Raw genomic sequence first — 85,604 nt, 5'->3', positions numbered from 1 at the left:
CGGTAGTTCAGTTGGTTAGAATACCTGCCTGTCACGCAGGGGGTCGCGGGTTCGAGTCCCGTCCGTTCCGCCACTTATTAGAAAATTAAGCCTGCTACTAAGCAGGCTTAATGATAAAAAAATTTAGGGGCGTAGCTCAGTTGGTAGAGCACCGGTCTCCAAAACCGGGTGTCGCGAGTTCGAGTCTCTCCGCCCCTGCCAGAAACAATCCTTAGCATTCTTGCTAAGGATTTTTTTTATCTGCAATTTGCGCTGTGCCTTCCAATTGTTTTATTCCCGGCATCCTTGCCCGTATTTTCTTTAATCTTCCAGAATATTCGTTCTCAGCAAGTCGCAAATCAGCGCATGTTTATCGCTGTTTTGCAGCCAAACTGCATATAACGGGCGCGAAAGGGTTGTACTGTCAGTAACCGTATGGAGATCGCTTTTACCTTTAGCCCAACTGACCGGAAGCCAGCTAAAGCCTCTAAGGACTGAAAGTTGCTGCCTGGCCAATTCTGCCGAACTGGTGGTGAGTACCGGCACTTCATCTCCCGCAATCAATCCCGCTTCGTGTTGCTGAAAGTCAGGTCCCCATTCCAGACGCAGATAATTCAGTTCATCCTTGGTTTGCGAAGGAGAACTGCAATAGAGCGCCAGCGTGAAATATCCCAACAGTTGGCTGCTAAATTCGTCCATTTTGGGCGTTTCGGTAGTAATCAGTAGATCAAGCTGTCGTTCATGGAGCTGTTTTACTAACGACTGTCGCTGAGCGATCCTCGCTTCAAACTGCAGGCTGGATTGCGGCTCCTGGGATTGGTACAAACGCCCCAGCCAGCCATTAAGCATGCATTCCCAGAGGGATGCGCTGGCACCAATAGAAAACTCGTTATGCCGCGAGGTATTCGCAACCTCCTTACGTGCGGCTTGCCACGTATTCATCAGCGTTTCAGCGTAAGGCAGTAATTTTTCACCTGCAGCGGTTAAACGGATATTGTTTCTGTGTCGGGTGAACAGGTTTACACCCAATTGATTTTCCAGTTGTCTGATCCGGAAACTAACCGCTGATTGGGTCAGATAGAGCGCTTCAGCAGCCCTGCCAAAGTGGCGTGTCCGGCTAACTTCCAGGAAAGTTTTTAACAATTCCGTATCCACAACTCGCTCCATAAAATTATTTGTCGTTATGATTTAAATCTTTTGTTTGACGCTCTGTCAAGCGTAACTAATACTCCGCGCCATAAATAGCTCGGCCAAAGAATTAGGAGCGTGCAGGATGGCGGAAAGCTTTACGACGACTAATCGATATTTCGATAATAAATATTATCCCCGCGGATTCTCCCGTCATGGTGATTTCACCATTAAAGAAGCACAACTGCTTGAGCGTCACGGTTATGCTTTCAACGAGCTGGATCTGGGCAAGCGTGAGCCGGTAACGGAAGAAGAAAAACTGTTTGTTGCGGTATGCCGTGGTGAGCGCGAACCGGTTACCGAAGCTGAACGTGTGTGGTCCAAATACATGACGCGCATTAAGCGTCCAAAACGCTTCCACACGCTGTCTGGCGGGAAACCTCAGGTGGAAGGTGCGGAAGACTACACCGAATCTGATGATTAATAAAAAAGGGCGAAAGCCCTTTTTTTATGCCAGTAGTTTTTGCAAATGAATGAGTAATCTGTCTATCGCCCGATACCCAACAGCCTCCTGTAAGTGCTGGCGAGAGATATGGTCAGATTGTTCTATATCCGCGATCGTTCGAGCAACCTTTATCAGGCGTAACCAGGCGCGGATGGATAATCCGAGATGCGCGAGCGTTTCTTCAAGCCACTGTGCATCGTCACTGCGCAGTGGACAGTATTTATGGATATCCTGACTGTCCAGATGCGCGTTTAACTTATTTTGTCGTCGATACTGACGATCTCGCGCTGCCATAACACGTTGCTTCACCGTTGCGCTATCTTCCCCTTTTACCTGGTTCTGGCTGAGTATCCCGGGCGGTGGCAAAGGGATTTCGAGAGAGAGATCGAAGCGGTCAAGAAATGGACCTGATAATCGATTGAGGTAGCGTAGCGTCTGCTCTGGGGTACAGCGGTTATGGTTCCCCTGATAATGGCCTGTTGGGCTGGGATTCATAGCGGCTATGAGTTGAAAGCGAGCGGGATAGGTGATTTTTGCTCTGGTGCGGGATAGATGTATCTGTCCGGACTCAATGGGTTCGCGCAGTGCATCCAGCGTGCGCCGCTCAAACTCGGGTAGTTCATCCAGAAATAGTATGCCGTTATGCGCCAGAGAGATCTCGCCTGGCGCAGGAATAGAGCCTCCACCGACCATGGCGGTTAATGAAGCACTGTGATGCGGAGAGCGAAAAGGGCGTTGTTTCCACTGTTTCTGTAGCGTGTCGGAATTGACCAGACTAAGAATCGCGGCGCTTTCCAGTGCCTCATCGTTACTCAGTGGCGGAAGCAATCCTCTCAGGCGACTGGCCAGCATAGTCTTACCCGTACCCGGAGGGCCGATGAGTATGAGGTTATGACCGCCAGCTGCGGTAAGCTCCAGCCCGCGTTTACCCTGTTCCTGGCCGATAACATCGCTCAGATCATCTGCTAATGCGCAGGGGATAAAATCTGCTGATGATGGTCTGTCTAAATCATGCTTACCTTCGAGGAATGCGCATACTGCCTGTAGATGATCGGCTATGAGGCACCCTTCACCCTGTATTAGTCCAACTTCAGCTGCATTCTCTTTTGCGACAATAATTCTCCTGCCTGCGCGAATGGCTTCGGTTGCACTTGATATCGCACCGGGAACGCCGCGTAACGCACCTGTAAGCGCTAATTCGCCTACCAGCTCATATGTATCGAGATTATGGGTAGTAAGCTGCTCAGAAGCGGCCAGAAGCGCAACTGCGATAGGTAAATCATATCGTCCCCCTTCTTTTGGGAGATCGGCCGGAGCGAGGTTTATGGTTATCTTCTTTGCCGGGAATTCATAACCGCTATTAATTACCGCACTGCGAACCCGATCGCGGGCCTCTTTTACCGTTGTTTCGGGTAATCCCACCATGGTTAAACCAGGCAAACCATTGCTGATATGTACCTCGATGGTAATGGCTGGCGCATTCACGCCCAGCGCAGCGCGTGTGTGAACAATCGATAGTGACATAAGCCCTCCTGATGAAAGCATTATGTCGCAATACATCGCTGCAAGATTTCACATAATTACGGTTTTTAGAGGCTTATTCCCGTGTTTTTATGTAGCTCAACACTGATTACATTAAGTCTGGAATAGCGCTCGCAAACGCTTTTGCATGGCATTTTTAGTAGGGAATGGGTAGCCGAGAATCACCTGAAACGTGAAATATTTTCACCTTTGATTTTTTGTTTAAAAAACAACGATATTTATCTAAACCGTTAACGTCGTCAGAAAAACGAATAAAAAAATATCTTGTGTCATTTGCAAATTCTATGGTAACTCTTTAGGTATTCCTTCGAACAAGATGCAAGAAAATACAAAAATGACAGCCCTTCTACGAGTGATTAGCCTGGTCGTGATTAGCGTGGTGGTGATTATTATCCCACCGTGCGGGGCTGCACTTGGACGAGGAAAGGCTTAGAAAACAAGCCTTAACGAACTAAGACCCCCGCACCGAAAGGTCCGGGGGTTTTTTTTGACCTTAAAAACATACACGAGGAGCAGAAAGTGAACGGTAGCATAAAATTCTGTTTCTCAAGATTTACGGCGGGGATGTAACTATGAATGGGGCACAGTGGGTGGTACATGCGTTGCGTGCACAAGGGGTTCAAACCGTCTTTGGTTATCCTGGTGGCGCAATTATGCCTGTTTACGATGCGTTATATGACGGCGGCGTAGAACACCTGTTGTGCCGACACGAGCAGGGCGCGGCAATGGCAGCAATTGGCTATGCCCGTGCGACCGGTAAAACCGGCGTGTGTATCGCCACTTCCGGGCCTGGTGCTACCAACCTGATCACGGGCCTTGCCGATGCGCTGTTAGATTCAGTTCCTGTGGTGGCGATCACCGGCCAGGTGGCATCATCTTTCATCGGAACGGATGCGTTCCAGGAAGTGGACGTTCTGGGTATGTCTCTGTCCTGCACCAAACACAGTTTCCTGGTGCAGTCACTGGAAGAGCTGCCGCGCATCATGGCTGAAGCTTTTGCTGTGGCGAATTCCGGTCGTCCGGGGCCGGTTCTGGTTGATATCCCGAAAGACATCCAATTGGCCAGCGGTACGCTGGAGCCGTATTTTACGACAGTCAAAAACGTAGAGGTTTTCCCGCACGCTGACGTTGAGCAGGCGCGTAAAATGCTGGCACAAGCGCAGAAACCTATCCTGTACGTAGGTGGCGGCGTTGGTATGGCGCAGGCGGTCCCGGCCCTGCGTGAATTTATCGCGGTAACCCAAATGCCGGTCGCCTGCACGTTGAAGGGGCTGGGCGCAGTAGAGGCTGACTACCCATACTATTTGGGTATGTTGGGAATGCACGGCACTAAAGCGGCAAATTTCGCGGTGCAAGAATGTGATTTACTGATTGCAGTGGGCGCGCGTTTTGATGACCGGGTAACCGGCAAGCTGAATACCTTCGCACCAAACGCCAGCGTGATCCACATGGATATCGACCCTGCGGAAATGAACAAGCTGCGCCAGGCGCACGTAGCATTGCAGGGTGATTTAAATTCTCTGCTGCCGGCATTGCAGCAATCGCTGAAGATTGACGCATGGCGTCAGCATAGTGCTGAACTGCGCACAGAGCATACCTGGCGCTATGATCATCCCGGTGAGGCTATCTACGCGCCACTGTTGTTGAAGCAGTTGTCCGATCGCAAACCCGCGGACAGCGTAGTGACAACGGATGTTGGCCAGCATCAGATGTGGTCGGCGCAGCATATGACCTACACCCGCCCGGAAAATTTTATCACCTCGAGCGGCCTGGGCACGATGGGCTTTGGCTTGCCAGCAGCGGTTGGAGCGCAGGTTGCTCGCCCGAACGATACGGTAATCTGTATCTCCGGTGACGGTTCCTTCATGATGAATGTACAGGAGCTCGGCACCGTAAAACGCAAGCAGTTGCCGCTGAAGATAGTTTTACTCGACAACCAGCGGTTAGGCATGGTGCGACAATGGCAGCAGCTGTTTTTCCAGGAACGTTATAGCGAAACCACCCTTACCGATAACCCCGATTTCCTCATGTTGGCCAGTGCCTTCGGCATCCCAGGTCAACACATCACCCGTAAAGACCAGGTTGAAGCGGCACTCGACACCATGCTGAACAGCGAGGGGCCATACCTGCTTCATGTCTCAATCGACGAACTTGAGAATGTCTGGCCTCTGGTACCGCCAGGTGCCAGTAACTCAGAAATGCTGGAGAAATTATCATGATGCAACATCAGGTCGCCGTTGAGGCTCGGTTCAATCCGGAAACGTTAGAACGTGTTTTACGCGTGGTACGCCATCGCGGTTTTCAGGTGTGCTCCATGAATATGGAAGCAGCCAGCGATGCGCAGAATATAAATATCGAATTGACCGTTGCCAGCCCCCGGTCGGTCGACTTACTGTTTAGTCAGTTAAGTAAACTGGTAGACGTTGCACATGTTGCTATCTGCCAGAGCACAACCACATCACAACAAATCCGCGCCTGAGCGCAAAAGGAAGAAAAATGACGACGAAAAAAGCTGATTACATTTGGTCTAATGGCGAGATGATTCGTTGGGAAGACGCTAAGGTTCACGTGATGTCCCACGCGCTGCACTACGGTACTTCTGTATTTGAAGGCATCCGTTGCTACGATTCTCACAAAGGGCCGGTGGTGTTCCGTCATCGCGAACATATGCAGCGTCTGCGTGATTCAGCCAAGATCTATCGTTTTCCGGTTTCTCAGAGCGTTGATGAGCTGATGGAAGCTTGCCGTGAGGTGATTCGTAAAAACAATCTGACCAGCGCCTATATCCGTCCGCTGGTGTTTGTTGGCGACGTGGGGATGGGCGTTAACCCGCCAGCGGGATACACCACTGACGTGATCATCGCTGCGTTCCCGTGGGGCGCTTACCTTGGTGCTGAAGCGCTGGAACAGGGGATCGACGCGATGGTTTCTTCCTGGAACCGCGTTGCGCCGAACACCATCCCTACAGCGGCTAAAGCGGGCGGTAACTATCTGTCTTCGCTGCTGGTGGGTAGTGAAGCGCGTCGTCATGGCTATCAGGAAGGCATTGCCCTGGATGTGAATGGTTACATCTCTGAAGGCGCGGGTGAAAACCTGTTTGAAGTAAAAGACGGCATTCTGTTTACCCCGCCGTTTACCTCTTCTGCACTGCCGGGTATCACCCGTGACGCGATCATTAAGCTGGCGAAAGATCTCGATATCGAAGTGCGTGAGCAGGTGCTGTCCCGTGAGTCGCTGTACCTGGCCGACGAAGTGTTCATGTCCGGTACCGCGGCCGAAATCACCCCAGTACGCAGCGTCGATGGTATCCAGGTGGGCGAAGGCCGCTGCGGTCCGGTCACCAAACGCATCCAGCAGGCCTTCTTTGGCCTCTTCACTGGTGAAACGGAAGATAAATACGGCTGGTTGGATCAGGTTAATCAATAAACATAAATTTGGGACGGCACGCACCGTCCCAATTATTAGACAGACGGGAGTTAATCAAGCATGCCTAAGTATCGTTCTGCTACCACCACCCACGGCCGCAATATGGCGGGTGCTCGCGCACTGTGGCGCGCCACCGGGATGACCGATGATGATTTCGGTAAACCGATTATCGCTGTGGTGAACTCTTTTACCCAGTTTGTGCCGGGTCACGTCCACCTGCGCGATCTCGGTAAACTGGTTGCCGAACAAATCGAAGCCTCAGGCGGCGTGGCGAAAGAGTTCAACACCATTGCTGTGGATGATGGTATCGCCATGGGGCACGGTGGCATGCTGTATTCACTGCCGTCGCGCGAGCTGATCGCCGATTCAGTGGAGTACATGGTTAACGCCCACTGCGCCGATGCGATGGTCTGTATCTCTAACTGCGACAAAATCACCCCTGGGATGTTAATGGCCTCTTTGCGCCTGAATATTCCGGTGATCTTTGTTTCCGGCGGTCCGATGGAAGCCGGGAAAACCAAGCTCTCTGACCAAATCATCAAGCTCGACCTGGTTGATGCGATGATTCAGGGCGCTGACCCGAAAGTCTCCGACTCACAAAGCGAGCAGGTTGAACGTTCCGCCTGTCCAACCTGCGGCTCCTGCTCCGGAATGTTCACCGCCAACTCGATGAACTGCCTGACCGAAGCGCTGGGCCTGTCGCAGCCGGGTAACGGTTCGCTGTTGGCGACTCACGCCGACCGTAAAACGCTGTTCCTTAACGCGGGTAAACACATCGTCGAGCTGACCAAACGCTATTACGAGCAGGATGATGCCTCCGCCCTGCCGCGCAACATTGCCAGTAAAGCGGCGTTTGAGAACGCCATGACGCTGGATATCGCCATGGGCGGCTCCACCAACACCGTTCTGCACCTGCTGGCGGCCGCACAGGAAGCGGAAATCGACTTCACCATGAGTGATATCGACAAGCTGTCCCGCAAAGTCCCACAGCTGTGTAAAGTGGCGCCGAGCACGCAGAAATACCATATGGAAGACGTGCACCGCGCAGGCGGCGTACTGGGTATTTTAGGCGAACTGGATCGTGCCGGACTGCTGAACCGCGACGTGAAAAACGTGCTGGGTCTGACTCTGCCGCAAACGCTTGATCGGTATGACGTGATGTTGACCAAAGACGACGCGGTGAAAAAAATGTTCCGCGCCGGACCGGCGGGCATCCGTACCACCCAGGCGTTCTCGCAGGACTGCCGTTGGGATACGCTGGATGACGACCGCGCTGAAGGCTGCATCCGCTCGCTGGAACATGCTTACAGCAAAGACGGCGGTCTGGCAGTCCTGTACGGTAACTTTGCGGAAAACGGCTGTATCGTAAAAACTGCAGGCGTGGATGACAGTATCCTGAAATTCACCGGCCCGGCAAAAGTGTATGAAAGCCAGGACGATGCGGTTGAAGCAATCCTCGGCGGTAAAGTGGTGGCTGGCGACGTGGTTGTCATTCGCTACGAAGGGCCGAAAGGCGGGCCAGGCATGCAGGAAATGCTCTACCCAACCACCTTCCTGAAATCGATGGGCCTCGGCAAGGCTTGTGCGCTGATTACCGATGGTCGTTTCTCCGGCGGTACTTCGGGGCTTTCAATCGGTCACGTTTCTCCGGAAGCGGCCAGCGGCGGTAATATCGCGATTATCGAAGATGGTGACATGATTGCCATCGATATCCCGAATCGTGGCATTCAACTGCAACTGAGTGATGCGGAAATCGCTGCGCGCCGTGAAGCGCAGGAAGCTCGCGGTGACAAAGCCTGGACGCCAAAAGATCGTCAACGTCAGGTCTCCTTTGCACTGCGCGCCTACGCCAGCCTGGCAACCAGTGCCGACAAAGGTGCGGTGCGCGATAAGTCGAAGCTCGGGGGATAATGACCATGGCGGATTCACAACCTCTATCCGGTGCTCCTGAAGGCGCTGAGTATCTCAGAGCGGTACTGCGTGCGCCGGTATACGAAGCGGCACAGGTAACGCCGCTACAGAAAATGGAAAAGCTCTCTTCGCGCCTCGATAACGTCATTCTGGTGAAGCGCGAAGACCGTCAACCCGTTCACAGTTTCAAGCTACGCGGTGCCTATGCCATGATGGCGGGCTTGACCGAAGAGCAAAAAGCGCATGGGGTCATCACCGCATCGGCGGGTAATCATGCTCAGGGTGTCGCGTTCTCTTCTGCGCGATTAGGCGTGAAGGCGCTGATTGTCATGCCAACGGCTACCGCCGATATCAAAGTCGATGCCGTTCGCGGCTTCGGCGGAGAAGTGCTGCTGCACGGCGCGAATTTTGATGAAGCCAAAGCCAAAGCGATTGAGCTGTCGCAGCAGCAGGGTTTTACCTGGGTTCCACCGTTTGATCATCCGATGGTGATTGCCGGGCAGGGCACGCTGGCGCTGGAGCTGCTCCAGCAGGACGCTCATCTCGATCGCGTATTCGTGCCTGTTGGTGGTGGCGGATTAGCGGCAGGCGTGGCGGTGCTGATTAAACAACTGATGCCGCAAATCAAAGTAATTGCCGTGGAAGCGGAAGATTCGGCCTGCCTGAAGGCAGCGCTGGATGCCGGTCATCCGGTGGATCTGCCGCGTGTGGGTCTCTTTGCCGAAGGCGTGGCGGTGAAACGTATTGGCGATGAAACCTTCCGTCTGTGCCAGGAATATCTCGACGATATTATCACTGTCGATAGCGATGCTATTTGTGCGGCAATGAAAGACCTGTTCGAGGATGTACGTGCGGTGGCTGAGCCTTCCGGGGCGCTGGCGCTGGCGGGGATGAAAAAATACATCGCCCAGCACAATATTCGCGGTGAACGTCTGGCGCATGTTCTTTCCGGCGCTAACGTTAACTTCCACGGCCTGCGCTACGTTTCCGAACGTTGCGAGCTGGGGGAACAACGTGAAGCCCTGCTGGCGGTGACCATCCCGGAAGAGAAGGGAAGTTTCCTGAAGTTCTGCCAGCTGTTGGGTGGCCGTTCGGTAACGGAGTTTAACTACCGCTTTGCCGATGCGAAAGACGCCTGCATTTTTGTCGGTGTACGCCTGAGCCGTGGGCTGGAAGAGCGTAAGGAAATCCTGCAACTGCTCAACGAGGGCGGCTACAGCGTGGTGGATCTGTCTGATGACGAGATGGCGAAGCTACACGTGCGCTATATGGTCGGTGGACGTCCGTCGAAACCCTTACAGGAACGTCTCTACAGCTTCGAATTTCCTGAATCGCCGGGGGCGTTGCTCAAATTTCTGCATACCCTGGGGACGCACTGGAATATTTCATTGTTCCACTATCGCAGTCACGGTACCGACTATGGTCGCGTACTGGCGGCGTTTGAGTTGGGTGAACACGAGCCTGATTTCGAAACGCGGCTAAATGAACTGGGTTATGACTGTCACGATGAAACACATAACCCGGCGTTCAGGTTCTTCCTGGCGGGTTAACAACAGCCATTAAAAAAGGGTTCATGTAAAAACATGAACCCTTTTTGCTACTGTATCAGCAGATTACAGCGTGATAACGTCGAATTCGACTTCGGTGTTCACGTCAGCGTCGTAGTCCACGCCGTCGAGACCAAAACCGAACAGGTTCAGGAATTCCTGCTTGTAGCCTGCATAATCGGTTTCTTGCGCCAGGTTTTCGGTGGTGATCAGCGGCCACAGGTCGCGACATGCCTGCTGAATGTCATCACGCAGTTCCCAGTCATCCATACGGATACGCTGGTTGTCATCAAGCGCCACTTTGTCACCGTACAGGCTGGTGGTCATCAGACGGTTGATTTGCTCGATACAACCTTCATGAATCCCCTGTGCTTTCATCAGCTTGAAGACCATGGAGATGTACAACGGCATCACTGGAATGGCGGAAGACGCTTGGGTGATTACGGATTTCAGTACGGCAACGTTCGCGGAACCGTTCAGCGGAGCCAGCTGGTTACGCAGTTCGCCCGCGGCGCGATCGAGATCTTCTTTCGCTTTGCCCAGCGCGCCGTGCCAGTAGATTGGCCAGGTCAGGTCGGTACCGATGTAGGAGTAGGCTACGGTTTTCACGCCGTCAGCCAGCACGCCCGCTTCGCTCAGCGCGCCCATCCACAGTTCCCAGTCTTCGCCGCCCATGACGGTGACGGTGTTCTGAACTTCTTCTTCGGTTGCCGGCTCAATGCTGGCGGTGATGATCTGATCTTTGTTGGTATCGATCGCTTTAGAGGTGTAAACCTCACCGATTGGCTTCAGCGCAGAACGGACGATTTCACCGGTTTTCGGCATTTTACGCACTGGGGAAGCCAGTGAGTAAACCACCAGGTCAATCTGACCCAGGTCTTCTTTTATCAGTTTGATCACTTCATCACGGCATTCGTCAGAGAACGCATCGCCGTTGATGCTTTTGGAGTACAGACCTTCACGCTTAGCGGCTTCATCGAAGGCGGCAGAGTTATACCAGCCTGCGGAACCCGGTTTGGTATCCGTGCCCGGTTTTTCGAAAAATACGCCGATAGTGGCGGCTCCGCTGCCAAAGGCGGCAGAAATTCTGGAAGCCAGACCGTAACCGGTGGAAGCACCGATCACCAGCACGCGGGACGGGCCGTTCTCGATTTTCCCGTTCTGCTTAACATACTCGATCTGCTTTTCCACGTTGACTTTGCAGCCAGTCGGATGGGTCGTTGTACAGATGAATCCACGAATTTTTGGTTTGATTATCATAATGATGGCTAATTAAGTTTGTATTTTCGCTGTCAAGTGCGCAATGACACCGTCTGTTCTGGCCTGCTTAACGCGATGGTTAACAAGCCCCCCACTACAATGGATCACGACATTATACAGAAAAGGAGCGCCAATACTGAATCTACCACTGATTTTAGGCCTGACGCTGGCGCTAGTCGGCAGATTTACGTTCCAGAACAATCTTCCAGAACGCGTCGATCAGCGGTTCATGCAGCCGCTTTTTCGGAGCGCAGACGCCGAGTTCGAACGGCGTTTTCTCGTCGCTGCGTTCTAAAATCATCACGCGGTTACGTACCGGCTCCGGGCTGTTTTCCAGCACCACTTCCGGCAGCAGCGCCACGCCGCAGCCCAGCGCCACCATTGAGACCATCGCTTCATGACCGCCTACCGTAGCGTAAATCGATGGGTTGCTGATTTTGTGACGGCGGAACCACAGCTCAATGCGGCGGCGGACCGGCCCCTGGTCGGCCATGATAAACGGCACCGTCGACCAGTCGGGTTTCTCGACGGAAACCTGATTACGCACCGGGCAGGGCAGCGCCGGGGCGATCAGCACCACCGTCAGATTCTCCAGCATCGAGAAAGCTACCGCGCCGGGTAGTGTCTCGGGCTTACCGGCAATCGCCAGATCGGCTTCACCAGTGACCACTTTGTCCATCGCATCGGCGGCGTCGCCGGTGGTGAGCTTAATTTCCACCGATGGATGCTCGGCGCGGAAACGATCGAGAATGGGTGGCAGATGGCTGTATGCCGCAGTTACCGAACAGAAAATATGCAGTTCGCCTGACAGCGACGGCCCTTGTTGATCGAGGGTGTGGCGCAGTTGCTGGTATTGCAGCAGCGTCTGTTGGGCGAATACGCGCAGCTCTTCGCCCGCTTCGGTCAGCGTGACCGTGCGGTTATCGCGCACAAACAGCGGCTGGCCGAGATCTTCTTCCAGGCGCTGAATCTGGCGCGAAAGCGTGGAGGGGCTGACGTGCATTGCCCGTGCGCTGCGGCCAAAGTGGCGACTTTCAGCCAAATGCAGGAACATTTTCAGATCGCGTAAATCCACAGACGAGCCTCCGATTTTCTACGTTGCATAAATTGCAATGTGATGTTGTGAATATATCAATTTCCGCAATAAATTTCCTGTTGTAATGTGGATTCAATCTCGCAAATACAAATCTGCGAACCGAATAATAAGCACCACAACACAACATCACGGAGTACACCATCATGGCTAACTACTTTAATACACTGAACCTGCGCCAGCAGCTGGCACAGCTGGGTAAATGTCGCTTTATGGGCCGCGACGAATTCGCCGATGGTGCGAGCTACCTTCAGGGTAAAAAAGTGGTCATCGTCGGCTGTGGCGCTCAGGGTCTGAACCAGGGTCTGAACATGCGTGACTCCGGTCTGGATATCTCCTACGCACTGCGTAAAGAAGCCATTGCTGAGAAGCGTGCTTCCTGGCGTAAAGCGACCGAAAACGGCTTCAAAGTGGGTACCTACGAAGAGCTGATCCCGCAGGCTGACCTGGTGGTTAACCTGACGCCAGACAAGCAGCACTCCGACGTTGTACGTTCGGTACAACCGCTGATGAAAGATGGCGCGGCGCTGGGCTATTCACACGGCTTCAACATCGTCGAAGTGGGCGAGCAGATCCGTAAAGACATCACCGTTGTGATGGTGGCACCGAAGTGCCCGGGTACTGAAGTTCGTGAAGAGTACAAACGTGGCTTCGGTGTACCGACCCTGATCGCCGTTCACCCGGAAAACGATCCGAAAGGAGAAGGCATGGCGATTGCTAAAGCCTGGGCTGCGGCCACCGGTGGTCACCGTGCGGGCGTGCTGGAGTCCTCCTTCGTTGCGGAAGTGAAATCTGATCTGATGGGTGAGCAGACTATCCTGTGCGGTATGCTGCAGGCAGGTTCTCTGCTGTGCTTCGATAAGCTGGTGGAAGAAGGTACTGACCCGGCATATGCTGAAAAACTGATTCAGTTCGGCTGGGAAACCATCACCGAAGCGCTGAAGCAGGGCGGCATCACCCTGATGATGGACCGTCTGTCTAACCCGGCGAAACTGCGTGCTTACGCGCTGTCCGAACAGCTGAAAGAGATTATGGCGCCGCTGTTCCAGAAACACATGGACGACATCATTTCCGGCGAATTCTCTTCCGGCATGATGGCTGACTGGGCTAACGACGATCAGAAACTGCTGACCTGGCGTGAAGAGACCGGTAAAACCGCGTTCGAAACCGCCCCGCAGTTTGAAGGTAAAATCGGTGAGCAGGAGTACTTCGATAAAGGCGTTCTGATGATTGCGATGGTGAAAGCGGGCGTTGAGCTTGCGTTCGAAACCATGGTGGATTCCGGCATCATCGAAGAATCTGCTTACTACGAATCACTGCATGAATTGCCGCTGATCGCGAATACCATCGCCCGTAAACGTCTGTACGAAATGAACGTGGTTATCTCCGATACCGCAGAATACGGCAACTACCTGTTCTCTTACGCTTGCGTACCGCTGCTGAAAGAGTTCATGACCACCCTGCAGACCGGCGACCTGGGCAAAGCGATTGCCGAAGGTGCGGTAGACAACGCGCAGCTGCGCGACGTGAACGATGCGATTCGCAGCCACGCTATCGAGAAAGTGGGCCAGAAACTGCGTGGCTATATGACCGATATGAAACGCATTGCCGTTGCTGGCTAAATAGGATGTCGGGTGGCGCTTGCGCTTACCCGACCTACGCACAGCAGATGTAGGCCGGATAAGGCGTAGCCGCCATCCGGCAAAAAAAGCCCGGTGTTTAACACCGGGCTTTCTATTAGTTACGGTACAGCACTTTAATGATGTGGTAACCAAACTGAGTGTGCAGCGGGCCGGTTGGCTCCAGCACAGGGCAGGAAAAGACCACTTTGTCGAACGCCGGAACCATCTGGCCCTGACGGAATTCACCTAAATCACCGCCGCGTTTGCCTGATGGACAGATAGAGTGTTTCTTCGCCAATTTGCCGAAGTCGGCGCCGTTTTTAATCTGTTCCAGAAGATCCAGTGCCAGTTTCTCTTCTTTAACAAGGATATGCACTGCTGCTGCTGTTTTTGCCATGATCGTGCCTTGAGTGGGGTGGTTAAGGCTGGCTATACTACCACGCTGTTATTCTCCCCTCCCGACTTTCATGAGTGACCCTTTATGCGTTTGAACCCCGGACAACAACAAGCCGTCGAATTCGTCACCGGACCTTGCCTGGTGCTGGCGGGAGCGGGTTCCGGCAAGACGCGTGTTATCACCAATAAAATCGCCCATCTGATCCGTGAATGTGGTTATCAGGCACGCCATATTGCGGCCGTGACCTTTACCAATAAGGCTGCGCGCGAGATGAAAGAGCGCGTGGCGCAAACGCTGGGTCGTAAAGAGGCGCGTGGGTTGATGATCTCCACCTTCCACACCCTGGGACTGGATATCATTAAGCGTGAATATGCGGCGCTGGGGATGAAGTCGAACTTCTCGTTGTTTGACGATACTGACCAGGTGGCATTGCTCAAGGAACTGACCGAAGGGCTAATCGAAGACGATAAGCTTATCCTCCAGCAGTTGATCTCGACGATCTCCAACTGGAAAAACGATCTGATGACTCCGGCACAGGCGGCAGCCAGCGCCAAGGGCGAGCGCGATCGTATTTTTGCCCACTGCTATGGTCTGTATGACGCGCATATGAAGGCGTGTAACGTCCTCGATTTTGACGATCTGATCCTGCTTCCCACGCTGCTGCTACAGCGCAATGAAGAAGTGCGTGAGCGCTGGCAAAACAGAATCCGCTACCTGCTGGTGGATGAATATCAGGATACCAACACCAGCCAGTACGAGCTGGTGAAGTTGCTGGTAGGTAAACGCGCGCGCTTTACCGTCGTGGGCGATGACGATCAGTCGATCTACTCCTGGCGCGGCGCCCGTCCACAGAACCTGGTACTGTTAAGCAAAGATTTTCCGGCTTTGCAGGTGGTGAAGCTGGAGCAAAACTACCGTTCATCAGGTCGCATCCTGAAGGCGGCGAACATCCTTATTGCGAACAATCCACACGTCTTTGAAAAGCGACTCTTTTCCGAGTTGGGTTACGGTGCTGAACTGAAGGTGATGAGTGCCAATAATGAAGAGCACGAAGCGGAACGCGTGACCGGGGAATTAATAGCCCATCATTTTGTGAACAAGACGCAATATAAAGACTACGCCATCCTGTATCGCGGTAATCATCAGTCGCGCGTGTTCGAAAAGTTTCTAATGCAGAACCGTATCCCGTACAAAATTTCCGGCGGAACGTCGTTTTTCTCGCGTCCGGAGATTAAAGATCTGCTGGCCTACCTGCGCGTGCTGAGCAACCCGGATGACGATAGCGCATTTTTGCGTATCGTAAATACGCCAAAACGTGAAATCGGCCCGGCCACGCTGCAAAAGTTGGGGGAATGGGCGATGACACGTAATAAAAGCCTGTTTACCGCCAGCTTTGATATGGGGCTTAGCCAGACACTGACCGGGCGCGGGTATGATTCTCTGACTCGCTTTACGCACTGGCTGGGGGAAATTCAGCGTCTGGCGGAGCGTGAGCCGGTTGCCGCTGTGCGCGATCTTATCCACGGTATTGATTACGAATCCTGGCTGTATGAAACCTCGCCGAGCCCGAAAGCGGCTGAAATGCGTATGAAAAACGTCAATACGCTGTTCAGTTGGATGACGGAGATGCTGGAAGGCAGTGAGCTGGAAGAGCCAATGACCCTGACCCAGGTTGTTACCCGCTTTACCCTACGCGACATGATGGAACGTGGAGAGAGTGAAGAAGAGCTGGATCAGGTGCAATTGATGACACTGCATGCCTCAAAAGGGCTGGAGTTCCCATACGTGTTTATGGTGGGAATGGAAGAAGGATTTTTGCCGCACCAGAGCAGTATCGATGAAGACAATATCGACGAAGAACGTCGTCTGGCTTATGTAGGGATTACGCGTGCACAAAAAGAGCTCATCTTCACGCTATGTAAAGAGCGTCGTCAGTACGGTGAGCTGGTGCGTCCGGAACCGAGTCGTTTCCTTCTGGAGCTGCCACAGGATGACGTTATCTGGGAGCAAGAGCGAAAAGTGGTGAGCGCAGAGGAGCGGATGCAAAAAGGGCAGGCCAGCATCGCTAATATTCGGGCAATGATGGCGAAAGCTAAAGCGAAGTAGGTATTTTATGGGCCGGATATGTGTAAGCACTATCCGGCAACCAACATCTAACGCACTTCCAGCGGCCAGTGGACATAGCTTTGCCACTGGCTTTCCTGATCGATTAACTCTTTACCCAGCGGATGATGTTCCAGCCAGCCTTCTGGTAGAGTGACCGTCAGGTGCTCGTTTCTTGCATCCAGTTGAATTTCCGGCACAAGATCGTCACGGCGACGACTGGCGAAAATGATCGCCAGGCGTAGCAAACGACAAAGATGCTCCGCGATGCGCGGTGGCACTGCGTTTTGCTGGTGGAGCGAAGAGAGATCGACGGGATTGGTCTGGTTGAGTAACAGCGTCGCTAGCAGTTTCTTTTGCGCAGGTGTAAAACCCGGAAGATCGAGATTGCGCACCAGATAAGCGGCATGCTGTGGTGCCTGTTTAAAATCAACGCTTAGGCCAATTTCATGCAGCTGACAGGCACTAATCAGTAGTTCGCGGCTAATCGGTTCAAGATGCCACTTTTTTTCAACCTGATCGAGAAATTTAGTCGCTAAATTGGCAACACGATGTGCTTGCTCTGTATCGACCATAAAGCGGCGCTGGATATTGCGTAATGTGCGGCTACGAATATCCTGATCCACCGCCAGATGCAGCATACCGTAGACCAGACCTTCACGTAATGCGCCGCCGGCCAGGGTCATGCATTGAATGTTCAGTTCGGTGAAAATAGCAATCAGAATGGCCAGCCCGCTGGGGAAAACCAGCGCACGTTCCAGCGTTAACCCTTCGATTTCCAGCTCTTCCAGACGACCGCAGTGAATGGCACGCTGCTTAAGCTGCTGAAGTTTGGCCAGCGTAATGCGCTCATCCATGCCCTGCGCCATCATGATTTCCTGCAACGCCTGGACGGTGCCAGAGGCACCAACGCAAACTTTCCAGCCATGAAAACGCAGTTTGTCGGCGACCGGGCGCAGAACTTCGCGAGCGGCTTTCTCGGCCTCGTCAAAGTTTTCCTGTGCCAGATTACGATCGGTAAAATAGCGTTCGAGCCAGGTGACGCAGCCCATTGACAGGCTGAACAGGGAAGTGGTTTGCGCGCCAGAACCGGTAACCAACTCTGTGCTGGCCCCGCCAATGTCGACGACCAGACGCTGATCTGCGCCGCCGGTAGTGTGGGCCACACCTTGATAAATCAGGCGCGCTTCTTCTTCACCGCTAATCACCTGGACAGGGCAGCCGAGGATCTCTTGCGCTTTAGCAATAAACACATCGGCATTTACGGCGATGCGTAATGTTGCCGTGGCGACCACGCGGATTTGTGGATGCGGAATATCCTGCAGACGTTCTGCAAACAGGCGCAAACATTGCCAGCCGCGCTCCATCGCTTCAACAGAGAGCTCGTTGTCACCGTTGAGTCCAGCAGCCAGACGCACTTTGCGTTTGATACGAGTGAGCGTCTGGATGCTTCCTGCCACCTCGCGTACAACCAGCATATGAAAACTATTTGAGCCGAGATCGATTGCCGCATACAGCGAAGTAGAATTCATACACTTCATCCTCCAACCTGTATCTGTATTGGCTGCGTTCTCTCACCCGAATCACTTACTAAAGTAGGTTCATCGGGATTCGTTTTCTTGCCGCCTTGATACAGGCTGAATGATTTTGTGTATGGCATAACGTTTCTTAACCTGAACGACGACGATTACGCGGAGCACCACCGGTACGGCGTGGGCCATTGCCTGTGCGCGGACGCGTTAAGCGCAACGGCTTCGGCAGATCGGTCATCAGGGCATCCGGGTTATATTTGCTGACCGGAATCGAGTGGCCGATATAGGTCTCGATTGCGGGTAAATTCAGCGCGTACTCTTCACAAGCCAGGCTGATAGAGTGACCGCTTGCACCAGCACGACCGGTACGACCGATACGGTGAACGTAATCTTCACAGTCATCCGGCAGGTCATAATTAAATACGTGCGTTACGGCTGGGATATGCAGACCACGTGCAGCAACATCCGTCGCAACGAGAATGTCGATATCGCCACGGGTGAATTCATCAAGGATTCGCAGACGTTTTTTCTGCGCCACGTCACCGGTCAGCAGACCGACACGATGACCGTCTGCAGCAAGGCTGCCCCAGATATCTTCACAACGATGCTTGGTGTTAGCAAAAACAATGGCGCGATCTGGCCACTCTTCTTCAATCAGCGTTTGCAGCAAACGCATTTTCTCTTCGTTGGAGGGGTAGAAGAGCTCTTCTTTAATGCGATGGCCAGTTTTCTGTTCCGGTTCGACTTCAACGTACTCAGCGTTATTCATTTGTTCGAACGCCAGTTCGCGAACGCGGTAAGAGAGGGTTGCAGAAAACAGCATATTCAGACGTTGGGTGGTTGGCGGCATACGACGGAATAGCCAACGGATATCTTTAATAAAGCCCAGATCGTACATACGATCGGCTTCATCCAGCACCACGACCTGAATCGCGCCCAGATTAATGTGGTTCTGTTTTGCATAGTCGATGAGACGACCGGTCGTGCCGATAAGAATATCGACGCCGCTTTCCAGCACTTTCAGCTGTTTATCGTAACCGTCGCCGCCATACGCCAGGCCTAATTTCAGACCAGTGGTCTGTGCCAGCGGCTCGGCATCGGCGTGGATCTGCACGGCTAACTCACGCGTTGGCGCCATAATTAACGCACGCGGTTGGTTCACCTTGCGATCGGCAATCGCGGGATGAGAGAGAAGATAATGAAACGTTGACGTCAGGAACGCCATCGTTTTTCCGGTACCGGTTTGCGCCTGCCCGGCAACATCACGACCAGCCAGCGTTAGCGGCAGCGCGAGGGCCTGAATGGGCGTACAGTTATGAAAGCCTTTTTTTTCAAGGGCTTCTATCACCTTTGGGTGCAGGGCGAAGTCGGAAAACTTCTGTTCTGTTAAATGTGTTTTGCTCATAGTGTGGTAGAATATCAGCTTACTATTGCTTTACGAAAGCGTATCCGGTGAAATAAAGTCAACCTTTAGTTGGTTAATGCTACATCAACACGTCGTTGATTAATGCTACACCAATGCACCAGGCTTATTCCTGTGGAGTTATTATGAGCGATAAAATTATTCACCTGACTGACGACAGTTTTGACACGGATGTACTCAAAGCGGACGGAGCAATCCTCGTTGATTTCTGGGCAGAGTGGTGCGGTCCGTGCAAAATGATCGCTCCGATTCTGGATGAAATCGCTGACGAATATCAGGGCAAACTGACGGTTGCTAAATTGAACATTGACCAAAACCCAGGCACCGCGCCGAAGTATGGTATCCGTGGCATCCCGACCCTGTTGCTGTTTAAAAACGGCGAAGTTGCGGCGACAAAAGTCGGCGCGCTGTCCAAAGGTCAGTTGAAAGAATTCCTCGACGCTAATTTAGCGTAAGGAAGTCTCATGATCGGGCGACCATACTTCGAAATGATTCGGATGACTGGACGCCCGACTTGAGTCGTGCTAAGTTAGTGTTGACTTCGTATTAAACATACCTTATTAAGTTTGAATCTAGTTATATCCAATACTTCCCGTTGTTTCTCGCGCGAGAAGTGGACAGATTCCTGGCTTGTCACTCAATCCGTCTTGTCGTTTCAGTTCTGCGTACTTTCCTGTGACCAGACAGCGAACAGACATGAGTCGATGGCCGTAAACAGGCATGGATGACCCTGCCATACCATTCACAACATTAAGTTCGAGATTTACCCCAAGTTTAAGAACTCACACCATTATGAATCTTACCGAATTAAAGAATACGCCGGTTTCTGAGCTGATCACTCTCGGCGAAAATATGGGCCTTGAAAACCTGGCTCGTATGCGCAAGCAGGACATTATTTTTGCCATCCTGAAGCAGCACGCAAAGAGTGGCGAAGATATCTTTGGTGACGGTGTGCTGGAGATATTGCAGGATGGATTTGGTTTCCTCCGCTCTGCAGACAGCTCCTACCTCGCCGGTCCTGATGACATCTACGTTTCTCCCAGCCAAATCCGCCGTTTCAACCTCCGCACTGGTGATACCATTTCTGGTAAGATTCGCCCGCCGAAAGAAGGTGAACGCTACTTTGCGCTGTTGAAAGTTAACGAAGTTAACTACGACAAACCAGAAAACGCCCGTAACAAAATCCTCTTTGAGAACTTAACGCCGCTGCACGCAAACTCTCGTCTGCGTATGGAGCGTGGTAACGGTTCCACTGAAGATTTAACGGCGCGTGTACTGGATTTGGCATCGCCGATCGGTCGTGGCCAACGTGGTCTGATTGTTGCTCCGCCGAAAGCGGGTAAAACCATGCTGCTGCAGAACATCGCGCAGAGCATTGCATACAATCATCCTGACTGCGTGTTGATGGTGCTGCTGATTGACGAACGTCCGGAAGAAGTTACCGAGATGCAGCGTCTGGTGAAAGGTGAAGTGGTTGCGTCTACCTTTGACGAACCTGCCTCCCGCCACGTTCAGGTTGCGGAAATGGTTATCGAGAAGGCGAAACGTCTGGTTGAACACAAGAAAGACGTTATCATTCTGCTTGACTCCATCACTCGTCTGGCACGTGCATATAACACCGTGGTTCCTGCTTCCGGAAAAGTACTGACCGGTGGTGTGGACGCCAACGCCCTGCATCGTCCGAAGCGTTTCTTTGGTGCTGCACGTAACGTGGAAGAGGGCGGTAGCCTGACCATCATCGCGACTGCGCTGATTGATACCGGCTCTAAAATGGATGAAGTTATCTACGAAGAGTTTAAAGGTACCGGCAACATGGAACTGCATCTCTCCCGTAAGATTGCTGAAAAACGCGTCTTCCCGGCTATCGACTACAACCGTTCCGGTACCCGTAAAGAAGAGCTGCTCACTACCCAGGAAGAGCTGCAGAAAATGTGGATCCTGCGCAAAATCATCCATCCTATGGGTGAAATCGACGCAATGGAGTTCCTCATTAACAAGCTGGCGATGACCAAGACCAATGACGACTTCTTCGATATGATGAAGCGTTCCTGATTCGGGCATCATCTGAAAACGCCACGTTTTTACGTGGCGTTTTGCTTTTGTGGATGTAATCTTAACGACACAATAATAATAATCCGGTATGACATACCGCCTGGTGACGAAGGGTTGTAATTCGTATTTTGTGGTTAATAATCATACAGAACCACCTGATATGGAGTCGGGTTTCTCTTCTGAATAATCGCCCGGATGGTTATACTTCATATATTGATATTCTCTGAGAGCATGTATAGTGAATTTACTGACAGCAAGTACTGATCTCATCAGTATTTTTTTATTCACAACGCTGTTTCTTTTCTTTGCCCGCAAGGTTGCGAAAAAGATTGGATTGGTGGATAAACCCAACTTCCGTAAACGTCATCAGGGACTGATTCCGCTGGTTGGGGGGATTTCGGTTTACGCAGGCATTTGCTTTACCTTCCTCATCGCCGATTATTATATCCCGCATGCGACTCTCTACCTGGCTTGTGCCGGTGTACTGGTGTTTATCGGTGCGCTGGACGACCGCTTTGATATCAGTGTAAAAATCCGCGCGACCATCCAGGCCCTTATTGGCATCATTATGATGTCAGTGGGCAAACTCTATCTGCTAAGCCTTGGCTATATTTTCGGCCCCTGGGAGATGGTGCTCGGTCCTTTTGGTTATTTCCTGACCCTGTTTGCCGTTTGGGCGGCGATTAACGCCTTCAATATGGTCGATGGGATCGATGGTCTGCTCGGTGGGCTATCCAGTGTCTCATTCGCCGCGATGGGGCTTATTCTGTGGTTCGATGGCCAGACAAGCCTGGCAATCTGGTGTTTTGCCATGATCGCCGCCATTCTGCCTTACATCCTACTGAACCTGGGGATTCTCGGACGCCGCTATAAAGTCTTTATGGGGGATGCAGGAAGTACGTTGATTGGCTTCACGGTGATTTGGATTCTGCTGGAGACTACCCAGGGGCCAACGCATCCTATTAGCCCGGTCACGGCTCTGTGGATTATTGCCATTCCGTTAATGGATATGGTGGCAATTATGTATCGCCGTTTACGTAAAGGCATGAGCCCTTTCTCCCCGGATCGCCAACATATTCACCATTTAATCATGCGCGCCGGGTTTACTTCCCGACAGGCTTTTGTCCTGATTACGCTGGCTGCTGCGATCCTGGCTTCTATCGGCGTGTTGGCTGAATATTCTCGTATTGTCCCGGAATGGGTGATGTTGGTGCTCTTTTTACTGGCGTTTGTCCTGTACGACATCTGTATAAAACGCGCCTGGAAGGTGGCGAGATTTATCAAACGCTGGAAGCGCAAGTTGCGTAGAAACCGTGACAGTAAACCAAACTTAACCAAATAAATTGAGGGTACGATGACACAACCATTACCGGGGGAACATGCCATGAGCGCTGAAAATGAACTGGACATCCGTGGGTTGTTTCGTACTTTGTGGACAGGGAAGGTGTGGATCGTCGGTATGGCTCTCGCCTTCGCGTTAGTCGCTCTCGCCTATACGTTTTTTGCTCGTCAGGAGTGGAGCGCAACGGCGATTTCAGACAGGCCAACGGTTAATATGTTGGGCGGCTATTACTCTCAGCAGCAGTTCTTACGTAACCTGGACATCAAGGCCAGTCTTGCATCAGCGGATCAGCCGTCAGTGATGGATGAAGCCTATAAAGAATTCATCATGCAACTTGCTTCCTGGGATACGCGTCGTGAATTCTGGCAGCAGACTGATTATTACAAGCAACGTATGGTGGGTAACAGCAAAGCCGATGCGGCGATGCTGGATGAACTGATCAATAACATTCAGTTTATGCCTGGCGATGCGGTTCGTAATACCAATGACAGCGTGAAGTTGATTGCCGAGACGGCACCTGATGCCAACAATCTATTGCGTCAGTACGTGGCGTTTGCCAGTCAGCGTGCTGCGCGTCATCTGAATGATGAGCTGAAGGGCGCCTGGGCTGCACGCACTGTGCAGATGAAGGCGCAGGTTAAACGCCAGGAAGAAGTGGCGAAATCGATCTTCTCCCGCCGTGTTCACAACATTGAGCAGGCACTCAAAATTGCTGAACAGCATAATATTTCGCGTACTTCTACGGATGTTCCTGCTGAAGAATTGCCGGATTCTGAACTGTTTTTGCTTGGACGTCCTATGCTGCAGGCGCGCCTCGAAAACCTGCAATCTGTTGGTCCCGATTTCGATCTGGACTACTTCCAAAACCGAGCCATGCTTAACACACTGAACGTTGGGCCAACTCTGGATCCGCGTTTTCAGACCTATCGTTATTTGCGTACGCCGGAAGAACCGGTAAAACGTGACAGCCCTCGTCGTGCTTTCCTGATGATTATGTGGGGCATCGTTGGGGCTCTGATCGGTGCTGGTGTCGCGTTAACCCGCCGCCGCACGATTTAGCAATATCGTTGCATTGAGGGGCTGGGCCCTCACTGCCAATCCGAAGAGAATCGATGTGAAAGTACTGACTGTATTTGGCACGCGACCAGAGGCCATAAAAATGGCACCTCTGGTTCATGCGTTGGCAAAAGATCCTGATTTTGAGGCAAAAGTTTGCGTCACGGCGCAGCATCGCGAGATGCTCGATCAGGTGTTGAACCTCTTTTCCATTGTACCTGACTACGATCTCAACATTATGCAGCCAGGTCAGGGACTAACAGAAATTACCTGCCGAATACTGGAAGGATTAAAGCCAATTCTGGCTGATTTTAAACCTGATGTGGTGTTGGTTCATGGTGATACCACAACGACCATTGCCACGAGTCTGGCTGCGTTCTATCAGCGCATCCCGGTGGGGCATGTAGAGGCTGGTTTACGTACTGGTGATCTCTATTCTCCCTGGCCGGAAGAGGCGAACCGTACGCTGACCGGGCGTCTGGCTATGTATCATTTTGCGCCAACAGAAAACTCGCGCCAAAATTTGTTACGGGAAGCTATTCCCGAAAATCGTATTTTCGTCACAGGCAATACGGTGATTGATGCGTTGATCTGGGTTCGCGACCGCGTACTGGCGAACGATAAATTGCGTGCTGAATTAGCAGAGCATTATCCTTTCCTGAGCTCTGATAAAAAAATGATACTGGTGACCGGTCATCGTCGGGAAAGCTTCGGTCGCGGTTTTGAACGCATTTGCCATGCGCTGGCGGAAATTGCTGCGGCCAATCAGAACGTGCAGATTGTTTATCCGGTTCACCTGAATCCTAACGTCAGCGAACCGGTGAATCGCATTCTGGGTCACGTTGAAAACGTCATCCTGATTGAACCGCAGGATTACATGCCGTTTGTCTGGCTGATGAATCATGCCTGGCTGATCCTGACCGACTCCGGTGGGATTCAGGAAGAAGCCCCATCTTTGGGGAAACCGGTACTGGTGATGCGCGAAACGACGGAACGTCCGGAAGCGATTACTGCAGGTACAGTACGTCTGGTAGGGACAGACCCGCAGCGTATTGTCGAAGAAGTCACGCGTTTGCTGCATGACGATAATGAATATCAGACCATGAGCCGCGCCCATAATCCGTATGGTGACGGGCAGGCATGTGGCCGCATTTTACACGCGTTAAAAAATAATCGGATATCGCTATGAGTTTTACGACCATTTCTGTCATTGGGCTGGGTTATATCGGACTGCCGACGGCGGCTGCCTTTGCTTCCCGTCAAAAGCATGTGATTGGCGTAGATGTAAATCAACACGCGGTGGATACCATTAATCGCGGTGAAATTCATATCGTTGAGCCAGATTTGGGCGCCGTGGTGAAAACGGCGGTCGAAAATGGATTTCTGCGTGCGACCACAACCCCTGTAGATGCGGATGCCTTTCTGATTGCTGTGCCTACTCCGTTTAAGGGGGAGCACGAACCCGATATGGTCTACGTTGAAGCCGCAGCCAAGTCTCTTGCACCGGTGTTGAAAAAAGGCGCGTTGGTGATCCTTGAATCGACGTCGCCTGTCGGGGCTACCGAACAGATGGCCACATGGCTGGCTGAAATGCGTCCTGATTTGACTTTCCCGCAGCAGGTCGGTGAACAGGCTGACGTCAATATTGCCTATTGCCCTGAACGCGTGCTGCCAGGTCAGGTGATGGTTGAGCTGATTAAAAACGACCGCGTGATTGGGGGCATGACCCCAGTCTGTTCCGCACGCGCCAGTGAGCTGTACAACATCTTCCTTGAAGGGGAATGTGTCGTGACCAACGCCCGCACTGCGGAAATGTGCAAGCTGACTGAAAATAGCTTCCGCGACGTCAATATCGCCTTCGCTAATGAGTTGTCGCTGATTTGCGCCGATCAGGGGATCAACGTCTGGGAGCTGATTCGCCTGGCAAATCGCCATCCGCGCGTGAATATTTTGCAGCCGGGTCCGGGTGTTGGCGGGCACTGTATCGCGGTTGATCCGTGGTTTATCGTGGCGCAGAACCCGCAGCAGGCGAAATTGATTCGCACCGCGCGTGAGGTAAACGACGGTAAGCCTCATTGGGTGGTCGATCGGGTAAAAGCTGCCGTGGCCGACTGTCTGGCGGATACCAATAAACGGGCCAGCGAAGTGAAAATTGCCTGTTTTGGTCTGGCATTTAAACCGAATATTGATGATTTACGTGAAAGCCCGGCGATGGGAATTGCGCAAAGTATCGCGCATTGGCACAAAGGCGAAACATTGGTGGTGGAACCGAATATCCATCAACTGCCGAAAAAACTGGACGGTCTGTGCCAACTGGCAACGCTGGACGATGCCCTGGAAAGCGCCGATGTGCTGGTCTTGCTGGTCGACCACAATGAATTTAAAGCCATTAAAGGCGATGCGGTTCACCAGCAATATGTCGTTGATACCAAAGGGGTCTGGCGGTGAAAATCCGCGCCAGTATTGAGCCGCTTAGCTGGGAAAATACGTTCTTTGGCGTGCATAGCGCCATTGTGCGTTTTGACCAACATGCGTCGGTTCTGACTGCGGATGCGTTGCAGCCCTGGTCGCGGGTACAGGCAAAAATACCTGCCGCCAATACCCAAGCATTAGATGCCCTGCAACAGCTGGGCTTCTCACTGGTTGAAGGTGAAGTGGATTTTGTGCTGCCAGTGACGTGTGCGCATGGTGACCCCGGTGCGCAGGTCGCACAAACTACGGATATCCCTGCATTACGCCATCTGGCAGGACAGGCGTTCGCGCAAAGTCGTTTTCGCGCCCCGTGGTATGCCGTAGATGCCAGCGCGCGTTTTTATGCGCAGTGGATTGAAAACGCGGTGCTGGGGACGTTCGATCATCAATGCCTCGTTTTTCGTACACCAACAGGTGAGATTCGTGGCTATGTCTCGCTGCGTGAACTGAATGCGACCGAGGCGCGAATTGGCCTGCTAGCCGGGCGTGGGGCGGGAGCAGAACTGATGCAGGCCGCGCTTTGCTGGGCGCAGGCTCACGGTAAAACAGCACTGCGTGTGGCGACCCAAATGGGCAATACAGCCGCGCTTAAACGTTATATACACAGTGGTGCGAATGTGGAAAGCACCGCGTATTGGTTATACAGGTGACACGATGATTCCATTTAACGCACCGCCGGTGGTGGGCACTGAACTCGATTACATGCAGGCTGCGATGAACAGCGGCAAACTGTGTGGCGACGGCGGTTTTACCCGTCGCTGCCAGCAGTGGCTGGAACAGCATTTTGGCAGCGAGAAAGTATTGCTGACGCCTTCCTGCACCGCATCGCTTGAGATGGCGGCATTGCTGCTGGATATCCAGCCTGGCGACGAAGTCATTATGCCAAGCTATACGTTTGTCTCCACGGCCAATGCTTTCGTGCTGCGAGGCGCGAAAATTGTCTTTGTTGATATCCGCCCGGATACCATGAACATTGACGAAACGCTGATTGAAGCGGCGATCACCGACAAAACCCGCGCTATTGTGCCGGTGCATTACGCGGGTGTGGCCTGCGAAATGGATACTATTATGGCGCTGGCGACCAAACATAACCTGTTTGTGGTGGAAGATGCGGCCCAGGGCGTTATGTCGACTTACAAAGGTCGGGCGCTGGGGACGATTGGTCACATCGGTTGCTTTAGCTTTCATGAGACCAAAAACTATACCGCAGGTGGTGAAGGCGGTGCGACGCTGATTAATGATAAAAAATTAGTCGAACGTGCAGAGATCATCCGTGAAAAAGGGACAAACCGCAGCCAGTTTTTCCGTGGCCAGGTAGATAAATATACCTGGCGTGATATCGGCTCCAGCTATTTGATGTCCGATCTACAGGCCGCCTATCTGTGGGCGCAACTGGAAGCGGCGGACCGCATTAACCAGCAGCGTCTGGCGCTGTGGCAGAACTACTATGATGCTCTTGAACCGCTGGCGCGTGCCGGACGTATCGAGCTGCCTTCTGTACCGGAAGACTGCGTGCAAAACGCCCATATGTTTTACATCAAGCTGCGCGATATCGACGATCGCACGGCGTTGATTAACTTCCTGAAAGAAGCTGAAATTATGGCGGTGTTCCACTACATCCCGCTGCATGATTGCCCGGCTGGCGACAAATTCGGCGTATTTGCCGGTGTTGATCGTTACACCACCAAAGAGAGCGAGCGTTTGCTGCGTTTACCGCTGTTCTACAACCTGTCGCCGGTCAACCAGCGAACGGTAATTTCGACCTTACTCAACTACTTCGCCTGAAATGTCGCTTGCTAAAGCGTCCTTATGGACGGCAGCCAGTACGCTGGTAAAAATTGGTGCGGGTTTGCTGGTCGTGAAGCTGCTGGCGGTGTCGTTTGGCCCGGCAGGCGTGGGGCAGGCGGGTAACTTCCGCCAGATGGTCACCGTGCTTGGTGTCCTGGCGGGGGCCGGCATTTTCAACGGCGTCACGAAATATGTTGCGCAGCACCATGACGATCCGACCCGGCTCCGCAAGGTCGTCGGTACATCTTCCGCGATGGTGCTGGGATTCTCTACGCTGATGGCGGTGATTTTTCTGCTGGCGGCCGCACCAATCAGTCAGGGATTGTTTGGTCATACTCATTATCAGGGGCTGGTAAGACTGGTTGCGCTGGTGCAGATGGGCATTGCCTGGGCGAATCTGCTGTTGGCGTTGATGAAGGGTTTTCGCGATGCGGCGGGTAACGCGCTGTCGCTGATTGTGGGTAGTCTGGTGGGCGTAGTGGCTTATTATGGCTGTTATCGCCTGGGAGGGTATGAAGGCGCTTTGCTGGGTCTGGCGTTAGTGCCCGCGTTGGTCGTTATCCCCGCCGCTATTATGCTGATTAAGCGTGGGGCGATTCCGCTGCATTACCTGAAACCCTCGTGGGATAACGGTCTGGCTGGACAGCTAAGCAAGTTTACGCTGATGGCGCTGATTACCTCCGTAACGTTGCCTGTGGCATACGTAATGATGCGAAACCTGTTGGCGGCGCAGTACAGTTGGGATGATGTGGGGATTTGGCAGGGGGTAAGCAGTATCTCTGATGCTTATCTGCAATTCATTACCGCTTCATTCAGCGTTTACTTGCTGCCGACGTTGTCGCGACTCACTGAAAAGCGCGACATTACGCGCGAGGTGGTTAAGTCGCTGAAGTTCGTGCTACCAGCAGTTGCCGCCGCGAGCTTTACCGTTTGGCTATTGCGTGACTTTGCAATCTGGCTGCTTTTCTCCGCAAAATTCACCGCCATGCGCGACCTGTTTGCCTGGCAACTGGTCGGCGATGTGCTGAAAGTGGGGGCGTATGTCTTTGGGTATCTGGTGATCGCGAAAGCGTCGCTGCGGTTTTATATTTTGGCTGAAATTAGCCAGTTCATGTTATTGACGATGTTTGCTCACTGGCTGATCCCTGCACATGGTGCGCTGGGAGCGGCACAGGCTTATATGGCAACGTACATCGTCTATTTTTCACTTTGTTGTGGCGTGTTTTTACTCTGGCGTAGGCGGGCATGACTGTACTGATTCACGTTCTGGGATCGGATATCCCTCACCATAACCAAACCGTGTTGCGGTTTTTCAACGACTCGCTTGCCGCGACGAGCGAGCACGCGCGCACGTTTATGGTTGCCGGTCAGGATGCGGGATTCAGTGAGAGCTGCCCGGCGTTATCGCTGAGTTTTTACAGCGGGAAAAAAGCGTTAGCCGAAGCAGTTATCGCGAAAGCAAAAGCGAATCGCCAACAGCGATTCTTCTTCCACGGTCAGTTCAACACCAGCCTGTGGTTGGCGCTGCTGGGCGGGGGAATTAAACCGACGCAGTTTTACTGGCATATCTGGGGTGCTGATTTATACGAAGTCTCCAGTGGGCTGAAATTCCGCCTGTTTTACCCGATTCGCCGCATGGCGCAGAATCGCGTGGGCTGCGTGTTTGCCACACGGGGCGATTTACGTTATTTCGCCGAGCAACATCCGCATGTACGGGGTGAGTTGCTCTATTTCCCAACGCGAATGGATCTTTCACTCAATAACATGAGCAATGATTGTCAGCGCAGCGGCAAGATGACGGTGCTGGTTGGCAACTCTGGCGATCGCAGCAATGAGCATGTTGCCGCGCTGCGTGCTGTCCATCAGCAGTTCGGCGACACGGTGAACGTGATTGTGCCGATGGGTTATCCCGCCAATAATGAGGCCTATATCGACGAGGTTCGCCAGGCCGGTATGGCATTATTTAGCGCTGATAATCTGCAAATTTTAAGTGAAAAGCTGGAATTTGATGCCTATCTAACATTATTGCGGCAATGCGATTTGGGTTACTTTATTTTTGCCCGACAGCAGGGGATCGGTACCCTGTGTTTGCTGATCCAGGCGGGTATCCCGTGCGTGCTCAACCGTGAAAATCCCTTCTGGCAGGATATGGTGGAACAGAATCTTCCGGTGTTATTTACCACGGATGATCTCAATGAAGGCGTCGTACGTGAAGCGCAGCGCCAGTTGGCATCGGTAGATAAAAACACGATTACCTTCTTTAGCCCGAATTATCTGCAGCCGTGGTATAACGCGCTGCGCATTGCTTCAGGAGAAACCGTATGAGCCTGATGCAATTCAGCGGTCTGCTGGTAGTCTGGCTGCTCTCCACCTTGTTTATCGCCACGCTGACCTGGTTTGAGTTCCGCCGCGTACGTTTTAACTTCAATGTTTTCTTCTCATTGTTGTTCTTGCTGACGTTCTTCTTCGGATTCCCGTTAACCAGCATCCTGGTGTTCCGCTTTGATGTGGCAGTGGCTCCGCCGGAGATCCTGCTGCAGGCCTTGCTGTCAGCAGCCTGTTTCTATGCCGTCTACTACGTGACGTATAAAACGCGATTGCGTAAGCGAGTAGAGGGTAAGCCGCGCAGGCCGCTGTTTACTATCAATCGCGTTGAAGCCCATTTGACCTGGGTTATCCTGATGGCGATTGCGCTGGTGAGCGTGGGCGTCTTCTTTATGCACAACGGATTCCTGCTGTTCAGACTGCAATCCTATAGCCAGATTTTTTCCAGCGAAGTCTCTGGGGTCGCTCTGAAGCGTTTCTTCTACTTCTTCATTCCGGCCATGCTGGTGGTTTATTTCCTGCGTCAGGACAGCAAAGCGTGGTTGTTCTTCCTGGTGAGCACCGTCGCGTTTGGTTTGCTGACCTATATGATTGTGGGCGGGACGCGCGCCAATATCATCATTGCGTTTGCCATCTTCTTGTTTATCGGCATTATTCGCGGCTGGATTTCGCTGTGGATGTTGGTCGCCGCAGGCGTGCTGGGTATTGTCGGGATGTTCTGGCTGGCCTTGAAGCGCTACGGAATGAGCGTTAGCGGCGATGAGGCGTTCTATACGTTCCTGTACCTTACGCGCGACACCTTCTCGCCGTGGGAGAACCTGGCGCTGTTGCTGCAGAATTACCACAATATTGAGTTCCAGGGGCTGGCGCCGATCGTCCGTGACTTCTATGTCTTTATCCCTTCCTGGCTGTGGCCTGGGCGGCCGAGTATTGTACTCAACTCAGCGAACTACTTTACCTGGGAAGTGTTGAACAACCACTCAGGGCTGGCGATTTCGCCGACGTTAATTGGTTCACTGGTGGTGATGGGCGGGGCGCTTTTTATACCATTAGGCGCGATTGTCGTTGGACTCATTATCAAGTGGTTCGACTGGCTGTATGAGCTAGGTAACCAAGAAACCAATCGCTATAAGGCGGCGATTTTGCACAGTTTCTGTTTTGGCGCCATTTTCAATATGATCGTGTTGGCACGTGAAGGGCTGGATTCGTTTGTCTCGCGAGTGGTCTTTTTCCTCGTGATTTTTGGCGTTTGCCTACTGATGGCAAAACTGCTGTTTTGGCTATTCGATAGCGCAGGACTCATCCATAAACGAATCAAGTCGCTGCCCCGGACACAAATTGAAGGATCGTAATGACAGATAACATAACTGCGCCGCTGTATTCGCTGCGCGGATTACAACTGATTGGCTGGCGCGATATGCAACATGCGCTGAATTACCTGTTTGCCGAAGGACACCTCAGGTCAGGAACGCTGGTGGCTATCAACGCTGAGAAAATGCTGACAGCAGAAGATAATCCTGAAGTGAGGGAGCTGATCAACGCCGCGGAGTTCAAATATGCGGATGGGATTAGCGTGGTGCGTTCGGTGCGCAAAAAATTCCCACAGGCGCAGGTTTCACGTGTGGCCGGTGCTGACCTTTGGGAAGCGCTGATGGCGCGAGCTGGGCAAAACGGAACGCCTGTTTTCCTGGTTGGTGGCAAGCCTGAAGTTCTGGCGCAAACAGAGGCAAAACTACGTGCACAGTGGCGTGTGAACATTGTGGGTAGCCAGGATGGTTATTTTACCTCAGAGCAGCGTCAGGCGTTATTTGAGCGTATTCACGCCAGCGGCGCGCAAATTGTGACGGTGGCGATGGGTTCGCCGAAACAAGAGATCTTTATGCGTGATTGCCGCAAGACTCACCCTGACGCGCTGTATATGGGCGTGGGTGGCACCTACGACGTCTTTACCGGTCACGTTAAGCGTGCGCCTAAAATCTGGCAAAATCTGGGGCTGGAGTGGCTGTATCGCTTATTGTCGCAACCGAGCCGTATTACTCGACAACTTCGCTTATTACGCTATCTACGCTGGCACTATACCGGCAACCTCTGACGCCCTCTCTCCTCTGATAAGTAGCGTGATCTGCTAATTACGCTACTTATTCACAACATAATCGCTGCTTTCTCGCACAATATATTCATTTTTTGAATGCTTTAATTGCCATTTAAGCGATTTTAGGAAACCATTCGCAACAATCATTTCAGTGCCGTGGAGTTTTGACGCCAACTGCTAAGCGGTCGGTGTCGTATAGCCTGTTATGACATAACAAGATGTACCCATAACGAGAACCGGTAATACCGGACAGCATGCAAACACAACAAGAGGATTTATGGCCGAGAACAAACCTGAGCTACAGCGTGGGCTGGAGGCTCGTCACATCGAATTAATTGCCCTCGGGGGCACTATTGGCGTCGGGCTGTTTATGGGGGCCGCCAGTACCCTGAAATGGGCGGGACCTTCGGTTCTGCTGGCGTATATCGTCGCCGGGCTGTTCGTATTTTTCATTATGCGTTCTATGGGGGAGATGTTATTCCTCGAGCCGGTTGCCGGTTCATTCGCTGTTTACGCTCACCGTTATATGAGCCCCTTCTTTGGCTATCTCACCGCCTGGTCATACTGGTTTATGTGGATGGCGGTGGGGATCTCAGAGATTACCGCCATCGGGGTGTACGTCCAGTTCTGGTTCCCAGAAATGGCGCAATGGATACCCGCACTGATCGCGGTCGGACTGGTTGCATTGGCGAACCTCGCCGCAGTTCGCTTGTATGGTGAAATTGAGTTCTGGTTTGCCATGATCAAAGTGACCACCATCATTGTGATGATCGTCATTGGGTTAGGGGTGATTTTCTTCGGTTTTGGTAATGGCGGTCAGGCGATCGGCTTTGGCAACCTGACCGAACACGGCGGTTTCTTTGCCGGTGGTTGGAAGGGCTTCCTGACGGCATTGTGTATTGTCGTGGCTTCTTACCAGGGCGTGGAGCTGATTGGCATTACTGCAGGTGAAGCGAAGAACCCACAGGTCACGCTGCGTAGCGCGGTAGGTAAAGTGCTGTGGCGTATCCTGATTTTCTACGTTGGTGCGATTTTTGTTATCGTCACTATTTTCCCGTGGAACGAGATTGGCAGCAACGGCAGTCCGTTTGTTCTCACCTTTGCCAAGATTGGTATTACCGCCGCGGCGGGGATTATTAACTTTGTGGTCCTGACGGCGGCGCTGTCTGGCTGTAACAGCGGCATGTACAGCTGTGGGCGTATGCTCTACGCGCTGGCCAAGAATCGCCAGCTCCCCGCTGCTGTTGGGAAAGTTTCTCGCCATGGCGTACCGGTTGCCGGCGTGGCCATTTCTATCGCGATCCTGCTGATTGGTTCGTGCCTGAACTACATCATTCCGAATCCGCAGCGCGTGTTTGTTTATGTCTATAGCGCCAGCGTGTTGCCGGGGATGGTGCCGTGGTTTGTGATCCTGATAAGTCAGCTGCGTTTCCGTCAGGCGCATAAAGCGGCGATTGCCAGTCATCCATTCCGCTCCATTCTGTTCCCGTGGGCGAATTATTTGACGATGGCGTTCCTGATTTGCGTATTAATTGGCATGTACTTTAATGAAGATACCCGAATGTCGCTTTTTGTTGGCATGGGTTTCTTGTTGGCCGTGACGTTCATTTATAAGGTTTTTGGTCTGAATCGTCATGGCACAGCCCATAAATTGCGGGAATAAGCGACAAAACGCACAAACCATGACCAAACGATAATTTATTTTAAAAAAGCACTAGACAGAAGACCGAGACCTCCGTAATATCCAGCCCCGCAACGGCGCTAAGCGCCCGTAGCTCAGCTGGATAGAGCGCTGCCCTCCGGAGGCAGAGGTCTCAGGTTCGAATCCTGTCGGGCGCACCATTTAGTAGGGTGCCAGAGCTGCGGTGGTTTTAATACCGCGTAAAAGATTTGCAGTGGTGGCTATAGCTCAGTTGGTAGAGCCCTGGATTGTGATTCCAGTTGTCGTGGGTTCGAATCCCATTAGCCACCCCATTAATTTAAAGTTGTGAAATGCGAAGGTGGCGGAATTGGTAGACGCGCTAGCTTCAGGTGTTAGTGTCCTTAGGATGTGGGGGTTCGAGTCCCCCCCCTCGCACCACGACTTAAAGAATTGAACTAAAAATTCAAAAAGCAGTAAAACGGCGAGTAGCGCAGCTTGGTAGCGCAACTGGTTTGGGACCAGTGGGTCGGAGGTTCGAATCCTCTCTCGCCGACCAATTTTGAACCCCGCTTCGGCGGGGTTTTTTGTTTTCTGATTTTCCCTTCTCAGCCTTTATTCCCGCGAATTACCTGATGTCTTAAAAAGTCCGAATACCTGGTTTTTGCAGTGCAATCGTGGCATGCCTTGTGCAATAATATGCGGGTAGATGCTCATTCCATCTCTTATGTTCGCCCTCTGGCCTCATAAACTCAGGAATGATGCAGAGCCATTTACGGTGCTTATCGTCCACAGACAGATGTCGCGTAGCCTCATCAAACACCATGGACATAACGTTGAGTGAAGCACCCATTTATGTTGTCATACAGACCTGTTTAACGCCTGCTCCTTACCGAGTGGGCGTTTTTTTATGCATACACAAAATCCTTCGAGCTGTTTCTCGAATGATTTTGTGTATACGAGATGAAAAATATGTAGGCCCGGTAAGCGAAAGCGCCACCGGGCATTCAGGAGTTACTGCGGGGGATTGTTGTTCTGCAACGTCAACATCAGGCCATCACGACGCATGGTGGCGGCTTCTTCCGGTTGATGCAGTCTGTCCAGCGCGTCAGCAAGCCAGGCGTAGTCATAGGCATCCGGGCGCTGTTTGAGAGCGGCACGGAAGGCGAGCGTGGCTTCCTGCCATTCCCCATGCTTCATTAACGACTGACCCAGCGTACTCCACAGCAACGGGCGATCGCCCACGGCTTTAATCTGCTGGCGCAGCACTTTTTCTATCTGTTCCGGATTATTGGTTTTCAGACGCGGGATCGGTAGCACCAGGCGGTCATCGTACTGACGTTTCAAACCATCAATGATGACCTGCTGCGCCGTATCGTGATCGTCACACTCAATCAGATGTTCAGCCATTGCTACCTGCAAAGCAACCTGATGACGGGTTTTACGGTTCTGGTTTTTCCACCATGCACGCAGCCCCTCGCTGCCCTGATCGGCGCGGACCTGATCCATCAAGCCAACCCATGCCTGTTGTTCCAGCATGGCGCGGTGCTCGTCATCACCCACATGCGCTTTTGCCATGGATGGGATGATATCCAGCAAGGAACTCCATGCGCCGGTGCGAATGTAGGCCTGCTCAGCCAGACGCAGCACTTCCGGATGACGTGGCGTTACTTCCAGCAGTTTGTCTATGCTGTGGCGTGCGGCGTGATTTTCATTACGCGCCAGTTGCAGGCGAACGCGAGCGATTTCTACCGGGATCGTATCATTTCCCGCCAGTTCGGCAGCACGCTCAAGGTGTTGGTTGGCGCGAGCTTCGTCACCGCGCTGCTGAGCCGCTTCTGCCGCCAGCAGGTAATTCACTACTGGCTGTTCTGCATGATCGGCATTTTTCGACATCAGCTTCTCAACCTGCTGATAGTCACCTTCTGCCAGTTTGAGCAGCGCCTGTTCGGTCTGCTTACGGGCGCGACGACGTTTACGACCCACAAACCACCCACGGGTATGTGCGCCGGTGCGGAAAATTCGGCGCAACAGCCATTCAATCGCAAACAGGACGACCATGGCGACGATCAGGATGATCACCAGGCCCGTCACGCTGGTTTCGATATTGTAGTTATCCGTCTGGATCAGCACATAGCCCTGATGACCGGCTATCATCGGACCGACGACGATCCCGGCGATCAACAGCACAAAGAGCAACAATACTTTTAGCATCATTATTCTCCTTGCGGCGCGGTTGCCGGAGCGTCTGTCGAAGGCGCTGGCGCTGCTGCTACCGGTGCTGTGGCAGGTTGCGCCAGTAAATTACGTACGCGGGTCTGCATTAACTTGTCGAGAATAGCCTGACTCTGCAGCGTTTCCGGGACATCCATACTGATGCTTTGCTGGCTCAGTTGGTCTACTTCTTCAAGGAACGCTTTGGTCGCTGCATCGTCGGTGTCGTAGTAAGCACGCACCCATGTGGAGACATTTTCCAGCGCCTGGCGGTATGTCTCTTCCTGATGACGCGGCACGGCCTGTGCAGCTACTAACAGGCGGGAACGGATATTTTCACGTAAGTAAACGTCCTGGTTCGGTGCCAGCAGCGGTACGGCAGTTTCATCACGACGGCGCACGGTGATAAAGCTGTCCATAAAGTTCTGCCAGCTTTTTTGCAGATTGACGCGCCATTCGCTAATCGAGCTGGAAAGCTCGCTGCTGTCCGAGTCCATCGGTGAATCGTCGGTGTCGTTGTCGGCCAAACGCAGGTTATCGATCTGATTAGAGAGTTGATTCACTTTCAGGATAATGCCGTCATAGTCGACCTGAGTCACCGCGGAGAGGCTCGCGATATCGTCAGTAATCGCACGTCGCGCGGTAATTAAGCTCGGGTCGTTCATATCTGCCAGACTGGCATCGGCGCTTTTCAGCAGCGCCGCGGCGGTAGTGACGTCCTGATCGCTCCATAATTTGCGACCAGCCAGTTTCACCAGGAAATCAGCCTGCGCCAGCAGCCATGTTCCAGCATCGCTGCCGGAGATGGTGGCGACTTTTTGCTGGACTTCATCAAGCTGTTTGACCAGCGCGGCCTGCTGGCGAGTGGCTTCATCCAGCTGCGTTGCCTGCTGTTTAATAATACCTTCCAGCTCAGCTTTCTGGCTTTCCTGCGCTTTTTGCAGTGCCGTCAGCTGGTTAGCCAGCGCATCGCTGGTTGCCGTTTGTGTTGTTGCCTGTTGTTTCCCCCAGCCGTACAGCCCAACGCCTGCTGCCAGCGCAATAGCAATCGCCACAGCGCTCAGAATCAGCGCCGTGCTGTTCTTACTCTTTTTTTCAGTATTAACTGGCTGTGACGTGGTTTCCACGGCCTCCCTGGTCTCTTCAACCACGGCGGAGGATTTTTCTTGTTCCGTCATTATGGCATCCCATTATGAGAGTTATTGTAATGCGCGTAGAAGCGCATCGTTGTCGGCGTTATCAGCGACCTTAATATCTTGCCAGCCCAGTTCCCGGGCGAGGTGCGCCAGACGCTCACTGACGACCAGCAGCCGACAGCGTAGTAACCAGTGCTCACGATACCACTGTGGAATAAGCGTCCAGAGCTGTTGTAGCATCTCTCCGCTAGTGACGACCACCGTGGTTACGCCACGGGATTGCCAGCGCATCGCTTCTTCTGCACCATCGTAATATTTTGCACTGCGTTGATAACATTCACAAAAATCGACATCGGCTCCGCGTGCCGTCAGGGTTTCACCTATCAGCTCGCGGCCACCGTTGCCGCGTAATATAAGCGCGCGTTTTCCCGCAATATTTTGTAATTCAGGTAATTGTAGCAAGACTTCGCTAATTTCCCGATCCAGAGGGTAGTGAATATTGAAGCCGCTAACAGTATGCAGCGCCAGCGCCGTTGTACGGCCAATGGCAAAATATCGCGGAAGGGATGGCCAGCTTTTCTCTTGCTGCTGAAGCTCGGCATCTGCAAAGGTAACGGCGTGCTGCGAGAGGACGAAGACCAGATCGTTCTCCGTCAGCGCCGACAGTCGGGAAGCAAGCGTTGCCAGTTCCCGACCAGGTGAAAACTCGATGAGCGGAAAACTCCAGGCCACCTGCCCCAGTGTGCGCAGACGGCTCACTAACTCTTCCCCTGCGGGAGACGGGCGGGTGACCAGAATACTCATGCGGGTGCTTCTCCGTTATAAACTTCAGCCAGAATGGCGCGCGCACCATTCTCCAGCAGTTCTTCTGCCAGAGAGATGCCCATCTGTTCGGCATCCTGTGTGGCGCCGCGACGTTCTCCGCATACCATCTGTGAACCGTCTGGCGCGCCGACCAGCGCACGTAGCCAAATCTCACCGTCGATGATTTCGGCATAGCTACCAATAGGTACCTGACATCCCCCTTCCAGGCGGGTGTTCATGGCGCGTTCTGCTTTGACGCGTAGCGCTGTCTCTTCATGGTTGAGCGGCGCTAACAGCGCCTGAGTGCGCATATCATCCAGTCGACATTCTATGCCTACTGCGCCTTGTCCGACAGCGGGCAGGGAGACTTCCGGCGGCAGAGCGGTACGGACTCGCGACTCAAGACCTAAACGTTTTAATCCAGCGACCGCCAGAATAATGGCGTCATAATCGCCGTTATCCAGTTTGCTGAGGCGCGTGCCTACGTTGCCGCGCAGCGAACGGATGACGAGATCCGGGCGACGCTTCGCCAACTGGCACTGGCGACGCAAACTGGATGTCCCAACGATACTGCCTGCGGGGAGTTCATCCAGCGTGTTGTACTTATTTGAGACGAAAGCATCACGCGGATCCTCTCGCTCGCAAATGGTGACCAGTCCAAGACCGTCAGGGAATTCAACCGGCACATCCTTCATGGAATGCACGGCGATATCGGCGCGTTTTTCCAGCAGCGCGACTTCCAGCTCTTTAACAAACAACCCTTTCCCTCCGACTTTCGCCAGCGGGGTATCAAGGATCACATCGCCACGGGTTACCATAGGAACCAGTTCCACGATCAGACCTGGGTGGTTTGCCATTAAGGCGTCTTTGACATAATGTGCCTGCCAGAGCGCAAGGGGGCTTTGGCGTGTGGCAATTCTCAAAACATTGTCTAACATGCTTGTTACCGTCATTATCAATCATTGACCATCCTAACATCCTTATCAAAGGGATGTCAGCGTTACGCTCAAACGTAAGTGAGAGGAAAGGCGCTGCATCATCACTGTCAGTGAATAATGACGAGAAAAACCTCCCGACCGTATGAAGGAATTTACACGTAACGAACGGTGCTACACTGGTATGTAGCGCATCTTTCTTTACGGTCAATGAGCAAGGTGTTAAATTGATCACGTTTTAGACCATTTTTTCATCTGTAACTAATAAAAGTGCAGGGGAAAAAGGTAACGGTTATTTTTGACATACGGTTTATCCGGACTGATGACGAAGGTGGTGAGCGTTTGCGCCGCTGCTATCGACGCCATGACGGATGCAACATCAGGCGATACGTCTTGTACCTCTATATTGAGACTCTGAAACAGAGACTGGATGCCATAAATCAACTGCGTGTGGATCGCGCGCTTGCTGCCATGGGACCTGCTTTCCAGCAGGTATACAGTCTGCTGCCGACATTATTGCACTACCACCATCCGCTGATGCCGGGTTACCTTGATGGTAACGTTCCCAAGGGCATATGCCTTTACACGCCTGATGAAACCCAACGCCACTACCTGAACGAGCTGGAACTGTACCGCGGTATGTCGCCGCAGGACCCGCCGAAGGGCGAACTGCCGATCACCGGCGTTTACTCGATGGGCAGTACCTCTTCGGTAGGGCAAAGTTGTTCGTCTGACCTTGATATCTGGGTCTGCCATCAATCCTGGCTGGATAGCGAAGAGCGCCAACTGCTGCAGCGTAAATGTAGCCTGCTGGAAAACTGGGCGGCCTCGTTGGGCGTGGAAGTCAGTTTCTTCCTGATTGACGAAAACCGTTTCCGTCACAATGAAAGCGGCAGTCTGGGTGGTGAGGACTGTGGCTCGACGCAGCATATCCTGTTGCTGGATGAATTCTATCGCACCGCTGTGCGCCTCGCGGGTAAACGTATTCTGTGGAATATGGTGCCGGGCGACGAAGAAGAGCACTACGACGATTACGTCATGACGCTCTACGCACAGGGGGTGTTAACGCCAAACGAATGGCTGGATCTCGGCGGACTCAGTTCGCTTTCCGCCGAAGAGTACTTTGGCGCCAGCCTCTGGCAGTTGTACAAGAGTATCGACTCCCCGTACAAAGCGGTGCTGAAAACGCTGTTGCTGGAAGCCTATTCCTGGGAATATCCCAACCCACGCCTGTTGGCGAAAGACATTAAACAGCGCTTGCATGACGGCGAGATCGTCTCTTTTGGTCTCGACCCTTACTGCATGATGCTGGAGCGCGTTACCGAGTACCTCACGGCGATCGAAGATCCGACGCGCCTGGATTTAGTACGTCGATGTTTCTACTTAAAAGTGTGCGAGAAACTGAGCCGTGAGCGCGCCTGCGTGGGCTGGCGTCGTGAAGTATTAAGTCAGTTAGTGAAAGAGTGGGGCTGGGATGACACCCGTCTGACCATGCTGGATAACCGCGCTAACTGGAAGATTGACCAGGTACGTGAAGCGCATAACGAACTGCTCGATGCGATGATGCAGAGCTATCGTAACCTGATCCGCTTTGCGCGGCGCAATAACCTCAGCGTCAGCGCCAGTCCGCAGGATATCGGTGTGCTGACCCGTAAGCTGTATGCTGCGTTTGAAGCGTTGCCGGGTAAGGTCACGCTGGTGAACCCGCAGATATCTCCGGATCTCTCGGAACCGAATCTGACCTTTATCCATGTACCGCCGGGTCGTGCCAACCGTTCGGGTTGGTATCTCTACAACCGCGCGCCTAACATGGACTCGATCATCAGCCATCAGCCGCTGGAATATAACCGCTATCTCAACAAGCTGGTGGCGTGGGCCTGGTTCAATGGCCTGCTGACCTCGCGTACGCATTTGTTTATTAAGGGCAACGGCATTGTTGATTTGCCGAAGCTGCAGGAAATGGTCGCCGACGTGTCGCACCACTTCCCTCTGCGACTGCCTGCGCCAACGCCGAAAGCGCTCTATAGCCCATGCGAAATTCGCCATCTGGCGATTATCGTTAACCTCGAATATGACCCGACGGCAGCGTTTCGCAATCAGGTGGTGCATTTTGATTTCCGTAAGCTGGACGTCTTCAGTTTTGGTGAAGAGCAAAAATGCCTGGTGGGTAGTGTAGACCTGCTGTACCGCAACTCGTGGAATGAAGTGCGTACGCTGCACTTCAACGGCGAGCAGGCGATGATTGAAGCGTTAAAAACGATTCTGGGCAAAATGCACCAGGATGCCGCGCCGCCAGATAGCGTCGAGGTCTTCTGCTATAGCCAGCATCTGCGCGGTTTAATTCGCACCCGCGTTCAGCAACTGGTGTCTGAGTGCATCGAATTACGTCTGTCCAGCACCCGTCAGGAAACCGGACGCTTCAAAGCGCTGCGTGTTTCCGGCCAGACGTGGGGGCTGTTCTTCGAACGTCTGAACGTCTCGGTGCAGAAGCTGGAAAACGCGATTGAATTCTATGGCGCGATTTCACATAACAAACTGCACGGGCTTTCCGTCCAGGTTGAGACCAACCATGTGAAACTGCCGTCGGTGGTAGACGGTTTTGCCAGTGAAGGGATTATTCAGTTCTTTTTCGAAGAAACGGGTGATGAGCAGGGCTTTAATATCTACATTCTGGACGAAAGCAATCGGGCTGAGGTGTATCACCACTGCGAAGGTAGTAAAGAGGAACTGGTACGCGACGTCAGCCGTTTCTACTCATCGTCGCACGATCGTTTTACCTACGGCTCCAGCTTCATCAACTTTAACCTGCCGCAGTTCTATCAGATTGTGAAAACCGACGGGCGCGCGCAGGTGATTCCGTTCCGCACCCAGCCGATTAGCGCTGTTCCGCCCGTTAATCAGGACAACGACGCGCCGCAGTTGCAGCAGTATTTCTCTTAAGCATAGTGCCGGATGGCGGTGTAAACACCTTATCCGGCCTCCAAATGCGCGAGATACCCAGGCCGGATAAGCGAAGCGCATCCGGCAATCACACTTAGTGGAAGCTCACCTCTTCACCCGCCTGCTGCGTTGCCGCCTGTTCCAGCAGATCCCAGAACGTTTCGCCGCTTCGGTCGCAGATCCACTCGTCGCCTTTCAGGTCAAAGTGGTAGCCGCCCTGTTTGGTCGCCAGCCATACCTGGTGCAGCGGCTCCTGGCGGTTAATGATAATTTTGCTGCCGTTTTCGAAACTGATGGTCAGAACGCCGCCGTTGATCTCACAATCAATATCGCTGTCGCCATCCCAGTCATCCAGACGTTCTTCAATGGTCATCCACAGGGTGTCAGCAAGGCGATGAAATTCACTGTCGTTCATTTTCTTATCCTATTTTTCGTGATGCCCGCAGTATAACGTGGAATAAATCGCGATGCAGTTTTTAGCCAAACTCTTGCTTTTACGCCTTCTCCTGCGATGATAGAAAACAGAAAGCATGAACTTTACAGGCAATCAATAATGAAAAACGTGTTAAAGCCACTCGCTGTCATTTTTACTCTGTTCAGCCTGACGGGCTGTGGGCTAAAAGGCCCGCTCTATTTCCCGCCAGCTGATAAAACCGCGCCGCCTCCGACCAAGAGCGTTCAGCCGCAATCGCAATCCACCACGCCTGAGAAAAACGATCGTGGGATTAGTGATGGGCCTTCTCAGGTGAATTACTAACGGCAGGAATAGATTTTACATTTCTGTACCCGCGTGAACGGAGTGAATGATGCAATTCTCTAAAATGCATGGCCTTGGCAACGATTTTATGGTCGTCGACGCGGTAACGCAGAATGTCTTTTTCTCACCAGAGCTGATCCGCCGCCTGGCCGACAGACATCTCGGCGTTGGATTTGATCAACTGCTGGTGGTTGAACCTCCGTATGATCCGGAGCTGGATTTCCACTACCGTATTTTTAATGCCGACGGCAGTGAAGTGTCACAGTGCGGCAATGGCGCCCGCTGTTTTGCCCGTTTTGTTCGCCTGAAAGGGCTGACCAATAAGCGCGATATTCGCGTCAGTACCGCGAATGGTCGTATGGTATTAACCGTAACCGACGACGAGCTGGTGCGGGTGAATATGGGCGAACCCAATTTTGAACCCTCGCAGGTTCCTTTTCGCGCTAATAAAGCAGAGAAGACCTATATTATGCGCGTGGCCGAACAGACAGTATTGTGCGGCGTGGTTTCAATGGGGAACCCGCACTGCGTGATTCAGGTTGATGATGTTGATACGGCCACGGTAGAAACACTGGGACCGGTTCTGGAAAGCCATGAACGCTTCCCTGAACGCGCCAACATCGGATTTATGCAGGTGGTAAAACGCGAGCATATCCGACTGCGCGTCTATGAGCGCGGCGCGGGTGAAACGCAGGCCTGCGGCAGTGGTGCATGCGCCGCCGTTGCAGTCGGTATCCAGCAGGGGCTGCTGGCAGAAGAAGTGAGGGTGGAATTACCGGGCGGTCGACTTGATATCGCTTGGAAAGGTCCGGGTCATCCGCTGTATATGACTGGCCCGGCGGCACATGTCTACGACGGATTTATTCACTTATGAAGCAACCAGGGGAAGAACTACAGGAAACGCTCATGGAGCTCGACGATCGGGCGGTCGTCGATTATCTGCAACGTAATCCTGAGTTTTTTATCCGTAATGCCCAGGCTGTTGAAGCGATGCGAGTTCCGCACCCAGTGCGGGGCACGGTCTCTTTAGTGGAATGGCATATGGCGCGGGCGCGTAATCATATTAACGTGCTGGAAGAGAACATGGCGCTGTTGATGGAACAGGCCAACGCCAATGAAAGCCTGTTCTATCGTCTGTTAAATCTGCAAGGACGTCTGGTGGCGGCCAGCAGCCTTGACGACATGCTGATGCGCTTGCATCGCTGGGCGCGTGAGTTAGGGCTGGCAGGAGCGACGGTTCGTCTGTTCCCGGATCGCTGGCGACTAGGCGCGCCCTCAAAATTCACCCATCTGGCATTAAGCCGTCAGGCTTTTGAACCGTTGCGTATCCAGCGTTTGGGCCAGTCGCAGCACTATCTTGGGCCGCTCAATGGTCCTGAATTGCTGGTCATGATGCCGGAGGCGAAAGCCATAGGCTCAGTCGCGATGTCGATGCTCGGGCAGGATGGATCCCTTGGCGTGATGCTGTTTAGCAGTCGTGATGTTAATCATTACCAGCAGGGGCAAGGCACGCAATTGCTGCAGGAAATCTCGCTGATGTTGCCGGAGCTGCTGGAGCGCTGGATTGAACGCGTATGACCGATTCACCCCTTTCTCAGGATGTGGCGCGCTTTTTGCGCTATCTGGGCGTTGAGCGTCAGCTTAGCCCGATCACCTTGCTTAATTATCAGCGTCAGCTTGATGCCATCATTGCGTTAGCTGGAGAGACCGGTCTGCAAAGCTGGCAACAATGTGATGCGCTCATGGTCCGCAGTTTTGCTGTTCGCAGCCGTCGTAAAGGATTGGGGCCGGCGAGTCTGGCGCTGCGTCTCTCCGCGTTACGCAGTTTCTTCGACTGGCTGGTTAATCAGGGCGAACTGAAAGCCAATCCGGCAAAAAGCGTTTCCGCGCCGAAAGCACCGCGTCATCTGCCTAAAAATATCGATGTCGACGACGTTAATCGTTTGCTGGATATCGATCTCAACGACCCCCTTGCCGTGCGCGATAGAGCGATGCTGGAAGTGATGTACGGCGCGGGTCTGCGTTTATCTGAACTGGTTGGGCTGGATATTAAACATCTCGATCTCGACACCGGCGAAGTGTGGGTGATGGGTAAGGGCAGTAAAGAGCGTCGCCTGCCGATTGGCCGCAATGCGGTGGCGTGGATTGAGCACTGGCTGGATCTGCGCGGACTCTTTGGCTGCGATGACGATGCGCTATTTCTGTCCAAACTGGGCAAACGCATCTCGGCGCGTAACGTGCAGAAACGCTTTGCTGAATGGGGTATCAAGCAGGGGCTGAACAGCCACGTACATCCCCACAAATTACGCCACTCCTTTGCGACGCATATGCTGGAGTCGAGCGGCGATCTGCGCGGAGTGCAGGAGTTATTGGGTCATGCCAATCTCTCCACAACTCAAATCTATACCCATCTTGATTTTCAACACCTGGCTTCAGTGTACGATGCGGCGCATCCGCGCGCCAAACGGGGGAAATAATGCGTTTTTACCGGCCTTTGGGGCGCATTTCTGCGCTCACCTTTGACCTTGATGACACCCTTTACGATAACCGTCCCGTTATCACACGCACCGAGCAGGAAGCGCTCGCGTTTGTACAGAATTACCATCCGGCGTTGAGTTCGCTGCAAAATAGCGACCTCCAGCGCTTACGTCAGGCCGTTCGCGACGCCGAGCCGGAAATCTATCACGATGTTACCCAATGGCGTCACCGGGCCGTAGAACGCGCTATGCTGGAGGCGGGTTTGTCAGCGGCAGAAGCCAGAATGGGGGCGAATGCGGCGATGATGAATTTTGCCAAATGGCGTAGCCGCATTGAAGTCCCACAGACGACGCATGACACGCTGAAAGCGCTGGCTCGCAAATGGCCGCTGGTGGCGATCACCAACGGTAACGCGCAGCCGGAACTGTTTGGCCTGGGTGATTACTTTGAGTTTGTGCTGCGCGCCGGTCCCGACGGACGATCAAAACCGTTCAGCGACATGTACACGCTGGCGGCGGAAAAACTGAAAATGCCTGTAGGTGAGATCCTGCATGTGGGTGATGACCTGACGACAGACGTCGCGGGCGCTATCCGTTGTGGTATGCAGGCCTGCTGGATCAAACCGGAAAATGCCGACCTGATGCACACCGCTGACAGCCGTTTGCTGCCGCATATCGAAATTTCACAGTTGGCATCTCTGACCTCGCTGATATAATCACCAACAACTCTGTATAAATTCCCAGGGGTCCGGCTGGGCCCTGTTGATTCCGGCGGTGCCAATGGACGTTTCTTACCTGCTCGATAGCCTCAATGACGAACAGCGCCAGGCTGTGGCCGCGCCACGCAGCAACATGTTGGTTCTGGCAGGCGCGGGGAGTGGTAAAACGCGCGTGCTGGTGCACCGTATCGCCTGGTTACTGACGGTAGAGAACAACTCGCCGTATTCGATTATGGCGGTAACCTTTACCAACAAAGCGGCAGCGGAAATGCGCCACCGTATTGGTCAGATCATGGGAACCAGCCAGGGCGGTATGTGGGTGGGGACGTTCCACGGTCTGGCGCACCGTCTGCTGCGCGCGCACCATATGGATGCCAACCTGCCGCAGGATTTCCAGATCCTCGACAGCGAAGACCAACTGCGTCTGCTCAAGCGCCTGATCAAGGCGATGAACCTGGATGAGAAGCAGTGGCCGCCGCGTCAGGCGATGTGGTTTATCAATAGTCAGAAAGACGAAGGGCTGCGCCCGCACCATCTGCAGAGCTATGGCAACCCGGTTGAGCAAACCTGGCAGAAAGTGTATCAGGCTTACCAGGAAGCGTGTGATCGCGCCGGGCTGGTGGATTTCGCCGAGCTGCTACTGCGCGCCCATGAACTGTGGCTCAACAAGCCGCATATCCTGCAGCACTATCGCGAACGCTTTACCAATATCCTGGTGGACGAATTTCAGGATACCAACAACATTCAATACGCCTGGATCCGCCTGCTGGCGGGCGATACCGGTAAAGTGATGATCGTGGGTGATGACGACCAGTCGATCTACGGCTGGCGCGGGGCGCAGGTGGAAAACATCCAGCGCTTCCTCACCGATTTCCCGGGCGCAGAAACCATTCGTCTGGAGCAGAATTACCGCTCGACCAACAATATCCTCAGCGCAGCTAACGCCCTGATTGAGAACAACAACGGGCGTCTGGGTAAAAAGCTGTGGACCGACGGTGTCGACGGTGAACCGATCTCGCTTTACTGCGCGTTCAACGAACTTGATGAAGCGCGTTTTGTGGTTAACCGCATCAAGACCTGGCAGGACAACGGCGGCGCGCTTGAACAATGCGCTATTCTGTACCGCAGCAACGCCCAGTCGCGCGTACTGGAAGAGGCGTTGTTACAGGCCAGCATGCCGTATCGGATTTATGGCGGGATGCGCTTCTTCGAACGCCAGGAAATCAAAGATGCGCTCTCTTACCTGCGCCTGATCGCTAATCGCAATGACGACGCCGCATTTGAGCGCGTGGTGAATACACCGACCCGCGGGATTGGCGATCGTACTTTAGATGTGGTGCGTCAGACCTCCCGTGACCGCCAGCTAACGTTGTGGCAGGCTTGTCGTGAGCTGTTGCAGGAAAAAGCCCTCGCGGGGCGCGCTGCCAGCGCCTTACAGCGTTTTATGGAGCTGATTGACGCACTGGCCCAGGAGACCGCCGATATGCCGCTGCACGTGCAAACTGACCGGGTGATTAAAGACTCCGGCCTGCGCATGATGTACGAGCAGGAAAAAGGCGAGAAGGGCCAGACGCGTATCGAAAACTTAGACGAACTGGTGACGGCAACGCGCCAGTTTAGCTACAACGAGGAAGATGAAGACTTAATGCCGTTGCAGGCGTTCCTGTCTCACGCCGCGCTGGAGGCGGGCGAAGGGCAGGCGGATACCTGGCAGGATGCGGTTCAGCTGATGACCCTGCACTCGGCGAAAGGTCTGGAGTTCCCGCAGGTGTTTATCGTCGGCATGGAAGAAGGCATGTTCCCCAGCCAGATGTCGCTGGACGAAGGCGGACGTCTCGAAGAGGAACGCCGCCTGGCCTACGTCGGCGTGACCCGCGCGATGCAAAAGCTGACGCTGACCTACGCCGAAACGCGTCGTCTGTACGGCAAAGAGGTTTACCATCGCCCGTCGCGCTTTATTGGTGAACTGCCGGAAGCGTGTGTTGAAGAGGTACGTCTGCGCGCCACGGTCAGCCGCCCGGTAAGCCATCAGCGAATGGGCACGCCAATGGCGGAAAACGATACCGGCTATAAGCTTGGCCAGCGCGTACGCCATGCCAAGTTTGGCGAGGGCACCATTGTCAATCTGGAAGGCAGCGGCGAGCACAGTCGTTTGCAGGTCGCGTTCCAGGGGCAGGGGATCAAATGGCTGGTGGCGGCCTATGCCCGACTGGAAACGGTATAACTTTCAGAAAAATATCATTATTTTGTAACGATCTGCTAGCCTTACTGATGAGCAGGTAATTTATCCAGGCTAGCGTTTCGTTGCGTGTTGACGTCAAAATTTTGCTGGCGTAACATGCGCGCACGATTACGCTAAGAGGACATTCGCCTTGGACACACCCAGTAGATACTGGCTCATTATCCTGTCATCCAGGATCAACTCCTAAGGCTATCCCTTTTTGCTGATAGCCTTCGCGGTTGTCAGCGACCTTCTGTTTTTCCCGTCGCGCTGAGTCAGGCTGTTTAATGGTCTGAAACCCAATTTGTTTCTGTGTGCCCTCCGAACTGTCCGATAATTTTTTGCATTGGGAGTCCCGGTCATGCTGAGCGCATTTCAACTGGAAAACAATCGTTTAACTCGCCTTGAGGCAGACGAGATCGAGCACCTGGCCAGTTCGGTTTGGGTCGATTTAGTCGAGCCGGATGACGAAGAACGAAACCGTGTGCAAAAGGACTTGGGCCAGAATCTGGCTACGCGCCCTGAACTGGAAGACATCGAAGCATCCGCGCGTTTTTTTGAAGACGAAGACGGTCTGCACATTCACTCCTTCTTCTTTTATGAAGATGCCGACGATCACGCGGGTAACTCAACCGTCGCATTTACTATTCGCGAAGGCCGTCTGTTTACCCTGCGTGAGCGCGAATTGCCGGCCTTTCGCCTGTACCGCATGCGTGCGCGTAACCAGGCTATGGTGGATGGCAATGCCTACGAGCTGTTGCTCGACCTGTTCGAAACCAAAATTGAACAGCTGGCGGATGAGATCGAAAACATCTACAGCGACCTGGAAAAACTCAGCCGTGTGATCATGGAAGGGCGTCAGGGCGATGAATATGACGAAGCGCTGTCGACGCTGGCGGAACTGGAAGATATCGGCTGGAAGGTACGCTTGTGTCTGATGGATACCCAACGCGCACTGAACTTCCTGGTGCGTAAAGCGCGGTTGCCGGGAAGTCAGCTGGAGCAGGCGCGTGAGATCCTGCGCGATATCGAATCTCTGCTGCCGCACAATGAATCGCTGTTCCAGAAGGTTAACTTCCTGATGCAGGCGGCGATGGGTTTTATCAACATCGAGCAGAACCGCATCATCAAGATCTTCTCAGTGGTTTCTGTGGTGTTCCTGCCGCCGACGCTGGTGGCGTCCAGCTATGGGATGAACTTTGAGTTCATGCCGGAACTGCACTGGAGCTTTGGTTATCCTGGGGCGATTGTCTTTATGATGCTCGCCGGTCTGGCGCCGTATCTGTACTTTAAGCGCAAGAACTGGCTGTAATGGCGGTGACTTATCCGGCCTACGGTGATGTGCTTTTGTAGGCCGGATAAGCGAAGCGCCATCCGGCAATCCCCTAGCTCCGACGAACCCGTCGTTGCGTATAAATCGCATCCATCACGAAAATCGCCAGCGCGACCCAGATAAACGCGAAAGTGACCATCTTGTCCGCACCCGGTACTTCACCGTAGAACGTTACCGCCAGCAGGAACATCAGCGTAGGGCCAATGTACTGGAAAAAACCCAGCGTCGACAGACGCAGGCGGGTTGCCGCGCCGGTAAAGCACAGCAGCGGAATGGTGGTCACGACACCCGCAGCAATCAGCAGCAGATTGAGCGACATCGGGTTTTGCCCCATATGGCTGGTTGGGCTGTCGGCAATGCCAAACAGATAGATGGCTGCAACGGGTAAAAGCCACAGGGTTTCGATCAGCATGCCGGTTTGTGCTTCGACCGCAATCTTCTTGCGCACCAGGCCATAGAATGCAAAGCTGAACGCCAGTCCCAGCGCGATGATTGGCAGCGATCCGAAGGTCCACAGCTGTACCAGCACGCCGCATGCGGCTAACAGTACCGCCAGCCACTGCATGCGACGAAAGCGTTCGCCGAGGAAAAGCATTCCCAGCACAATATTCACCAGCGGGTTAATAAAATAGCCGAGGCTGGCTTCCAGCATATGGTGATTATTGACCGCCCAAATGAACAGCAGCCAGTTTCCGCCGATGAGCACCGCCGAGAGCGCCAGCAGGAAGATCTTCTTTGGCGTTTGGAGCAGCGTTTTGACACCCGACCATTGGCGGCTGATGCTCATCAGCACCACCATGAAGAAAAATGACCAGATGACACGGTGCGTCAGGATCTCATCCGCCGGGACATAGTAAATCAGCTTGAAGTAGGCAGGTGCGATACCCCAAATAAAATAAGCAGCAAGAGCGAGTAACACGCCCTGCCGCGTTTGTTTAGCATCCATCGGGAAAACTCATTGCAGAAATGTAACAGCAGTTTACCTTTTTTTGCCTGCTTACCCCACCATATAAGTGGCGGTTGCGCTGGCAATATAAAGCTGTTCTTCGTTATGCAGTTCCACGCGTGCCACGGCGACTTTATTACCCGCCCGCAGCAGGCTGCTGGTGGCGGTAAAGCGATTCCCTCTCCCTGGGCGCAGGTAATCAACGCGCAAATCGATGGTTCCCATGCGTGACATCCGCTGACGCAGTTCGTCCTCACTGATCGTCTCATGGCGGGTTAGCGTACTGCCAACGCACACCAGTCCGGCGGCGACGTCCAGCGCCGAGGCGATCACGCCGCCATGCAAAATGCTTTGCGCCCAGTTGCCGACCATCATCGGTTGATTATTAAAGGCTAATTGAGCAAATTCTTTCTCATAGCGTTCAAGCTCAAGTCCCAGCGCCCGGTTAAACGGCATATGATAGACAAACATTTCACCCACTAACTTCAGCGCTTCCTCAGCAGTAAGTACGGCAGACATATGATCCCTACATCTTAATGGTTAATGAAATGTTGATATTATGCTTATTATTTGTTGTTTTCTACTTTAGGACGGGATAACTAACGAGGAACTCGCTAAGTATGTAGAATACTTGCCAGATAATTATACAATTCATCAATATTTTGGTTCAGGAGAACAGTACCGATGCGGGCGATTTTGGGATGGTTACTACCAGCAGTCATGCTGCCGTTGACCGCGTATGCGCAGGAAGCGACAGTGAAAGAGATTCATGATGCACCGGCGGTTCGTGGCAGTATTATCGCCAACATGCTGCAGGAACATGACAACCCTTTCACGCTTTATCCTTATGACACTAACTATCTTATCTACACCAATACCAGCGACATGAACAAAGAGGCGATCAGCAGCTATAGCTGGTCCGAAAATGCGCGCAAAGATGAGGTTAAGTTTCAGCTAAGCCTGGCGTTTCCGCTGTGGCGCGGGATATTAGGCCCAAATTCGGTACTCGGCGGCTCCTATACCCAGAAATCCTGGTGGCAGCTTTCTAACAGTGAAGAGTCTTCACCGTTTCGCGAAACCAACTACGAACCGCAATTGTTCCTCGGTTTCGCCACCGACTACCGTTTTGCCGGTTGGACGCTTCGTGATGTCGAAATGGGTTATAACCATGATTCCAACGGCCGCTCCGATCCCACTTCACGTAGCTGGAACCGTCTTTATACTCGCCTGATGGCTGAAAACGGTAACTGGCTGGTGGAAGTTAAGCCGTGGTACGTCATCGGCAGCACTGATGATAACCCGGATATCACAAAATATATGGGCTACTATCAGCTCAAACTGGGTTATCACCTCGGTGACGCCGTCTTAAGTGCGAAAGGTCAGTACAACTGGAATACCGGTTACGGCGGCGCTGAGTTGGGTGTCAGTTACCCCATTACGAAGCATGTGCGTCTTTACACCCAGGTTTACAGCGGTTACGGCGAATCGCTGATTGACTATAACTTCAATCAGACTCGTGTTGGTGTGGGCGTGATGCTCAACGATATCTTCTGATAAGTATTGAGAGTATTTTAATCATTGCAGTTTCTCTCTCAGGCGCTGAAAATAGCGCCTGTTTTTATTTCAGGCTAATGGGGTTAATGTGGCGCAGGCGGAAGTGTTGAATCTGGAAATGGGCGCTAAACAGGTTTTGCAAGAAACCTTTGGCTACCAACAGTTTCGCCCTGGTCAGGAAGAAATCATTGATACCGTGCTCTCTGGTCGCGACTGCCTGGTCGTTATGCCGACCGGCGGCGGTAAATCCCTGTGCTATCAAATTCCCGCATTATTGCTAAACGGACTCACCGTTGTTGTTTCTCCGCTGATTTCCTTGATGAAGGATCAGGTCGATCAACTGCTGGCCAACGGCGTGGCGGCGGCGTGCCTTAATTCTACTCAAAGTCGTGAGCAGCAGCTTGAGGTGATGGCAGGCTGTCGTACAGGACAGATTCGCTTACTGTACATTGCGCCCGAACGCCTGATGCTGGATAACTTCCTTGAGCATCTGGCGCACTGGAATCCGATGCTGCTGGCGGTTGATGAAGCGCACTGTATTTCGCAGTGGGGGCATGATTTCCGCCCCGAATACGCGGCGCTGGGACAGTTGCGCCAACGTTTCCCAACCCTGCCGTTTGTGGCGCTGACCGCGACCGCGGATGAGACAACCCGGCTGGATATTGTGCGTCTGCTGGGACTCAACGACCCGTTAATTCAGATCAGCAGCTTTGACCGCCCGAACATTCGCTACATGTTGATGGAGAAGTTTAAGCCGCTCGATCAGCTGATGCGCTACGTGCAAGAGCAGCGCGGTAAGTCTGGCATTATCTACTGTAACAGTCGCGCTAAAGTCGAGGACACTGCCGCGCGTCTGCAAAGCCGTGGCATCAGCGCCGGGGCTTATCATGCCGGGCTGGAAAATGCCGTACGCGCCGAGGTGCAGGAGAAATTCCAGCGCGACGACCTGCAAATCGTGGTGGCGACCGTGGCGTTCGGTATGGGGATCAACAAACCTAACGTACGCTTCGTGGTGCATTTCGACATTCCGCGCAATATCGAATCCTATTACCAGGAAACCGGCCGCGCCGGGCGTGATGGTCTACCGGCGGAAGCGATGCTGTTTTACGATCCGGCTGATATGGCATGGCTACGCCGTTGCCTCGAAGAGAAACCCGCTGGGCAACTGCTGGATATCGAACGGCATAAGCTCAACGCGATGGGGGCGTTTGCCGAGGCACAAACCTGTCGTCGCCTGGTGCTGCTGAATTATTTTGGCGAAGGGCGTCAGGAGCCGTGTGGTAACTGCGACATCTGCCTCGATCCGCCAAAGCAGTACGACGGACTCATGGATGCGCGTAAAGCGCTGTCGACGATTTACCGTGTTAACCAACGCTTCGGCATGGGGTACGTCGTGGAAGTGCTGCGCGGAGCGAATAACCAGCGTATTCGCGAACTGGCTCATGACAAACTGCCGGTCTATGGCATTGGTCGCGAGCAAAGCCACGAACACTGGGTGAGCGTTATTCGCCAGCTTATTCACCTGGGCCTGGTGACGCAGAATATTGCTCATCACTCCGCGTTACAGTTAACCGAAGCCGCGCGTCCGGTGCTGCGCGGTGAAGTTCCACTACAGCTTGCCGTGCCGCGTATTGTGGCGCTGAAACCGCGCGCGATGCAGAAATCCTTCGGCGGCAACTATGACCGCAAACTATTCGCCAAATTGCGTAAGCTGCGTAAAGCCATTGCTGATGAAGAGAACATCCCGCCGTACGTGGTGTTCAACGACGCTACGTTGATTGAAATGGCCGAACAAATGCCAGTTTCACCGAGTGAAATGCTGAGCGTCAACGGCGTGGGAATGCGTAAACTTGAGCGTTTTGGCAAAGAGTTTATGGCGCTTATCCGCGCGCACGTTGATGGTGACGACGAAGAGTAGTCAGCCGGGCAAAAAAGTGCCAGGATGGTGACTCACTGAACTATTCCCCCGCGAGTCATTTTTATGTTAACGCTATTTTTCACCGTTGCGTTGGTGCATATCGTTGCGCTGATGAGCCCCGGTCCCGATTTCTTTTTTGTTTCTCAAACTGCGGTTAGCCGTTCGCGCAAAGAAGCGATGATGGGCGTGCTGGGTATTACCTGCGGCGTCATGGTCTGGGCTGGCGTGGCACTGCTCGGCCTGCATCTGATTATCGAAAAAATGGCCTGGCTGCACACCATTATTATGGTAGGTGGGGGTCTGTATCTGTGCTGGATGGGTTATCAGATGCTGCGCGGCGCGTTTAAAAAACAGGATGTTGCAGCTCCCACTCCGCAGGTTGAGCTGGCGCAGAGCGGACGCAGCTTCTTGAAAGGTCTGCTGACCAACCTGGCGAACCCTAAAGCCATTATCTATTTTGGCTCCGTCTTCTCATTGTTCGTTGGCGATAACGTGGGAACGGGTGCGCGTTGGGGGATTTTTGCCCTGATTATCGTGGAAACGCTGGCGTGGTTTACCGTGGTCGCCAGCCTGTTTGCGCTACCGAAGATGCGTCGTGGTTATCAGCGCATGGCGAAGTGGATTGATGGTTTTGCCGGGGCGCTGTTCGCGGGCTTCGGTATCCACCTGATTATTTCGCGCTAAGTTTGTTCCAGACCGGATAAGCGTTAGCGCGTCCGGCCCTGTTATCAGGCATGCCTTGCCGATGCCAGCAGGGCGCCTATCAGCATAAACAGCGAGCCGAACACTTTGTTCAGCGCCTTCATTTGCTTTGGCCCTTTAATCCATCCTGCAATGCGCGTGGCCAGCGTCGCGTAACCGATCATCACAATGATATCGACCACGATGGTCGTAACGCCAAGCACCACATACTGCATCAGTTGCGGTTCCTGCGGCAGGATAAACTGCGGGAACAGGGCGGCAAGAAAAACAATGCTCTTGGGGTTGGTCAGATTCACAAAGACCGCGCGTTTGAACAGGCGGCTGCGTGATTGTGTATTCGCCATGGTGTTCAGATCGATAGCGCCCGCAGCCCGCCATTGTTGAATACCCAGCCAAATCAGATAGGCCGCTCCCGCCCACTTCAGCACCTCAAACGCGATCACCGAACGTGAAAATAGCGTTCCCAGCCCCACGCCAACCAAAACGATATGAATGCCCAGCCCTGTCTGTAAACCCGCAATCGACGCGCTGGCACCGCGATAACCATGGCTGATGGCGGTGGTCATAGTGTTGATTGCGCCAGAGCCTGGAGACAAGCTCAAAATAATAGAGGTCAGCAGGTAGGCGAACCACCATTCAAAGGTCATGAGAAACTCCCGGATTGTCTATTTTTATGCCACAATACGCTACTGCCGTTAGGTTGTATCAACGACGGCGAAAAAAACGATTTTACTTGGTCAGCGAGGCTGGATACCCGATGTTTCAGCAGCAAAAAGACTGGGAAACAAGAGAAAACGCGTTTGCTGCTTTTTCCATGGGGCCACTGACAGATTTCTGGCGTCAGCGGGAAGAAGCGGAATTTACGGGCGTGGATGATATCCCCGTACATTTTGTGCGTTTTCATGCAGAAAAAAACGATCGCGTCATCGTCGTCTGTCCTGGACGCATTGAAAGCTATGTGAAATACGCTGAACTGGCGTATGACCTGTTTCATTCTGGTTTTGACGTGCTCATTATCGATCACCGTGGTCAGGGGCGTTCCGGGCGAATGCTTTCGGATCCACATCGCGGTCATGTCGATAACTTTAATGACTATGTCGACGATCTAACCGCCTTCTGGCAGCAGGAGGTGCTACCCGGCCCGTGGAGAAAACGCTATATCCTGGCGCATTCAATGGGCGGGGCGATTGCCACGTTATTCCTGCAGCGCCACCCGAATCAGTGTGATGCCATCGCGCTTTGTGCACCGATGTTTGGTATTGTGATGCGCTTTCCCGACTGGATGGTGCGCCACATTCTGGACTGGGCTGAAGGGCATCCGCGGATCCGCGAAGGCTATGCGATGGGAACCGGGCGCTGGCGGGCGCTGCCGTTCGGTATGAATGCGTTAACCCATAGTCGACAGCGCTATCGGCGCAATCTACGCTTCTATGCTGATGAGCCGCGGTTGCGCGTTGGTGGTCCCACCTATCACTGGGTACGCGAAGGGATTCTGGCTGGTGAACAGGTTTTGGCTGGCGCTGGGGATGATGCGACGCCGACGCTGCTGATTCAGGCTGAAGAAGAACGTGTAGTGGATAACCGCATGCACGATCGTTTTTGTGAACTCCGCGCCGCAGCGGGCCATCCTGTAGAAGGAGGTCAGCCGCTTGTCATAAAAGGCGCGTACCATGAGATCCTTTTTGAAAAGGACGCCATGCGCTCAGTCGCGCTTAACGCTATTGTCGAATTTTTCGACAAACATAACTCATCCAGCGGAACCCGCTTTGCCTAGAGGTTTAATTTTCTTATGTATCAGGTTGTTGCGTCTGATTTAGACGGTACGCTGCTTTCCCCCGACCATACTCTGTCCCCCTATGCCAAAGAGACGCTGAAGTTATTGACCGCTCGCGGCGTTAACTTCGTGTTTGCGACTGGCCGTCATCATGTTGATGTGGGGCAAATTCGCGATAACCTCGGCATTAAAACCTACATGATCACGTCCAACGGCGCGCGGGTGCATGATTCTGACGGGAATCTGGTTTTTTCCCATAACCTGGATCGCGACATTGCCAGCGACCTGTTTGGCGTAGTGAATGCAAATCCGGACATCGTGACCAACGTTTATCGCGATGATGAATGGTTTATGAATCGCCATCGTCCGGACGAAATGCGATTCTTCAAAGAAGCAGTGTTTAACTATTCCCTGTTTGAACCTGCATTACTGGAGCCTGAAGGTGTCAGCAAAGTGTTCTTCACCACCGACTCTCACGAAAGACTGCTACCGCTGGAGCAGGCGATTAACGCCCGCTGGGGCGATCGCGTCAACGTCAGCTTCTCTACGCTTACCTGTCTGGAAGTCATGGCGGGCGGCGTGTCGAAAGGTCATGCGCTGGAAGCGGTAGCGAAAGCGATGGGCTACAGCCTGAAAGACTGCATCGCTTTTGGCGATGGGATGAACGATGCGGAAATGCTCTCCATGGCGGGCAAAGGCTGCATCATGGGCAATGCCCACCAGCGCCTGAAGGATCTGCACCCAGAACTGGAAGTCATTGGTCTTAATGCTGACGATGCCGTGCCGCACTACCTGCGAGATCTCTTTTTAAAGTGATTGTTCTTTAGTTGACCAGTTGTCAACTAAACTCTCCGCTACAATGGACGTTCCCTGTTCTAAGAGACATCCATTGTGGCGCTACTCATCATTACCACTATTTTGTGGGCCTTTTCCTTCAGCCTGTTTGGCGAGTACCTTGCCGGTCATGTCGATAGCTATTTTGCGGTGCTGGTGCGCGTTGGACTCGCGGCGCTGGTGTTCCTGCCGTTCTTACGTACCCGCGGGCACAGCGTAAAAACGATCGCGCTATATATGCTGGTGGGGGCCATGCAGCTTGGCATTATGTATATGCTGAGTTTTCACGCCTACCTGTACCTGACGGTTTCAGAGCTGTTGCTTTTCACCGTGCTGACGCCGCTCTACATCACGCTGATTTATGACCTGATGAGCGGGCGCCGTTTGCGTTGGAGCTACGCTTTCAGTGCGTTACTGGCGGTGATTGGCGCGGGGATTATTCGTTACGATCAGGTAACCAGCCACTTCTGGACTGGCCTGCTGCTGGTGCAGCTTTCCAACATTAGTTTTGCCATCGGTATGGTGGGCTACAAGCGTCTGATGGAAACCCGCCCAATGCCACAGCATAACGCTTTTGCCTGGTTTTATATGGGGGCCTTTATGGTGGCTGTCGTGGCCTGGTTCATGCTGGGCAATGCGCAGAAAATGCCTACCACTACGCTACAGTGGGGTATCCTGGTCTTTCTTGGCGTGGCAGCGTCCGGCATTGGTTACTTTATGTGGAACTACGGCGCGACCCAGGTGGATGCCGGTACGCTGGGCATCATGAACAATATGCATGTGCCGGCCGGGCTGTTGGTCAACCTGGCTATCTGGCATCAACAGCCTCACTGGCCAAGCTTCATCATTGGCGCGGCTGTGATAGTGGCCTCACTGTGGGTACATCGAAAGTGGGTCGTTCCGCACTCCGCACAAACGGCAGATGATCGCAGGCGTGATTCCGCGCTGAGCGAATAAACGCTTCAGTGACCGGCTGTCGCTGCTCGCCATCACGCACGGCGGCGTACAGTCGGCTCCACAATCCATCACCCAGGGTTTTAGTCACTACTAAACCCTGGCGTTCAAAACTCTCCACCACCCAGTGCGGTAACGCCGCGATACCCATTCTGGCTGCAACCATCTGAATCAGCAGCAGGGTGTTATCCACGCTCTTCAGCGACGGGCTCACGCCCGCAGGCTGCAGGAAATGCCGCCATACATCCAGTCGACTCCGTTGCACTGGGTAAATGAGCAGCGTCTCGCTGGCCAAATCTTCCGGCGTGATTTGCGTTTTGCTGGCCAACGGATGGTCCGGCGCCAGTACCAGGCGGACTTCAAAATCAAACATCGGTGAGTAGTGCAATCCGCTGCGCGGCAGAATGTCGGAGGTTAACACCAGATCCAGCTCATCCTGCTGTAGCGCTGGTTGTGGATCGAACGTCACGCCGGATTTAAAGTCCATCTCCACCTGCGGCCAGTTGGCACGAAAATTCTCCAGCGCGGGCGTCAGCCATTGAATACAACTGTGACATTCAATTGCGATTCGCAGCCGGGTTTGCTGCGGTTCGTTGCAAGCCTGCAGCGCACGACCAATTTGCGGCAACACCTGATTAGCTAACTGCAGCAGGATTTCTCCCTGCGGCGTAAAGCGCAGAGGCTGGCTTTTACGGATAAAAAGTCGAAAGCCAAGGCGCTGCTCCAGATCGCTGAACTGGTGAGAAAGAGCGGATTGGGTCTGATGCAACGTCGCCGCGGCGGCTGCCAGCGAACCGCTATTCCGCAACGCCTGGAGCGTTTTCAGGTGTTTAATCTCGATCATGAAAGTCCTTCACTTCGGCATGAACAAATTGCGCTTGAGGAATATACAGTACTTGCGAAATATAGCGGTGTAAACATCTGGACGGCTAAAACCTGCAAATTAAATAAGAGGCATATAATGACAATACTTAATCACACCCTCGGTTTCCCTCGCGTTGGCCTGCGTCGCGAGTTGAAGAAAGCGCAAGAAAGCTACTGGGCGGGAAATTCCTCCCGTGAAGAATTGCTGGCCGTTGGCCGCGAGCTGCGTGCCCGCCATTGGGAGCAGCAGAAGCAGGCGGGTGTTGACCTGCTGCCGGTAGGTGATTTTGCCTGGTACGATCACGTGCTGACTACCAGCCTGCTGCTCGGCAACGTTCCGGCTCGTCATCAGAATAAAGACGGCTCGGTCGATATCGATACCTTATTCCGTATTGGCCGTGGCCGCGCACCGACCGGTGAGCCAGCGGCGGCGGCAGAAATGACCAAATGGTTTAACACCAACTATCACTACATGGTGCCAGAGTTCACCAAAGGTCAGCAGTTCAAACTGACCTGGACGCAACTGCTGGATGAAGTAGACGAAGCGCTGGCGCTCGGGCACAAGGTGAAACCTGTGCTGCTGGGGCCGGTAACTTACCTGTGGCTGGGGAAAGTGAAGGGCGAACAGTTTGACCGCCTGAGTCTGTTGAACGACATTCTGCCGGTTTACCAGCAGGTGCTGGCGGAGCTGGCAAAACGGGGTATTGAGTGGGTGCAGATTGACGAACCTGCTCTGGTGCTGGAATTACCGCAAGCGTGGCTGGACGCTTTCAAACCAGCTTATGATGCCCTGCAGGGCCAGGTGAAGCTGCTACTGACCACCTACTTCGAAGGCGTAACGCCAAACCTGGATACCATTACCGCGCTGCCGGTGCAGGGACTGCACGTCGACTTCGTGCACGGTAAAGATGATGTCGCCGAGCTGCACAAACGTCTGCCTGCCGACTGGCTGCTGTCAGCGGGCCTGGTGAACGGGCGCAACGTCTGGCGCGCCGATCTCAGCGAAAAATACGCGCAAATTAAAGATATCGTCGGGAAACGTGACCTGTGGGTGGCTTCTTCCTGCTCCCTGCTGCACAGCCCCATCGATCTCAGCGTGGAAACCCGCCTTGATGCAGAGGTGAAGAGTTGGTTTGCCTTCGCCCTGCAAAAATGCGGCGAGCTGGCGCTGCTGCGTGATGCGTTGAACAGCGGTGATACGGCGGCAATTGTCGAATGGAGCGCACCGATTCAGGCTCGTCGTCACTCTACTCGTGTCCACAACGCCGCAGTGGAAAAACGTCTGGCGGCAATCACCGCCCAGGACAGCCAGCGCGCCAACGCTTACCCGGTTCGCGCCGAGGCTCAACGTGCCCGCTTTAATCTGCCGGCATGGCCGACCACGACTATCGGCTCATTCCCGCAAACCACCGAAATTCGCGGTCTGCGTCTGGACTTCAAAAAGGGCAACCTGGATGCCGGTAACTACCGCACCGGTATTGCGGAACATATCAAACAGGCGATCGCCGAACAGGAGCGTCTGGGGCTCGACGTGCTGGTACACGGTGAAGCCGAACGTAACGACATGGTGGAATACTTTGGTGAGCATCTGGACGGGTTCGTCTTTACCCAGAACGGTTGGGTGCAGAGCTATGGCTCCCGTTGCGTGAAGCCACCGGTAGTCATTGGCGACGTCAGCCGCCCGGAAGCGATCACCGTGGAGTGGGCGAAGTATGCCCAGTCACTGACCGACAAACCGGTAAAAGGTATGCTGACCGGTCCGGTGACCATTCTTTGCTGGTCATTCCCGCGTGAAGACGTGACGCGTGAAACCATCGCGAAGCAGATTGCGCTGGCGTTGCGTGATGAAGTTGCGGATCTGGAAGCAGCGGGGATCGGCATTATCCAGATTGATGAGCCGGCACTGCGTGAAGGTTTACCGCTGCGTCGCAGCGACTGGGCGGCGTATCTGGAGTGGGGCGTGGAAGCCTTTCGCATTAACGCGGCAGTGGCGAAGGATGAAACCCAGATCCACACCCACATGTGTTACTGCGAGTTCAACGACATCATGGACTCCATTGCGGCGCTGGACGCGGACGTGATCACTATTGAGACTTCACGTTCTGATATGGAGCTGCTGGAGTCGTTCGAAGAGTTCGACTATCCGAACGAAATCGGGCCGGGCGTCTACGACATTCACTCGCCGAACGTCCCGAGCGTGGAGTGGATTGAAGCTCTGCTGAAGAAAGCCGAGCAGCGTATTCCGGCTGAGCGTCTGTGGGTGAACCCGGACTGCGGTCTGAAAACGCGCGGCTGGCCGGAAACCCGTGCCGCGCTGGCAAACATGGTTAAAGCGGCACAGAATCTGCGTCAGGCGTAAAAAATAAGGCGATCGCATAAATGTGATCGCTTTTTATTTATGGGCTAATAACATTCATCGTGTACTCTTTATGGAATCCGGCTGAGCTTACAATCATGCTTCCGTACAGGCCCCCTGAGATTTTAATGGTGACAGAACCCGGTTTTTTCGGAATCCCTTCTACAAGTATGCAATTATTCTGCGCAACGGAAAGAGGATCGCAAGGCTTGAGAGAAAGTCCAGTATTTTCTGGGAAGAGACGCATACTGAATGACGGCTTTATCACTCTCCCTCCAAAGATATATATTTTTGCTGAATATGGTGTGCCGGTAATCGCATCTTTAAGGGTATCTCCGCTGGGGGTGTACTCAGCATATTGACTACAAGATGAAACTAAAATAGGTAAAATAAAAGTTAACTTTTTCAACATGGTTAAATCAATGGTTTGAAAACCATCCCTCCAAAAAATCTATTGATGAAGAAATTAATGTTCTTTTCTCTCTTTATTTGCTCTCCCACCTCTCCCCAGGAAAATAGGCGCAAACTTACTTTCCTGTTAGCATCTTCCGTTACCTCTCCATCCCATACAATCCAGTGTGATGGAACAGTTAGACTCGATTCACTGGATGTCAAAAGCCCATCAGCGATTAACGTGATAACTTTATATCCTTGTTTGAAGTAGGCGTTTAGCTTTCTTATATCTTGGATATTCCCTCTGGTAATCCCAACGTTATCAAATATTTTCACATAGCCCGCCTTTTCAAACCATCCGGCTACGGTATCCCACATCGAAATACCTGATATTTCGTAATTTATACTATCATAACTGAGCACTGTATTTTCAGAGTCTCTAAGACTTGCGAGGGTTAACCAGTCGAGTCCAGAAATAAGAGGGACGGCTGGTTGAGATGATTCATCGTAAAATTTTCCTGAGGGATTACGGCAGTTCTCACTGGGTGTAATTTGCAGGGAGCCAATTTTTGTTCGACCATAGAGCCATAAGTCGTTTGCTGCCTGTATATAAATATCTGGCCTATCTATTTGCAGGCAGTAAAAAAAAACTGCAGGACCGCATAAACTACTCCTGCTTTGGTTGGGGAAATTCATATGATGAAACCGAAGGAAGGCGTCCTCCTCAAGCTTCTTTTTTGAAAAAGGGTCATTAGCGCTATCTTCTGGATATTCATTTGCAATAAATGCTCTTCCATGATTCGATATAGTTATCGTTTTTATATTTTTCCCTTCACTTTCCAGTTGAGTCCTACCATTCGAAACATAATAACAAGGATTTTCTCTTTTTACCTGTGAAAAAGCTCTGCCGGTACTTAGCTCTTCTAACGTGTACATTTTCCTGAATGGTGTGACAGAAACACATGTTGTTTGTAGCATGTTGGTCCGATATAACGTTATCTCTATAATATATATGGTTGAAACTGGATCGTTTGTGTCTTCAGTATCATGTTTTTGTGTTTCATAGTTGCTCTTTAATTTTTGTCTTTTTACATCGAGCAATATGGTCTTGTTATGGTTTCCATCCATTCGGTAAATTAATAAGTCATAAAGGATATAATCGGGAGGGACATTGGAATTAATTTTTGAACTGACTTTGTATATAGGCATAAATGAGATCCAAAACGTGTATTGAAATATATTTTATATCACAAGGTATTCTTGGTATGTGAGTTTTTTGATGATCTTTTACATTAATTTTTTAATTTATTTTACACGCCAGAGATAATGGAGATACATAATTAATTTGTATCTTATCTGTTTTAGATTTCATTAAAATTATTATTTGTGTATTTATTGCCGCCTAAAAAAGGCGGCAATATTGTTCAGATCTTTTTACCCACGTATTGCGCGAACCACTCCAGCATTCTCTGCCAGCCGTCTTTCGCGGACTCTTCGTGATAGCTCGGGCGATAATCAGCGTTGAAGGCATGTCCGGCATCGGGATAGACCACGATTTCCGCTTTCGCATTGGCGGCGCGTAGCGCCTGACGCATTGTTTCAACGGTATCTTGCGGAATGCTGGTATCCTGGGCGCCATAAAGTCCCAAAACGGGGGCGTTAAGATCGGTTGCGATATCAACGGGATGTTTCGGCGAGTTGAGGGTTTTATCACCCACCAGTTTGCCATACCACGCCACCGCCGCTTTTAACTGCGGATTATGTGCGGCATACAGCCAGGTGATGCGTCCACCCCAGCAAAATCCGGTGATCATCAGTTGGTGCGCATCTCCCCCGTTGCGGGAGGCCCAACTGGCGACGTGGTCCAGATCGGCCAGTACCTGAGAGTCAGGCACTTTGGCGACAAGGCCGCTGAGCAGCGTGGGGATGTCGGCAAAGTCATTGGGATCGCCTTCGCGAAAATAGAGTTCTGGTGCGATAGCCAGATACCCTTCCAGAGCCAGACGGCGGCAAACGTCACGAATGTGCTCATGAATACCAAAAATCTCCTGCACGACAATGACCACGGGAAGCAGGCCATCGGTTTGTTTTGGTCGTGCGTGATACGCTGGCATATCATCGCCTTGTGAAGGTATGGACGTTACACCGGCGATAATTTCGTTATCCGGAGTATGAACCGTGGTAGACGTCGGTGGAGATACAGCAGGTGCAAAGCCAGATTGTCGTGTTGTCATGGTATTCTCCGTACCCTTAAATATTCAGCCAAAAAGCGCATTGTTAACTATAGACACATGCAACGAACCACATTGCCTTAAACGGGCTATCTTTTGTGCAGGGCTTCCTTACATCGCATCATTTATGTGATATGCATCACTATTTGATGGTAATTGAATGCAATTGATTTACATCAGAGTGATGACTGTCACGAAAATATGTTCATGCCTTCGGTAAAGTGTGTTTTTGCTTCTTCTGACAAAACCGATTCACAGAGGAGTTTTTATGTCTAAGTCTGATGTTTTTCATCTCGGCCTCACTAAGAGCGACTTACAAGGGGCTACGCTTGCTATCGTCCCTGGCGACCCGGAGCGTGTGGAAAAGATCGCCGCGCTGATGGATAAGCCGGTTAAGCTGGCATCTCATCGCGAGTTCACTACCTGGCGTGCTGAGCTGGATGGTAAAGCCGTGATCGTTTGCTCTACCGGTATCGGCGGCCCGTCAACCTCTATTGCCGTTGAAGAACTGGCACAACTGGGCATTCGTACCTTCCTGCGTATCGGTACGACTGGCGCTATCCAGCCGCATATCAATGTAGGTGATGTCCTGGTCACCACGGCGTCTGTCCGTCTGGACGGCGCAAGCCTGCACTTCGCGCCAATGGAGTTCCCGGCCGTTGCGGACTTCGAGTGCACCACCGCGCTGGTGGAAGCGGCGAAATCTATCGGCGCCACTACCCACGTGGGCGTTACCGCATCTTCTGACACCTTCTACCCGGGCCAGGAACGTTACGACACCTTCTCTGGTCGCGTCGTGAGCCGTTTCAAAGGCTCGATGGAAGAGTGGCAGTCTATGGGCGTTATGAACTACGAAATGGAATCTGCCACGCTGCTGACCATGTGCGCAAGCCAGGGTCTGCGTGCCGGTATGGTCGCGGGTGTTATCGTGAACCGTACTCAGCAAGAGATCCCTAATGCGGAAACGATGAAACAAACAGAAAGCCATGCGGTAAAAATCGTGGTGGAAGCTGCGCGTCGTTTACTGTAATTCTCCCGTCTATTCAAAAAGGCCGACGCGTTCGGCCTTTTTATTTTGCGTAGTACCTCGCAGGAAATTCCTTTTAAACTGGACGTTTATACAGCACAATTCTATTTTGTGCGGGTAAGTCGTTGCTGTAAGGGGGCGTTGTGGATATTTCAATTATGATGAGTGCCGTGTTGGCGTTAGCCGCAGGGCTGCTGGTTGGGTGGCTGGCAACAAAAGCGCACGCCGACAGGATCCGTGCCGATCTCATCGAAGAACGACGTGAACTGGATATCGCGCTAAGTGCCGCCCGGCAACAACTCTCACAGGAAGCCCACTGGCGTGATGAGTGCGAACTGCTTAATAACGAATTGCGCAGCCTGCACAGTATCAACACCTCTCTGGAAGCTGATCTCCGTGAAGTCACCACCCGGCTGGAAGCAACGCAACAGCATGCGGAAGATAAGATTCGTCAGATGATCAACAGCGAACAGCGCCTGAGCGAGCAGTTTGAAAATCTGGCGAACCGTATATTCGAGCACAGCAATCGCCGCGTAGATGAGCAAAATCGCCAAAGCCTGAACAGCCTGTTGGCACCGCTTCGCGAACAACTGGACGGTTTTCGACGCCAGGTTCAGGATAGCTTTGGTAAAGAGGCACAGGAACGTCATACTCTGGCGCACGAAATTCGTAATCTCCAGCAACTGAATGCGCAGATGGCACAGGAAGCGGTAAACCTGACGCGGGCATTAAAAGGCGATAACAAAACGCAGGGTAACTGGGGCGAGGTCGTACTCACGCGGGTGCTTGAGGCTTCCGGTCTGCGCGAAGGCTATGAATACGAAACCCAGGTCAGCATCGAAAACGACGCCCGTTCGCGGATGCAGCCGGATGTTATTGTCCGATTACCGCAGGGCAAAGATGTGGTGATTGATGCGAAAATGACGCTGGTCGCCTATGAACGCTATTTTAACGCTGAAGATGAATTCACCCGCGAGAGCGCGTTGCAGGAGCACATCGCCTCGGTGCGCAACCACATTCGTCTGCTGGGCCGCAAAGACTATCAGCAGCTTCCGGGGCTGCGTACGCTTGACTATGTGCTGATGTTTATCCCCGTTGAGCCCGCTTTTTTGCTGGCGCTCGACAGACAGCCCGAACTGATTACCGAAGCGCTTAGAAATAACATTATGCTGGTGAGCCCTACCACGCTGTTGGTGGCATTGCGCACGATTGCCAACCTGTGGCGCTACGAGCATCAGAGTCGTAATGCGCAACAAATTGCCGATCGGGCCAGCAAACTTTATGACAAGATGCGGTTGTTTGTGGATGATATGTCGGCAATAGGTCAAAGCCTGGACAAAGCCCAGGATAATTACCGACAGGCGATGAAAAAACTCTCTTCCGGTCGTGGAAACGTCCTGTCGCAGGCAGAAGCGTTTCGCAGTTTAGGTGTAGAAATTAAGCGCGAGATTAATCCTGAGCTGGCTGAGCAAGCCACTACGCAGGATGAAGAATACCGCTTGCGCTCGGTCCCTGAGACGCAACAAGATGCGTCTTACCCCGATGGTGAAGCGGTAAATCAGCAATCAAACTAGTCCATTTGGGGTAGTTGAACCCGGCAGAAGGGTAGGGCAAATTGGCCCAATCTGTTACACTTCTCGAACATTTTTTGGATGAGCAGGCACTGAGATGGTGGATAATTCACAAGAAACGACGCACTTTGGCTTTCAGACCGTCGCTAAAGAGCAGAAAGCTGACATGGTGGCCCACGTTTTTCATTCTGTGGCCTCTAAATATGACGTTATGAATGACTTAATGTCATTTGGCATTCATCGTTTGTGGAAGCGCTTCACCATTGACTGCAGTGGCGTGCGTCGCGGGCAAACCGTTCTCGATTTAGCAGGCGGTACCGGCGATCTGACGGCGAAATTCTCTCGCATGGTAGGCGAAACCGGCAAAGTTGTGCTGGCGGATATCAATGACTCAATGCTCAAAATGGGTCGCGAAAAGCTGCGCAATATTGGTGTGGTGGGTAACGTTGAGTACGTTCAGGCGAATGCTGAAGCACTACCTTTCCCTGACAACACGTTTGACTGCATCACCATCTCTTTCGGTCTGCGCAACGTTACGGATAAAGACAAAGCATTACGCTCCATGTACCGCGTATTGAAGCCGGGCGGACGTTTACTGGTGCTGGAATTCTCCAAGCCGATTATCGAACCGTTGAGCAAAGCCTACGACGCGTACTCTTTCCATGTTCTGCCGCGTATAGGTTCAATGGTAGCAAGCGATGCGGACAGCTATCGCTATCTGGCGGAATCCATCCGCATGCATCCCGATCAGGACACCTTAAAAGCAATGATGCAAGATGCCGGGTTCGAAAGCGTTGATTACTACAACCTGACAGCAGGTGTCGTTGCGCTGCATCGTGGTTACAAGTTCTGACAGGAGAGTGGGGATGCCTTTAAAACCCTTAGTGACCGCAGGCGTTGAAAATCTGCTCAACACCTTTCTGTACCGCTCTCCTGCGCTCAAGTCAGCCAGAACGCGTTTACAGGGCAAAGTGCTACGTGTTGATCTCAAAGGATTTTCAACATCGTTAGTCCTGGTGTTTAGTGAGCGCCAGGTCGATGTGCTGGGGGCGTGGGAAGGCGAAGCCGATTGCACCGTAATCACATATGCCAGTGTGTTACCGAAATTGCGTGACAGACAGCAACTCACCACGCTTATCCGCAGCGGTGAACTGGAAGTCCAGGGTGATATCCAGGTAGTACAGAACTTTGTTGCGCTGGCCGATCTGGCCGAGTTGGATCCTGCAGAACTGTTAGCACCCTATACCGGCGATATCGTCGCGGAAGGGGTCAGCAAAGTCTTGCGTGGTGGAGCGAAGTTCCTGTGCCATAACTTTCAGCGCCAGCAGCGCTATGTCGCCGAAGCGATCACCGAAGAGTGGCGCATGGCTCCTGGCCCACTAGAGGTTGCATGGTTTGCTGAAGAAACGGCAGCCGTTGAGCGCGCGGTTGAATCTCTGGCCAAACGGCTGGAAAAACTGGAGGCCAAATGACGCCAGGTGAAGTACGGCGCCTTTATTTCATCATTCGCACTTTTTTAAGCTACGGTCTTGATGAACTCATCCCCAAAATGCGAATCACGCTGCCGCTTAGGTTGTGGCGATACTCGTTGTTCTGGATGCCCAACCGACATAAAGACAAACCGCTGGGAGAAAGGCTGAGACTGGCTTTACAGGAACTCGGCCCGGTGTGGATCAAGTTTGGGCAGATGCTCTCCACCCGTCGTGACCTTTTCCCTCCGCACATCGCCGATCAGCTTGCGCTATTGCAGGATCGTGTTGCCCCGTTTGATGGGCTTAGAGCGAAAAAACAAATCGAAGAGGCCATGGGCGGGCTGCCCGTCGAGGAATGGTTTGATGATTTTGAAATCACGCCGCTGGCATCTGCGTCTGTTGCTCAGGTTCACACTGCGCGATTGAAATCGAATGGCAAAGAGGTGGTGATCAAAGTTATTCGCCCGGACATACTGCCGGTCATCAAAGCGGATTTAAAACTGATCTACCGCCTGGCTCGTTGGGTTCCTCGTCTGCTGCCAGATGGGCGTCGCCTGCGACCAACAGAAGTCGTCCGTGAATATGAAAAAACGCTGATTGATGAGCTAAATCTGCTGCGCGAATCGGCGAACGCCATTCAGCTACGACGTAATTTTGAAGATAGCCCGATGCTGTACATCCCGGAAGTGTATTCCGACTATTGCAGTCAGAACATGATGGTGATGGAGCGCATTTACGGTATCCCGGTTTCAGATGTCACCACGCTTGAGAAGAACGGCACCAATATGAAGTTGCTGGCTGAACGTGGTGTTCAGGTCTTCTTTACTCAGGTATTCCGCGACAGCTTTTTCCATGCGGATATGCACCCCGGGAACATTTTTGTCAGTTATGAGCACCCTGAAAACCCGAAATACATTGGTATTGATTGTGGGATTGTGGGCTCTTTAAACAAAGAAGATAAGCGTTACCTGGCTGAAAACTTCATTGCGTTCTTTAACCGCGATTACCGCAAAGTTGCTGAACTGCACGTGGATTCTGGTTGGGTTCCACCGGATACCAACGTAGAAGAGTTTGAATTTGCCATTCGTACCGTGTGCGAGCCGATTTTTGAAAAACCGCTGGCGGAGATTTCCTTTGGTCATGTGCTGTTGAATTTGTTCAACACTGCGCGCCGCTTCAATATGGAAGTCCAGCCTCAACTGGTATTGCTACAGAAGACGCTGCTGTACGTTGAGGGTGTCGGACGACAGCTCTACCCGCAGTTAGATTTGTGGAAAACGGCTAAGCCATTCCTCGAATCCTGGATTAAAGATCAGGTCGGTATTCCGGCGCTCGTTAGGGCATTTAAAGAAAAAGCACCGTTCTGGGTCGAAAAAATGCCAGAAATACCTGAACTGGTGTATGACAGTTTGCGCCAGGGCAAATATTTACAGCACAGTGTTGATAAGATTGCCCGCGAGCTTCACGCGAATCATGTACGCCAGGGACAATCCCGTTATTTATTGGGCATTGGCGCAACATTGTTGCTAAGTGGAACATTCCTGCTGGTAAGCCGCCCTGAGTGGGGGCTTATGCCGGGCTGGTTGATGGTAGGCGGTGTCTTAGCCTGGTTAATCGGCTGGCGCAAAATGCGCTGAATTTTTCATCGCCCAAGGCAGGCCGTGTAACGTATACTACGGCCTTATTAATTCATCATCTATGACAGAGGAACATGTATGGGTGGTATCAGTATTTGGCAGTTGTTGATCATTGCCGTCATCGTTGTACTGCTATTTGGCACCAAGAAACTCGGCTCCATCGGTTCCGATCTTGGCGCATCGATTAAAGGCTTCAAAAAAGCGATGGGTGATGATGAGCCTAAGCAAGATAAAACCAGCCAGGACGCTGATTTTACAGCTAAATCCATCACCGATAAGCAGGGCGAAGTGAAAAAGGAAGACGCCAAAAGCCAAGATAAAGAGCAGGTATAATCCGTGTTTGATATCGGTTTTAGCGAACTGTTATTGGTGTTCGTGATCGGCCTCATTGTTCTGGGGCCGCAACGATTACCCGTAGCGGTAAAAACGGTTGCTGGCTGGGTTCGCGCTTTGCGTTCCCTTGCAACTACTGTTCAGAATGAACTGACCCAGGAGCTTAAGCTTCAGGAGTTTCAGGACAGCCTGAAGAAAGTAGAGAAAGCGAGCCTGACAAATCTAACCCCGGAGCTGAAAGCGTCAATGGATGAGCTGCGTGAAGCGGCAGAATCGATGAAGCGTTCTTACAGCGTGCACGATCCTGAGAAAGCGAGCGATGAAGCGCACACTATCCATAATCCGGTGGTGAAAGAAGGTGAAGCGCAGCGAGAAGGGGTCACCCCTGCCGCCGCTGAAAATCAGGCCAGTTCGCCGGAGCAAAAACCGGAATCCACGGGTGCTAAAACGCCAGAGCCGACGGAAAACACTTCCGCTACGTTGATGGATGCAGAAAAGAAAGCTGCCGCACCTGTTGTCGAATCCTCACCCTCGTCGAGTGATAAACCGTAAACATGTCTGTAGAAGATACCCAACCGCTCATCACGCATCTTATTGAGCTGCGTAAGCGACTCCTGAACTGCATTATTGCGGTAATCGTGATCTTTCTGGCGTTGGTTTATTTTGCCAACGACATTTACCATATGGTTGCAGCGCCTCTGATTAAACAGATGCCGCAGGGTGCAACGATGATCGCCACCGATGTGGCTTCGCCGTTCTTTACGCCAATCAAGTTGACCTTCATGGTGTCGCTGATCCTGTCAGCGCCAGTGATCCTCTACCAGGTATGGGCATTCATTGCGCCTGCTTTGTACAAACATGAACGTCGCCTGGTTGTGCCGCTGCTGGTCTCCAGTTCGTTGCTGTTCTACATCGGCATGGCATTCGCCTATTTTGTTGTCTTCCCGTTGGCGTTTGGTTTTCTGGCTAACACGGCTCCGCAAGGCGTACAGGTATCAACGGACATTGCCAGCTATCTCAGTTTCGTCATGGCGCTGTTTATGGCTTTCGGGGTCTCTTTTGAGGTCCCTGTCGCCATTGTGCTGCTATGCTGGATGGGCATTACGACGCCAGACGATTTACGCAAGAAGCGTCCTTACGTTGTGGTTGGGGCATTTGTCGTCGGGATGTTACTGACCCCGCCAGATGTCTTCTCGCAAACGTTGTTGGCGATACCGATGTACTGCCTGTTTGAAGTGGGCGTTTTCTTCTCTCGTTTCTATGTCGGCAAGCGACGTACGCGAGATGAGGACAACGAGGCTGAAGAAGCAAAAGAAGCCGAAGCCACCGAGAAAACAGAAGAGTAAATTCAACCGCCCGTCAGGGCGGTTGTCATATGGGAGGTAGCATGTTTGACATTGGCGTTAATTTAACCAGTTCACAATTTGCAAAAGACAGGGATGATGTTGTGGCGCGCGCCTTTGCTGCGGGCGTAAACGGTATGCTTCTGACCGGAACAAACCTGCACGAAAGCCAGCAGGCGCTAAAGTTGGCACAGCATTATCCGCATTGCTGGTCCACGGCTGGCGTGCACCCGCATGACAGCAGCCAATGGCAATCCTCAACGGAAGACGAGATTATCGCGCTGGCAAACCAGTCTGAGGTGGTCGCTATTGGCGAGTGCGGTCTGGATTTCAATCGCAATTTCTCCACGCCGCAGGAGCAAGAACGTGCTTTTGAGGCGCAGCTGCGCATTGCTGCTGAACTGCAGATGCCGATTTTCATGCATTGTCGGGATGCCCATGAGCGTTTTCTGACGTTGCTGGAGCCGTGGCTGGATAGCCTCCCAGGCGCGGTGCTGCACTGTTTTACCGGAACGCGGCAGGAGATGCAGGACTGCGTGGACCGGGGACTCTATATCGGTATCACCGGCTGGGTCTGTGATGAGCGCCGGGGGATGGAACTGCGGGAACTGCTGCCGTTTATTCCGGTGGAAAGGCTGCTGATTGAAACCGATGCGCCTTACCTACTCCCTCGCGACTTAACGCCTAAACCGACGTCACGGCGCAATGAACCGGCGCACCTGCCACATATTCTTGAGCGTATTGCCCACTGGCGCGGGGAAAATCCTCAATGGCTGTCAGCAACCATTGATGCTAACATCCGAACACTGTTCGAAGTGACCTTCTAAACGGCTTAAATTTTTCGAAAGCCGGTATTTTTCACGCTCTGCTTAACCTCTTTATTCAACAGGTTAAGCAGTAGCATGGAACGTGCTTCGCCATCCGGTTCGGTGAAGATCGCTTTTAGCCCCTCAAACGCCCCTTCAGTAATAATCACGCTGTCCCCTGGCTGAGGAGTTTGCGGGTCAACAATTCCTTCAGGCTTGTAGATAGAAAGCTGGTGAATAACGGGAGAAGGAACTGTTGCAGGCGTCGCGCCAAAACGGACGAAATGGCTGACACCACGCGTGGCATTGATAGTGGTGGTGTGGATCACTTCCGGGTCGAACTCGACAAACATGTAATTAGGGAATAGTGGTTCACTGACTGTAGTACGTTTACCGCGCACTATTTTTTCCAGGGTGATCATAGGCGTCAGGCAGTTCACCGCCTGCCTTTCCAGGTGTTCCTGGGCTCGCTGAAGTTGCCCACGTTTGCAGTACAGTAAATACCAGGATTGCATAATAACTCTTATCCGCTTGTTCTGAGCGCCAGCATAGCAAAAGCCATGCGTTAAGTTAATTATACCCGCCTCAACGCAGGCTGAAACCCAATGGGTATATACTCCCAGGGCTTATATGTATCGCCAGAGTTCACGCTAATTTAACAAAAATACAGCATCACAATGATGAACGCCGTATAATGAAGCGCTTACGAAGAGGCCACAATGGACGCCATGAAATATCACGATTTACGCGACTTCCTGACGCTGCTTGAACAGCAGGGCGAGCTCAAACGCATTTCGCTTGAGGTGGATCCCCACCTGGAAATTACTGAAATTGCCGATCGCACTCTGCGTGCCGGTGGGCCTGCGTTACTGTTTGAGAATCCGAAAGGCTATTCAATGCCGGTGCTGTGTAACCTGTTTGGCACACCAAAGCGTGTTGCGATGGGAATGGGACAAGAAGATGTCTCGGCGCTACGAGAAGTCGGTAAACTGTTGGCGTTTTTGAAAGAGCCAGAGCCACCGAAAGGATTCCGCGATCTGTTTGATAAGCTGCCGCAGTTTAAGCAGGTGTTGAACATGCCGACTAAGCGGTTGCGCGGTGCGCCTTGTCAGCAAAAAATCTACTCCGGCGATGACGTTGATTTAAACCGCATTCCGATTATGACCTGCTGGCCGGAAGATGCCGCGCCGCTGATTACCTGGGGACTCACCGTCACGCGTGGTCCGCATAAAGAGCGGCAGAATCTGGGCATCTATCGCCAGCAGCTGATTGGTAAAAACAAGCTTATTATGCGCTGGTTGTCCCATCGCGGCGGCGCGCTTGATTATCAGGAGTGGTGCGCGGCGCATCCTGGTGAACGTTTCCCGGTTTCAGTGGCGTTGGGGGCCGATCCTGCGACCATTCTGGGGGCTGTGACACCCGTTCCTGATACATTATCCGAGTACGCATTTGCCGGGCTGTTGCGCGGTACCAAGACCGAAGTGGTCAAATGTATTTCCAACGACCTGGAAGTGCCTGCCAGCGCAGAAATCGTACTGGAAGGGTACATCGAACCGGGCGAGCTGGCTCCAGAAGGGCCCTATGGCGATCATACCGGCTACTACAACGAAGTAGATAATTTCCCGGTCTTTACCGTCACCCACATTACCCAGCGTGAAGATGCTATTTATCACTCTACCTATACCGGACGTCCGCCTGATGAGCCAGCAGTGCTCGGCGTGGCGCTGAACGAAGTATTCGTTCCTATTCTGCAAAAGCAGTTCCCGGAAATCGTCGATTTTTACCTGCCTCCGGAAGGCTGTTCATATCGTCTGGCCGTGGTGACGATGAAAAAACAGTACGCAGGCCATGCCAAACGCGTCATGATGGGTGTTTGGTCGTTTTTGCGCCAGTTCATGTACACCAAATTTGTTATTGTCTGCGATGATGACGTTAACGCGCGCGACTGGAATGATGTAATTTGGGCTATTACTACCCGTATGGACCCCGCCCGGGATACGGTACTGGTAGAGAATACGCCAATTGATTACCTGGACTTTGCCTCGCCGGTTTCCGGCCTTGGTTCAAAAATGGGGCTGGATGCCACAAATAAATGGCCGGGCGAAACCCAACGCGAATGGGGACGTCCGATTAAAAAAGATCCTGAAGTGATTGCGCGTATTGACGCAATTTGGGATGAACTGGCCATCTTTAATGACGGCAAAAGCGCCTGAGGCGCGATCGTTTTGCCTATTGATCCGACAGAGAGAGCGCATGACAACCTTAAGCTGTAAAGTGACCTCGGTAGAAGCTATAACTGACACCGTATATCGCGTTCGTTTAGTGCCAGACGCGGCGTTTTCCTTTCGTGCTGGCCAGTATTTAATGGTCGTGATGGACGAAAGGGATAAGCGTCCGTTCTCCATGGCATCAACGCCGGACGAGCAAGGATTCATTGAGCTGCACGTTGGCGCCTCTGAGCTAAATCTTTACGCCATGGCCGTGATGGACCGTATTCTGAAAGACCGGGAAATCAAGGTCGATATTCCGCATGGCGAAGCCTGGCTGCGTGATGAAGACGAGCGCCCGCTGATCCTGATTGCCGGAGGTACAGGGTTCTCTTACGTGCGTTCTATTCTGCTTACCGCGCTGGCACGCAATCCCAACCGCGATATCACTATTTACTGGGGCGGGCGCGAAGAGAAGCATCTCTACGATCTCTCAGAGCTGGAAGCATTGTCGGTGAATCACCCGAACCTGCGTGTTGAGCCGGTGGTAGAGCAGCCTGAAGACGGCTGGCGTGGTCGTACGGGAACCGTGTTAACGGCAGTATTGCAGGATTACGGTACTCTGGCGGAACACGATATCTACATTGCCGGTCGTTTTGAGATGGCAAAAATCGCGCGCGACCTGTTCTGTAATGAGCGTCAGGCACGTGAAGATCGCCTGTTTGGCGACGCGTTCGCGTTCATTTAAGCGCTGTGCGCCGGAGTCCTTCCGGCGCATCCATCATCAACCTTACTTCTTCTAACAGGGTGCAAGCCCGGTCTCACTGCTCCTCTTTTCAGAACATTTTTAGTAAACATGTTTTTCCTATCTATTAACCATAAAACTGATTTTTTGTGACGGGTCTCATTTTGTTTAGTAAACAAAATGGGCAAGCTGTATCGCATCACATTGCTGGACATCAACGAGGGAAAACCATGAGGCTCGGACTGGATATCGGCGGGACTAAAATTGAAGCGGTGGTGATTGATAACGCGGGTGAAATTGTTTACCGCGAGCGATGTGCGACACCAAAGCAGAGTTACGGTGATTTTTTCCAGGCCGTGACGGAGATGATTTCTAAGGCCAGACTGGCCGTTAATCAGTCTTTATCGGTTGGTGTTGGAGTGCCTGGCGCGGTGGATAGCGAAGGTTTGATTAAGAATTCGAACATCCTGGTGTTGAATCAGCAGGCTTTTGCTCAAGACCTTGAGCGAGCGTTAGGAATACCCGTGCCTGTTACTAATGATGCCAACTGCTTTACCCTGTCGGAAGCGATGGACGGTAGCGGACACGGGCATAGCGTGGTATTTGGTGTGATCCTCGGTACCGGTTGTGGCGGTGGACTATGCATCGATAACCGTTTGATCTCCGGACCTAACGCCTGTGCAGGAGAGTGGGGACATAATGCATTGCCGCGCTACCACGAATCTCGGGATGGGGCTGAAGTGACATGCTATTGCGGACAGGTGAACTGTATTGAGAGCTTTATTTCCGGCAGCGGCCTGGAGCGTCAGTATATGAGTCACACCGCACAACATGCAGATGTGCCACATATTATGCAGCGGGTAGAATCGGGTGATGCAGATGCCTGTTTGTTATGGGAACGCTATTGCGATCAGCTGGCGCGCGCGTTGGCGGGGGTGGTGAATACGCTCGATCCCGATGTTATCGTGCTGGGCGGTGGGGTATCCAATATCACTTTACTGTACTCAGGCTTGCAGGCGCGAGTGGCGCAGTACGTATTTGGTAAACAGTGCCGTACGCCGATCGTTCAGGCCCGACACGGTGACAGCAGCGGCGTACGCGGCGCAGCCTGGCTGGGGGCACAAAAGGCCAGCGTAAATCAATGAGAGTGACATGACGAAACCTGTACGTATCAGGGACATTGCCGAAGCTTGTGGTGTCTCGGTTGGCGCGGTTTCCCGCGCCCTGAAAGGGCAGCCAGGGCTACGTGAAGATACCCGGCTGCGCATTATTTCTGTGGCGCAGCAGCAGGGTTATGATTTTTCTCGCCTGCGCGCAGACAAGATCAAACGCATCCTGTTTTTGCTGCACCGCCAGCACAATATCAGCCGGGCATTGCCGTTTTATTCTCAACTGCTGCTGGGGATAGAAGATAACTGTCGTGACCATGGTATTGCGCTGAGCTTTCTCTCTATTGGTCCAGGCGATGCAGTGAGTGAGCAGGTGATGTTGCACCAGCCTGATGCGCTGATCTGCGCGGGATTTTTTGAGCCTGAATTACTTGGCTTGCTGCAACAGATGAAACTGCCGTTGGTGCTGGTGGATCTCTGGGCGCCGGACCTGCCTTGCGTGAACCCGGACAATACCCAGGGCGGTTATCTGGCCACGCAACATCTGATTGCGCAAGGGCGCAGCCGTATCGCTTTTCTTGCCAGTTCGCTTGCGCACTACAGCATCCGTCAGCGCGAGAAGGGCTACCGTCAGGCATTGTATGAAGCCCGTTTGCTGATGCCGCCAGAGTATGAAGCCATTGCGCCGCCACTGCTGGATACCGAGCAATCTTTGGTGGAGGCGGTTAATGAATTGCTCAGTCTGCCAGAGCCGCCCGACGCCATTTTTGCCTATAACGACGCGGCAGCGCTGGTTGTTCAACGGGTGTGTACGCAGCAGGGTATACGTATCCCGGAAGATCTTGCGTTGGTGGGGTTTGATGATATTGATGCTGCGGCCTGGTCACATCCACCACTCACCACCATTGCGGTTGATAAACAACAATTGGGGCGTGAAGCGCTGCGTTTATTGCTGGAAGAAAATCAGGAAGAGAATCTGCTGTTGCCGGTGCAGTTAGTGGTGCGTGGTAGTTCAGGGAAATAAAAAACCCGCCCCTGACAGGCGGGAAGAACGGCAACTAAACCTTTCCCCGTCATAATTCACTCTGCCTCTTTGTTGGCTGCCTTTGCTCACCCCGGTCACATAGTTATCTATGCTCCCGGGGATTCGCTCAGTTGCCGCCGCGATGCAGCGCGAATTATTTAGGGGAATTTATCTTTGATTAAACTCGCTCAAATACCGTTGCGATGCCCTGGCCTAACCCGATACACATCGTCGCCAGGCCAAACTGTACGTCTTTGCGTTCCATCAGGTTGAGCAGGGTGGTGCTGATACGCGCCCCGGAGCATCCCAGTGGGTGGCCCAGAGCGATCGCGCCGCCGTTGAGGTTGATCTTCTCGTCTATCTGCTCCATCAGTCCCAGATCTTTAATGCACGGCAGGATCTGAGCGGCAAAGGCTTCGTTCATTTCAAACAAGCCGATGTCGCTGGTGGAGAGTCCCGCTTTTTTCAGCGCCAGCTTTGAGGCCGGAACCGGACCGTAACCCATGATGGAAGGGTCGCAGCCGACTACCGCCATCGAACGAATACGGGCACGCGGCGTCAGACCCAGTTCACGGGCGCGACTTTCACTCATGACCAGCATCGCCGCTGCGCCGTCGGAGAGCGCGGAGGAGGTACCGGCAGTGACCGTTCCACTAACCGGATCGAACGCTGGGCGCAGGGTGGAGAGCGCTTCAACGGTTGTCTCCGGGCGGATAACCTCATCGTAGTTAAACTGCTTCAGCACGCCGTCGGCATCATGACCGCCGGTCGGGATGATTTCGTTTTTAAATGCGCCAGACTGTGTTGCAGCCCAGGCGCGAGCATGTGAACGCGCGGCGAAAGCATCCTGCATTTCACGGCTGATGCCGTGCATGCGGGAGAGCATTTCTGCGGTCAGACCCATCATCCCCGCCGCTTTTGCTACGTTGCGGCTCATGCCCGGATGGAAATCAACGCCGTGGCTCATTGGTACATGGCCCATATGCTCCACGCCACCAATCAGGCACGCCTGAGCATCGCCGGTCATGATCATACGTGCCGCGTCGTGCAACGCCTGCATTGATGAACCGCACAGGCGGTTCACGGTGACCGCCGGAACGGAGTGCGGGATTTCCGCCAGCAGCGCGGCGTTACGGGCGATGTTGAAACCCTGCTCAAGCGTTTGCTGCACACAGCCCCAGTAAATGTCATCCAGCGCGGTTGGATCCAGCGCCGGATTACGCGCCAGCAGGCTACGCATTAAGTGTGCGGAGAGATCTTCTGCCCGCACGTTACGAAACGCCCCCCCTTTTGAACGGCCCATCGGGGTACGGATCGCATCAACAATTACAACCTGTTCCATTGTGACTCCTTAAGCCGTTTTCAGGCTGCCAACCGGGCGGGCAGGCTCAACCTGGGGATAATACGGTTCGTTATGGCGCGCCTTATCACGCAGACCAGCCGGAACTTCATACAGCGCTCCGAGGTGCTGATATTGCTGGGCCATATCGAGATACTTCGCGCTGCCGAGCGTATCCAGCCAGCGGAACGCGCCGCCGTGGAACGGAGGGAAGCCCAGGCCATACACCAGCGCCATATCGGCTTCTGCCGGGCTGGCGATAATGCCTTCTTCCAGGCACCGTACCACTTCGTTGACCATCGGGATCATCATGCGAGCGATAATCTCTTCATCACTGAATTCGCGTTTCGGCTGGCTGACTTCTGCCAGCAGATCATCAACGGTGGCATCCTCTTCTTTTTTCGGCTTGCCCTTGTTGTCTTCTTTATAACGCCAGAATCCAAGACCGTTTTTCTGTCCGAAACGGTTTGCATCAAACAGGGCGTCTATCGCGTCGCGATAATCTTTCTGCATACGCTGAGGGAAGCCTGCGGACATCACTGCCTGCGCGTGATGTGCGGTATCAATTCCCACCACGTCCAGCAGATAAGCCGGGCCCATCGGCCAGCCAAACTGTTTTTCCATGACTTTATCGACTTTGCGGAAATCCGCCCCATCGCGCAGCAGCTGGCTAAAACCGGCAAAATACGGGAACAGCACGCGGTTCACGAAGAAACCGGGGCAGTCGTTGACCACAATTGGCGTTTTGCCCATCTGGCTTGCCCATGCGACAACTTTGGCGATGGTTTCATCCGAGCTTTTCTCGCCGCGAATGATCTCAACCAGTGGCATGCGGTGTACTGGGTTAAAGAAGTGCATCCCACAGAAGTTTTCCGGGCGCTTGAGCGCGCTAGCCAGCTCGTTGATTGGGATGGTAGAGGTATTCGACGCCAGTACGGTGTCCGGGCGAACCTGATCTTCGGTTTCCGCCAGTACCGCTTTTTTCACTTTCGGGTTTTCCACGACCGCTTCAACCACCACGTCCACACGCTCAAAACCGCTATAGTCGAGGGTTGGATGAATAGTGGAAATCACGCCCGCCATTTTCAGACCGTCAATTTTGCCGCGCTCAAGCTGTTTGTTCAGCAGTTTGGCCGCTTCGGTCATGCCCAGCGTTAATGATTTGTCGTTGATATCTTTCATGACAACCGGCACGCCTTTCCAGGCTGACTGGTAAGCGATGCCGCCGCCCATAATGCCTGCACCCAGCACTGCCGCTTGCTTTGGTGCTTCAATATTTTTGGTGAGCTTTTTGGCTTTGGCTTTCACGAACTGATCGTTAAGGAAGATCCCAACCAGCGCGCGAGCTTCACTGGTGTGCGCCAGTGGCACAAAGCTTTTATTTTCCAGATTCAGCGCTTCTTCACGGCCAAAACGAGCCGCTGCTTCAATGGTTTTTACCGCGGTAATCGGTGCGGGATAATGCTTACCTGCCGTCTGCGCCACCATGCCTTTGGCGATGGTAAAGCTCATAGCAGCTTCAATTTTGCTGAGTTTCAACGGCTCCAGCTTAGGCTGACGTTTGGCTTTCCAGTCGAGGTCGCCGTTAATCGCCTGACGTAATACCGCGATCGCGCCATCAAGCAGTTTGTCTTGCTTCACTACGCCATCGACCAGACCGATTTTTAGCGCCTGCTCAGCACCAACGTCTTTACCTGCCGCAATAATTTCCAGCGCGCTGTCCGCACCCAGCATACGTGGCATACGCACAGAGCCGCCAAAGCCCGGCATAATGCCCAGCTTGGTTTCCGGCAGACCAATGCGCAGGTCCGGCGTTGCCAGACGATAATCGGTTGCCAGGACACACTCGCAGCCACCGCCCAACGCATAGCCATTTACCGCTGAGAGGGTCGGAACAGGTAGATCTTCGAGGCGGTTAAAGACGCTGTTGGCAAAATGCAGCCACTGGCTCAGTTGCTCTTCAGGCACGAGGAACAGTGAAAGGAATTCGGTGATATCGGCACCAACAATAAAGGCTGCTTTGTTAGAGCGCAGCAGCAGCCCTTTTAAATTCGGTTGTTTTTCCAGCACATCAAGCGCATGGCCCAGGCTGGCAACGGTGGCCGTGTCGAGTTTATTGACCGAACCAGGGGCATCGAACACCAGTTCGGCGATGCCATCTTCCAGCCAGTCGAGGTACAGGGTGTCGCCTTTGTAAAGCATGTCAGTCTCCTGAATCCGCAAGGTGATCTGGTCATACCAGATGAATCGAAGTGTGTGTTTTATGTTAATAAAATGCAAATGAATGATTAAAGAAATGACGATTCGATCACGCTCGGCAGAAATCACGCACTCACAAAGCGATGTGCTAAGATGCGGAGACTTGAGGTCAAAAAAACAGAAGGATAGAAAATGGAATCACTGGCCGCACTCTATAAAAATCATATCGTTACCTTACAAGAACGGACGCGCGACGCGCTGGAGCGCTTCAAGCTGGATGCGTTACTTATTCACTCAGGCGAACTTGTTAACGTCTTTCTCGACGATCATCCGTACCCGTTTAAGGTCAATCCGCAATTCAAAGCCTGGGTGCCTGTCACGCAGGTTCCTAACTGCTGGTTGCTGGTGGATGGCGTAAACAAGCCGAAACTGTGGTTCTACCTGCCGGTCGATTACTGGCACAACGTTGAGCCGCTGCCGACCTCTTTCTGGACGGAAGAAATCGAGATCATCGCGCTGCCGAAAGCGGATGGTATCGGTAGCCAACTGCCTGCTGCTCGCAGCAATATCGGTTACATTGGCCCGGTTCCGGAACGTGCCCTGCAACTGGACATCGCGGCCAGCAACATCAACCCGAAAGGGGTGATTGACTACCTGCATTATTACCGTGCCTATAAAACGGACTACGAACTGGCCTGTATGCGCGAAGCGCAGAAAATGGCGGTAAATGGACACCGTGCAGCAGAAGAAGCGTTCCGTTCCGGAATGAGCGAGTTTGACATCAACCTCGCTTACCTGACTGCCACCGGTCACCGCGACACCGACGTGCCATACAGCAACATCGTGGCGCTTAACGAGCATGCTTCGGTTCTTCATTACACCAAGCTGGATCATCAGGCGCCGTCTGAAATCCGCAGCTTCTTGCTCGACGCTGGCGCGGAATACAACGGCTATGCGGCAGACCTGACGCGTACCTGGTCGGCGAAAAGCGACAACGACTATGCGCATCTGGTGAAAGACGTTAACGACGAAGAGTTGGCGCTGATTGCCACCATGAAAGCAGGTACCAGCTACGTGGATTACCACATTCAGTTCCATCAGCGCATCGCGAAGCTGCTGCGTAAGCATCAAATCATCACCGATATGAGTGAAGAGGCGATGGTAGAAAACGATCTTACCGGGCCGTTTATGCCACACGGCATTGGTCACCCGCTGGGCCTGCAGGTACATGATGTCGCTGGCTTTATGCAGGATGACAGTGGTACCCATCTGGCCGCGCCGTCGAAGTATCCTTACCTGCGTTGCACCCGCGTATTGCAACCGGGCATGGTTCTGACCATCGAACCGGGCATTTACTTCATTGAATCTCTGCTGGCGCCGTGGCGTGAAGGGCAGTTCAGCAAACACTTCAACTGGCAGAAAATTGAAGCCCTGAAACCGTTCGGCGGTATTCGTATTGAAGACAACGTGGTGGTCCACGAAAACAATATCGAAAACATGACTCGGGATTTGAAACTGGCGTAATGGACAGTTGGTTAATCCCTGCGGGGCCGGTTAGCGTCGTCGAAGAGATCAAAAAAAGCCGCTTCATTACGCTGCTCGCCCATACGGACGGCGTAGAAGCGGCAAAAGCGTTTGTTGAATCAGTCAAAGCGGAACACCCGGACGCCCGCCACCATTGCGTGGCGTGGGTGGCGGGTGCGCCCAATGACTCGCAGCAGCTAGGATTTTCAGACGATGGCGAACCGGCGGGTACGGCAGGTAAACCGATGCTCGCACAGCTGATGGGGAGCGGTGTCGGTGAGATTACCGCTGTAGTCGTGCGCTACTACGGCGGTATCCTTCTCGGTACTGGAGGATTGGTAAAAGCCTACGGCGGCGGTGTGAATCAGGCGTTGCGCCAGTTAACGACACAGCGCAAGACGCCATTAACCGAATATACTTTGCAGTGTGAGTACGGTCAGCTGGCAGGCATGGAAGCTTTGCTGGGGCAGTTTGACGGTAAAGTCGTTGCCAGTGATTACCAGGCTTTTGTTCGACTCAGGGTGGCGCTTCCTTTTGCCAAAGTGGATGAGTTTTCGGCAAAACTGGCGGATTTTAGTCGTGGTTCATTGCAATTGTTAGCGATTGAAGAATAATCCCCACCTCATTTTAAAGAACTAAGGAAGCGGCAGAGATGCATTTTCGCGCCATCACCCGAATCGTTGGACTACTGGTCATCTTATTCTCGGGGACAATGATTATCCCTGGACTGGTAGCGCTCATCTACCGTGACGGGGCAGGGCGTGCATTCACCCAAACTTTCTTCGTTGCTTTGGCGATCGGCTCCATGCTGTGGTGGCCAAACCGTAAGGAGAAGGGCGAGCTGAAATCGCGCGAAGGATTTCTGATTGTCGTTTTGTTCTGGACCGTTCTGGGCAGCGTGGGTGCGCTACCGTTCATCTTTGCGGAAAGCCCAAACCTGACGATAACCGACGCTTTTTTTGAATCCTTTTCCGGATTGACCACCACCGGTGCAACGACGCTGGTGGGGCTGGATTCATTGCCACACGCGATTCTCTTTTATCGCCAGATGCTGCAATGGTTCGGCGGGATGGGGATCATCGTGCTGGCGGTGGCTATCCTGCCTATTCTTGGCGTGGGTGGGATGCAGCTCTATCGGGCAGAAATGCCGGGGCCGTTGAAAGATAATAAGATGCGCCCGCGTATTGCCGAAACGGCGAAAACGCTGTGGCTTATCTATGTATTACTGACGGTGGCGTGCGCGCTGGCGCTATGGTTTGCCGGGATGCCCGCGTTTGACGCCATTGGGCACAGTTTTGCCACGATTGCCATCGGTGGTTTTTCCACACACGATGCCAGCGTGGGGTATTTCGACAGTCCCACGATTAATACGATTATTGCTATCTTCTTGCTGATCTCCGGTTGTAACTACGGTCTGCACTTCTCTTTATTAAGCGGGCGTAGTCTGAAGGTTTACTGGCGCGATCCGGAATTCCGCATGTTCATCGGCGTGCAGTTGACGCTGGTGGCTGTCTGTACGTTGGTGCTGTGGATACACAATACCTATGGCTCGGCGCTCACGACGATTAACCAGGCCTTTTTCCAGGTGGTATCGATGGCGACGACTGCCGGATTTACCACGGACAGTATTGCCCGCTGGCCGCTGTTCCTGCCGGTGCTGTTGCTGTGTTCTGCTTTTATCGGCGGCTGTGCCGGGTCGACGGGGGGGGGCTTGAAGGTGATTCGTATCCTGCTGCTGTTTAAGCAAGGCAACCGCGAATTGAAACGACTGGTTCATCCGAATGCGGTTTACAGTATCAAACTGGGTAACCGTGCGTTGCCGGAGCGAATTCTTGAAGCCGTATGGGGATTCTTCTCTGCCTATGCGTTGGTCTTTATTATCAGTATGCTGGCGATTATTGCGACCGGCGTTGATGACTTCTCCGCGTTTGCCTCTGTTGTGGCAACGTTGAATAACCTGGGGCCTGGACTGGGGGTTGTTGCCGACAACTTTGCCAGTATGAACCCTGTGGCGAAGTGGATCCTGATTGCCAATATGCTGTTTGGTCGTCTGGAGGTCTTTACTCTGCTGGTGCTCTTTACCCCTACCTTCTGGCGTGAATAATGGAGTAACACGTGAAAACACTGATTCTTTTTTCTTCCCGGGACGGACAAACGCGTGAAATCGCTGAATATCTGGCTTCTGAACTCAAAGAGCTGGGCGTTTGGGCAGATGTTGTTAATTTGCATCGTACCGCGGAGCCGGACTGGCAAAATTATGACAGCGTGGTGATTGGCGCCTCGATTCGCTATGGTCATTACCATGCTGCTTTTCAGGAGTTTGTGAAAAAGCATGCCACACGGCTGAATTCGATGCCGAGTGCGTTCTACTCCGTAAACCTCGTTGCCCGTAAACCGGAGAAACGTACGCCGCAAACCAACAGCTATGCGCGTAAGTTCCTGATGAGTTCGCCGTGGCGACCAGATCACAGTGCAGTCATTGCGGGTGCTTTGCTGTATCCCCGCTATCGCTGGTATGACCGAGTTATGATCCAACTGATAATGAAGATGTCAGGCGGTGAAACGGATACGAATAAAGAAGTGGTGTATACCGATTGGGAACAGGTTGCGAGATTTGCGCGGGAAATAGCCCAATTAACCAACAAAACGTCGTTAAAATAAACGTAAAGAATAAAAAATACGCACTCGGAAGATTATTTTAAATTTCCCCTTGTCAGCCTGAAATAACTCCCTATAATGCGCCTCCACTGACACGGAACAACGGATTACAAGCCGCCGGGTCAGCGGGGTTCCACTGAGAACTCCGGCGAAGAAAGTGAAATTAAATGCTTGACTTCGCAGCGGGATGGCGTAATATGCACACCCCGCGCCGCTGAGAAAAAGCGAAGCGGCACTGCTCTTTAACAATTTATCAGACAATCTGTGTGGGCACTCGAAGATACGGATTCTTAACGTCGCAAGACGAAAAATGA

At 52.9% G+C, this 85,604-nt stretch carries 79 protein-coding genes and 5 tRNA genes; 61 read left to right on the top strand and 23 right to left on the bottom strand.

Translation table 11 applies throughout. The annotated features are described in order from the left end of the window. Window positions 1–125: 125 nt before the first annotated feature. Window positions 126–201, top strand: a tRNA-Trp gene (locus tag OGV98_RS18800). A gap of 99 nt (window positions 202–300) precedes the next feature. On the opposite strand, the gene hdfR is transcribed toward OGV98_RS18800, so the two are convergent. Further along, complete coding sequence (gene hdfR / locus OGV98_RS18795) at window positions 301–1,146, bottom strand: HTH-type transcriptional regulator HdfR (RefSeq protein ID WP_085952510.1); 846 nt, start codon at window positions 1,144–1,146, stop codon at window positions 301–303. Window positions 1,147–1,252: 106 nt separating this feature from the next. On the opposite strand from hdfR, the gene maoP reads away from it, so the two are divergent. Then, window positions 1,253–1,591, top strand: coding sequence for a macrodomain Ori organization protein MaoP (gene maoP, locus OGV98_RS18790; protein ID WP_003018025.1), 339 nt, complete (start codon window positions 1,253–1,255; stop codon window positions 1,589–1,591). 24 nt (window positions 1,592–1,615) lie between these two features. Here the strand turns inward: maoP and OGV98_RS18785 are convergent, their stop codons facing one another. Then, window positions 1,616–3,136 (bottom strand): YifB family Mg chelatase-like AAA ATPase, encoded by a 1,521-nt coding sequence (locus OGV98_RS18785; RefSeq protein ID WP_054528914.1) that lies wholly within the window; start codon window positions 3,134–3,136, stop codon window positions 1,616–1,618. 352 nt (window positions 3,137–3,488) lie between these two features. On the opposite strand from OGV98_RS18785, the gene ilvL reads away from it, so the two are divergent. The 6 genes from ilvL to ilvA all read left to right on the top strand — a co-directional run bounded on the left by ilvL (window position 3,489) and on the right by ilvA (window position 10,041). Next, a complete protein-coding gene (gene ilvL, locus OGV98_RS18780; protein ID WP_001311244.1) occupies window positions 3,489–3,587 on the top strand; it encodes an ilv operon leader peptide in 99 nt (32 codons plus the stop codon). A 139-nt stretch (window positions 3,588–3,726) separates the two neighbouring features. Beyond that, complete coding sequence (ilvG, locus tag OGV98_RS18775) at window positions 3,727–5,373, top strand: acetolactate synthase 2 catalytic subunit (RefSeq protein WP_003841174.1); 1,647 nt, start codon at window positions 3,727–3,729, stop codon at window positions 5,371–5,373. Continuing rightward, window positions 5,370–5,633, top strand: a complete 264-nt coding sequence (gene ilvM / locus OGV98_RS18770) for an acetolactate synthase 2 small subunit (protein WP_003018017.1) — start codon at window positions 5,370–5,372, stop codon at window positions 5,631–5,633. Before ilvG ends, ilvM begins: the two co-directional genes overlap by 4 nt. Window positions 5,634–5,650: 17 nt before the next feature. After that, window positions 5,651–6,580 (top strand): branched-chain amino acid transaminase, encoded by a 930-nt coding sequence (locus OGV98_RS18765; RefSeq protein WP_003018014.1) that lies wholly within the window; start codon window positions 5,651–5,653, stop codon window positions 6,578–6,580. 60 nt (window positions 6,581–6,640) lie between these two features. Next, window positions 6,641–8,491, top strand: coding sequence for a dihydroxy-acid dehydratase (gene ilvD / locus OGV98_RS18760; protein WP_202580893.1), 1,851 nt, complete (start codon window positions 6,641–6,643; stop codon window positions 8,489–8,491). 5 nt (window positions 8,492–8,496) lie between these two features. Further along, window positions 8,497–10,041, top strand: coding sequence for a threonine ammonia-lyase, biosynthetic (gene ilvA, locus OGV98_RS18755; protein ID WP_003018007.1), 1,545 nt, complete (start codon window positions 8,497–8,499; stop codon window positions 10,039–10,041). A gap of 63 nt (window positions 10,042–10,104) precedes the next feature. Here the strand turns inward: ilvA and fabV are convergent, their stop codons facing one another. Together fabV and ilvY are read right to left on the bottom strand one after the other, a co-directional pair. Further along, entirely contained in the window at window positions 10,105–11,298 is a 1,194-nt protein-coding gene (gene fabV, locus OGV98_RS18750; protein ID WP_003844612.1) for an enoyl-ACP reductase FabV, read from the bottom strand. Between the two features lie 172 nt (window positions 11,299–11,470). Next, window positions 11,471–12,373: an HTH-type transcriptional activator IlvY gene (gene ilvY, locus OGV98_RS18745; RefSeq protein WP_003018003.1), complete on the bottom strand. Its 903-nt coding sequence runs from the start codon at window positions 12,371–12,373 to the stop codon at window positions 11,471–11,473. Window positions 12,374–12,537: 164 nt separating this feature from the next. Between ilvY and ilvC the strand changes: the two genes are divergently transcribed. Next, entirely contained in the window at window positions 12,538–14,013 is a 1,476-nt protein-coding gene (ilvC, locus tag OGV98_RS18740; RefSeq protein WP_044714777.1) for a ketol-acid reductoisomerase, read from the top strand. Between the two features lie 115 nt (window positions 14,014–14,128). On the opposite strand, the gene ppiC is transcribed toward ilvC, so the two are convergent. After that, window positions 14,129–14,410 carry a peptidylprolyl isomerase PpiC gene (gene ppiC, locus OGV98_RS18735; protein ID WP_003017999.1) on the bottom strand — a complete coding sequence of 94 codons (282 nt, stop codon included), beginning with the start codon at window positions 14,408–14,410 and terminating at the stop codon, window positions 14,129–14,131. Window positions 14,411–14,494: 84 nt separating this feature from the next. On the opposite strand from ppiC, the gene rep reads away from it, so the two are divergent. After that, window positions 14,495–16,516: a DNA helicase Rep gene (gene rep, locus OGV98_RS18730; protein ID WP_286551917.1), complete on the top strand. Its 2,022-nt coding sequence runs from the start codon at window positions 14,495–14,497 to the stop codon at window positions 16,514–16,516. 47 nt (window positions 16,517–16,563) lie between these two features. Here rep and gppA read toward each other — a convergent pair whose 3' ends face one another. Next, window positions 16,564–18,045: a guanosine-5'-triphosphate,3'-diphosphate diphosphatase gene (gene gppA, locus OGV98_RS18725; protein WP_003844615.1), complete on the bottom strand. Its 1,482-nt coding sequence runs from the start codon at window positions 18,043–18,045 to the stop codon at window positions 16,564–16,566. 136 nt (window positions 18,046–18,181) lie between these two features. Further along, complete coding sequence (gene rhlB / locus OGV98_RS18720) at window positions 18,182–19,450, bottom strand: ATP-dependent RNA helicase RhlB (protein WP_048217009.1); 1,269 nt, start codon at window positions 19,448–19,450, stop codon at window positions 18,182–18,184. Between the two features lie 143 nt (window positions 19,451–19,593). Between rhlB and trxA the strand changes: the two genes are divergently transcribed. From trxA to OGV98_RS18630, 18 genes are all read left to right on the top strand, one after another. Then, window positions 19,594–19,923 carry a thioredoxin TrxA gene (gene trxA / locus OGV98_RS18715; protein ID WP_001280776.1) on the top strand — a complete coding sequence of 110 codons (330 nt, stop codon included), beginning with the start codon at window positions 19,594–19,596 and terminating at the stop codon, window positions 19,921–19,923. Window positions 19,924–20,053: 130 nt separating this feature from the next. Continuing rightward, entirely contained in the window at window positions 20,054–20,182 is a 129-nt protein-coding gene (locus OGV98_RS18710) for a rho operon leader peptide (protein WP_102191218.1), read from the top strand. 78 nt (window positions 20,183–20,260) lie between these two features. Then, a complete protein-coding gene (gene rho / locus OGV98_RS18705) occupies window positions 20,261–21,520 on the top strand; it encodes a transcription termination factor Rho (protein ID WP_002437993.1) in 1,260 nt (419 codons plus the stop codon). Window positions 21,521–21,758: 238 nt separating this feature from the next. Continuing rightward, the gene (gene wecA / locus OGV98_RS18700; RefSeq protein ID WP_003017991.1) at window positions 21,759–22,862 is read left to right on the top strand and encodes a UDP-N-acetylglucosamine--undecaprenyl-phosphate N-acetylglucosaminephosphotransferase; all 1,104 of its coding nucleotides are present in this window, start codon (window positions 21,759–21,761) and stop codon (window positions 22,860–22,862) included. Between the two features lie 12 nt (window positions 22,863–22,874). After that, window positions 22,875–23,921, top strand: a complete 1,047-nt coding sequence (gene wzzE / locus OGV98_RS18695) for an ECA polysaccharide chain length modulation protein (RefSeq protein WP_003829003.1) — start codon at window positions 22,875–22,877, stop codon at window positions 23,919–23,921. Window positions 23,922–23,976: 55 nt separating this feature from the next. Then, the gene (gene wecB, locus OGV98_RS18690; RefSeq protein ID WP_003841188.1) at window positions 23,977–25,107 is read left to right on the top strand and encodes a non-hydrolyzing UDP-N-acetylglucosamine 2-epimerase; all 1,131 of its coding nucleotides are present in this window, start codon (window positions 23,977–23,979) and stop codon (window positions 25,105–25,107) included. Beyond that, window positions 25,104–26,366: a UDP-N-acetyl-D-mannosamine dehydrogenase gene (wecC, locus tag OGV98_RS18685; RefSeq protein WP_130714423.1), complete on the top strand. Its 1,263-nt coding sequence runs from the start codon at window positions 25,104–25,106 to the stop codon at window positions 26,364–26,366. Before wecB ends, wecC begins: the two co-directional genes overlap by 4 nt. Beyond that, a complete protein-coding gene (gene rffC / locus OGV98_RS18680) occupies window positions 26,363–27,040 on the top strand; it encodes a dTDP-4-amino-4,6-dideoxy-D-galactose acyltransferase (RefSeq protein ID WP_044714767.1) in 678 nt (225 codons plus the stop codon). The genes wecC and rffC overlap by 4 nt, the downstream gene beginning before the upstream one ends. Window positions 27,041–27,044: 4 nt before the next feature. Then, window positions 27,045–28,175: a dTDP-4-amino-4,6-dideoxygalactose transaminase gene (gene rffA, locus OGV98_RS18675; RefSeq protein WP_003844621.1), complete on the top strand. Its 1,131-nt coding sequence runs from the start codon at window positions 27,045–27,047 to the stop codon at window positions 28,173–28,175. Between the two features lies 1 nt (window position 28,176). Next, window positions 28,177–29,427: a lipid III flippase WzxE gene (gene wzxE / locus OGV98_RS18670; protein ID WP_202580892.1), complete on the top strand. Its 1,251-nt coding sequence runs from the start codon at window positions 28,177–28,179 to the stop codon at window positions 29,425–29,427. Further along, window positions 29,424–30,503, top strand: coding sequence for a TDP-N-acetylfucosamine:lipid II N-acetylfucosaminyltransferase (locus OGV98_RS18665; protein ID WP_202580891.1), 1,080 nt, complete (start codon window positions 29,424–29,426; stop codon window positions 30,501–30,503). Before wzxE ends, OGV98_RS18665 begins: the two co-directional genes overlap by 4 nt. Then, entirely contained in the window at window positions 30,500–31,855 is a 1,356-nt protein-coding gene (gene wzyE, locus OGV98_RS18660) for an ECA oligosaccharide polymerase (protein ID WP_003017967.1), read from the top strand. Before OGV98_RS18665 ends, wzyE begins: the two co-directional genes overlap by 4 nt. Further along, window positions 31,855–32,595, top strand: coding sequence for a lipopolysaccharide N-acetylmannosaminouronosyltransferase (gene wecG, locus OGV98_RS18655; RefSeq protein ID WP_003844623.1), 741 nt, complete (start codon window positions 31,855–31,857; stop codon window positions 32,593–32,595). The genes wzyE and wecG overlap by 1 nt, the downstream gene beginning before the upstream one ends. Window positions 32,596–32,872: 277 nt before the next feature. Beyond that, window positions 32,873–34,258: a bifunctional threonine/serine APC transporter ThrP gene (thrP, locus tag OGV98_RS18650; RefSeq protein WP_003017961.1), complete on the top strand. Its 1,386-nt coding sequence runs from the start codon at window positions 32,873–32,875 to the stop codon at window positions 34,256–34,258. 102 nt (window positions 34,259–34,360) lie between these two features. After that, a tRNA-Arg gene (locus OGV98_RS18645) sits at window positions 34,361–34,437 on the top strand. Window positions 34,438–34,493: 56 nt separating this feature from the next. Beyond that, window positions 34,494–34,569, top strand: a tRNA-His gene (locus tag OGV98_RS18640). A 20-nt stretch (window positions 34,570–34,589) separates the two neighbouring features. After that, window positions 34,590–34,675, top strand: a tRNA-Leu gene (locus OGV98_RS18635). A 41-nt stretch (window positions 34,676–34,716) separates the two neighbouring features. Further along, window positions 34,717–34,793, top strand: a tRNA-Pro gene (locus OGV98_RS18630). Between the two features lie 455 nt (window positions 34,794–35,248). Here the strand turns inward: OGV98_RS18630 and hemY are convergent. The 4 genes from hemY to hemC are packed head-to-tail and all read right to left on the bottom strand — an operon-like array spanning window position 35,249 to window position 39,326. Next, window positions 35,249–36,448, bottom strand: a complete 1,200-nt coding sequence (hemY, locus tag OGV98_RS18625; protein WP_003017958.1) for a protoheme IX biogenesis protein HemY — start codon at window positions 36,446–36,448, stop codon at window positions 35,249–35,251. A gap of 2 nt (window positions 36,449–36,450) precedes the next feature. Continuing rightward, window positions 36,451–37,626, bottom strand: a complete 1,176-nt coding sequence (hemX, locus tag OGV98_RS18620) for a uroporphyrinogen-III C-methyltransferase (RefSeq protein ID WP_003017955.1) — start codon at window positions 37,624–37,626, stop codon at window positions 36,451–36,453. 21 nt (window positions 37,627–37,647) lie between these two features. Further along, a complete protein-coding gene (hemD, locus tag OGV98_RS18615; RefSeq protein ID WP_044714757.1) occupies window positions 37,648–38,388 on the bottom strand; it encodes a uroporphyrinogen-III synthase in 741 nt (246 codons plus the stop codon). Beyond that, on the bottom strand, window positions 38,385–39,326 hold the full coding sequence (gene hemC / locus OGV98_RS18610; protein WP_003841203.1) for a hydroxymethylbilane synthase: 942 nt from the start codon (window positions 39,324–39,326) through the stop codon (window positions 38,385–38,387). The genes hemD and hemC overlap by 4 nt, the downstream gene beginning before the upstream one ends. A gap of 390 nt (window positions 39,327–39,716) precedes the next feature. Between hemC and cyaA the strand changes: the two genes are divergently transcribed. After that, entirely contained in the window at window positions 39,717–42,263 is a 2,547-nt protein-coding gene (gene cyaA / locus OGV98_RS18605) for a class I adenylate cyclase (RefSeq protein WP_286551910.1), read from the top strand. Window positions 42,264–42,357: 94 nt separating this feature from the next. Here the strand turns inward: cyaA and cyaY are convergent, their stop codons facing one another. After that, a complete protein-coding gene (cyaY, locus tag OGV98_RS18600) occupies window positions 42,358–42,678 on the bottom strand; it encodes an iron donor protein CyaY (RefSeq protein ID WP_003017943.1) in 321 nt (106 codons plus the stop codon). A gap of 138 nt (window positions 42,679–42,816) precedes the next feature. Between cyaY and lptM the strand changes: the two genes are divergently transcribed. The 8 genes from lptM (at window position 42,817) to corA (ending at window position 49,749) form a co-directional block, all read left to right on the top strand. Next, window positions 42,817–43,020, top strand: a complete 204-nt coding sequence (gene lptM / locus OGV98_RS18595) for an LPS translocon maturation chaperone LptM (RefSeq protein ID WP_003017937.1) — start codon at window positions 42,817–42,819, stop codon at window positions 43,018–43,020. A 49-nt stretch (window positions 43,021–43,069) separates the two neighbouring features. Next, entirely contained in the window at window positions 43,070–43,894 is an 825-nt protein-coding gene (gene dapF / locus OGV98_RS18590) for a diaminopimelate epimerase (RefSeq protein ID WP_003841207.1), read from the top strand. Beyond that, window positions 43,891–44,598 carry a DUF484 domain-containing protein gene (locus OGV98_RS18585; RefSeq protein ID WP_048234251.1) on the top strand — a complete coding sequence of 236 codons (708 nt, stop codon included), beginning with the start codon at window positions 43,891–43,893 and terminating at the stop codon, window positions 44,596–44,598. Before dapF ends, OGV98_RS18585 begins: the two co-directional genes overlap by 4 nt. Beyond that, entirely contained in the window at window positions 44,595–45,497 is a 903-nt protein-coding gene (gene xerC / locus OGV98_RS18580) for a tyrosine recombinase XerC (RefSeq protein ID WP_003841210.1), read from the top strand. Before OGV98_RS18585 ends, xerC begins: the two co-directional genes overlap by 4 nt. Further along, window positions 45,497–46,213 (top strand): 5-amino-6-(5-phospho-D-ribitylamino)uracil phosphatase YigB, encoded by a 717-nt coding sequence (gene yigB / locus OGV98_RS18575; protein WP_057102258.1) that lies wholly within the window; start codon window positions 45,497–45,499, stop codon window positions 46,211–46,213. The genes xerC and yigB overlap by 1 nt, the downstream gene beginning before the upstream one ends. 64 nt (window positions 46,214–46,277) lie before the next feature. Next, entirely contained in the window at window positions 46,278–48,440 is a 2,163-nt protein-coding gene (uvrD, locus tag OGV98_RS18570; protein ID WP_003017922.1) for a DNA helicase II, read from the top strand. Between the two features lie 148 nt (window positions 48,441–48,588). Then, entirely contained in the window at window positions 48,589–48,645 is a 57-nt protein-coding gene (gene ysgD / locus OGV98_RS18565; RefSeq protein ID WP_212723238.1) for a YsgD/CorL family protein, read from the top strand. A 153-nt stretch (window positions 48,646–48,798) separates the two neighbouring features. Then, the gene (gene corA, locus OGV98_RS18560) at window positions 48,799–49,749 is read left to right on the top strand and encodes a magnesium/cobalt transporter CorA (protein ID WP_003017920.1); all 951 of its coding nucleotides are present in this window, start codon (window positions 48,799–48,801) and stop codon (window positions 49,747–49,749) included. Between the two features lie 73 nt (window positions 49,750–49,822). Here the strand turns inward: corA and rarD are convergent, their stop codons facing one another. Together rarD and yigI are read right to left on the bottom strand one after the other, a co-directional pair. After that, window positions 49,823–50,716: an EamA family transporter RarD gene (gene rarD, locus OGV98_RS18555; RefSeq protein ID WP_003841213.1), complete on the bottom strand. Its 894-nt coding sequence runs from the start codon at window positions 50,714–50,716 to the stop codon at window positions 49,823–49,825. 51 nt (window positions 50,717–50,767) lie between these two features. Next, a complete protein-coding gene (gene yigI, locus OGV98_RS18550) occupies window positions 50,768–51,235 on the bottom strand; it encodes an acyl-CoA thioesterase YigI (protein WP_003017917.1) in 468 nt (155 codons plus the stop codon). A gap of 165 nt (window positions 51,236–51,400) precedes the next feature. On the opposite strand from yigI, the gene pldA reads away from it, so the two are divergent. From pldA to rhtC, 3 genes are all read left to right on the top strand, one after another. After that, complete coding sequence (pldA, locus tag OGV98_RS18545) at window positions 51,401–52,270, top strand: phospholipase A (RefSeq protein ID WP_003017916.1); 870 nt, start codon at window positions 51,401–51,403, stop codon at window positions 52,268–52,270. 88 nt (window positions 52,271–52,358) lie between these two features. Then, window positions 52,359–54,188 (top strand): ATP-dependent DNA helicase RecQ, encoded by a 1,830-nt coding sequence (gene recQ / locus OGV98_RS18540; RefSeq protein ID WP_003841217.1) that lies wholly within the window; start codon window positions 52,359–52,361, stop codon window positions 54,186–54,188. A 63-nt stretch (window positions 54,189–54,251) separates the two neighbouring features. Continuing rightward, window positions 54,252–54,872, top strand: a complete 621-nt coding sequence (gene rhtC / locus OGV98_RS18535) for a threonine export protein RhtC (protein ID WP_049002226.1) — start codon at window positions 54,252–54,254, stop codon at window positions 54,870–54,872. Window positions 54,873–54,916: 44 nt separating this feature from the next. Here rhtC and rhtB read toward each other — a convergent pair whose 3' ends face one another. Continuing rightward, window positions 54,917–55,537 (bottom strand): homoserine/homoserine lactone efflux protein, encoded by a 621-nt coding sequence (gene rhtB, locus OGV98_RS18530; protein WP_003828938.1) that lies wholly within the window; start codon window positions 55,535–55,537, stop codon window positions 54,917–54,919. A 110-nt stretch (window positions 55,538–55,647) separates the two neighbouring features. Here rhtB and pldB point away from each other — a divergent pair, with 110 nt between their 5' ends. The 3 genes from pldB to OGV98_RS18515 all read left to right on the top strand — a co-directional run bounded on the left by pldB (window position 55,648) and on the right by OGV98_RS18515 (window position 58,455). Then, window positions 55,648–56,664 (top strand): lysophospholipase L2, encoded by a 1,017-nt coding sequence (pldB, locus tag OGV98_RS18525; protein WP_003017911.1) that lies wholly within the window; start codon window positions 55,648–55,650, stop codon window positions 56,662–56,664. A gap of 15 nt (window positions 56,665–56,679) precedes the next feature. Then, window positions 56,680–57,480 carry a sugar/pyridoxal phosphate phosphatase YigL gene (gene yigL / locus OGV98_RS18520; RefSeq protein ID WP_003017910.1) on the top strand — a complete coding sequence of 267 codons (801 nt, stop codon included), beginning with the start codon at window positions 56,680–56,682 and terminating at the stop codon, window positions 57,478–57,480. A gap of 75 nt (window positions 57,481–57,555) precedes the next feature. Then, on the top strand, window positions 57,556–58,455 hold the full coding sequence (locus tag OGV98_RS18515; protein ID WP_003844634.1) for a carboxylate/amino acid/amine transporter: 900 nt from the start codon (window positions 57,556–57,558) through the stop codon (window positions 58,453–58,455). Here OGV98_RS18515 and metR read toward each other — a convergent pair. Beyond that, window positions 58,343–59,296, bottom strand: coding sequence for an HTH-type transcriptional regulator MetR (gene metR / locus OGV98_RS18510; protein ID WP_003841224.1), 954 nt, complete (start codon window positions 59,294–59,296; stop codon window positions 58,343–58,345). The two genes, OGV98_RS18515 and metR, sit on opposite strands and share 113 nt — an antisense overlap. A gap of 117 nt (window positions 59,297–59,413) precedes the next feature. On the opposite strand from metR, the gene metE reads away from it, so the two are divergent. Next, complete coding sequence (metE, locus tag OGV98_RS18505; RefSeq protein ID WP_071698426.1) at window positions 59,414–61,675, top strand: 5-methyltetrahydropteroyltriglutamate--homocysteine S-methyltransferase; 2,262 nt, start codon at window positions 59,414–59,416, stop codon at window positions 61,673–61,675. 37 nt (window positions 61,676–61,712) lie between these two features. On the opposite strand, the gene OGV98_RS18500 is transcribed toward metE, so the two are convergent. The 3 genes from OGV98_RS18500 to OGV98_RS18490 form a co-directional block, all read right to left on the bottom strand. Continuing rightward, window positions 61,713–62,084 (bottom strand): hypothetical protein, encoded by a 372-nt coding sequence (locus OGV98_RS18500; protein WP_044714748.1) that lies wholly within the window; start codon window positions 62,082–62,084, stop codon window positions 61,713–61,715. A 2-nt stretch (window positions 62,085–62,086) separates the two neighbouring features. After that, window positions 62,087–63,274, bottom strand: coding sequence for a hypothetical protein (locus tag OGV98_RS18495; RefSeq protein ID WP_057102252.1), 1,188 nt, complete (start codon window positions 63,272–63,274; stop codon window positions 62,087–62,089). A gap of 215 nt (window positions 63,275–63,489) precedes the next feature. Next, window positions 63,490–64,299 carry a dienelactone hydrolase family protein gene (locus tag OGV98_RS18490; RefSeq protein WP_044714747.1) on the bottom strand — a complete coding sequence of 270 codons (810 nt, stop codon included), beginning with the start codon at window positions 64,297–64,299 and terminating at the stop codon, window positions 63,490–63,492. A gap of 265 nt (window positions 64,300–64,564) precedes the next feature. On the opposite strand from OGV98_RS18490, the gene udp reads away from it, so the two are divergent. The 9 genes from udp to tatD all read left to right on the top strand — a co-directional run bounded on the left by udp (window position 64,565) and on the right by tatD (window position 72,506). Further along, complete coding sequence (gene udp, locus OGV98_RS18485) at window positions 64,565–65,326, top strand: uridine phosphorylase (protein ID WP_003017903.1); 762 nt, start codon at window positions 64,565–64,567, stop codon at window positions 65,324–65,326. Between the two features lie 140 nt (window positions 65,327–65,466). Continuing rightward, complete coding sequence (gene rmuC / locus OGV98_RS18480) at window positions 65,467–66,897, top strand: DNA recombination protein RmuC (RefSeq protein ID WP_003017901.1); 1,431 nt, start codon at window positions 65,467–65,469, stop codon at window positions 66,895–66,897. Window positions 66,898–66,991: 94 nt separating this feature from the next. Beyond that, window positions 66,992–67,747, top strand: a complete 756-nt coding sequence (gene ubiE / locus OGV98_RS18475; RefSeq protein ID WP_003017897.1) for a bifunctional demethylmenaquinone methyltransferase/2-methoxy-6-polyprenyl-1,4-benzoquinol methylase UbiE — start codon at window positions 66,992–66,994, stop codon at window positions 67,745–67,747. A gap of 13 nt (window positions 67,748–67,760) precedes the next feature. After that, the gene (gene ubiJ / locus OGV98_RS18470; RefSeq protein WP_003017894.1) at window positions 67,761–68,366 is read left to right on the top strand and encodes a ubiquinone biosynthesis protein UbiJ; all 606 of its coding nucleotides are present in this window, start codon (window positions 67,761–67,763) and stop codon (window positions 68,364–68,366) included. Continuing rightward, on the top strand, window positions 68,363–70,003 hold the full coding sequence (ubiB, locus tag OGV98_RS18465) for a ubiquinone biosynthesis regulatory protein kinase UbiB (RefSeq protein ID WP_003017891.1): 1,641 nt from the start codon (window positions 68,363–68,365) through the stop codon (window positions 70,001–70,003). Before ubiJ ends, ubiB begins: the two co-directional genes overlap by 4 nt. Before the next feature lie 78 nt (window positions 70,004–70,081). Next, window positions 70,082–70,336 carry a Sec-independent protein translocase subunit TatA gene (gene tatA, locus OGV98_RS18460; RefSeq protein ID WP_003017888.1) on the top strand — a complete coding sequence of 85 codons (255 nt, stop codon included), beginning with the start codon at window positions 70,082–70,084 and terminating at the stop codon, window positions 70,334–70,336. Window positions 70,337–70,339: 3 nt separating this feature from the next. Then, window positions 70,340–70,888: a Sec-independent protein translocase protein TatB gene (gene tatB, locus OGV98_RS18455; protein WP_003841235.1), complete on the top strand. Its 549-nt coding sequence runs from the start codon at window positions 70,340–70,342 to the stop codon at window positions 70,886–70,888. Window positions 70,889–70,890: 2 nt separating this feature from the next. After that, entirely contained in the window at window positions 70,891–71,682 is a 792-nt protein-coding gene (gene tatC / locus OGV98_RS18450; RefSeq protein WP_003017884.1) for a Sec-independent protein translocase subunit TatC, read from the top strand. A 41-nt stretch (window positions 71,683–71,723) separates the two neighbouring features. Beyond that, window positions 71,724–72,506 (top strand): 3'-5' ssDNA/RNA exonuclease TatD, encoded by a 783-nt coding sequence (gene tatD, locus OGV98_RS18445; protein ID WP_202580888.1) that lies wholly within the window; start codon window positions 71,724–71,726, stop codon window positions 72,504–72,506. A 5-nt stretch (window positions 72,507–72,511) separates the two neighbouring features. Here the strand turns inward: tatD and rfaH are convergent, their stop codons facing one another. Continuing rightward, window positions 72,512–73,000, bottom strand: a complete 489-nt coding sequence (gene rfaH / locus OGV98_RS18440) for a transcription/translation regulatory transformer protein RfaH (protein ID WP_003017881.1) — start codon at window positions 72,998–73,000, stop codon at window positions 72,512–72,514. Between the two features lie 204 nt (window positions 73,001–73,204). On the opposite strand from rfaH, the gene ubiD reads away from it, so the two are divergent. The 4 genes from ubiD (at window position 73,205) to OGV98_RS18420 (ending at window position 77,570) form a co-directional block, all read left to right on the top strand. Next, entirely contained in the window at window positions 73,205–74,698 is a 1,494-nt protein-coding gene (ubiD, locus tag OGV98_RS18435) for a 4-hydroxy-3-polyprenylbenzoate decarboxylase (protein WP_003841240.1), read from the top strand. Window positions 74,699–74,738: 40 nt separating this feature from the next. Continuing rightward, window positions 74,739–75,440, top strand: a complete 702-nt coding sequence (gene fre, locus OGV98_RS18430) for an NAD(P)H-flavin reductase (RefSeq protein WP_003017873.1) — start codon at window positions 74,739–74,741, stop codon at window positions 75,438–75,440. 227 nt (window positions 75,441–75,667) lie between these two features. Beyond that, window positions 75,668–76,582: an ROK family protein gene (locus OGV98_RS18425; protein WP_003844652.1), complete on the top strand. Its 915-nt coding sequence runs from the start codon at window positions 75,668–75,670 to the stop codon at window positions 76,580–76,582. Between the two features lie 7 nt (window positions 76,583–76,589). Beyond that, the gene (locus OGV98_RS18420) at window positions 76,590–77,570 is read left to right on the top strand and encodes a LacI family DNA-binding transcriptional regulator (protein ID WP_044714739.1); all 981 of its coding nucleotides are present in this window, start codon (window positions 76,590–76,592) and stop codon (window positions 77,568–77,570) included. 178 nt (window positions 77,571–77,748) lie between these two features. Here the strand turns inward: OGV98_RS18420 and fadA are convergent, their stop codons facing one another. Continuing rightward, window positions 77,749–78,912, bottom strand: coding sequence for an acetyl-CoA C-acyltransferase FadA (fadA, locus tag OGV98_RS18415; protein WP_003017858.1), 1,164 nt, complete (start codon window positions 78,910–78,912; stop codon window positions 77,749–77,751). Between the two features lie 9 nt (window positions 78,913–78,921). Beyond that, window positions 78,922–81,111: a fatty acid oxidation complex subunit alpha FadB gene (gene fadB / locus OGV98_RS18410; protein ID WP_003017855.1), complete on the bottom strand. Its 2,190-nt coding sequence runs from the start codon at window positions 81,109–81,111 to the stop codon at window positions 78,922–78,924. 189 nt (window positions 81,112–81,300) lie between these two features. Between fadB and pepQ the strand changes: the two genes are divergently transcribed. Genes pepQ through hemG form a run of 4 tightly spaced genes read left to right on the top strand, consistent with a single transcriptional unit; the run spans window position 81,301 to window position 85,293 of the window. Continuing rightward, entirely contained in the window at window positions 81,301–82,632 is a 1,332-nt protein-coding gene (pepQ, locus tag OGV98_RS18405) for a Xaa-Pro dipeptidase (protein ID WP_110249240.1), read from the top strand. Continuing rightward, complete coding sequence (locus OGV98_RS18400) at window positions 82,632–83,246, top strand: IMPACT family protein (RefSeq protein WP_202580887.1); 615 nt, start codon at window positions 82,632–82,634, stop codon at window positions 83,244–83,246. The genes pepQ and OGV98_RS18400 overlap by 1 nt, the downstream gene beginning before the upstream one ends. Window positions 83,247–83,284: 38 nt before the next feature. Beyond that, on the top strand, window positions 83,285–84,736 hold the full coding sequence (gene trkH, locus OGV98_RS18395) for a Trk system potassium transporter TrkH (RefSeq protein ID WP_003017848.1): 1,452 nt from the start codon (window positions 83,285–83,287) through the stop codon (window positions 84,734–84,736). Between the two features lie 11 nt (window positions 84,737–84,747). Continuing rightward, the gene (hemG, locus tag OGV98_RS18390; RefSeq protein WP_003017846.1) at window positions 84,748–85,293 is read left to right on the top strand and encodes a menaquinone-dependent protoporphyrinogen IX dehydrogenase; all 546 of its coding nucleotides are present in this window, start codon (window positions 84,748–84,750) and stop codon (window positions 85,291–85,293) included. Here the strand turns inward: hemG and OGV98_RS18385 are convergent. Then, window positions 85,285–85,604 (bottom strand): hypothetical protein (locus tag OGV98_RS18385; protein ID WP_286551905.1); only part of this gene is annotated, 320 nt, incomplete at its 5' end. The genes hemG and OGV98_RS18385 overlap by 9 nt on opposite strands.

The sequence above is a fragment of the Citrobacter sp. Cf136 genome (genome assembly GCF_030333815.1).
In the GTDB taxonomy this organism is placed as follows: domain Bacteria; phylum Pseudomonadota; class Gammaproteobacteria; order Enterobacterales; family Enterobacteriaceae; genus Citrobacter; species Citrobacter freundii.
This window is presented reverse-complemented; position numbering and strand designations above follow the sequence as displayed.

Coding starts and splice junctions, on each gene's coding strand:
- trkH (WP_003017848.1), top strand. CDS start 83,285: ATGCATTTTCGCGCCATCACCCGAATCGTTGGACTACTGGTCATCTTA.
- tatA (WP_003017888.1), top strand. CDS start 70,082: ATGGGTGGTATCAGTATTTGGCAGTTGTTGATCATTGCCGTCATCGTT.
- OGV98_RS18400 (WP_202580887.1), top strand. CDS start 82,632: ATGGACAGTTGGTTAATCCCTGCGGGGCCGGTTAGCGTCGTCGAAGAG.
- ubiE (WP_003017897.1), top strand. CDS start 66,992: ATGGTGGATAATTCACAAGAAACGACGCACTTTGGCTTTCAGACCGTC.
- yigL (WP_003017910.1), top strand. CDS start 56,680: ATGTATCAGGTTGTTGCGTCTGATTTAGACGGTACGCTGCTTTCCCCC.
- uvrD (WP_003017922.1), top strand. CDS start 46,278: ATGGACGTTTCTTACCTGCTCGATAGCCTCAATGACGAACAGCGCCAG.
- ilvL (WP_001311244.1), top strand. CDS start 3,489: ATGACAGCCCTTCTACGAGTGATTAGCCTGGTCGTGATTAGCGTGGTG.
- OGV98_RS18500 (WP_044714748.1), bottom strand. CDS start 62,084: ATGTTGAAAAAGTTAACTTTTATTTTACCTATTTTAGTTTCATCTTGT.
- udp (WP_003017903.1), top strand. CDS start 64,565: ATGTCTAAGTCTGATGTTTTTCATCTCGGCCTCACTAAGAGCGACTTA.
- ubiD (WP_003841240.1), top strand. CDS start 73,205: ATGGACGCCATGAAATATCACGATTTACGCGACTTCCTGACGCTGCTT.
- ilvD (WP_202580893.1), top strand. CDS start 6,641: ATGCCTAAGTATCGTTCTGCTACCACCACCCACGGCCGCAATATGGCG.
- rho (WP_002437993.1), top strand. CDS start 20,261: ATGAATCTTACCGAATTAAAGAATACGCCGGTTTCTGAGCTGATCACT.
- OGV98_RS18420 (WP_044714739.1), top strand. CDS start 76,590: ATGACGAAACCTGTACGTATCAGGGACATTGCCGAAGCTTGTGGTGTC.
- rarD (WP_003841213.1), bottom strand. CDS start 50,716: ATGGATGCTAAACAAACGCGGCAGGGCGTGTTACTCGCTCTTGCTGCT.
- OGV98_RS18585 (WP_048234251.1), top strand. CDS start 43,891: ATGAAGCAACCAGGGGAAGAACTACAGGAAACGCTCATGGAGCTCGAC.
- wzyE (WP_003017967.1), top strand. CDS start 30,500: ATGAGCCTGATGCAATTCAGCGGTCTGCTGGTAGTCTGGCTGCTCTCC.
- hemX (WP_003017955.1), bottom strand. CDS start 37,626: ATGACGGAACAAGAAAAATCCTCCGCCGTGGTTGAAGAGACCAGGGAG.
- rhtB (WP_003828938.1), bottom strand. CDS start 55,537: ATGACCTTTGAATGGTGGTTCGCCTACCTGCTGACCTCTATTATTTTG.
- hemD (WP_044714757.1), bottom strand. CDS start 38,388: ATGAGTATTCTGGTCACCCGCCCGTCTCCCGCAGGGGAAGAGTTAGTG.
- maoP (WP_003018025.1), top strand. CDS start 1,253: ATGGCGGAAAGCTTTACGACGACTAATCGATATTTCGATAATAAATAT.
- dapF (WP_003841207.1), top strand. CDS start 43,070: ATGCAATTCTCTAAAATGCATGGCCTTGGCAACGATTTTATGGTCGTC.
- pepQ (WP_110249240.1), top strand. CDS start 81,301: ATGGAATCACTGGCCGCACTCTATAAAAATCATATCGTTACCTTACAA.
- pldA (WP_003017916.1), top strand. CDS start 51,401: ATGCGGGCGATTTTGGGATGGTTACTACCAGCAGTCATGCTGCCGTTG.
- rfaH (WP_003017881.1), bottom strand. CDS start 73,000: ATGCAATCCTGGTATTTACTGTACTGCAAACGTGGGCAACTTCAGCGA.
- yigI (WP_003017917.1), bottom strand. CDS start 51,235: ATGTCTGCCGTACTTACTGCTGAGGAAGCGCTGAAGTTAGTGGGTGAA.
- OGV98_RS18665 (WP_202580891.1), top strand. CDS start 29,424: ATGACTGTACTGATTCACGTTCTGGGATCGGATATCCCTCACCATAAC.
- wecG (WP_003844623.1), top strand. CDS start 31,855: ATGACAGATAACATAACTGCGCCGCTGTATTCGCTGCGCGGATTACAA.
- corA (WP_003017920.1), top strand. CDS start 48,799: ATGCTGAGCGCATTTCAACTGGAAAACAATCGTTTAACTCGCCTTGAG.
- fadB (WP_003017855.1), bottom strand. CDS start 81,111: ATGCTTTACAAAGGCGACACCCTGTACCTCGACTGGCTGGAAGATGGC.
- pldB (WP_003017911.1), top strand. CDS start 55,648: ATGTTTCAGCAGCAAAAAGACTGGGAAACAAGAGAAAACGCGTTTGCT.
- tatC (WP_003017884.1), top strand. CDS start 70,891: ATGTCTGTAGAAGATACCCAACCGCTCATCACGCATCTTATTGAGCTG.
- xerC (WP_003841210.1), top strand. CDS start 44,595: ATGACCGATTCACCCCTTTCTCAGGATGTGGCGCGCTTTTTGCGCTAT.
- lptM (WP_003017937.1), top strand. CDS start 42,817: ATGAAAAACGTGTTAAAGCCACTCGCTGTCATTTTTACTCTGTTCAGC.
- gppA (WP_003844615.1), bottom strand. CDS start 18,045: ATGAATTCTACTTCGCTGTATGCGGCAATCGATCTCGGCTCAAATAGT.
- wzxE (WP_202580892.1), top strand. CDS start 28,177: ATGTCGCTTGCTAAAGCGTCCTTATGGACGGCAGCCAGTACGCTGGTA.
- thrP (WP_003017961.1), top strand. CDS start 32,873: ATGGCCGAGAACAAACCTGAGCTACAGCGTGGGCTGGAGGCTCGTCAC.
- ilvA (WP_003018007.1), top strand. CDS start 8,497: ATGGCGGATTCACAACCTCTATCCGGTGCTCCTGAAGGCGCTGAGTAT.
- ilvG (WP_003841174.1), top strand. CDS start 3,727: ATGAATGGGGCACAGTGGGTGGTACATGCGTTGCGTGCACAAGGGGTT.
- OGV98_RS18425 (WP_003844652.1), top strand. CDS start 75,668: ATGAGGCTCGGACTGGATATCGGCGGGACTAAAATTGAAGCGGTGGTG.
- tatD (WP_202580888.1), top strand. CDS start 71,724: ATGTTTGACATTGGCGTTAATTTAACCAGTTCACAATTTGCAAAAGAC.
- rffA (WP_003844621.1), top strand. CDS start 27,045: ATGATTCCATTTAACGCACCGCCGGTGGTGGGCACTGAACTCGATTAC.
- rep (WP_286551917.1), top strand. CDS start 14,495: ATGCGTTTGAACCCCGGACAACAACAAGCCGTCGAATTCGTCACCGGA.
- trxA (WP_001280776.1), top strand. CDS start 19,594: ATGAGCGATAAAATTATTCACCTGACTGACGACAGTTTTGACACGGAT.
- hemY (WP_003017958.1), bottom strand. CDS start 36,448: ATGCTAAAAGTATTGTTGCTCTTTGTGCTGTTGATCGCCGGGATCGTC.
- fadA (WP_003017858.1), bottom strand. CDS start 78,912: ATGGAACAGGTTGTAATTGTTGATGCGATCCGTACCCCGATGGGCCGT.
- OGV98_RS18495 (WP_057102252.1), bottom strand. CDS start 63,274: ATGCCTATATACAAAGTCAGTTCAAAAATTAATTCCAATGTCCCTCCC.
- wzzE (WP_003829003.1), top strand. CDS start 22,875: ATGACACAACCATTACCGGGGGAACATGCCATGAGCGCTGAAAATGAA.
- metE (WP_071698426.1), top strand. CDS start 59,414: ATGACAATACTTAATCACACCCTCGGTTTCCCTCGCGTTGGCCTGCGT.
- rhtC (WP_049002226.1), top strand. CDS start 54,252: ATGTTAACGCTATTTTTCACCGTTGCGTTGGTGCATATCGTTGCGCTG.
- OGV98_RS18765 (WP_003018014.1), top strand. CDS start 5,651: ATGACGACGAAAAAAGCTGATTACATTTGGTCTAATGGCGAGATGATT.
- fre (WP_003017873.1), top strand. CDS start 74,739: ATGACAACCTTAAGCTGTAAAGTGACCTCGGTAGAAGCTATAACTGAC.
- hemC (WP_003841203.1), bottom strand. CDS start 39,326: ATGTTAGACAATGTTTTGAGAATTGCCACACGCCAAAGCCCCCTTGCG.
- ilvM (WP_003018017.1), top strand. CDS start 5,370: ATGATGCAACATCAGGTCGCCGTTGAGGCTCGGTTCAATCCGGAAACG.
- ubiB (WP_003017891.1), top strand. CDS start 68,363: ATGACGCCAGGTGAAGTACGGCGCCTTTATTTCATCATTCGCACTTTT.
- ppiC (WP_003017999.1), bottom strand. CDS start 14,410: ATGGCAAAAACAGCAGCAGCAGTGCATATCCTTGTTAAAGAAGAGAAA.
- ubiJ (WP_003017894.1), top strand. CDS start 67,761: ATGCCTTTAAAACCCTTAGTGACCGCAGGCGTTGAAAATCTGCTCAAC.
- OGV98_RS18490 (WP_044714747.1), bottom strand. CDS start 64,299: ATGACAACACGACAATCTGGCTTTGCACCTGCTGTATCTCCACCGACG.
- hdfR (WP_085952510.1), bottom strand. CDS start 1,146: ATGGAGCGAGTTGTGGATACGGAATTGTTAAAAACTTTCCTGGAAGTT.
- ilvC (WP_044714777.1), top strand. CDS start 12,538: ATGGCTAACTACTTTAATACACTGAACCTGCGCCAGCAGCTGGCACAG.
- fabV (WP_003844612.1), bottom strand. CDS start 11,298: ATGATAATCAAACCAAAAATTCGTGGATTCATCTGTACAACGACCCAT.
- yigB (WP_057102258.1), top strand. CDS start 45,497: ATGCGTTTTTACCGGCCTTTGGGGCGCATTTCTGCGCTCACCTTTGAC.
- metR (WP_003841224.1), bottom strand. CDS start 59,296: ATGATCGAGATTAAACACCTGAAAACGCTCCAGGCGTTGCGGAATAGC.
- wecC (WP_130714423.1), top strand. CDS start 25,104: ATGAGTTTTACGACCATTTCTGTCATTGGGCTGGGTTATATCGGACTG.
- cyaY (WP_003017943.1), bottom strand. CDS start 42,678: ATGAACGACAGTGAATTTCATCGCCTTGCTGACACCCTGTGGATGACC.
- rhlB (WP_048217009.1), bottom strand. CDS start 19,450: ATGAGCAAAACACATTTAACAGAACAGAAGTTTTCCGACTTCGCCCTG.
- OGV98_RS18785 (WP_054528914.1), bottom strand. CDS start 3,136: ATGTCACTATCGATTGTTCACACACGCGCTGCGCTGGGCGTGAATGCG.